General features: G+C 66.8%; 110 protein-coding genes and 1 tRNA gene (2 of these 111 only partly in view). 65 read left to right on the top strand and 46 right to left on the bottom strand.

Going from position 1 to position 111,440, the window contains the following annotated elements; genetic code table 11:
- Window positions 1-634, bottom strand: partial view of a 3-deoxy-manno-octulosonate cytidylyltransferase gene (locus tag H1S04_RS08320; RefSeq protein WP_181745029.1) — the 5' portion only. It extends 167 nt beyond the left edge of the window; the window shows 634 of its 801 coding nt (coding positions 1-634); it begins with the start codon at window positions 632-634; its stop codon lies beyond the left edge, outside the window.
- Window positions 634-1,437 (bottom strand): 3'(2'),5'-bisphosphate nucleotidase CysQ, encoded by an 804-nt coding sequence (gene cysQ / locus H1S04_RS08315; protein WP_181745444.1) that lies wholly within the window; start codon window positions 1,435-1,437, stop codon window positions 634-636. The genes H1S04_RS08320 and cysQ overlap by 1 nt, the downstream gene beginning before the upstream one ends.
- 138 nt (window positions 1,438-1,575) lie before the next feature.
- Here cysQ and H1S04_RS08310 point away from each other — a divergent pair, with 138 nt between their 5' ends.
- From H1S04_RS08310 to dnaJ, 3 genes are all read left to right on the top strand, one after another.
- Window positions 1,576-2,397, top strand: a complete 822-nt coding sequence (locus H1S04_RS08310; protein WP_181745028.1) for an ABC transporter permease — start codon at window positions 1,576-1,578, stop codon at window positions 2,395-2,397.
- Between the two features lie 189 nt (window positions 2,398-2,586).
- Window positions 2,587-4,497 carry a molecular chaperone DnaK gene (gene dnaK, locus H1S04_RS08305; protein WP_181745027.1) on the top strand — a complete coding sequence of 637 codons (1,911 nt, stop codon included), beginning with the start codon at window positions 2,587-2,589 and terminating at the stop codon, window positions 4,495-4,497.
- Window positions 4,498-4,564: 67 nt separating this feature from the next.
- On the top strand, window positions 4,565-5,731 hold the full coding sequence (gene dnaJ / locus H1S04_RS08300) for a molecular chaperone DnaJ (protein ID WP_181745026.1): 1,167 nt from the start codon (window positions 4,565-4,567) through the stop codon (window positions 5,729-5,731).
- A 258-nt stretch (window positions 5,732-5,989) separates the two neighbouring features.
- On the opposite strand, the gene H1S04_RS08295 is transcribed toward dnaJ, so the two are convergent.
- Complete coding sequence (locus H1S04_RS08295; protein ID WP_220185108.1) at window positions 5,990-7,381, bottom strand: PLP-dependent aminotransferase family protein; 1,392 nt, start codon at window positions 7,379-7,381, stop codon at window positions 5,990-5,992.
- A gap of 149 nt (window positions 7,382-7,530) precedes the next feature.
- Between H1S04_RS08295 and H1S04_RS08290 the strand changes: the two genes are divergently transcribed.
- Window positions 7,531-8,385, top strand: a complete 855-nt coding sequence (locus tag H1S04_RS08290; protein ID WP_181745024.1) for a DMT family transporter — start codon at window positions 7,531-7,533, stop codon at window positions 8,383-8,385.
- A gap of 284 nt (window positions 8,386-8,669) precedes the next feature.
- Here the strand turns inward: H1S04_RS08290 and H1S04_RS08285 are convergent, their stop codons facing one another.
- The 4 genes from H1S04_RS08285 to arfB form a co-directional block, all read right to left on the bottom strand.
- Entirely contained in the window at window positions 8,670-9,212 is a 543-nt protein-coding gene (locus H1S04_RS08285; RefSeq protein WP_181745023.1) for a murein L,D-transpeptidase family protein, read from the bottom strand.
- Between the two features lie 82 nt (window positions 9,213-9,294).
- Window positions 9,295-10,716: an inorganic phosphate transporter gene (locus H1S04_RS08280; RefSeq protein WP_181745022.1), complete on the bottom strand. Its 1,422-nt coding sequence runs from the start codon at window positions 10,714-10,716 to the stop codon at window positions 9,295-9,297.
- 71 nt (window positions 10,717-10,787) lie between these two features.
- Window positions 10,788-11,231, bottom strand: coding sequence for an NUDIX hydrolase (locus H1S04_RS08275; RefSeq protein ID WP_181745021.1), 444 nt, complete (start codon window positions 11,229-11,231; stop codon window positions 10,788-10,790).
- Window positions 11,224-11,646: an alternative ribosome rescue aminoacyl-tRNA hydrolase ArfB gene (gene arfB, locus H1S04_RS08270; RefSeq protein ID WP_181745020.1), complete on the bottom strand. Its 423-nt coding sequence runs from the start codon at window positions 11,644-11,646 to the stop codon at window positions 11,224-11,226. Before arfB ends, H1S04_RS08275 begins: the two co-directional genes overlap by 8 nt.
- Before the next feature lie 243 nt (window positions 11,647-11,889).
- Between arfB and H1S04_RS08265 the strand changes: the two genes are divergently transcribed.
- Genes H1S04_RS08265 through H1S04_RS08250 form a run of 4 tightly spaced genes read left to right on the top strand, consistent with a single transcriptional unit; the run spans window position 11,890 to window position 19,465 of the window.
- Complete coding sequence (locus tag H1S04_RS08265; RefSeq protein WP_181745019.1) at window positions 11,890-12,975, top strand: efflux RND transporter periplasmic adaptor subunit; 1,086 nt, start codon at window positions 11,890-11,892, stop codon at window positions 12,973-12,975.
- Window positions 12,972-14,075, top strand: a complete 1,104-nt coding sequence (locus tag H1S04_RS08260; protein ID WP_181745018.1) for an efflux RND transporter periplasmic adaptor subunit — start codon at window positions 12,972-12,974, stop codon at window positions 14,073-14,075. The genes H1S04_RS08265 and H1S04_RS08260 overlap by 4 nt, the downstream gene beginning before the upstream one ends.
- Window positions 14,072-17,134 (top strand): efflux RND transporter permease subunit, encoded by a 3,063-nt coding sequence (locus tag H1S04_RS08255; protein ID WP_181745017.1) that lies wholly within the window; start codon window positions 14,072-14,074, stop codon window positions 17,132-17,134. Before H1S04_RS08260 ends, H1S04_RS08255 begins: the two co-directional genes overlap by 4 nt.
- Window positions 17,135-17,188: 54 nt before the next feature.
- Entirely contained in the window at window positions 17,189-19,465 is a 2,277-nt protein-coding gene (locus tag H1S04_RS08250; RefSeq protein WP_181745016.1) for an NADP-dependent malic enzyme, read from the top strand.
- Here H1S04_RS08250 and H1S04_RS08245 read toward each other — a convergent pair.
- Genes H1S04_RS08245 through H1S04_RS08235 form a run of 3 tightly spaced genes read right to left on the bottom strand, consistent with a single transcriptional unit; the run spans window position 19,462 to window position 20,833 of the window.
- A complete protein-coding gene (locus tag H1S04_RS08245; RefSeq protein ID WP_370470461.1) occupies window positions 19,462-19,707 on the bottom strand; it encodes a sulfurtransferase TusA family protein in 246 nt (81 codons plus the stop codon). The two genes, H1S04_RS08250 and H1S04_RS08245, sit on opposite strands and share 4 nt — an antisense overlap.
- Complete coding sequence (locus tag H1S04_RS08240) at window positions 19,704-20,216, bottom strand: DUF2478 domain-containing protein (protein ID WP_181745015.1); 513 nt, start codon at window positions 20,214-20,216, stop codon at window positions 19,704-19,706. Before H1S04_RS08240 ends, H1S04_RS08245 begins: the two co-directional genes overlap by 4 nt.
- On the bottom strand, window positions 20,216-20,833 hold the full coding sequence (locus H1S04_RS08235; RefSeq protein WP_181745442.1) for a GcrA family cell cycle regulator: 618 nt from the start codon (window positions 20,831-20,833) through the stop codon (window positions 20,216-20,218). Before H1S04_RS08235 ends, H1S04_RS08240 begins: the two co-directional genes overlap by 1 nt.
- A gap of 111 nt (window positions 20,834-20,944) precedes the next feature.
- On the opposite strand from H1S04_RS08235, the gene H1S04_RS08230 reads away from it, so the two are divergent.
- Window positions 20,945-21,763 (top strand): ABC transporter permease, encoded by an 819-nt coding sequence (locus tag H1S04_RS08230; protein ID WP_181745014.1) that lies wholly within the window; start codon window positions 20,945-20,947, stop codon window positions 21,761-21,763.
- A gap of 6 nt (window positions 21,764-21,769) precedes the next feature.
- Here the strand turns inward: H1S04_RS08230 and H1S04_RS08225 are convergent, their stop codons facing one another.
- Window positions 21,770-22,339, bottom strand: a complete 570-nt coding sequence (locus H1S04_RS08225; protein WP_181745013.1) for a GNAT family N-acetyltransferase — start codon at window positions 22,337-22,339, stop codon at window positions 21,770-21,772.
- A 250-nt stretch (window positions 22,340-22,589) separates the two neighbouring features.
- On the opposite strand from H1S04_RS08225, the gene H1S04_RS08220 reads away from it, so the two are divergent.
- The 3 genes from H1S04_RS08220 to argF all read left to right on the top strand — a co-directional run bounded on the left by H1S04_RS08220 (window position 22,590) and on the right by argF (window position 25,283).
- Window positions 22,590-23,768 (top strand): aspartate aminotransferase family protein, encoded by a 1,179-nt coding sequence (locus tag H1S04_RS08220; protein WP_181745012.1) that lies wholly within the window; start codon window positions 22,590-22,592, stop codon window positions 23,766-23,768.
- On the top strand, window positions 23,761-24,237 hold the full coding sequence (locus H1S04_RS08215; RefSeq protein ID WP_181745011.1) for a GNAT family N-acetyltransferase: 477 nt from the start codon (window positions 23,761-23,763) through the stop codon (window positions 24,235-24,237). Before H1S04_RS08220 ends, H1S04_RS08215 begins: the two co-directional genes overlap by 8 nt.
- A 119-nt stretch (window positions 24,238-24,356) precedes the next feature.
- Entirely contained in the window at window positions 24,357-25,283 is a 927-nt protein-coding gene (gene argF, locus H1S04_RS08210; RefSeq protein WP_181745441.1) for an ornithine carbamoyltransferase, read from the top strand.
- Between the two features lie 120 nt (window positions 25,284-25,403).
- Here the strand turns inward: argF and H1S04_RS08205 are convergent, their stop codons facing one another.
- Complete coding sequence (locus tag H1S04_RS08205; protein WP_181745010.1) at window positions 25,404-26,165, bottom strand: protein-disulfide reductase DsbD domain-containing protein; 762 nt, start codon at window positions 26,163-26,165, stop codon at window positions 25,404-25,406.
- Between the two features lie 104 nt (window positions 26,166-26,269).
- Between H1S04_RS08205 and H1S04_RS08200 the strand changes: the two genes are divergently transcribed.
- On the top strand, window positions 26,270-26,833 hold the full coding sequence (locus H1S04_RS08200) for a YqgE/AlgH family protein (RefSeq protein ID WP_181745009.1): 564 nt from the start codon (window positions 26,270-26,272) through the stop codon (window positions 26,831-26,833).
- Between the two features lie 111 nt (window positions 26,834-26,944).
- Here H1S04_RS08200 and H1S04_RS08195 read toward each other — a convergent pair whose 3' ends face one another.
- Window positions 26,945-27,892, bottom strand: a complete 948-nt coding sequence (locus tag H1S04_RS08195; RefSeq protein WP_181745008.1) for an L-threonylcarbamoyladenylate synthase — start codon at window positions 27,890-27,892, stop codon at window positions 26,945-26,947.
- A gap of 136 nt (window positions 27,893-28,028) precedes the next feature.
- On the opposite strand from H1S04_RS08195, the gene H1S04_RS08190 reads away from it, so the two are divergent.
- From H1S04_RS08190 to H1S04_RS08175, 4 genes are read left to right on the top strand one after another with little or no spacing between them, the layout of a single operon-like run.
- Window positions 28,029-29,720: an acyl-CoA dehydrogenase gene (locus H1S04_RS08190; RefSeq protein ID WP_181745007.1), complete on the top strand. Its 1,692-nt coding sequence runs from the start codon at window positions 28,029-28,031 to the stop codon at window positions 29,718-29,720.
- A complete protein-coding gene (locus H1S04_RS08185; protein WP_298946990.1) occupies window positions 29,717-30,751 on the top strand; it encodes an MBL fold metallo-hydrolase in 1,035 nt (344 codons plus the stop codon). The genes H1S04_RS08190 and H1S04_RS08185 overlap by 4 nt, the downstream gene beginning before the upstream one ends.
- Window positions 30,752-30,808: 57 nt before the next feature.
- A complete protein-coding gene (locus tag H1S04_RS08180; RefSeq protein ID WP_181745006.1) occupies window positions 30,809-30,958 on the top strand; it encodes an aa3-type cytochrome c oxidase subunit IV in 150 nt (49 codons plus the stop codon).
- Window positions 30,958-31,593: a hypothetical protein gene (locus tag H1S04_RS08175; protein ID WP_181745005.1), complete on the top strand. Its 636-nt coding sequence runs from the start codon at window positions 30,958-30,960 to the stop codon at window positions 31,591-31,593. Before H1S04_RS08180 ends, H1S04_RS08175 begins: the two co-directional genes overlap by 1 nt.
- Here H1S04_RS08175 and H1S04_RS08170 read toward each other — a convergent pair.
- From H1S04_RS08170 to greA, 4 genes are all read right to left on the bottom strand, one after another.
- Window positions 31,581-31,907, bottom strand: coding sequence for an AzlD domain-containing protein (locus H1S04_RS08170; protein ID WP_181745004.1), 327 nt, complete (start codon window positions 31,905-31,907; stop codon window positions 31,581-31,583). The two genes, H1S04_RS08175 and H1S04_RS08170, sit on opposite strands and share 13 nt — an antisense overlap.
- Entirely contained in the window at window positions 31,904-32,686 is a 783-nt protein-coding gene (locus H1S04_RS08165; protein WP_181745003.1) for an AzlC family ABC transporter permease, read from the bottom strand. Before H1S04_RS08165 ends, H1S04_RS08170 begins: the two co-directional genes overlap by 4 nt.
- A gap of 126 nt (window positions 32,687-32,812) precedes the next feature.
- On the bottom strand, window positions 32,813-33,748 hold the full coding sequence (locus H1S04_RS08160) for a hypothetical protein (protein ID WP_181745002.1): 936 nt from the start codon (window positions 33,746-33,748) through the stop codon (window positions 32,813-32,815).
- Window positions 33,748-34,218, bottom strand: a complete 471-nt coding sequence (gene greA / locus H1S04_RS08155) for a transcription elongation factor GreA (RefSeq protein WP_181745001.1) — start codon at window positions 34,216-34,218, stop codon at window positions 33,748-33,750. The genes H1S04_RS08160 and greA overlap by 1 nt, the downstream gene beginning before the upstream one ends.
- Window positions 34,219-34,521: 303 nt before the next feature.
- Here greA and H1S04_RS08150 point away from each other — a divergent pair, with 303 nt between their 5' ends.
- From H1S04_RS08150 to acpS, 6 genes are all read left to right on the top strand, one after another.
- Window positions 34,522-36,177: an electron transfer flavoprotein-ubiquinone oxidoreductase gene (locus H1S04_RS08150; RefSeq protein ID WP_181745000.1), complete on the top strand. Its 1,656-nt coding sequence runs from the start codon at window positions 34,522-34,524 to the stop codon at window positions 36,175-36,177.
- 91 nt (window positions 36,178-36,268) lie between these two features.
- Window positions 36,269-38,140, top strand: a complete 1,872-nt coding sequence (locus H1S04_RS08145) for a tetratricopeptide repeat protein (RefSeq protein ID WP_181744999.1) — start codon at window positions 36,269-36,271, stop codon at window positions 38,138-38,140.
- Window positions 38,137-38,964, top strand: coding sequence for a 4-(cytidine 5'-diphospho)-2-C-methyl-D-erythritol kinase (locus H1S04_RS08140; RefSeq protein WP_181744998.1), 828 nt, complete (start codon window positions 38,137-38,139; stop codon window positions 38,962-38,964). Before H1S04_RS08145 ends, H1S04_RS08140 begins: the two co-directional genes overlap by 4 nt.
- A gap of 24 nt (window positions 38,965-38,988) precedes the next feature.
- Window positions 38,989-39,723, top strand: coding sequence for a pyridoxine 5'-phosphate synthase (locus H1S04_RS08135; RefSeq protein ID WP_181744997.1), 735 nt, complete (start codon window positions 38,989-38,991; stop codon window positions 39,721-39,723).
- Window positions 39,720-40,175, top strand: coding sequence for a hypothetical protein (locus H1S04_RS08130; RefSeq protein WP_181744996.1), 456 nt, complete (start codon window positions 39,720-39,722; stop codon window positions 40,173-40,175). Before H1S04_RS08135 ends, H1S04_RS08130 begins: the two co-directional genes overlap by 4 nt.
- Window positions 40,172-40,573 (top strand): holo-ACP synthase, encoded by a 402-nt coding sequence (gene acpS, locus H1S04_RS08125; RefSeq protein WP_181744995.1) that lies wholly within the window; start codon window positions 40,172-40,174, stop codon window positions 40,571-40,573. The genes H1S04_RS08130 and acpS overlap by 4 nt, the downstream gene beginning before the upstream one ends.
- Here the strand turns inward: acpS and H1S04_RS08120 are convergent.
- Window positions 40,570-41,457, bottom strand: a complete 888-nt coding sequence (locus tag H1S04_RS08120) for a hypothetical protein (RefSeq protein ID WP_181744994.1) — start codon at window positions 41,455-41,457, stop codon at window positions 40,570-40,572. The genes acpS and H1S04_RS08120 overlap by 4 nt on opposite strands.
- Window positions 41,458-41,467: 10 nt before the next feature.
- Entirely contained in the window at window positions 41,468-42,400 is a 933-nt protein-coding gene (gene rarD / locus H1S04_RS08115) for an EamA family transporter RarD (RefSeq protein WP_181744993.1), read from the bottom strand.
- 192 nt (window positions 42,401-42,592) lie between these two features.
- Here rarD and H1S04_RS08110 point away from each other — a divergent pair, with 192 nt between their 5' ends.
- Complete coding sequence (locus tag H1S04_RS08110) at window positions 42,593-42,973, top strand: pore-forming ESAT-6 family protein (RefSeq protein WP_181744992.1); 381 nt, start codon at window positions 42,593-42,595, stop codon at window positions 42,971-42,973.
- Between the two features lie 103 nt (window positions 42,974-43,076).
- Window positions 43,077-43,871 carry a hypothetical protein gene (locus H1S04_RS08105; RefSeq protein ID WP_181744991.1) on the top strand — a complete coding sequence of 265 codons (795 nt, stop codon included), beginning with the start codon at window positions 43,077-43,079 and terminating at the stop codon, window positions 43,869-43,871.
- On the opposite strand, the gene H1S04_RS08100 is transcribed toward H1S04_RS08105, so the two are convergent.
- The 7 genes from H1S04_RS08100 to H1S04_RS08070 form a co-directional block, all read right to left on the bottom strand.
- Window positions 43,868-44,200 (bottom strand): DUF1491 family protein, encoded by a 333-nt coding sequence (locus H1S04_RS08100; RefSeq protein WP_181744990.1) that lies wholly within the window; start codon window positions 44,198-44,200, stop codon window positions 43,868-43,870. The genes H1S04_RS08105 and H1S04_RS08100 overlap by 4 nt on opposite strands.
- A 4-nt stretch (window positions 44,201-44,204) precedes the next feature.
- Window positions 44,205-45,122 (bottom strand): GTPase Era, encoded by a 918-nt coding sequence (era, locus tag H1S04_RS08095; RefSeq protein ID WP_181744989.1) that lies wholly within the window; start codon window positions 45,120-45,122, stop codon window positions 44,205-44,207.
- Between the two features lie 253 nt (window positions 45,123-45,375).
- Window positions 45,376-46,059: a ribonuclease III gene (rnc, locus tag H1S04_RS08090; RefSeq protein ID WP_181744988.1), complete on the bottom strand. Its 684-nt coding sequence runs from the start codon at window positions 46,057-46,059 to the stop codon at window positions 45,376-45,378.
- A 10-nt stretch (window positions 46,060-46,069) separates the two neighbouring features.
- Window positions 46,070-46,855 (bottom strand): signal peptidase I, encoded by a 786-nt coding sequence (gene lepB / locus H1S04_RS08085; RefSeq protein WP_181745439.1) that lies wholly within the window; start codon window positions 46,853-46,855, stop codon window positions 46,070-46,072.
- Between the two features lie 529 nt (window positions 46,856-47,384).
- Entirely contained in the window at window positions 47,385-48,764 is a 1,380-nt protein-coding gene (locus H1S04_RS08080; protein WP_181744987.1) for an L-serine ammonia-lyase, read from the bottom strand.
- Window positions 48,765-49,235: 471 nt separating this feature from the next.
- Window positions 49,236-49,883 (bottom strand): RluA family pseudouridine synthase, encoded by a 648-nt coding sequence (locus tag H1S04_RS08075; RefSeq protein WP_181744986.1) that lies wholly within the window; start codon window positions 49,881-49,883, stop codon window positions 49,236-49,238.
- The gene (locus H1S04_RS08070) at window positions 49,880-50,506 is read right to left on the bottom strand and encodes a LysE family translocator (RefSeq protein WP_181744985.1); all 627 of its coding nucleotides are present in this window, start codon (window positions 50,504-50,506) and stop codon (window positions 49,880-49,882) included. The genes H1S04_RS08075 and H1S04_RS08070 overlap by 4 nt, the downstream gene beginning before the upstream one ends.
- Window positions 50,507-50,624: 118 nt before the next feature.
- On the opposite strand from H1S04_RS08070, the gene H1S04_RS08065 reads away from it, so the two are divergent.
- The gene (locus H1S04_RS08065; RefSeq protein ID WP_181744984.1) at window positions 50,625-51,059 is read left to right on the top strand and encodes a PaaI family thioesterase; all 435 of its coding nucleotides are present in this window, start codon (window positions 50,625-50,627) and stop codon (window positions 51,057-51,059) included.
- 618 nt (window positions 51,060-51,677) lie between these two features.
- Here H1S04_RS08065 and H1S04_RS08060 read toward each other — a convergent pair.
- On the bottom strand, window positions 51,678-52,922 hold the full coding sequence (locus H1S04_RS08060) for an MFS transporter (RefSeq protein ID WP_181744983.1): 1,245 nt from the start codon (window positions 52,920-52,922) through the stop codon (window positions 51,678-51,680).
- 124 nt (window positions 52,923-53,046) lie between these two features.
- On the opposite strand from H1S04_RS08060, the gene H1S04_RS08055 reads away from it, so the two are divergent.
- The gene (locus tag H1S04_RS08055) at window positions 53,047-53,637 is read left to right on the top strand and encodes a glutathione S-transferase family protein (RefSeq protein ID WP_181744982.1); all 591 of its coding nucleotides are present in this window, start codon (window positions 53,047-53,049) and stop codon (window positions 53,635-53,637) included.
- Here the strand turns inward: H1S04_RS08055 and H1S04_RS08050 are convergent.
- The 5 genes from H1S04_RS08050 to H1S04_RS08030 all read right to left on the bottom strand — a co-directional run bounded on the left by H1S04_RS08050 (window position 53,610) and on the right by H1S04_RS08030 (window position 59,418).
- Entirely contained in the window at window positions 53,610-54,782 is a 1,173-nt protein-coding gene (locus H1S04_RS08050) for a TIGR03862 family flavoprotein (RefSeq protein ID WP_220185172.1), read from the bottom strand. The two genes, H1S04_RS08055 and H1S04_RS08050, sit on opposite strands and share 28 nt — an antisense overlap.
- Window positions 54,783-54,820: 38 nt before the next feature.
- Window positions 54,821-55,849: a DNA polymerase III subunit delta gene (holA, locus tag H1S04_RS08045; protein ID WP_181744980.1), complete on the bottom strand. Its 1,029-nt coding sequence runs from the start codon at window positions 55,847-55,849 to the stop codon at window positions 54,821-54,823.
- Between the two features lie 10 nt (window positions 55,850-55,859).
- Window positions 55,860-56,342 (bottom strand): LPS assembly lipoprotein LptE, encoded by a 483-nt coding sequence (gene lptE / locus H1S04_RS08040; protein ID WP_181744979.1) that lies wholly within the window; start codon window positions 56,340-56,342, stop codon window positions 55,860-55,862.
- Window positions 56,329-58,866 carry a leucine--tRNA ligase gene (leuS, locus tag H1S04_RS08035; protein ID WP_181744978.1) on the bottom strand — a complete coding sequence of 846 codons (2,538 nt, stop codon included), beginning with the start codon at window positions 58,864-58,866 and terminating at the stop codon, window positions 56,329-56,331. The genes lptE and leuS overlap by 14 nt, the downstream gene beginning before the upstream one ends.
- Window positions 58,867-58,935: 69 nt before the next feature.
- On the bottom strand, window positions 58,936-59,418 hold the full coding sequence (locus H1S04_RS08030; protein ID WP_181744977.1) for a DUF3576 domain-containing protein: 483 nt from the start codon (window positions 59,416-59,418) through the stop codon (window positions 58,936-58,938).
- Between the two features lie 310 nt (window positions 59,419-59,728).
- Here H1S04_RS08030 and H1S04_RS08025 point away from each other — a divergent pair, with 310 nt between their 5' ends.
- Window positions 59,729-60,814 carry a porin gene (locus tag H1S04_RS08025; RefSeq protein WP_181744976.1) on the top strand — a complete coding sequence of 362 codons (1,086 nt, stop codon included), beginning with the start codon at window positions 59,729-59,731 and terminating at the stop codon, window positions 60,812-60,814.
- 69 nt (window positions 60,815-60,883) lie between these two features.
- On the top strand, window positions 60,884-61,546 hold the full coding sequence (locus H1S04_RS08020; protein ID WP_181744975.1) for a YggS family pyridoxal phosphate-dependent enzyme: 663 nt from the start codon (window positions 60,884-60,886) through the stop codon (window positions 61,544-61,546).
- 115 nt (window positions 61,547-61,661) lie between these two features.
- Here the strand turns inward: H1S04_RS08020 and H1S04_RS08015 are convergent, their stop codons facing one another.
- Window positions 61,662-62,645, bottom strand: coding sequence for an aldo/keto reductase (locus H1S04_RS08015; protein WP_181744974.1), 984 nt, complete (start codon window positions 62,643-62,645; stop codon window positions 61,662-61,664).
- A gap of 73 nt (window positions 62,646-62,718) precedes the next feature.
- Between H1S04_RS08015 and H1S04_RS08010 the strand changes: the two genes are divergently transcribed.
- On the top strand, window positions 62,719-63,642 hold the full coding sequence (locus H1S04_RS08010) for a LysR family transcriptional regulator (protein ID WP_255435481.1): 924 nt from the start codon (window positions 62,719-62,721) through the stop codon (window positions 63,640-63,642).
- Here H1S04_RS08010 and H1S04_RS08005 read toward each other — a convergent pair.
- Window positions 63,605-64,507: a LysR family transcriptional regulator gene (locus H1S04_RS08005; protein WP_181744972.1), complete on the bottom strand. Its 903-nt coding sequence runs from the start codon at window positions 64,505-64,507 to the stop codon at window positions 63,605-63,607. The two genes, H1S04_RS08010 and H1S04_RS08005, sit on opposite strands and share 38 nt — an antisense overlap.
- A 131-nt stretch (window positions 64,508-64,638) precedes the next feature.
- On the opposite strand from H1S04_RS08005, the gene H1S04_RS08000 reads away from it, so the two are divergent.
- The 3 genes from H1S04_RS08000 to H1S04_RS07990 all read left to right on the top strand — a co-directional run bounded on the left by H1S04_RS08000 (window position 64,639) and on the right by H1S04_RS07990 (window position 67,395).
- A complete protein-coding gene (locus H1S04_RS08000; protein ID WP_181744971.1) occupies window positions 64,639-65,463 on the top strand; it encodes an aldo/keto reductase in 825 nt (274 codons plus the stop codon).
- 31 nt (window positions 65,464-65,494) lie between these two features.
- Window positions 65,495-66,685, top strand: coding sequence for an MFS transporter (locus H1S04_RS07995; RefSeq protein WP_220185107.1), 1,191 nt, complete (start codon window positions 65,495-65,497; stop codon window positions 66,683-66,685).
- Window positions 66,686-66,855: 170 nt separating this feature from the next.
- Window positions 66,856-67,395 (top strand): NADPH-dependent FMN reductase, encoded by a 540-nt coding sequence (locus H1S04_RS07990; RefSeq protein WP_181744969.1) that lies wholly within the window; start codon window positions 66,856-66,858, stop codon window positions 67,393-67,395.
- On the opposite strand, the gene H1S04_RS07985 is transcribed toward H1S04_RS07990, so the two are convergent.
- From H1S04_RS07985 to H1S04_RS07970, 4 genes are read right to left on the bottom strand one after another with little or no spacing between them, the layout of a single operon-like run.
- Window positions 67,392-67,676: a putative quinol monooxygenase gene (locus H1S04_RS07985; protein WP_181744968.1), complete on the bottom strand. Its 285-nt coding sequence runs from the start codon at window positions 67,674-67,676 to the stop codon at window positions 67,392-67,394. The genes H1S04_RS07990 and H1S04_RS07985 overlap by 4 nt on opposite strands.
- Window positions 67,673-68,446 carry an SDR family oxidoreductase gene (locus tag H1S04_RS07980; protein WP_181744967.1) on the bottom strand — a complete coding sequence of 258 codons (774 nt, stop codon included), beginning with the start codon at window positions 68,444-68,446 and terminating at the stop codon, window positions 67,673-67,675. The genes H1S04_RS07985 and H1S04_RS07980 overlap by 4 nt, the downstream gene beginning before the upstream one ends.
- Window positions 68,446-69,978, bottom strand: coding sequence for a VOC family protein (locus tag H1S04_RS07975; protein ID WP_181744966.1), 1,533 nt, complete (start codon window positions 69,976-69,978; stop codon window positions 68,446-68,448). Before H1S04_RS07975 ends, H1S04_RS07980 begins: the two co-directional genes overlap by 1 nt.
- Window positions 69,975-70,604, bottom strand: coding sequence for a glutathione S-transferase family protein (locus tag H1S04_RS07970; RefSeq protein WP_181744965.1), 630 nt, complete (start codon window positions 70,602-70,604; stop codon window positions 69,975-69,977). Before H1S04_RS07970 ends, H1S04_RS07975 begins: the two co-directional genes overlap by 4 nt.
- A 247-nt stretch (window positions 70,605-70,851) precedes the next feature.
- Between H1S04_RS07970 and maiA the strand changes: the two genes are divergently transcribed.
- Window positions 70,852-71,493: a maleylacetoacetate isomerase gene (gene maiA / locus H1S04_RS07965; protein ID WP_181744964.1), complete on the top strand. Its 642-nt coding sequence runs from the start codon at window positions 70,852-70,854 to the stop codon at window positions 71,491-71,493.
- Here the strand turns inward: maiA and pcaQ are convergent.
- The gene (pcaQ, locus tag H1S04_RS07960; protein WP_181744963.1) at window positions 71,486-72,400 is read right to left on the bottom strand and encodes a pca operon transcription factor PcaQ; all 915 of its coding nucleotides are present in this window, start codon (window positions 72,398-72,400) and stop codon (window positions 71,486-71,488) included. The genes maiA and pcaQ overlap by 8 nt on opposite strands.
- Before the next feature lie 87 nt (window positions 72,401-72,487).
- Here pcaQ and pobA point away from each other — a divergent pair, with 87 nt between their 5' ends.
- The 8 genes from pobA (at window position 72,488) to H1S04_RS07920 (ending at window position 78,938) form a co-directional block, all read left to right on the top strand.
- Entirely contained in the window at window positions 72,488-73,657 is a 1,170-nt protein-coding gene (gene pobA, locus H1S04_RS07955; protein WP_181744962.1) for a 4-hydroxybenzoate 3-monooxygenase, read from the top strand.
- The gene (gene pcaD / locus H1S04_RS07950) at window positions 73,657-74,445 is read left to right on the top strand and encodes a 3-oxoadipate enol-lactonase (RefSeq protein WP_181744961.1); all 789 of its coding nucleotides are present in this window, start codon (window positions 73,657-73,659) and stop codon (window positions 74,443-74,445) included. Before pobA ends, pcaD begins: the two co-directional genes overlap by 1 nt.
- Entirely contained in the window at window positions 74,438-74,827 is a 390-nt protein-coding gene (pcaC, locus tag H1S04_RS07945) for a 4-carboxymuconolactone decarboxylase (protein ID WP_181744960.1), read from the top strand. The genes pcaD and pcaC overlap by 8 nt, the downstream gene beginning before the upstream one ends.
- Window positions 74,814-75,536, top strand: a complete 723-nt coding sequence (pcaH, locus tag H1S04_RS07940; RefSeq protein ID WP_181744959.1) for a protocatechuate 3,4-dioxygenase subunit beta — start codon at window positions 74,814-74,816, stop codon at window positions 75,534-75,536. The genes pcaC and pcaH overlap by 14 nt, the downstream gene beginning before the upstream one ends.
- On the top strand, window positions 75,536-76,225 hold the full coding sequence (locus H1S04_RS07935; RefSeq protein WP_181744958.1) for a protocatechuate 3,4-dioxygenase subunit alpha: 690 nt from the start codon (window positions 75,536-75,538) through the stop codon (window positions 76,223-76,225). The genes pcaH and H1S04_RS07935 overlap by 1 nt, the downstream gene beginning before the upstream one ends.
- Window positions 76,218-76,736 carry a 3-keto-5-aminohexanoate cleavage protein gene (locus tag H1S04_RS07930; RefSeq protein ID WP_181744957.1) on the top strand — a complete coding sequence of 173 codons (519 nt, stop codon included), beginning with the start codon at window positions 76,218-76,220 and terminating at the stop codon, window positions 76,734-76,736. The genes H1S04_RS07935 and H1S04_RS07930 overlap by 8 nt, the downstream gene beginning before the upstream one ends.
- Window positions 76,736-78,040 carry a lyase family protein gene (locus H1S04_RS07925; protein WP_181744956.1) on the top strand — a complete coding sequence of 435 codons (1,305 nt, stop codon included), beginning with the start codon at window positions 76,736-76,738 and terminating at the stop codon, window positions 78,038-78,040. Before H1S04_RS07930 ends, H1S04_RS07925 begins: the two co-directional genes overlap by 1 nt.
- A gap of 163 nt (window positions 78,041-78,203) precedes the next feature.
- Window positions 78,204-78,938 carry a sulfite exporter TauE/SafE family protein gene (locus H1S04_RS07920; protein WP_181744955.1) on the top strand — a complete coding sequence of 245 codons (735 nt, stop codon included), beginning with the start codon at window positions 78,204-78,206 and terminating at the stop codon, window positions 78,936-78,938.
- A gap of 20 nt (window positions 78,939-78,958) precedes the next feature.
- On the opposite strand, the gene H1S04_RS07915 is transcribed toward H1S04_RS07920, so the two are convergent.
- Window positions 78,959-81,034: a 3-hydroxyacyl-CoA dehydrogenase NAD-binding domain-containing protein gene (locus tag H1S04_RS07915; RefSeq protein ID WP_181744954.1), complete on the bottom strand. Its 2,076-nt coding sequence runs from the start codon at window positions 81,032-81,034 to the stop codon at window positions 78,959-78,961.
- Window positions 81,035-81,288: 254 nt separating this feature from the next.
- Window positions 81,289-81,382 (bottom strand) — tRNA-Sec (locus H1S04_RS07910).
- A gap of 360 nt (window positions 81,383-81,742) precedes the next feature.
- On the opposite strand from H1S04_RS07910, the gene H1S04_RS07905 reads away from it, so the two are divergent.
- The 21 genes from H1S04_RS07905 (at window position 81,743) to H1S04_RS07805 (ending at window position 105,253) form a co-directional block, all read left to right on the top strand.
- The gene (locus H1S04_RS07905; RefSeq protein WP_181744953.1) at window positions 81,743-82,546 is read left to right on the top strand and encodes an urease accessory protein UreD; all 804 of its coding nucleotides are present in this window, start codon (window positions 81,743-81,745) and stop codon (window positions 82,544-82,546) included.
- 9 nt (window positions 82,547-82,555) lie between these two features.
- Window positions 82,556-82,858 carry an urease subunit gamma gene (locus H1S04_RS07900; protein WP_181744952.1) on the top strand — a complete coding sequence of 101 codons (303 nt, stop codon included), beginning with the start codon at window positions 82,556-82,558 and terminating at the stop codon, window positions 82,856-82,858.
- 8 nt (window positions 82,859-82,866) lie between these two features.
- Complete coding sequence (locus H1S04_RS07895) at window positions 82,867-83,418, top strand: HupE/UreJ family protein (protein WP_181744951.1); 552 nt, start codon at window positions 82,867-82,869, stop codon at window positions 83,416-83,418.
- 1 nt (window position 83,419) lies between these two features.
- Window positions 83,420-83,734: an urease subunit beta gene (locus tag H1S04_RS07890; protein ID WP_181744950.1), complete on the top strand. Its 315-nt coding sequence runs from the start codon at window positions 83,420-83,422 to the stop codon at window positions 83,732-83,734.
- Window positions 83,724-85,427 carry an urease subunit alpha gene (gene ureC / locus H1S04_RS07885; protein ID WP_181744949.1) on the top strand — a complete coding sequence of 568 codons (1,704 nt, stop codon included), beginning with the start codon at window positions 83,724-83,726 and terminating at the stop codon, window positions 85,425-85,427. Before H1S04_RS07890 ends, ureC begins: the two co-directional genes overlap by 11 nt.
- A gap of 11 nt (window positions 85,428-85,438) precedes the next feature.
- The gene (locus H1S04_RS07880; RefSeq protein ID WP_181744948.1) at window positions 85,439-85,906 is read left to right on the top strand and encodes an urease accessory protein UreE; all 468 of its coding nucleotides are present in this window, start codon (window positions 85,439-85,441) and stop codon (window positions 85,904-85,906) included.
- A complete protein-coding gene (locus H1S04_RS07875) occupies window positions 85,902-86,537 on the top strand; it encodes an urease accessory protein UreF (RefSeq protein ID WP_370470473.1) in 636 nt (211 codons plus the stop codon). Before H1S04_RS07880 ends, H1S04_RS07875 begins: the two co-directional genes overlap by 5 nt.
- Window positions 86,534-87,151, top strand: a complete 618-nt coding sequence (ureG, locus tag H1S04_RS07870; RefSeq protein WP_181744946.1) for an urease accessory protein UreG — start codon at window positions 86,534-86,536, stop codon at window positions 87,149-87,151. The genes H1S04_RS07875 and ureG overlap by 4 nt, the downstream gene beginning before the upstream one ends.
- A 304-nt stretch (window positions 87,152-87,455) precedes the next feature.
- The gene (gene urtA, locus H1S04_RS07865; RefSeq protein ID WP_370470462.1) at window positions 87,456-88,718 is read left to right on the top strand and encodes an urea ABC transporter substrate-binding protein; all 1,263 of its coding nucleotides are present in this window, start codon (window positions 87,456-87,458) and stop codon (window positions 88,716-88,718) included.
- 71 nt (window positions 88,719-88,789) lie between these two features.
- Window positions 88,790-90,691 carry an urea ABC transporter permease subunit UrtB gene (gene urtB, locus H1S04_RS07860; protein ID WP_181744944.1) on the top strand — a complete coding sequence of 634 codons (1,902 nt, stop codon included), beginning with the start codon at window positions 88,790-88,792 and terminating at the stop codon, window positions 90,689-90,691.
- A 3-nt stretch (window positions 90,692-90,694) separates the two neighbouring features.
- On the top strand, window positions 90,695-91,918 hold the full coding sequence (gene urtC / locus H1S04_RS07855) for an urea ABC transporter permease subunit UrtC (protein WP_181744943.1): 1,224 nt from the start codon (window positions 90,695-90,697) through the stop codon (window positions 91,916-91,918).
- Window positions 91,915-92,655, top strand: a complete 741-nt coding sequence (gene urtD / locus H1S04_RS07850) for an urea ABC transporter ATP-binding protein UrtD (RefSeq protein ID WP_181744942.1) — start codon at window positions 91,915-91,917, stop codon at window positions 92,653-92,655. The genes urtC and urtD overlap by 4 nt, the downstream gene beginning before the upstream one ends.
- Window position 92,656: 1 nt before the next feature.
- On the top strand, window positions 92,657-93,364 hold the full coding sequence (gene urtE / locus H1S04_RS07845; protein ID WP_181744941.1) for an urea ABC transporter ATP-binding subunit UrtE: 708 nt from the start codon (window positions 92,657-92,659) through the stop codon (window positions 93,362-93,364).
- A 78-nt stretch (window positions 93,365-93,442) separates the two neighbouring features.
- Window positions 93,443-94,888 carry a xanthine dehydrogenase small subunit gene (gene xdhA, locus H1S04_RS07840; protein ID WP_181744940.1) on the top strand — a complete coding sequence of 482 codons (1,446 nt, stop codon included), beginning with the start codon at window positions 93,443-93,445 and terminating at the stop codon, window positions 94,886-94,888.
- Between the two features lies 1 nt (window position 94,889).
- Entirely contained in the window at window positions 94,890-97,199 is a 2,310-nt protein-coding gene (xdhB, locus tag H1S04_RS07835) for a xanthine dehydrogenase molybdopterin binding subunit (RefSeq protein WP_181744939.1), read from the top strand.
- Between the two features lie 24 nt (window positions 97,200-97,223).
- Window positions 97,224-97,754: a DUF1003 domain-containing protein gene (locus tag H1S04_RS07830; protein WP_255435479.1), complete on the top strand. Its 531-nt coding sequence runs from the start codon at window positions 97,224-97,226 to the stop codon at window positions 97,752-97,754.
- The gene (gene guaD / locus H1S04_RS07825; protein WP_181744937.1) at window positions 97,751-99,049 is read left to right on the top strand and encodes a guanine deaminase; all 1,299 of its coding nucleotides are present in this window, start codon (window positions 97,751-97,753) and stop codon (window positions 99,047-99,049) included. The genes H1S04_RS07830 and guaD overlap by 4 nt, the downstream gene beginning before the upstream one ends.
- Before the next feature lie 107 nt (window positions 99,050-99,156).
- Window positions 99,157-99,975 (top strand): bifunctional allantoicase/(S)-ureidoglycine aminohydrolase, encoded by an 819-nt coding sequence (locus H1S04_RS07820; protein ID WP_181745438.1) that lies wholly within the window; start codon window positions 99,157-99,159, stop codon window positions 99,973-99,975.
- Window positions 99,976-100,480: 505 nt separating this feature from the next.
- Entirely contained in the window at window positions 100,481-101,956 is a 1,476-nt protein-coding gene (locus tag H1S04_RS07815; RefSeq protein ID WP_181744936.1) for a nucleobase:cation symporter-2 family protein, read from the top strand.
- 136 nt (window positions 101,957-102,092) lie between these two features.
- Complete coding sequence (locus H1S04_RS07810) at window positions 102,093-104,249, top strand: malate synthase G (protein ID WP_181744935.1); 2,157 nt, start codon at window positions 102,093-102,095, stop codon at window positions 104,247-104,249.
- Between the two features lie 92 nt (window positions 104,250-104,341).
- Entirely contained in the window at window positions 104,342-105,253 is a 912-nt protein-coding gene (locus H1S04_RS07805) for a LysR family transcriptional regulator (RefSeq protein ID WP_181744934.1), read from the top strand.
- Here the strand turns inward: H1S04_RS07805 and uraH are convergent.
- On the bottom strand, window positions 105,250-105,594 hold the full coding sequence (uraH, locus tag H1S04_RS07800; RefSeq protein WP_181744933.1) for a hydroxyisourate hydrolase: 345 nt from the start codon (window positions 105,592-105,594) through the stop codon (window positions 105,250-105,252). The genes H1S04_RS07805 and uraH overlap by 4 nt on opposite strands.
- 144 nt (window positions 105,595-105,738) lie before the next feature.
- Between uraH and puuE the strand changes: the two genes are divergently transcribed.
- Both puuE and H1S04_RS07790 read left to right on the top strand, forming a co-directional pair.
- Window positions 105,739-107,154 carry an allantoinase PuuE gene (puuE, locus tag H1S04_RS07795; protein ID WP_181744932.1) on the top strand — a complete coding sequence of 472 codons (1,416 nt, stop codon included), beginning with the start codon at window positions 105,739-105,741 and terminating at the stop codon, window positions 107,152-107,154.
- Between the two features lie 8 nt (window positions 107,155-107,162).
- Window positions 107,163-107,663: an ureidoglycolate lyase gene (locus H1S04_RS07790; RefSeq protein WP_181744931.1), complete on the top strand. Its 501-nt coding sequence runs from the start codon at window positions 107,163-107,165 to the stop codon at window positions 107,661-107,663.
- A 285-nt stretch (window positions 107,664-107,948) separates the two neighbouring features.
- On the opposite strand, the gene H1S04_RS07785 is transcribed toward H1S04_RS07790, so the two are convergent.
- The 4 genes in view from H1S04_RS07785 to H1S04_RS07770 are tightly spaced (each overlapping or abutting the next) and all read right to left on the bottom strand, a layout consistent with a single transcriptional unit that may run on beyond the window.
- Window positions 107,949-108,704, bottom strand: a complete 756-nt coding sequence (locus tag H1S04_RS07785) for an ABC transporter ATP-binding protein (RefSeq protein ID WP_181744930.1) — start codon at window positions 108,702-108,704, stop codon at window positions 107,949-107,951.
- Entirely contained in the window at window positions 108,701-109,714 is a 1,014-nt protein-coding gene (locus tag H1S04_RS07780; protein WP_181744929.1) for an iron chelate uptake ABC transporter family permease subunit, read from the bottom strand. The genes H1S04_RS07785 and H1S04_RS07780 overlap by 4 nt, the downstream gene beginning before the upstream one ends.
- On the bottom strand, window positions 109,707-110,663 hold the full coding sequence (locus tag H1S04_RS07775; RefSeq protein WP_298946925.1) for an ABC transporter permease: 957 nt from the start codon (window positions 110,661-110,663) through the stop codon (window positions 109,707-109,709). The genes H1S04_RS07780 and H1S04_RS07775 overlap by 8 nt, the downstream gene beginning before the upstream one ends.
- Window positions 110,660-111,440, bottom strand: partial view of a siderophore ABC transporter substrate-binding protein gene (locus tag H1S04_RS07770; protein WP_181744928.1) — the 3' portion only. The gene runs 119 nt beyond the window's last position; 781 of the gene's 900 nt are visible here — the last part of the coding sequence; the start codon falls outside the window, past its right edge; the stop codon is at window positions 110,660-110,662. The genes H1S04_RS07775 and H1S04_RS07770 overlap by 4 nt, the downstream gene beginning before the upstream one ends.

The following is a 111,440-nucleotide window of genomic DNA, read 5'->3' as shown; positions in this document are numbered from 1 at the left end:
CTTCGGGCCAGGTGGGATAGGCCGCCAGCGCTTCGGGGCGATAGGCGTAGACGCCGACATGGTGGAAGACCGGGGTGATCTCGTCCGGGGCGAAGTTGCGGCCGGCATAGGGGATCACCTCCTTGGAGAAATAGAGGCCCTGCATCTGCGCGCCGAAGACGGCGGTGGTGCCGCCGACGCGCCCGGCGGCGCGGTCGGCCAGCAGATCGGCGCGCATCCGGCCCGAGGTCTGCAGCACCGGCGTGGCCAGATCCGCGTCTTTGTCGGCGCGCAGGGCGGCGACCAGATCCTCGATGAACCATGCGGGGGTCAATGGCGCGTCGCCTTGCAGATTCACGACGATCTCGGGGGAGATGCCCAGATTCGCCACCGCCTCGGCGCAGCGCTCGGTCCCGTTGCGACATTCGGGCGAGGTCATCACCACCTCGGCCCCGAAGCTGATGGCGGCATCGCGGATGCGGTCGTCATCGGTGGCGACGACGACGCGGTCGATGCCCGACACGTCCTGGGCCGCGCGCCAGCTGCGTTCGATCAGCGACAGCGATTCCCCGGTCGCACCCGTCAGCATGGCCAGTGGCTTGCCGGGATAGCGGGTCGAGGCGAAGCGCGCCGGGATGAGGATGACCACCGACATCAGACGCTGTCTTTCACCAGCAGCACGCCCGGCGCATAGGCGATGAAGAACGGGTTCTCGAAGCCCGGCTTGCCATAGGTCAGGGGCGTATGATCGTCAAAGCGCACCACCTCGCCGCCGGCGCCGCGCAGGACGGCATCACCGGCCGCGGTGTCCCATTCCATCGTCCGGCCGAGGCGCGGATAGAGGTCGGCTTCCCCGGTCGCGACCAGGCAGAATTTCAACGAGGACCCCGCCGAGGTCATGTCGCGCGCCCTGTAGCGCGCGATATAGGCGTCGGTCGCCGCGTCCCGGTGCGATTTCGACGCCACCACCATCAACCCGCGATTGTCAGGCATGGCGTTGACACCGATCGACCGGGTCTCGCCGGGGGTCTCGCCGAAGGGGCCCGTCTCCTCGACCGAGCGGCCATCGGCGGTGGTATAGAACAGCCGACCCTTGGCCGGTGCATAGACCACGCCGCGCAGCGGCACGCCGTCCTCGACATAGGCGATGTTGACGGTGAAATCCCCGCGCCGCTGCACGAATTCCTTGGTGCCGTCCAGCGGATCGACGATCAGGAAGGTGCGGGCCTCCTGGCCATGGGTGGCGGATTGCTCCTCGGTCACCAGCGTGACATCGGGAAATTCGGCGCGCAGTCCGGCCGAGATCAGTGCGTCGGCGGCCTCGTCGGCCTCGGTCACCGGCGAGGCGTCCGATTTCGCGCGGACCTCGAAATCCTCGGTGCCATAAATCTGCATGATCTTGTCGCCGGCCCGAAGCGCAAGCTGCCGCATGACGGTGGTGAGCCTGTCGAAATCCATGTCGCCCTCCAGACATTTACCATTCATTCACCGAACCTTGCATGTTTGATTGTGCAGGGCTGTTCCGCCACTTATGATCCGGGCTTGGGTTCAGGGCAAGCCGGACGCGCCGGAAGGTGAACCCGTCAGTGAGGGCAGTTGTTTCAGCAGCGCAGAACCACCAATCTATTTCAGGCCGCGCTGACGACGATCGCCCTGATCTATCACATGACGGTCTACAAGTTGCGCAAGGGCGAACGCAGCGCCATCGTCGGCCTGCTGATGACGATCCTGCGCGGACTGATGATGGTGGCGGGCTTCTATGCCTTGTTCATGATTCTCGGCGTGCGCGATTCGCCGATCCGGGGGAACTTTATCGTCTATATCATGACCGGCATCTTCATGTTCATGACCCATAACCAGGGGATCATGGCGGTGATGTCGGCCGAGGGGCCGGTTTCGCCGCTGATGAAGCACACACCGATGAATACGGCCATCTCGATCAGCGCCTCGGCGCTGGCTTCGCTGTATCAGCAGGTGCTGGCCTGCACGGTGCTGCTGCTGTTCACCAATACCTTCATCGAACCGCTGGGCATCGAGCAGCTGATTCCCTGCATCGGCATGTTTCTGCTGGCCTGGTTCAGCGGTTGCTGTATCGGCATGGTCTTTCGGGCGGCGCAGCCGTGGTGGCCGCGCGGGGTGATGATCGCCAGCCAGTTCTACATGCGGATGAACATGTTCACGTCGGGCAAGATGGTGGTGGCCAACACGCTGCCCCATTTTATCCTGCGGGCGTTCGACTGGAACCCGCTGTTTCACATCATCGACCAGACGCGCGGCTTCGCCTTCATCAACTACACGCCGCACAATTCCAGCCTTCTGTATCCGATCTACGTCACGATGGTCCTGGCGATGATCGGCCTGATGGGGGAATTCGTGACCCGCAACGAGGTCTCGCTCAGCTGGACAGCGGGACGCTGAAGCACCTGCCGAAATTGATGAAAATCCATCGCCCGACAGGTGGCGCCAGTTCTTGCAGGCCGAAATCAGCCTTCCTATATAGCCCAACGAAGCCGGCCATCGGGACGGTTGGTAAAATAAGGGATCAGGCCGGCGGGGGCCTTGCATGGACCCGCTGACCGCAGAAATCGCCGGAAGAAAGGTTAATACATGTCTAAAGTCATCGGGATCGACCTGGGCACCACTAACAGTGTTGTCGCCATCATGGATGGCAGCCAGCCGAAGGTGATCGAAAACAGCGAAGGCGCGCGCACCACGCCGTCCATAGTGGGCTTCACGGAAAATGAACGCCTCGTCGGTCAGCCGGCCAAGCGTCAGGCCGTGACCAACCCCACCAATACCATTTTCGCCGTCAAGCGCCTGATCGGCCGCCGCGTCACCGACCCGGCCGTGGAAAAGGACAAGAAACTGGTCCCCTATGAGATCATCGATGGCGGCAACGGCGACGCCTGGGTCGAGGCTCGGGACGAGAAATACTCGCCCGCGCAGATCAGCGCCATGATCCTGGGCAAGATGAAGGAAACGGCGGAAAGCTACCTGGGCGAACCCGTCACCCAGGCCGTCATCACTGTGCCCGCCTATTTCAACGACGCCCAGCGTCAGGCGACCAAGGATGCGGGCAAGATCGCCGGCCTCGAAGTCCTGCGCATCATCAACGAGCCGACCGCCGCCGCACTGGCCTACGGTCTGGACAAGAAGGAATCGAAGACGATCGCGGTCTATGACCTCGGCGGCGGCACCTTCGACATCACCATTCTGGAAATCGACGACGGGTTGTTCGAAGTGAAATCGACCAACGGGGACACGTTCCTCGGCGGCGAAGACTTTGACATGCGCATCGTCAACTATCTGGCCGACGAGTTCAAAAAGGAACACGGCGTCGATCTGACCAAGGACAAGATGGCTCTGCAGCGCCTGAAAGAGGCCGCCGAGAAAGCCAAGATCGAACTGTCCAGCTCGACCCAGACCGAGATCAACCAGCCGTTCATCTCGATGGACAAGAACTCGGGCACGCCGCTGCACATGGTCGTCAAGCTGACCCGCGCCAAGCTGGAAAGCCTGGTCGGCGATCTGATCAAGCGCACCATGGACCCGGTCAAGGCCGCCCTGAAGGACGCCGGCGTCTCGAAAGCCGACATTGACGAGGTGGTTCTGGTCGGTGGCATGACCCGGATGCCGAAAGTGATCGAGGAAGTCTCGGGCTTCTTCGGCAAGGAGCCCCATAAGGGCGTGAACCCTGACGAGGTGGTGGCGCTGGGTGCGGCTGTTCAGGCCGGTGTTCTGCAGGGCGACGTCAAGGACGTGGTGCTGCTGGACGTGACCCCGCTGTCCTTGGGCATCGAAACCCTGGGCGGTGTCTTTACCCGGCTGATCGACCGCAACACCACCATTCCGACCAAGAAGTCGCAGGTCTTCTCGACCGCCGAGGACAACCAGAACGCGGTGACGATCCGGGTGTTCCAGGGCGAGCGTGAAATGGCCGCCGACAACAAGCTGCTGGGCCAGTTCAACCTGGAAGACATCCCGCCGGCCCCGCGCGGTCTGCCCCAGATCGAGGTGACCTTCGACATCGACGCCAACGGCATCGTGTCGGTGAACGCCAAGGACAAGGGCACGGGCAAGTCGCAGAACATCACCATTCAGGCCTCGGGCGGTCTGTCCGATGACGAGATCGAGAAGATGGTCCGCGACGCCGAGGCGAATGCCGAGGCCGACAAGTCCCGCCGCGAGCTGGTCGAGGTCAAGAATCAGGCCGAAAGCCTGATCCATTCGACCAAGAAATCGCTGGACGAGCATGGCGACAAGGTTGACGGCTCGACCGTCGAAGCGATCGAGCTGGCCATCGGCGCGCTGGAGGAAGCCCTGAAGTCGGAAGATGCCGGCAAGATCAAGGGCGGCATCCAGAACGTCATGGACGCCTCGATGCGTCTGGGCGAGGCCATCTACAAGGCGCAGCAGTCCGATGAGGGCGAGGCGGGCGGCGGCGAAGGCCCCCGCGATGTGGATGACGATATCGTCGACGCCGATTTCGAAGATCTCGGCGAAGGCAAGCGCAAGTAAGCGCAGATGAACGGCGAGGCCGGTTCGGGCATCCCGCTCGGACCGGCCTTTGCGTAAGGGGTACGGAATGGCGAAACGCTGCTATTACGAAACGCTGGGTGTTTCCAAGGGCGCCGCAGGCGACGAAATCAAGAAGGCTTATCGCAACAAGGCGAAAGAGCTGCATCCCGATCGCAACGGCGCCGATCCGACGGCCGAATCGAGATTCAAGGAAGTCAACGAGGCCTATGACTGCCTGAAGGACCCGCAGAAGAAGGCCGCCTATGACCGCTTCGGCCACGGCGCGTTCGACGGCAGCGGCGGTTTTGGCGGCTTCGGGCGTAGTGGCGGTCAGGGCGATTTCGGATCGGCCTTCGCCGATGTATTCGAGGATCTGTTCGGCGATTTCATGGGCGCCCGCGGCGGCCAGCCGGGCGGCCGGGCGCGGCCCAGCCGGGGACAGGACCTGCGCTATAACCTGTCGGTCACGCTGGAGGAGGCGTTCGAAGGGATTCAGAAGACGATCAGCCTGCCCGGCTCGGTCACCTGCGATGAATGCGACGGCACCGGTGCCGAGGGCAAGGTCGAACCCGTTACCTGCCCGACCTGTTCGGGCATGGGCAAGGTCCGGGCCAGTCAGGGCTTCTTCACCGTCGAGCGCACCTGCCCGACCTGCAACGGTCAGGGTCAGATGGTCAAGAACCCGTGCCCGGCCTGCGCCGGACAGGGCCGCGTCGAGCAGAAGCGCAGCTTGCAGGTCAATATCCCGGCCGGCGTCGAAACCGGCACCCGGATCCGTCTGGCGGGCGAAGGCGAAGCCGGTCTGCGCGGCGGCGCCTCGGGCGATCTGTATATCTTCGTCACCGTCAAGGAACACGAGATCTTCCTGCGCGACGGCAAGATGCTGGCCTGCCAGGTGCCGGTCGGCATGGTCATCGCAGCGCTTGGCGGCGAGGTCGAGGTGCCCACCATCGATGGTGGCCGCTCGCGCGTGAAGGTGCCGGCGGGCAGCCAGACCGGGCGGCAGATGCGCCTGCGCGGCAAGGGCATGCCGCCGCTGCGCCACGGTGCCCGCGCCAATGACGAACCTGGCGACATGATGATCGAGCTGGTCGTGGAAACCCCGGTCAACCTGACCGCGCGGCAAAAAGAACTGTTGCGCGAGTTCGACCAGATCAAGGCCGACAACTCGCCGCAATCGACCGGCTTCTTCGACAAGGTCAAAAGCTTCTGGGACGGGATGACCGGCACCTGAGGCGCCCTTCCCGTCCTGCCTTTCATGCCCCGTGCAGCTGATGGCTGCGTGGGGCATTCGCTTTGCGCAGCCTGTCAGGCCACCGCCGCTGGGCGCGCAGGTTCACCAGATCGTTGCTGGGGGGATCAGCGTGGCGCGGAACGGCAATCCGAAACCGATCGCGTCATCACCTCCGCGACGCGCCGAGGGTTTCTGCGACGCAGCGCCGTCAGGATCAGATGCCCGGTGGCGCTGCCTGGGGCCGCTGACCGGGCGTGCTCATGGGCTGCTCGCGGATGGCTGCGCGCCGGGTTCAGCGACGGATTCGGAGAGTATCTGGGCAAGGATGTCAAAGGCGCGGTCGGGCATCTGGGCAATGTTGAAGCGCATGAGCCCGGCGGCGGTCTGCGCCGGGCTGAAGACGTTTCCGGGTGCCAGGACAAGGTTGTCATGCAGCGTGCGGCGCGCAATCTGCCCGGCATCGCGTCCCTCGGGCAACCGGCACCACAGGTAGAAGCCCCCCCTCGGCATCAGCCAGGGCTCGATCCCCATGGCCGCAAGCTTGCGAGCCACCTCGCGCTGCTTGCGGGACAGCCGCTGACGTAGCGCAGCGACATGCTTGCGGTAACTGCCGTCACTCAGCGCGGCATGGACGACCTCGGCAGCCAGCGGTCCGGGACCGCCGAAGCTGGTCGCGACCTGCAGATCGGTCAACGTGTCGATCAGCGCTGTCGGCCCGGCGATATAGCCGCAGCGGATGGAAGCCGACAGCGTCTTCGAAAAACCGCCGACGCGGATCACCCGCTCCAGCCCATCCAGCGCGGCGAGGCGCGGCGACGGATCGGGTTCCAGCGCCGCGAATGTCTCGTCCTCGACGATGGTGAGGTCATGGCTGGTCGCCAAAGTCAGCAGGCGATGCGCGATCTGCGCCGACATGGTCGCGCCGGTCGGATTGTGCAGCGCGGAATTGGTGATGTAGAGCCGTGGGGCGTGATCGCGCAGCGCCTCGGCAAAGGCGGCGAGATCGGGGCCGAAGGGCGTCATGGGCACACTGATGATCCGCAGTTTGTAGACCCGCAGCAGCGCCTGGAAATTGAAATAGCAGGGGTCATCCAGCAGGACGGTGTCGCCCGGCCGCAGCAGGTAGCGGCAGATCAGATCATGCGCCTGCGAGGTCGAGCCGGTCAGCAGAATGTCATCCGGTCCGACCGCCAGGCCTTCATCGGCAAACTGCCGGGCCAGCAGTCGGCGCAGATCCGTCAGGCCCTGACTGCTGCCGTAATCGGTCAGCACCCCCGCATCGCCGCGCGCGACCTGACGCAGCGCCCGGCGCAGCGCCGCCTCGGGCATCCAGTCGGGGGGCAGCCAGCCGCAGCCCGGTCGCAGCGCCGTATCCGGCGCATCAAGCGTCTGCCGCGACACCCAGAACGGGTCCACCGCCCGATCGCGCGCCGAGGCGGGATCGCGCATCTCCAGCGATGGCCCGGCGCCCGCCACATAGAAGCCCGCACCCGGCCGCGACCGGATGAGGCCCTCGGCTGCAAGCCGTTCGTAAGCCTCGACCACGGTTGACGGGGACAGGCCCATGCTGGCGGCAAGGCGGCGGATCGAGGGAAGCCGCTCGCCCGGCAGCAACGCGCGCGTCGAGATGCGGCTGCGGATCGTTTCCATGACTTGGATCGTGCGCGGTGCCTGGGATGTCATGACCTGATTGTATGGGTGTTATTACCAATACGGTTCGGTCAAATTGTATTGCTCTGTTGCTGTCTGCACCAGCCCGTTTCGCGTAAATCAGCGGTAGGGTGACGGGGAGACCGACGATGCGATGGGGCGATGGCTGGGGCAGCGGGTTTCTTGGGGTGATGATTTTCAGCGGTTCGTTGCCGGCCACGCGGGTGGCCGTCGCCGAATTCAGTCCGGTCTTTCTGACATCCGCCCGCGCGGTGTTGGCGGCGTTCCTGGGGGCGGCGTTGCTGACCGGATTACGTCAGCCGCGGCCCTCCCGCACGGATCTGGGGGCGCTCGCCCTGGTATCGCTCGGCGTGGTTGTGGGCTTTCCGCTGCTGACCGCGCTGGCGCTGCAACATATCACCGCCGCGCATTCCATTGTCTTCGTCGGCCTTCTTCCCTTGGCCACGGCGGTTTTTGGCGTCCTGCGGGGGGGCGAGCGACCTCGACCGGCCTTCTGGCTGTTCTCCGGTGCGGGCAGCCTGACGGTGGTGATCTTCGCCCTGTTGCAGGGCGGAGGCAGCCTGAAAGGCGATCTCCTGATGCTGGCGGCAATCGTTCTGTGCGGGCTGGGCTATGCCGAGGGCGCCGTGCTGTCGCGGCGGCTCGGGGGCTGGCAGGTGATCTGCTGGGCGCTGCTGCTGTCCCTGCCGCCCATGCTGATCCTGGCGGTGCTGGTCCGACCCGCGGACTTTGCGGCCGTGACGCTGCCGGCCTGGCTGTGCCTCGCCTATGTCTCGATCTTCAGCATGCTGGTCGGCTTCGTCTTCTGGTATCGCGGTCTGGCCCGTGGCGGCATAGCCGGCGTCGGACAACTGCAACTGCTGCAACCCTTCTTCGGGCTGCTCCTGGCGGGGCTGCTGCTGGGCGAGCCGGTCCAGTGGGCGATGATTTTCGTGACCGTGCTGGTGGTCGCCTGTGTCGCCGGGGCCAAGCGATTCGCCTAGGTTTTGGGCGAAGCGGTCCGCGTCATGGGCCGGACCACCTTCCTCACTTTTGGCCCGGCGCCCCGGTCTGCTGATCGCGCAACCCTGCGCGATTGGCGCGAAGCGCCAGCATATTCAAGACCGTGGTTCCGGCCTGTTCCTGCGGCGGCGGACCGGCGCGCAACGCAACAGACGCCTGCCGAGGAAGGCCCCGGCAGGCGTCTTGTTCATGTCCGCTCAAAGCGGAAATGTGTCACGTCCGGCCGCGAAACCGGCCGGAAGGGCGACTGCCCGATGGGGATCGGTCAGGGGTTGATGACGACCGGGACGCCGCCCTGCACCATGGCGAAGATCTCCTCGATCTCGCTGTCTTCGACGGCGATGCAGCCGGCGGTCCAGTCGACCTTCTTCGCCCTTGCCGCCGCCGCGCCTTCACGGCCGCGGCCGTGGATGAAGATGTCGCCACCGGGCCGCAGACCTGCGGCGAGCGCGCGGGCGGTGTCCTGGGTGTTGGGATAGCTGACGCCGACGGACAGGTGATAGGTGCTGCGCGGGTTGAAACGGTCGATGAAATAGATGCCTTCCGGCGTCTTGCCGTCGCCTTCGAACTGCTTGGCGCCGACCGGCTGGTTGCCCAGCCCGACCTTGTAGGATTTCAGCACCGTCTTGCCCGAAAGCAGATACATCATCCGGTCGGACTTGTTGATCACGACCTGCGTGACCGGCGGCCCGTCATAGGCCAGAAAGCGCGGGGCGCGCGGGGCGCCCGGTGCACTGTCGCCGCCGCCGCAGGCGGCCAGGATTGCCAGAAGAGTCAGGGCCAGTCCGGCCCGGATTGCTCGAATCATCACTGCCTCGTCACGCTGTTATCCGCGTTGATATAGCTGATGAATATCACGGGACGGTTAACGTCGCCAGAAAGATTCCGATTCAGGCCGCCAACGTCAGCAGCAGGTATGTCACCGCCGCAACGGCGCCCGCGCAGGGAACGGTGACCGCCCAGGCCGCCAGCGTGGTCCAGACATGGCTGCGTCTGACCAGACGGCGGCGGTGCTGTTCCTCGGCGGGCAGGGATGCCGGGGTCTTGCGGCGGAAGCGATCCTCCCATTCGCGATAGAAGCCGACGCCGAAGATGCCCCCCACCGCGCAATGCGTGGTTGAGACCGGCAGCCCTGCGGCCGAGCAGGCCAGAACCGTCGCCGCCGCCGCCAGCGCCGCGCAGAAGGCGCGCACGGTGTTCAGCCGGGTGATCGAGCTGCCGACCATGCGCACCAGCCTGCGCCCGAAGATCAGCGATCCCAGCGCCACGCTGAGGCCCGCCAGCCCGATCACCCACAAGGGCAGCTCGCCGGGATCGGCACTGTTCATCATCACCGACAGCGGACCGGCGACATTGGCCACGTCATTGGCGCCATGGGCGAAGCCCGACAGTATGACCGTCACGATCAGCGGGCCGGCCAGCAGGTTTTTCAGCGACAGGTCCTGTGAAGGCTGCGCCGCGATCTGGCGATCCAGATGGCGGCGCGCGAAGGCAAAGACCACCAGCCCGAGCGCCGCGCAGGCGGCGATGGCGCCGCCTTCCAGCGGAGGGCGGCCGGGCAGGGTCAGCAGATAGGCCGCGAAGATGGTGGCAGTGACGCCGATCAGCGCCGGCAGCCAGATCCGCGCCGCCGCCACGCGGTCGGGCGCGAAATGCACGCGCCAGCGCAGCAGCCCCAGCACCGCTGCGGCCAGCAGGGCCGACGCGATGGGCGCCACCATCCAGCCAAGCGCGATCCCCGCCACCACCGGCCAGTTGATCGCCGCCATCCCCAGCCCCGCCATGCCGGCACCGGCCACGGCGCCGATGACGCTGTGGGTCGTCGACACCGGCGCGCGCGCCCAGTTCGCCAGCGTGATCCACAGCGCCGCACCCACCAGCGCGGCCGCCATGATCCGCCCCGGCGCGGCATCAGGCCCCAACGGACTGAGCGTCAGAATATCGCTCGCGATGGTTTCGGTCACCGTGTCGCCAGCCAGCAGCGCGCCGGCCAATTGGGCCGCGGCCACCAGCGTCAGCCCCAGCCCCAGCGGGATCGCCCGCGCCCCGACCGCCGCCCCGACCGAGTTCGCGACATCGTTGGCGCCGATGTTCAGCCCCATGTAAAGCGCGACCGAGAAGCCCGCGATCAGCGGCGCCTGCGCGGGCAAGGCCACGCCCGCCAAAGCGGCGACCAGCAGCGCCAGCAGGCTGATGCCCAGGACCAGTCCCAGCCGGCGCAAGGGGCGCGCGGCCACGCGGCCGGCGCCCTCGGCATGGCCGAGCCGGTCCAGATCCTTGTCGAGAATTCGAAAGTCGCGCCCGTTCAGCATTGCCTAGAACATAAGCCATGGCGACGTTACGACAAGCGGCCTTGCGCGGCATGGCGACGACATCGGCATGCCTAGCCGGGCAGCCGGCGCAGCAGGCGGGCCAGCCCGGCTTCGTCCACCAGCTCGGCGGCCTCGTCCGGGGTGAACCAGCGGCGCTGACGCTCCTTGCGCTCGGGGAAGGTCTTGTCCAGCCGCTCGACCCGGACCAGATGGACCTGCACTTCGACCGGCGCGCTGAGGCCCCCGGTCAGCCGCTTGTCATAGCTGTAGCGGCCGAAGGCGGTTTCCTCGACCTTGCCGCGCACGCCGGCTTCTTCCCAGGCTTCGCGCAGCGCCGCACCGCCGACGCTGCGGCCGTCCATCGGCCAGCCTTTCGGGATGATCCAGCGCCCGGTGCCCCGGCTGGTGATCAGCAGGACCCGGCCCGTCTTGGGTTGCAGGCACAGCGCGCCGACCTGCAGCGCAGGGGGGCGGCGGCCGAGCATCCGGCCCAGCAGGTTGCGCAGCTCATTCATCGGTGTCGACCCGGCCGCGCAGGGCCTTGACGGTGCCGCGTTCGGACTTGGCTTTCAGGCGGCGGCGTTGGCTGCCCAGCGTCGGGCGGGTGGCGATGCGGCGCTTGGGCGCGACGGTGGCCTTCAGGATCAGCTCGGCCAGCTTTTCGCGGGCCAACTCGCGGTTGCGTGCCTGGCTGCGGGTTTCCTGCGCCAGGATCACCACCGCGCCGTCCTGGGTCCAGCGGCGTCCCGCCAGCCGCTGAAGGCGGCGCTTCACCGGATCGGGCAGGTTTGGCGAGCGCTCGGCCTCGAAGCGCAACTCGACCGCGGTTTCGACCTTGTTCACATGCTGCCCGCCCGGCCCCTGGGCGCGGGTGAAGCTTTCCACAAGCTCCCATTCCTCGACGGAAATCTGATCGTTAATGCGCAACATCTGGGGGCCGGATACTCGTTATGCCGCAATCATAAGCAGCCGTCCCGCGCGAGAAAAGAGAGCATCGCGCAGGCGTGACCGGCAATGTCGGTCCCCGCGCATCGCCAATTCCCGCCAGATACGTTAACCTTCCGGCGAAAATCCACCGCTTCCAAGCGCTTGACGCCACGGCACGGACTGGCGCAGGGGGTTTTCAAACGGGATCGCTTCGGGCAATCGTCGCCCAGACATAAGGAGGTCGATGTGGTCCATGGTGTCGCCGCCCGCCGGGGGGCGGGTGCGATCAGCGGTGCCCTAGCGGTCATCGGGGTCCTGGCCGGGACGAACCCGGCCGCAGCCGACGTGCCGCTGCGGGTCGAATTTCTGCCCGTGGTCACGCGCGAAACCAGCATGCAGATCGAGCTGACGGGAACGCTGGAAGCCGTGGATAGTGTCGATCTGGGCTTCCGCCAGAGCGGCCGCATCAGCGAGATGCTGGTCAGCGAGGGTGACCAGTTCACCGCCGGGCAGGTGCTGGGCCGAATCGATCCGTTGCAATTGCAGCAATCGCTGAATGTCGCCACGGCGACATTGGCGGCAGCCGAGGCGGCGGCGCAGCAGGCCCGTCAGGCGGCCGAGCGGGCGCAGGCGATGCTGGATCGCGGCGTCGGCACCCGCGCCGCGCGTGACAGCGCGCGCCAGGCCCTCAGCGAGGCCGAGACCCAGACCCAGCAGGCGCGCAGCGCGCTCGACCAGGCGCGCCGCTCGGTCGAGGATACCGAGTTGCGGGCGCCGTTCGACGGCGTGGTGACTGCCCGCTCGGGCGAGCCGGGGCAGGTCGTCGGCGCGGCGCAGGCGGTGCTGTCGCTGGCGGCGCATAACGGGATCGAGGCGGTGTTCATGACCCCGGACCTGCCGATCCTGAACGAGGTGATGGGCATTTCCGTGGCGCTGTCGGCGCTGGATGTGGATGCGCCGCCGATGACCGGAACGGTGACCGAGATCTCGCCGCTGGTCGATCCCTCGACCGGCTCGGTCCGGGTGCGGGCGCTGGTGGATGACGCGCCGGCGGATGTTGATCTGCTGGGCGCGCTGGTGCGTGGCAAGATGGTGCTGGCAACCGGCGAAGCGGTCGAGATCCCGTGGACGGCGCTGACCTCGGGTGGGGGGGCGCCGGGGGTCTGGGTGGTCGACGAGGCCAACCGGGTGGCCTTGCGCGCGGTCGATATCCTGCGGTTCGACGACGGGGTTGTGCTGCTGTCGGGCGGTGTCGCACCGGGCGAGATCGTTGTCGGCGAAGGGGCCCAGAAGCTGTTTCCGGGCCGGGAAGTGGTGGCGGGAAATCCATGACCAGATCCCGGACCGCGCTGATCTTTCCGCTCCTGACGCTGCTTCTGTCCGCGCCGGCTACGGCTTTCGAACTGCCCTGGCAGCGCAGGTCCGAGACTGCGCCCGAAATGCCGCCGCGGCCCGTGGTCTCGGTGGTGTTGGCCGACATGCCGTCAGTGCTGCGCAGCTTCCCCGGTGTCGTCGTCGCCGGGACCGAGGTGCAGCTGGGTTTCCAGACTCTTGGCCGGTTGTCGGCGCGCCCGGTCGATGTGGGCGATCACGTGCTGGAGGGCGCGCTGCTGGCGGAACAGACCCCCGATGATCTGCAGGCTAATGTCCGCGCCGCGCGCTCGGCCGTGGACGCGGCCGAGGTGACGCTGGAAACCGCGCGCGCCACGGCCGAGCGGACCCGCGATCTGGCGGCGCGCAACGTCGCCACCCGCGCCCAGTTGGAACAGGCCGAGCGGGGCCTGAAATCGGCCGAAGCGGGGCTGGCGCAGGCGCAATCGGAACTGGCCCGCGCCGCCGATGCCGAAGGCTTTGCCCGGCTGGTGGCACCCTTTGATGGGGTGGTTTCGGCGGTGATGGAGAATCCGGGCGCGGTAGTCGGCTCGGGCACGCCGGTGCTGACCCTGTCCGATGTCAACACGCGCGAGGCGGTGATCGACCTGCCCGAGGCGGTGGTCTCGACCATGCCGGTCGGCACGCTGGTCGATATCTGGCTGGAGTCAGACGAGGCCACCCGCACCCCCGGCCGCGTCAGCCGGATCGAGCCGCTGGCCGATGCCGCCACCCGCACCCGCCGCCTGCATCTGGCGATGGACAATCCAACCGATTTCCGGCTGGGCGCGCTGATCCGTGCCCAGCATGGCGGCCCACGCAGCAATTTCCTGATCCTGCCCGAGGTCGCCATCGCCGGCACCAAGGACGCCCCTGCGGTCTGGATCGTCGACCGCGAGGGCGTGGCGGCCACGGTTTCGTTGCGGGCGGTCACGCTGGGCGTCCGCCTGAACGGGTTGGTCGAGGTCAGCGGGGGCCTGTCGGCGGGCGAAGAAGTGGTCATACGCGGGGTCCATTCGCTGACCGAAGGGCAAGCCGTTGGTGAAAGGGTCGAGCCATGACACAGGGTCCAAGGTTCAACCTGTCCGACTGGGCGCTGAAGCATCGCAGTTTCGTCTGGTTCCTGCTGATCGTGTCGATGCTGGCGGGCGCGATTTCCTACGCCAATCTCGGCCGCGAGGAAGACCCGAACTTCACCATCAAGGTGATGGTCATCAGCGCGGCGCTGCCCGGTGCCTCGATCGACGAAACGCTCAACCAGGTCACCAAGCGGATCGAGAAGAAGCTGGAGGAACTGGACGAGCTGGACTTCACCCGTTCGGTCACCATGCCGGGGCAGGCGGTGGTTTATATCGAACTGGACCAGACCATTCGGGGCAAACGGGTTCCCGATGTCTGGAAACGCGTCCGCGAGATGATGTCGGATATCCGCCCCGAATTTCCGCAGGAATTCGCCGGCTTCCAGTTCAACGACAATTTCGGCGATGTCTTCGGCAATATCTATGCCTTCACCGCCGATGGCTTCAGCCCCCGCGAATTGCGCGACCGCGTCGATGATATCCGCGATCTGGTGCAGGCGCTGCCGCTGGCCGGCAAGGTCGAATTGCTGGGTGAGCAGGACGAGGAGATCTATCTGGAATTTTCGCCCTCGCGTCTGGCCGCCCTGGGGCTGAATCAGGAGGAGGTGATAGCCACGCTGGCCAACCAGAACGCCATCGCGCCCTCGGGGGTGATCGAATCGGGGCCGGAACGCATTCTGGTCCGGGTCGATGGCCAGTTCGACGATTCCGACGCCATCGCGGCGGTCAACCTGCGCATCGGCGACCGGTTCTTCAACCTGGCCGATGTGGCGACGGTGCGCCGCGGCTATGAAGACCCCCCGAAGGAGCTGTTCCGCTTCGAGGGCAAGCCCGCCATCGGGCTGCAGATCGGCATGAAGGCCGGGGGCAACATCCTGGAATTCGGCGCCCAGGTCGACGCCTTGATGGACAAGGTCGCCGCCGACCTGCCGGTAGGGATCGAGATGGCGAAATTCGCCGACCAGCCCCATGTCGTCGACGAGGCCGTCAGCCATTTCGTCCGCGCCCTTATCGAGGCCGTCGCCATCGTGCTGCTGGTCAGCTTTGTCAGTCTCGGCTGGCGGGCCGGGCTGGTGGTGACCATGACCATCCCGTTGGTGCTCGCGATCACCTTCATCTTCCTCGACTATCTGGGCATCACGCTGCAGCGGATCTCGCTCGGGGCGCTGATCATCGCGCTGGGGCTGCTGGTCGATGACGCCATGATCGCCATCGAAACGATGATCTCGCGGCTGGAACTGGGCGAGACGCTGACCGACGCGGCTTCGTATGCCTGGACCTCGATTGCGTTTCCGATGCTGACCGGCACGCTGGTCACGGTGGCAGGATTCATCCCGATCGGGCTGAACAGTTCGGCGGCGGGGGAGTTCACCTTCTCGCTGTTCGTGGTGATCGCCATTTCGCTGCTGGTCAGCTGGGTGGTGGCGGTGCTGTTCGCGCCGCTTCTGGGGGTGACGTTCCTGCCCAAGACAATGAAGCATCACAGCGAAAAAGCGGGCTGGCTGCGCAGCGGCTTCCACCGGCTGCTGAAGCTGTCGATGCGGTTCAAATGGATCACCATCGGGATCACACTGGCGGCCTTCGCGGTCTCGATCGGGGGGATGCGCTTTGTCGAGCAGCAGTTTTTCCCCACCTCGGACCGGCCGGAGGTGCTGGTCGATGTGGGACTGCGGCAGAACGCCTCGATCGCGGCCACGCGCGAGGTGATGGACAAGCTGGAATCGCAGCTGAAGGACGACCCGGACGTGCTGTTCTGGACCTCCTATGTCGGGCGCGGCGCGCCGCGTTTCGTGCTGGCGATGGACCTGCCGACCCCTGGACCGCATATGGGCCAGATTGTCGTCCAGACCCCCGATCTGGCGGCCCGCGACCGCGTCAAGGCCAAGCTGCGCGAGACCGCCGAGACCGAGCTTTACGGCGCCGAAATCTATGTCAGCAACCTCGAGATCGGGCCGCCGGTCGGCAAGCCGGTGCAATACCGCGTCTCGGGTCCCGATATCGAGGCGACGCGGGACGCCGCCCGCGACCTGGCCGCCGTCATCTCGGCCGAGCCGCGCCTGACCGGCGTGGCGCTTGACTGGAACGAGCCCGCGCGGGTGGTCCGGCTGAAGGTCAGTCAGGATCAGGCGCGGCGGCTTGGCATCAGTTCGGCCGATATCGCCGGCGCGCTGGCGGCGATGTTCTCCGGGCGGACGGTGACGCAGCTGCGCGACGACGAATTCCTGATCGATGTGGTCACCCGTGGCAGCGCGGATGAGCGCACCACCATCGACACGCTGCGCAACCTGCAACTCTCGACACCGATGAGCACGCCGATCCCGCTGGCCAGCCTCGCCACCGCCGTCTACGACACCGAACAGCCGCTGATCAAGCAGCGCGACGGGCTGCCCACGGTGACGGTGAAGGCGGCGATCAATTCGAAGGATCAGCCGGCGACGCTGGTGAAGGCGCTGGCGCCGCGGATCGCCGAATTCGAGAAGACGCTGCCGTCGAATATCAAGGTCGAGATCGGCGGCACGGTTGAATCCTCGGCCGACAGCCAGCAGCCGATTGCCGCCGTGGTCCCGATGATGCTGCTGATCATGGCCTTTCTGGTCATGGCGCAGATGCAGAGCTTCCGGCTGTCGGCCATCGTTTTCGCCGCCGCTCCGCTGGGTCTGATCGGCGTGGTCGCGGTGCTGGTTGGCTTCGGGGTGCCGATGGGCTTCGTGGCGATCCTGGGGATTCTGGCGCTGGCGGGGATTCTGATCCGTAACTCGATCATCCTCGTCCATGAGGTGCAGGTCCTGATCGAGAAGGGCCGCACCCGCTGGGATGCGGTTTACGAAGCCTCGGACAGCCGTGCCCGACCGATCCTGCTGACGGCGGCGGCGGCGTCGCTGGCGCTGATCCCGATCTCGCGGCAGGTGTTCTGGGGACCGATGGCCTATGCGATGATGGGCGGTATCATCGCCGGCACGCTGATTACGCTGCTGTTCGTGCCGGCGCTGTATTGTGCGGTCTTCGGGGTGAAGCCGCCGGCGGATGATGGCGCAAACTGATTGACGGCCTTCGTGGCGCGGGTAGAGATGCCTGACCCATGCCCCGGAGGACCGATGAGCGACAAGACCCCCCGCAACCGCATCACCCCCGAGGAGGCGCTGGCCTATCACATGGAGCCGCGTCCGGGGAAGTTCGACGTCGTGCCCTCGACCCCCATGGCCACGCAGCGCGACCTGTCGCTGGCCTATTCGCCGGGCGTCGCGGTGCCGGTCGAGGCCATCGCCGCGCGGCCGGAGACGGCTTACGACTATACCACCAAGGGCAATCTGGTGGCGGTGATCTCGAACGGGACGGCGATCCTCGGGCTGGGGAACCTCGGCGCGCTGGCGTCGAAGCCGGTGATGGAGGGCAAGGCGGTGCTGTTCAAGCGCTTCGCCGATGTGAACGCCATCGACATCGAACTGGACACCGAAGACCCCGACGAGATCATTCAGGCCGTGCGGCTGATGGGTCCGACCTTCGGCGGCATCAACCTTGAGGACATCAAGGCGCCCGAATGCTTCATCATCGAAAGCCGGTTGAAGGAGCTGATGGACATTCCCGTCTTCCACGACGACCAGCACGGCACCGCGGTGATCTGCGCCGCCGGTCTGATGAACGCGCTGCAACTGTCGGGCAAGCGGATCGAAGATGTGAAGATCGTCCTGAACGGCGCCGGCGCGGCCGGCATCGCCTGTCTGGAACTGATCAAGACCATGGGTGCGCGGCATGAAAACTGCCTCATGTGCGACACCAAGGGGGTGATCTGGCAGGGCCGGACCGAGGGCATGAACCAGTGGAAATCGGCCCATGCCGTGGTGACTGAGGCCCGCACGCTGGAAGACGCGATGAAGGGCGCGGACGTGTTTCTGGGCGTCTCGGCCAAGGGCGCGGTGACACCCGCGATGGTCGAAAGCATGGCCGAGAACCCGGTCATCTTCGCCATGGCGAACCCGGACCCGGAAATCACCCCGGAAGAAGCCCATGCCGTCCGTCCCGACGCCATCGTGGCCACGGGTCGCAGCGATTACCCCAATCAGGTCAACAACGTGCTGGGCTTCCCCTACCTGTTCCGTGGGGCGCTGGATATCCACGCCCGCGCCATCAATGACGAGATGAAGCTGGCCTGCGCGCGCGCACTGGCGGAACTCGCGCGCGAGGATGTGCCGGACGAGGTCGCGGTGGCTTACGGCCGCAAGCTGCAATTCGGCCGCGACTATATCATCCCGACCCCCTTCGACCCGCGCCTGATCCATGTGATCCCTCCTGCAGTGGCGCGCGCCGGAATGGATACCGGCGTGGCGCGACGCCCGATCATCGACATGGAGGCCTATACCCACGCGCTGAAGGCACGAATGGACCCGACGGCGGCGATCCTGCAGGGCATCCACGCCCGCGCCCGCCAGCATCAGGCGCGGATGATCTTCGCCGAGGGCGACGACCCGCGCGTGCTGCGCGCCGCCGTGGCGTGGCAGCGCGGCGGCATGGGGTCCTCGATCGTGGTCGGCCGCGAATCGGATGTGCGCGAGAAGCTGGAGGCGGCGGGCCTTGGCGATGCGGCGCGCGAACTCAGTATCGTCAGTGCCGCGACGACGCGCCATCTCGATACCTATCATGACTTTCTGTATCGCCGCCTGCAGCGCCAGGGCGTCGACCGCGAGGACGCCCACAAGGAAGTCAACCGCGACCGCCACGTCTTTGCCGCGCTGATGCTGGCCCATGGGCACGGCGACGGGCTGGTGACGGGCGCCACACGCAAGAACGCCCATGTGTTGGCCCAGATCGGGCAGGTCTTCGACGTGCGCCCGCAGGACGGGGCAGTGGGCATCACCGCCGTGCTGCACAAGGGCCGCATCGTGCTGATCGGCGACACGCTGGTCCATGAATGGCCCGAGGCCGAGGATCTGGCCGATATCGGCACCCGCGGTGCCCATGTCGCCCGCGATCTGGGGCTGGACCCGCGCGTGGCCTTCCTGTCATTCTCCAACTTCGGCTATCCGGTCAGCGAGCGCGCCGAAAAGATGGCCGAGGCGACCCATGTGCTGGACCGCCGCCGGGTCGATTTCGAATATGAGGGCGAAATGACCGTCGATGTGGCGCTGAACATGGATCAGGCGGCAAAATACCCGTTCTCGCGCCTGACCGGGCCGGCCAATGTGCTGGTGGTGCCGGCGCGGCATTCGGCCAGCATTTCGGTGAAACTGATGCAGGAAATGGCGGGCGCGACGGTAATCGGACCGATCCTGACCGGCGTCGACAAGCCGATTCAGATCTGTTCGACCTCCTCGACGGTCAATGACATCCTGAACATGGCCGCGATCGCGGCGGGCCGGCTGGGGCAGGTGCGCTAAGCGGGGGCGCGCCAGGCGAAGGCATCGCCGCGCATAACCTCGTATCGGATGGCGTCCTTCTCCTGCGTGACCGAGATCAGGGCGTGCCCCGCTTCCGCGCAGAAATGCGGCACGTCGACAGCGGCCATGGCATCGGTGGCGAGAAGCGCCACACGGGTGCCGGGCGCGGCACCGTTCAGGATTTTGCGCAGGCGCAGGACGGGCAGCGGGCAAAGAAGCCCGCGCGCGTCGACCTCGATCACGCGGGAACCTGCGCGGCGGCGCGGCACCAGTCCGCTGCGTCCTCGGGGGCCAGCTGCACGGCCATATCACCGGCAAAGGCCAGGAACGCCGCCCGCTGCTGCGGCGCGACGGAAATCAGCACCGGCAGGTCGCGCTCCATCGCGGCGGCGATGACGGCGACCATGCCCCGGCCCAGAATTTCCTGCTTGCCGAATTTGTTCAGCAACACCATCTGCGCCACTGGCAGCGTGTCCAGCACCCGCTGCGCTGCCGCTTCCAGCGCGCCCGCATCCAGCCGGCAGCCCGTCGATTCGCGGCCCAGATCCTGCGAGATGGTCACGTCAGGTCCCGCATCGCCCAGAACCTCCAGCACCATGTCGCAATGGCAATCGGCGCCGAGCGGCGTGTTGGTCTGGATCGCGCCGCGCACGGTCACGCCATCGGCTTCCAGCGCGGCGGCGATCCGGCGCATCAGGGCATGTGCGCCGTCACCGCCGCCGGTCGCGGCCTGATCCAGCCAGCCCAGCATCAGCGGCGGCGGTCCCGGCGCGAGCTCATCGGTTGGAAGGCGACGCCGACATGGGCCTCGCAATAGGGTTTGCCGGGCTGCGAGGGCAGGCCGCAGAACCAGAACTTGTCGGTAGCCGGGTCGCCGATGGGCCATTTGCAGGTCCGCTCGGTCAGCTCCATCAGGGTCAGCTTGCGGGCGCGCTTCTCGATCTCGCGCACGGTCGCCAGCGCTTCGGGGCTGATTTCATTGGCCGAAGGCTGCGGCGGCAGCGGCTGTCCCGCAGGAACGATGGGGCGGCGCGGGGTGAAGGCCACCGGGGCGGCGGGCTCGGCCGCAGGTTCTTCGGGCTCGGGCTCCGGTTCGGGCTTGGCTTCGACCTTTACCGGCTCGGGCTTGGGGGTGGCGGCCTTCGCCTTGGGGGCCGCCGCGGGCTTGGCCTTCGCCTCGGGCTTGGCGGGTTCAGGCGCGGGAGCCTCTGCCTCGGCCTCGTCACGGTTCGACAGACCAAGGCGGTGCACCTTGCCGATCACCGCATTGCGCGTCACGCCGCCCAGTTCTTTCGCGATCTGGCTGGCGGACTGGCCCTCAGACCACATCCGCTTGAGCGTTTCGACGCGTTCGTCGGTCCAGGACATTTCGGCCTTTCCGGCGGTCGCCCGCCCCATCTTGCATTTTCTGACATGCCCGGTCACACCGGGGAATGCCAAGAAATATCCTGCCACGCCTGCCAATTCAAGAAGCCCGCCATGACTGAATCCAATCCGGTGCCATACCGTTCCATGGGGGCGCGCCGTTTCGGACGGGTGAACTGGCTTGGTCTGTATACGTTATCGCGCCGCGAGATCATGCGCTTCATGGCCGTCTGGCAACAGACCGTCTTCGCGCCCCTGATGACGGCCGGGCTGTTCGTGATCGTGTTTTCCGTCGCGCTCGGCCGCGGCGACCGTCAGGTGATGGGCCTGCCCTATCTGGCCTTTCTGGGGCCGGGCATCCTGATGATGTCGGTGATCCAGAACGCCTTTGCCAATACCTCATCCAGCATCATCAGCGCCAAGATGCAGGGCAATATCGTCGATACGCTGATGCCGCCGCTGTCGGCGGGCGAGATCCTGACCGGTTATCTGACCGGAGCGGTGGCGCGGGCGGGGCTGGTGGCGCTGGTGATCGGCGCGGGCATGGTGCTGCTGATCGGGCAGCTGCCGCAGCATCCGCTGATCGCCGCCGGCTTCATCCTGCTCGGCGCGCTGCTGATGGGGGGGCTGGGGCTGATCGGGGGGATTCTGGCGCAGAAATTCGACCAGATGGCGGCGATTTCGAATTTCATCGTCACGCCGCTCAGCTTCCTGTCGGGCACCTTCTATTCCATCGATGCGCTGCCGCCATTCTTCCGCGCGCTTAGCCACGCCAACCCGATCTTCTATCTGATCGACGGCGCGCGTTACGGCTTCACCGGGGTCAGTGATTCCAGCCCCGTGCTGGGATTCGCGGTCTGCGGCGGGGTCACGTTGGCGGTTTGCGGCATCGCATGGTGGTTGCTGCGCACGGGATACCGGCTGAAGCCGTGATCGCGCCTAGGGCTTCAACATCAGAAGCCAGTTCTGTCCCTTCGTCCGCCAACCATTGGTGACGATCCGGCGCTGCGCCGCAACCTGATAGCCTTCGGACTGGTAAAGCCCTATGGCCGGCAGATTGTTGTCGGCGACGATCAGGCTCATGCCGCGCGGGCCGCGCCAGCGCTCGGCAAATCGCAGCAGTGCACGGCCGACACCGCGCCCCTGCATGTCGGGATGGGTAGCCAGAATATAGACATAGCCCGTCGCCGGCGCCTCATTTTCCAGCTCCTGCAGGGGGACGAAGATCGGTGGCAGATCCGCGGGGACCGGCTCGGGTCGTTCGGGCTGGGCATAGGTGAACAGGCAGCCCGCCGGCACCGCATCCAGTTCCGCCACCCAGGCATTGCGCCATGAAACGGCGGCGCTGTTGCCGCCGATCCGGGCCATGCCGATTTCGCGCGGATCCTGACCCGGCGCGGCCATGGTGGACCAGACATAGGCGGGAATGCCTTCGCCCGCCGCATCGACCAGCGGCAGCAGGAAGGCCGCGTCATTCACGTTTGCGGGGCGAATTGCAGGCGCGGACATGGTGCCGACCTTCTTGGGACTGTCGACAGCATAGCATGGACGCCAGCCGGAATCATCTGGCCGGCCAGGTGCGGCGGTTCAAAATATCGCTTGCCGTCGCGTCCGAATTATCCGATGAAATCGCCATGATCGCACGGCTTGCCCTGTCCGCCCGTCCCCGACGCCGCTGAGGCGCGCGATTCCGCATGTCCGGCGGTCCAACGGGCAATCCCTGCATATCCAAGGCCAACTTCCAAACCGGAGCCTGTCCATGTCCGAATTTCCGCATGTCCTGCCGACCTATAACCGCGCGCCGCTGTCCTTCGACCGTGGCGAAGGCGTCTGGGCCATTGCCGAGGACGGCACCCGATATCTGGATCTGGGCGCGGGCATCGCGGTCAATGCGCTTGGCCACGCGAACCCCGATCTGGTCGCGGCGCTGACCGAACAGGCGGGCAAGATCTGGCATGTCTCGAACCTCTACAGGATCCCCCAGCAGGAGCGGCTGGCCACGCTTCTGGTCGACAGCACTTTCGCCGATACCGTCTTCTTCACCAATTCCGGGACCGAGGCGGCGGAACTGGCCATCAAGATGGCCCGCAAATACTGGGACCATCAGGGCCAGCCCGAGCGGGTGGAAATCCTCACCTTCGAGGGCGCTTTCCACGGCCGCTCGACCGGAGCCATCGCGGCGGCTGGGTCGGAAAAGATGGTCAAGGGCTTCGGCCCGCTGATGCCCGGCTTCAAGCAATTGCCCTGGGGCGACATGGAGGCGCTGCGCGCCGCCATCAGCGACAGGACCTGCGCGGTCATGCTGGAGCCCCTTCAGGGCGAGGGCGGCATCCGGCCGCTGCCCGATACCGATCTGAAGGAAATCCGTGCGCTCTGCGATGCCACAGGCGCGCTGCTGATCCTCGACGAGGTGCAGTCCGGCATGGGCCGCACCGGCCGGTTGTTCGCACATGAATGGGCGGGCATCACCCCCGACATCATGATGGTCGCCAAGGGCATCGGCGGCGGTTTCCCCCTGGGGGCGGTGCTGGCGACGGCCAAGGCGGCCTCGGGCATGGTCGTGGGCAGCCATGGCTCGACCTATGGCGGCAACCCGCTGGCCTGCGCGGTGGGCAGCCGGGTGATGGAGATCGTGGCCGACCCCGCCTTCCTGGCCGAGGTCGCCCGCAAGGGCGCGCTGTTCCGCCAGAAGCTGGAAGGGCTGGTCGCCGCCCACCCGAACATCTTCGAAAGCGTGCGCGGGCAGGGGCTGATGCTGGGGCTGAAAGCCAGGGTCGCGCCCGCCGATCTGGTCAAGGCGGGTTACGATCAGCAGATCCTGACCGTCGCCGCCGCCGACAACACGCTGCGCCTGCTGCCCCCTCTGACCATCACCGATGAGGAGATTGCCGAGGCTGTCGCCCGCCTCGACAAGGCGGCGGCCAGCCTCGATGGCTGACTACGGCTTCCGCAGCGCCACCGGCAACGACCTGTCGATGCTGACCGGCTGGCTGACCCAATTGCAGGTCAGCCGCTGGTGGCCCGATGCAGGCGAGCAGGTGGCGAAGATCCGCAACCGCCTCAGCGATTCCGCGATCATCCAACTGATCGTCACCCATGCCGAAACCCCCATCGCCTTCGTCCAGCACTACCCGGCCCGGCGTTGGCCGGCGCCGCAATTCGCCCATCTCGCCCATGATACGGTCGGGCTCGATATGTTCTCCGGCCCCTCGGGCTTCGGCCATGGCGCGGCATGGCTGCGCAAATTGGGCGATCAACTGCTGGACAACGCCTCGACTCTCGCGCTCGACCCGGTTGCCGGCAATACCCGCGCCGTCCGCGCCTGTCGCAAGGCGGGATTTGACGGCGACGTGATCCGCAAGGATGCGCAGGGCGCGCCGGTGCTGGTGATGACGCGCCGACGATAAGCCATCATCAGTGCCGAAATACCTCGGGGGAGCCGCGTCCGCGGCGGGGGCAGCGCCCCCCCTCTTGACCCCGACGCCATCTGCGGGCTTGCTGGCCCGATCAGCCGAAAGACATGAAGATGCAGCACTTCCTCGATATTCACACCACCTCGCCCGCCGATCTGCGCGCCATCATCGACAATGCCCACGCCATGAAGATCGCCCGCAATGGCCGCCCCAAGGGCACGGCTGACGACGATCTGCCCCTGAAAGGCCGCATGGTGGCGCTGATCTTCGAAAAGCCCTCGACCCGCACCCGCGTCAGCTTCGATGTGGGCGTGCGCCAGCTGGGCGGCGAGACCATGGTGCTGTCCGGCAAGGAAATGCAGCTGGGCCATGGCGAGACCATCGCCGACACCGCCCGCGTGCTGTCGCGCTATGTCGACCTCATCATGATCCGCACGTTCGAGGAGGCGACGCTGCACGAGATGGCCGAACATGCTACCGTGCCGGTCATCAACGGGCTGACCAACCGCACCCATCCCTGCCAGATCATGGCCGATGTGCTGACCTACGAAGAACATCGCGGCCCGATTGCCGGCAAGAAGGTGGTCTGGTCGGGCGACGGCAACAATGTCTGCGCCAGCTTCCTGCACGCCGCCGGCCAGTTCGGCTTTGATTTCACCTTCACCGGCCCGATGCCCTTGGACCCCGAACCCGAATGGATCGGCTTCGCGCGCTCCAAAGGCGTGCAGGCCCTGATTGAGCGGGATCCCCATAAGGCGGTCGAAGGCGCCGATCTGGTCGTCACCGATACCTGGGTCTCGATGCACGACCCCGAATCAGCCAAGGAGCGGCGGCACAACCAGCTGCGCGGTTATCAGGTGAACGAGGATCTGATGGCGCGCGCCAAGCCCGATGCGCTGTTCATGCATTGCCTGCCCGCCCATCGCAATGACGAGGCGACGAGCGCCGTCATGGACGGCCCCCATTCGGTGATCTTCGACGAGGCCGAGAACCGCCTGCACGCCCAGAAGGCGATCATGCGCTGGTGCCTCGGCGTCTGAGCGGCTGCGGGATCGGTTCCAGCGCAAAACGCCTTTCAGTGACCGCTGGACAGTGACCGGCCTTGCACGCTCAGCAGGGCCGGTTTCTTGAGGGTCGAGGGTCGAGGGTGATGCCTCCCCTCAACCGGCGGTGCAGCCGCGATATTCGGTGGCGCTGTCCTTGCCCAGCACGGTCATCACCACCGCTTGCGGGTCCAGCGGAAAGGGTTTGCCGCTGGGGGCCACGAAATCGGCCGTGACTTCGCGGCCATCCTTGGACAGCTCGGGGGCCGAAACCCAGATATCGGGGTCGGTGGCATATTCGATGGCCAGCTCTGCCCCCGGCACGGGCAGGGACAGGGTGACGGTCATGCCATCCTCGATCTCGCCGATCTCGCAGGCGGGCAGGTCCTTGCCGGGGCGGGGGACACGGGTGATGGCGTCCTCGATCACCGGGTCGGGCTGCCGGCCGGCAGCGGTGGCGACCAGATCCAGCTCGGCCGGGATGCAGATGTTTTCGCACAGACCGAGGGTGACACGCGCCGAAATGCCGATCGGCTGGCCGGGCGATTCGGGCGTCACCGTGAAAGGCAGCACCAGCCGGTCGTGATAGCCGAGCGTGCGCATCCCACCCGAGACCACCACCTCGGGCGCGGGCCAGTGGAAATCGACCTTGCCGATATTATTGCCCTTCCAGTCGAAGACCGGCGCCAGCCCGGCATCGCCGGGGCTGCGCCAATAGGTCTTCCAGCCGGGTTCCAGCACCAGTTCCAGCGCTGCCACCCGGCGCCCCTCGGCATCGGTCCAACCGGGCAGGAAACGCGCCGATTCCAGCCCTTGCGGCAGGTCCTGGGCGGCGGCGGGAAGGGCGGTCAGCAGGGAAAGGATCAGCGCATATTTCATGGCCATAGCCATAGCGCGGCGTGGTCGGGGGCTGAAATCACCTTTTCGCCAAGCCCTTGCCGAAACGCCCCGAAACCCCGATCTTGGGGACAGGAGGCCAAGACATGACGCCTGACAGCGACCTGACCGGCAAGATCCTGATCGCCATGCCCGACATGGGCGATCCGCGCTTTCGGCGCTCGGTCGTGCTGGTCTGCGCCCATTCCCCCGGGGGGGCGATGGGGATAGTGCTGAACCAGCCGATGAAGAACATGCAATTCACCAAGCTTCTGGACCTGCTGGGGATCGAGGACGTGGAAAACGCCCCCGACCTGCCCGTTCGCACCGGCGGCCCGGTCGAACCGGTACGCGGCTTCGTGCTGCACCCGAAATCCTGTGCGCCGCACGATGGCAGCATGGATGTGGGGTCCGGGCTGGAACTGACGACCACCCGCGACATCCTGGTCGAACTGGCCGAGGGCCGCGGCCCCGAGCAGGCCATTCTGGCGCTCGGCTATGCCGGCTGGGGGCCGGGGCAGCTGGATAGCGAGATTCGCGCGAATGGCTGGCTGACCGCCGAGATGGACCCCGACCTTGCCTTCGGCGATCCCGGTGCAGCCTGGACGCGGGCGTTGCATTCGCTGGGGGTGGATCCGATTTCGCTCTCGGGCGCTTCGGGGCGCGCCTAGCGGACGGGTGCCGCGTCGTCTGCCTGTTAGGGATGGCAGGCCTTGCCATGCGGCGGCCTTGTGCGGCTGCCCCTGCATTGAGGTCCGAAGGCGGTTCCTTGGTGCCGTCCTTCAGCGTGGGGCGGCGGCGCGGCGCAGGCGGTCGTTGATCGCCATGCCCAGCCCGTGATCCGGGATCGGTGCGACGGCGATGGGCCGGCCCGAGGCGTCGGCGCGGTGCAGCGCCTCGAACAGATGCGCCGCCGCCTCGACCAGATCGCCGCCGGGCGACAGCGAGATATCGCCCGCGACCGGGCCGAAGCCGATCAGGAACTCGTCCGGTCCCGCGGTTTCGGCATTCAGCCGCACCGAGGCGCCGGGCGCGTAATGGCTGGCCAGCATCCCCGGTGCGGCGGGCCGGTTCGGATCGGCGAACGGGACGCCAAGGGGCTGGCCCAGACATGCGGCAAGTGCCTCGGTCGGGATGCCGCCGGGGCGCAGCAGAACCGGCGTGCCGTCCTGCCAGCCGAGAATGGTTGATTCGACGCCGACCGGGCTCGGTCCGGCGTCCAGTATGGCGGCCAGCTTTCCGTCCAGCCCCGCCATCACATGCGCGGCCGTGGTCGGGCTGATCCGTCCCGACGGGTTCGCCGACGGCGCCGCCACCACGCCGCCGAAGGCATGCAGCAGATCCTGCGCCACCGGATGGGCGGGGACCCGGATCGCCACAGTGTCCAGACCGGCGGTCACCAGCGAGGCGATCCCGGCATCCTGACGCAACGGAACAACCAGCGTCAGCGCGCCGGGCCAGAAGGTTTCGGCCAGCCGCCGGGCGTCGGCATGGAAGACGCCAATCGTCTCGGCCATCGCCAGATCCGGGGCGTGAACGATCAGCGGATTGAAGCTTGGCCGGCCCTTGGCCGCATAAATACCTGCAATCGCTTGGGAATTTCTCGCATCCGCCGCCAGCCCGTACACCGTTTCGGTCGGCATGGCGACCAGTCGGCCCTGGGCCAGCAGCATGGCGGCATAGGTGACATGTTCGGCCTCGGGCGTCAGCAGGCGGGTCTGTTCAGGCATTCGGCGGGATTCGCGCTGTTACGCAGGGTCGCGTGGTGGGATGGCTTGCCGGATCGCATCTGCCTTGTAATCTGGCAGAAACGTAACCCTGCATAGACGCCGCGCGCCCCTCCGGCAACCCGGCGAGGAAGTTATCATGGCCTACCGCGCACCCGTCGATCAGTTCCGCTTCATCCTCAGCCATGTCGTGCCCTTCGACGCCGTCGCCGCGACCGAGACCTATGCCGAAGCCACGCCCGACATGGTCGAGGCCATCCTGACCGAGGCCGGGCGCATGTCCTCGGAAGTGCTGGCGCCGCTGAACATTGCCGGCGACCAGACGCCGGCGCGGCTGGAAAACGGCGTGCTTCGATCGCCGCCCGGTTATGACAAGGGGTTCCGGGCGATTGCCGAAGGCGGCTGGATCGGGCTGTCGGCCGATCCCGAATATGGCGGTGCGGGCCTGCCGCAGGCGCTGAACATGGCCGTCAGCGAGATGATGGCCGGGGCCTGTCTGGCGCTGCAGCTGAACCCGCTGCTGACCCAGGGCCAGATCGAGGCGCTGGAACATCACGCCAGCGAAGAGATGAAGGCCCTGTATCTGCCCAAGCTGATCGCGGGCGAGTGGAACGGCACCATGAACCTGACCGAGCCGGGGGCGGGTTCCGATGTCGGCGCGCTGAAGACCAGGGCCGAGCCGAATGGCGATGGCAGCTTCGCGATCACCGGGCAGAAGATCTTCATCACCTGGGGCGACAGCGACGTGACCGCGAACACCTGTCACGCGGTGCTGGCGCGTCTGCCCGACGGGGTGAAAGGGACCAAGGGCATCAGCCTGTTCATGGTGCCGAAATATCTGCCCGACGACGACGGAAATCCCGGTCAGGCGAATACGCTGAAGGTGGTGTCGCTGGAACACAAGATGGGTATCCACGGCTCGCCCACCTGCGTGATGAGCTATGAGGGCGCGACGGGCTGGCTGATCGGCAAGGAGCATGGCGGCATGGCCGCAATGTTCACGATGATGAACAATGCGCGGCTGGCGGTCGGCATGCAGGGCGTCGGCGTGGCCGAGGCGGCACTGCAGAAAGCCGTCGAATACGCCGCCGAGCGCGAGCAGTTCGGCCCGATCATCCGCCATGCCGACGTGCGCCGGATGCTGGCCACCGCGCGCGCGGAAGTTTTCGCCGCCCGTGCGATCGGACTGGCCTGCGCCACCGCCCTGGACATGGCGAGCGCCACCGGCGATGCCGACTGGGCCGCGCGCGCGGCGCTTCTGACGCCCATCGCCAAGGCCTATGGGACCGATGTCGGCTGCCGCGTCGCCGATACGGCGGTGCAGGTCCATGGCGGCATGGGCTATATCGAGGAAACCGGCGCGGCCCAATATCTGCGCGATGTCCGCATCACCCCGATCTACGAAGGCACCAACGGCATTCAGGCGATGGATCTGGTCGGCCGCAAGATGATGGATGGCGGCGCTGCCGCCCAGACCCTGCTGGACGAGATCATGGACTACGCCCGCGCCAATAGCCAACTCTGCCCTGAGCGTGTCGAGGCGCTGTGGAAGGCCGCCGAGACCATGTCGGAAGCGACCGCGCGTCTGGTCGAGGCCGAGATGGATGATCGCAACGCCGCCGCGGTGCCTTACCTGTCGGCCTTTGCCCGTGTGTTGGGGGCGTATTTCCACCTCAAGGCCGCCGTCGCTGGGGGCGAGGACGAGTTGTTGCTGGCCCGCATCTATATCGACCGTATCCTGCCGCGCTACCGGTCCGACCTGATCGAGGCCGGGGCCGGCGTCGCCGACCTGAACGCGATCAGCGACCGCGCGCTCGGCCTCGCGGGGTGAGCGCGGGCCTCGCATATCCCTGGCCCGAACCGCCCGCGCCCGGCAGCGCCATCGAGGTCGCGCCGGGGGTGCTGTGGATGCGGCTGCCGCTGCCGATGAAGCTGGACCATGTGAACGTCTACGCACTGGACGACGGCGACAGCTGGACGGTGGTAGATACCGGATTCGATACGGCCAAGACCCGGGCGATCTGGCAGACGCTGCTGGACGGACCGCTGGCCGGAAAGCCGGTCAAGCGGGTGATCGCCACCCATCACCATCCCGATCATCTGGGGCTTGCGGGATGGTTCATGGAACGCGGCGCCGCCTTCTGGACCACCCGCACAGCCTGGCTGACCGCGCGGATGCTGGTGCTGGACGAGCAGGACGCGCCGACGCCCGAAACCATCGCCTTCTGGCGCGCCGCCGGGATGCCGCGCGATCTGCTGGCGCAGCGCGCGGGCGAGCGGCCGTTCAATTTCGCCGATACCGTGCATCCGCTTCCGCTGGGCTTCACCCGGCTTCAGGACGGCCAGACGGTCCGCTTCGGGGGCCGCGACTGGGACGTGGCCACCGGCGACGGCCATGCGCCGGAACACGCGACCTTCTGGTCGCGGGACGATGATCTGGTGATCGGCGGCGATCAGCTTCTGCCCGGCATCTCGCCCAATCTCGGCGTCTACCCGACCGAGCCGGGCGCCGATCCGGTCGGCGAATGGCTGGACAGCTGCACCCGTTTCCTCGCCCGCGCAGAGGACCGCCATCTGGTCCTGCCGGGCCACAAGCTGCCCTTCACCGGCCTGCCGATGCGGCTGGACCAGATGCGCGAGAATCACATCTCGGCGCTGGAGCGGGTGGTGGCGCTGCTGGCTTCCGCGCCGCAAAGCGCCGTCGGCTGCTTCCCGGCGTTGTTCAAACGCCCGATCGGTCCGGCGGAAATCGGCCTCGCTTTGGTCGAATCGATGGCACATCTGAACCATCTTGCGCGGCAGGAACGCATCACCCGCGCCGGCACCGACGATCATGGGGCCGAGTTGTGGCGCGTGGCGTGACAGCGCCCGCGCGATCCGCTATGGATCACCCAAACTCAGCATCAAGGGGGACAGGCCATGGCTGAACACGATACCACCCAACACGTGCCCGGCACGATGGACATCCGTGAGCATCAGAAGACTTTCAACGGCTTTCTGCGTTTTGCCACCTGGGTGGTCGTCCTGGCCCTTGGCGTGCTGGTCTTCATGGCGCTGTCGAACTCCTGATGCTGCGCCGTATCCTGCTTGTGCTGGCGCTGCCGCTGCTGCTTGCGGCCTGCGGCGCCGATAACAAATGGGCCAGCGACGAGGCCGTGCGCAGCGCGCGCTATACCTCGAACGAACAGCCCTCGATCTCGCTTCTGACGGTGATCGGCATTCCGCGCGGCGAGGGCGGCCATTCGGCGCTGCTCATCAATGGCAGCCAGACGGTGATCTTCGATCCCGCCGGCAGCTTCGAACATCCGCGTGCACCGGAACGCCACGACGTGCTCTATGGCATCTCGCCGCAGATGCGGAACGTCTATATCGACTATCATGCCCGCGACCTGCCGGGCGAGCGCTACTATGTCGAGGTCGACACCGTTCCAGTTACCCGAGAGGTCGCCGACGCCGCCATCCGTGCCGCCGAGGCGAATGGCCCCGCCAACAAGGCCTTCTGCGCCAACGCGATCAGCGCGGTTCTGCGGCAGGTGCCGGGCTTTCAGGGCGCGCCGGGGGGCTTCAGCCCGATCCGCATGCGCAACTGGTTCGTGACCGTGCCGGGCGTCCAGCGGACCGAATATCGCGACGGCGATCCGCGCCTGGTCCATGGTGACCTGCTGCGGATGAAGGACGGCTCGATCCGCACCTACGACAGGTAGAAGCCGATCATCAGTGTGGCCGCCCCGGCAACGATGGCGGCCAGCGTATTGCGGGTGACAAAGCCCGCGATCAGCGTGGCCGCCGCCGCGGCCAGCCGGGCCGGATCGGTCTGGCCATGGGTCGCGGCGGGCCACACCACCAGCGGCGCCGCCAGCGCCGGCAGCACCGCCACCGCCGTATAGCGCAGCATCCGCAGGAACCATTGCGGCATTGGCCGGCTGCCGATCGCGCCCAGAAAGCTGTAGCGCAACAGGAAGGTCCCCGCACCCAGCGTCAGGATGGTGAACCAGATCTCGGCATTGCTGTAATTCATGCCCGGCCTCCGCTGCGGCGCATCTGCCAGACTTCGGTCGCCGATCCCGCCAGCATGGCAAGGATGGCCGCGATCATCGGCCCGACGCCGGCCGGCAGCCCGGCCAGAAACAGCGACACGATCACCGCCACCGTCGCCGCCACCATATGCGGCAGGCTGCGCAGCGCCGGCGCGATCATCGCCAGAAAGGTGATCGGCACCGCGAAATCCAGCGGCACGCTGTCAGGAATGGCGCGCCCGACCGTCGCGCCCAGATAGGCAAAGAAAATCCACGCCGCGCACATCACGATGGCGGTGCCGAAGAAATACCCCAGCCGCTGCGCGACGCTGAGCCTGGGGGTGTTCTGGTAATAGTCGATCGACAGCGCATAGGTCTGGTCGACCAGTGCATAGGCCACCGCGGCGCGCGCCGGCTGTGACGCCCCGCCCAGCCACGGCACCAGCGACGCGGAATACATCGCCATCCGCAGGTTCACCGCCAGCGACGACAGGATCACCAGCCACAGGGGCGCATTATCGGTCAGCAGCTGAACGGCGGTGAATTGCGACGCCCCGGCCAGCACCAGGATGGTGAAGCCCATGGTCTGCGCCAGATCGAAGCCGGCATTGGTGGCGACGACGCCGAACAACATGCCGAAGGGGACCATCACCAGCAGGAAGGGCAGCGACTGGATGGCACCGTGGCGCAGGCTTTGCATGGGGCTCCGCGCCAGGGCACGGGCGCGCGAGGCTTCGATCGCGGCGGCCCGCCGGGACGGGGCGTTGGAATCCTGGGTCATGATGATGCGCGGTTGCGAAATTTGCGCCCACCTTAGTCCTGACGCCTGCCGGTGCAAGCGCCGACCGGGTTTTGTGATCACAGGATGCAGGTTTTTCGCGCGCCGCGCCGCGCCGATGCGGGCGCGCTATTCGTCCTGGCCGAACAGTCCGGCGGCGCGAGCCAGCAACATGAAAGCACGGGCCGAGCGAGTGTCGGCCAGCCACAGGATTTCGTCATCGCTCAGCCGTGGCATCAGCTCGGTCACGCTGCGGTCAAACAGACGCAGGAAATGGTGGACGGCATCGCGGAACACCTCGTCCCCGCGCATGGCGGCGGTCGCGGCCTCCAGCGCGGCGGCATCGCGGATGGCGCCGACGCCGCTGACCGCGCGGCCGCGCTGACCGTCGCCAAAGCGGCGCCAGGCGGCGGGATCGGGGGCGTCAGGGATCAGGTCGTCGGTGATGATGCCGCGTTCGGCCAGCAGGGTGACGACATCCTGCGCGCTGCGGATCAGTCGGGCCTGATCGGGGTCGCGCAGCGCCTCGCGCAGGGCGGCGATGGCGGCGGCGTCCTCGGGGCCGTCGGGGAAGTTCAGCGCCAGGATCACCGTCTCGTCCGGCAGATCCAGCCGCTCGGGCGTGTCGAGGCCCAGCGAGGTCTGGCGCGGATCGGCCGCGGCGGCTGCGGCGGGATCGGCGCGGCGCGCGGCCGGCGCGGGGCGCGGCATGGGCGTGGGGCGCGGGGCGGCCGGTGCTGATGCGATGGCGTCCGGCGCGCGGCCGGCCGGGGCAGGACTGCGCGGCGGTGGTTCCGCCATCAGACGCTCGCGGTCAAGCTGGGCGCGCAACGCGTCAGCCTCGGCCCGCAGGGTGTCGATGGCGCGGGCAAGACCCACCGCCATCCAGATCAGCCCCAGCGGCATCAGCGCGGCCACGACCGAGATCCAGCGCGGCGCGCCTGCAGCCGCGCCGCTGCCGGTCAGCGAGAAGATCAGCAGCATCACCAGCCACAACGCCGTCAGCCCGGCGCCGATCACCAGTGCGCGATTCCCGCGTTCGCTGCTGCCCGGCCGCTCGAACATCACGCGAAACGCACGGACAGGATTTCGTAGCTTTTCACGCCGCCGGGGGTCTGCACCTCGACCACATCGCCTTCTTCCTTGCCGATCAGCGCGCGCGCCAGCGGCGAGCGCATGTTCAGCAGGCCCTTTTCCAGACTCGCCTCATGTTCGCCGACGATCTGATAGGTCTTCTCCTCCTCGGTATCTTCGTCCAGCAATTGCACAGTGGCGCCGAACTTGACCGCGCCCGAGAATTTCGACGGATCGATCACCTCGGCCCGCGACAGCACGATTTCCAGTTCCTTGATCCGGCCCTCGATGAAGCTCTGCTTTTCGCGGGCGGAGTGGTATTCGGCGTTTTCCGACAGATCGCCATGTTCGCGCGCTTCGGCGATGGCGGCGATGATCGCCGGCCGCTCGGTCCCTTTCAGGTCGCGAAGTTCTGCGTCCAGCTGATCGAAGCCGCCGCGGGTCATGGGGATCTTTTCCATCGTCGTTCTGCCTTTGGTTGCCGCGGCCTGATCCGCGACGGGTGTTGGGAAAAACCCCTGCCAAGCCAATGGCAGGGGTGCGCGATTCCGTTGTCAGTAGCGTTCCCCGATCCGCGCCCGCAATGCAAGCCGCGCGGTGCCAATTCGGCGAAGCATCGCGCAAACTTGTGGGCGCCGGGGGAAGTCTGGCCGCAGAACCGCTAATATTCCGCTAACGTCATGCTGCACCGCCGCGTAATTATTGCCCGCGCGCGGTTCAGCCGCTAGGACGGATCAGGCATTCTGCAAGCGGGAGGGCAAGCCATGGCCGATCAAGATCAGATCGAACGCGAGTCGATGGAATTCGACGTTGTCATCGTCGGCGGCGGCCCGGCCGGCCTGTCAGCGGCGATCCGGCTGAAGCAGATCGACCCCGACCTGAATGTGGTGGTGCTGGAAAAAGGCTCCGAGATCGGGGCGCATATCCTGTCGGGTGCGGTGCTGGACACCTCGGGTCTGGACGCGCTGATCCCGGATTGGCGCGACAAGGGCGCGCCAATTCATCAGGAAGTCACCGCCGACAATTTCTATGTGCTGGGTGAGGGCGGGCAGGTCCGGGTGCCGAACTGGCCGATGCCGCCGCTGATGTCGAACCACGGCAAATACATCGTCTCGATGGGCAATGTCACCCGCTGGATGGCGGAGCAGGCCGAGGCGATGGGCGTCGAGATCTTCCCCGGCATGGCCTGTTCGGCGCTGGTGATGGACGGCGACCGCGTGGCCGGTGTCATCGCCGGCGAGATGGGGCTGAACCCCGACGGCACCCCCGGCCCGCAATACGAACCCGGCATGGAACTGCGCGGCAAATACGTGCTGCTGGCCGAGGGTGTGCGCGGGTCGCTGTCCAAGCAGGTGATGGAACGCTACGAGCTGTCCGACGGGCACGAGCCGCAGAAATTCGGCCTCGGCATGAAGGAGATCTGGGAGGTCGATCCGGCCAAGTTCAAGCCGGGCACCGTCACCCACACGATGGGCTGGCCGCTGGGCAAGAATGCCGGCGGCGGCAGCTTCATCTATCACATGGAAAACAATCAGGTTCTGGTCGGCTTCGTGGTCCACCTGAACTATGCCAACCCCTACCTCTATCCTTACATGGAATTCCAGCGCTTCAAGCATCACCCGATGGTGGCCGAACTGCTGGAAGGCGGCAAGCGCGTGGCCTACGGCGCCCGCGCCATCAGTGAAGGCGGCTGGCAGTCGATCCCGAAACTGACCTTCCCCGGCGGCGCGCTGCTGGGATGTTCGGCCGGGCTGGTCAACGTGCCGCGCATCAAGGGCAACCATAACGCCATGCTCTCGGGCATCGCCGCCGCCAATGCCGCCGCAGCCGCGATTGCCGAAGGCCGCGAGGGTGACGAACTGCTGGCCTATGAAACCGATCTGCGCAGCGGCCCGATCGCCAGGGACCTGAAGCCGGTCCGCAACGTCAAGCCGCTGTGGTCGAAGCTGGGCCTGACCGCCAGTCTGGTGCTGGGCGGTTTCGATATGTGGGTTGCGAACCTGACCGGCTGGAATCCGCTGGGGACGCTGAAACATGGCAAGACCGATGCGCAGGCAACCGGAAAGGCCAAGGATTTCAAGGAAATCAACTATCCGCGCCCGGATGGGAAACTGTCCTTCGACCGGCTGACCAATGTGGCCTATTCCTTCACCAATCACGAGGAAAGCCAGCCCTCGCATCTGAAGCTGAAGGATGCCTCGGTGCCCATCGCGGTGAACCTGCCCGAATATGCCGAACCCGCGCAGCGTTACTGCCCGGCGGGCGTGTATGAGGTGATCGAGGGCGCCGACGGCCCGCGCTTCCAGATCAATTTCCAGAACTGCGTTCATTGCAAGACCTGCGACATCAAGGACCCGTCGCAGAACATTGTCTGGACGACGCCGCAGGGGGGCGACGGGCCGAACTACCCGAACATGTGATCGCGGGGTTTTGCCCAGTTTCCGGGGCGGCGTTGCGTGTCGGCGGCGGCGCGGCTAGGGTCGGGCCGACACCGAAACCCGGATTGCGCTGATGAACCTTCTGCACTCGCTGGCACTCGCCGCCCTGATCGCCCTTCCCGCCGCCCTTCCGGCGGGGGCGCAGGACGACAGGCCGCCGCCGCCCCGGCCCGATCGCGGCGGCGACAGCGTCGCCGCCCCCGAGATGCGGCCCGACGGCACCGCCGCGCCGCTGACCAGGGGTCTTGCCGGTCCCTATCTGGCCGGTCGCGTCGCTGCGACCGACAGCGACTTTGGCGCTGCCGCCAATTACTACCTGCGGGCGCTGAAGCAGGATCCCTCGGCGCGGTTCATCAGCGACAGCGCGCTGATGTCGCTGCTGGCCTCGGGGCAGATCGACCGCGCGGTGACGATGGCGGACGAGATGACGCGGGCCGATGCGGGCACCCGGCCCTCGCAGATCGTCGGCCTGGTCGAGCGGAGCAAGCTGGCCCGGCAGGAAGACTGGGCCGGGCTGATCGGCCTCCTGGACGCGGCCCGCGCCGAGGACGAAAGCACCGAGCGGCTGTTCGACGGGATGCTGCGCGCCTGGGCGCTGCTGGGGCAGGGCAAGGCCGCCGATGCCGATGCCGCCTTTCTGGAGATGCGCAAGGTTCGCGGGACCGAAGGTCTGGTCGAGTATCACCGCGCCCTGTCGAAAGCGCTGGTGGGCGATTTCGAGGGCGCGGCCAAGCTGTTGGAGACCGAAAGGCCCGAGCAGAATCTGATCGGCGCGTTGGCGCGGGCGCAGGTGCTGGCGCAGCTGGATCGCCGGGACGAAGCCATCGCGCTGCTGGAACAGATCACCGATGACGGCATCGGCGTCGACAGTGCCGCCGACGAGCTGCTGGCACGGCTGAAAACCTCGGAGGAGGTGCCGTTCGATTTCGTGACCGGCCCCCGTGACGGCATCGCCCAGGTGTTCCTGACCTTCGCCACCCTGCTGGACAGCGACGTGGAGCCGACGCCGCTGGGGCTGATCCATGCCCGCCTCGCCAGCTATATCGCGCCCGAGATGGCCGATGCGCGGCTGATGGTGGCGCAGATGCTGCAGGCCACCGGCCAGTTCGCCGCCGCCGAGGCCGAGTTCACCACCCTGCGCGACAAGGGCCAACTGCGCCCGCTGGCCGAACTGGGCCGGATCGACGCCCTCGCCCGCGCCGAGCGGACGGAGGATGCCGAAAAGGCCGCCGTCGCCCTGACCGAAAGCCGTCCCGACATGGCCGAGGCCTGGATCGCGCGCGGCGACCTGATGCGACAGCAGAACAAATGGGCCGAGGCGGTATCCGCCTATGACAAGGCCCTGACCCTGATTGATCCGACCGATGAAAACACGCTGTGGTTCCCGCTTTACGCCCGCGCCATCGCGCTGGAGCGCAGCGGCCAGTTCGACCGCGCCGAGGCCGATCTGAAGGCTGCGCTGAAGATGCGCCCGGACAATGCGCAGATGCTGAACTATCTGGGCTATTCCTATGTCGATCGCGGCAAGAACCTGGACGAGGCGCTGCGCCTGATCCAGCGCGCGGTCGACTTGTCGCCGGACGATGGCTATATCCTCGATTCGCTGGGCTGGGCGCTGTATCGCCTCGGTCGGTATCCCGAGGCCGTGGGCCCGCAGGAACGCGCCGTGCTGGAGATGAGCACCGATCCGCTGGTGAACGACCATCTCGGCGACATCTACTGGATGGTCGGGCGCAAGCGCGAGGCCGAGATCCAGTGGATGCGCGCGCTCAGCTTCAAGCCCGAATCCGAAGAGGATATCTACCGCATCCGCGCCAAGCTGGATCGCGGCCTCGACGCGGTGCTGGCCGAGGAAAAGGCCAATGGCGGCAAGCTGCCGCCGCCACCGCCGCCCGCGCCCCCCGAAACCCCGGAGGACGGCGAGGACGTGCCGCCCGCCGAATGACGGTCGAGGAGGCCGCGCCGGCCAAGCTGAACCTGGCCCTGCATGTGACCGGGCAGCGCGCCGATGGCTATCACCTGCTGGATTCGCTGGTGGTCTTCGCGGCGGCGGGCGATGCGGTGCGGCTGGACCCCGGCCCCTTGTCGCTGCGGATTGACGGCCAGTTCGGTGCCGGACTGCCCGTTGATGACAATCTGTGTCTCGACGCCGCCCGGCTGGCCGGGGCAGAGGTCACGATCGGGCTGACCAAGAACCTGCCGGTGGCCTCGGGCATTGGCGGCGGCTCGGCCGATGCGGCGGCCGTGCTGCGCGGGCTGGCACGTATGGGCGTGCCGCTGCCTGCGCGTCCCGACCGGCTGGGCGCGGATGTGCCGGCCTGCCTCGCCTCGCGCCCCTTGCGGATGGGCGGCGTGGGCGAAGTACTGGACCCGCTGCCGCCGCTGCCCGACCTGCATCTGGTGCTGATCAATCCGGGCATCGGAATCTCCACTCCGCAGATCTTCAAGGCGCTGGCGCAGAAGGATAATCCGCCGCTGCCGCCGATGCCCGACCGCTTCGATCTGGCCGGGCTGGTGGATTACCTGTCCGCCTGCCGCAACGATCTTCAGCCCGCGGCGGAAGCGCTGTGTCCGGCGGTCAGCGATGTTCTGGCCGCGCTGCGGGCCGAGGGCGCGTTGCTGGCGCGGATGTCGGGATCGGGGGCGACCTGCTTCGGGATCTTCGCCGATGCCGCCGCCGCCGGGCTGGCGGCTTACCGGATCGGCACCGGGCCTGGGGATTGGTGGATCACCGCGACGGGACTGGCCGCCCCGCCGGCGCCGCTTTAGGATAGCGTTGCAGGAGGTGCCGACATGCTGAGACTTGGCGTCAATATCGACCACGTGGCGACGATCCGCAACGCCCGCGGCACGCCCTGGCCCGATCCGCTGCGCGCCGCCCTGCTGGCGCAGGAGGCGGGGGCCGACGGCATCACCGCCCATCTGCGCGAGGACCGCCGCCACATCACCGACACCGATATCGACGCGCTGATGGAAGGGCTGCGCCTGCCCCTGAACCTTGAAATGGCGGCGACCGCAGAGATGCAGACCATCGCCCTGCGCCACAAACCCCATGCCATCTGTCTGGTCCCCGAAAAGCGCGAGGAACGCACCACCGAAGGCGGCCTCGATGTGGCCGGGAACGAGGAGGCGCTTGCCCGCTATATCGCGCCGCTGCGCGAGGCGGGCAGCAGGGTGTCGATGTTCATCGGGCATCAGCCCGAGCAGATCCGCGCCTCGGCCCGGATCGGGGCGGCAGTGGTGGAACTGCATACCGGCGCCTATTGCGATTTCGACACCGAAGGACGGACCCGCGAACGCGACGCCGAACTGGCCGCCATCCGCGAGGGCGCGGCCCTCGCCGCCTCGCTGGGGCTGGAGGTCCATGCCGGCCACGGCCTGACCTTCGACAATGTCGCCCCCATCGCCGCCATCCCCGAAATCGCCGAGCTGAACATCGGCCATTTCCTGATCGCCGAGTCTGTCTTCATCGGCCTGCCCGCGGCCATCCGCGAGATGCGCCGCCTGATGGACGAGGCCCGCGCGTGAAGCTGGCGCTTGCCGCGCTGCTGCTGGCCGCACCCGCGGCGGCGCAATCGGTGGGCGATTGCGGCGACTGGACCCTGGCCGAATACCTGCCCGAGCCGTGGGAGGACCACATTGCCACCTATGCCGAGGGCCGGATCCGTGTCGCCGTGCTGGACACGATGGAACCGGCGGCGGCGGCGCTGCACCTGCTGGTGATCTCGCCGCCTTTGGACGAAACGGGCGGTCGCCAGTGCAAGGTCGTGTCGCTGTCGGGGGGTGGCGGTCGGCCCACGGGCTTTCTGAACCTCGATTTCGGCGCACGCGAGGCCAGCTATGACGCGGCGCGCGGACTGGTGCTGGCCATGCCGGTCGAGGCCTATGACCCCGTCAACGGGGCTGCTGTTCAGCGCGAATTGACGGTGACGGTCGACCAGTCCTCGGGCAGGATCACCGCCGGGATGAGGGCGGAATGATCCTCGGCATCGGCACAGATCTGGCGAATATCGACCGGATTCAGGGGGTGTTGAACCGTCATGGCGACCGCTTTCGCAACCGCGTTTTCACGCCCGTCGAACTCGCCAAGGCGGCGCGGCGCAAGGACGAGGCCGGGACGCTGGCCAAGCGTTGGGCAGCGAAAGAGGCCTGTTCAAAGGCGCTTGGCACCGGGCTGGCGATGGGGATCAGCTGGAAGGACATGGCGGTGTCGAATCTCAGGACCGGCCAGCCGGTGATGTCCCTGACCGGCTGGGCGGCCGAGCGGCTGGCGAAGATGACCCCGCCGGGGCACGAGGCCATCGTCCATGTCACCCTGACCGACGACCACCCCTGGGCGCAGGCCTTCGTGGTGATCGAGGCGCGGCCGGTCGGCTAGAACGACGCGCCCTCGGACAGGCCGGGCAGGGCGATGTCGGCGATCTGGGCGCGCAGGGTCATGGCGATGTCGCTGCCGGGCCGGATGAAATCGCGCGCCAGAGTAATGTTCTCGGCCATTTTCAGCAGCGCTGTCGCCGCGAGGATCTGCGACGGGCTGGCGCCGACATAGCTGCCAAGACCCTGCGCCTCGATCTGGAAGCGATCAGGCCAAGGCGGCACGGGTTGGTCGGATCGGGCGGGGACGGAGCGCAGCAACTCGTCCCGCGCGCTGCGCAGGCAGACCGAGGCATTGCCGGCATGGCAAAGCGCCTGAATCCGCGCCTCGGGCAGCAGATCGTCCAGCGGGGTCAGCGGAAATTGCGCAAGATAATCGTCGCAGGCCAGCATCTCGCCCTGCTGGCAGCGCAGCTTGACCGGCTGCAACGGCCTGAAGCTGTCGGGCGGCGGCAGCGCACGCAGGCAGCTTTCGGTCCGGCCGGCGGCGCAGCTGCGGCGGGTAAACTCCTCGGCCCTGGTCGCATTGGGCGCGACCAGCACGCATTCCCGCCGGATGACATCGGTATGCAGGGCGCAGGCGCCGGAGACCCCATCGCGATAGATCCGAGCAAGCCTGGCGCATGCCTCGGCATTTTCCGCCGCGCGGCATTGGGCGGCCAGGGGGCGGATATTGTCGATCCGATAGCCAAGCGCGGTCAGCGGATCGATGCTGTTCCACAACACGAAGCCCATGCCGAGGCCGATGAAGACGTAGCTGAAGGTCCGTTCCCGCTGGCCCTGCGGCGATTCGGGATCGTCGATCTGCCGGTCCACCAGTCGAAAGCCGGCGAGCAGGGTCGCGAACCAGACCAGCAGCACGGCGATGGCGATCAGGACATAGGTCATGCGCCGCGCGCTATTCGGGGCGCAGGCTGGTTTCCATCTGGGCAGCGCGGCGGCGGGCGCGGGCGGACTGGATCAGCGTCGCCGAATAGATCACCAGCGCCAGCCAGATCATCGGGAAGGCGATGCGCTTGGCGCCCTCGAACGGTTCGCCGAACAGCCAGACGGCGATCAGGAACACCATGGTCGGGGTGATGTATTGCAGGATGCCGATGGTCGACAGCCGCAGCAGCTTGGCGCCATTGGCATAGAACATCAGCGGAATCGCGGTGACCGGTCCGCAGCCGATCAGCAGCAGCGTGTCGCGCCAGTTCTTGCCGAAATGGCCCTGGCCCTGACTGGTCAGCCAGACCAGATAGGCGATGGCCGGCAGCGTCAGCAGCATCACCTCGAGCGTGAAGCCCTGGTTGGGACCCAGCGGCAGGCTGCGCTTGAAGAAGGCATAGAAGCCCCAGGAGAGGGTCAGGCCAACGGCCACGGCGGGCAGCCGCCCCGCCTCGACCGTGAGGAGCACCACCGCGGCGGCGGCAATGGCGATGGCGATCCATTGCATCCGCGTCAGCCGCTCGCCCAGCAGAAACGCGGCGAGGCAGACCGAAAACAGCGGATTGATGTAATACCCCAGCGCCGCTTCCAGCGCATGGCCGTTGCCGATGGACCAGACATAGATCAGCCAGTTCACGCTGATCAGCGCCGCCGTCAGCGCGGCCATGGCCAGCAGGCGCGGCCGGGTGATGGCGGCACGGATGTCGCTGGTGCGGCGCTGATACAGCAGCACCCCCGAGGCGATCGGAAGCGACCAGATGACGCGGTGGGCGATCACCTCGGACGGGGGGATATGTGCCATCGCCTTCATGTAAAGCGGCAGCAACCCCCAGAGCAGGTAGGCGCCCAGAGCAAAGGCATAGCCTTTCGGCGAATCAGTGGCTTGCGGCAGTGACGACATGGCCGCGACGTTAGCGCGCGGCCCAGGTGAAGGGCAGGGCAAATCGACAGCAGGACTGACCTGTCCAACGGAGGGCGGGTCGGCGGATCGGCATTTTTTCACCGATCCGGCCGGACTGTTCGAAACCATATGAACCTTGGGCGCGCGCCCGGCGTTACCTTTGCGATTCCCTTGGATGATAGAGGTATATCCATGTTGAAGACGTCCATTCTGACCCTGTCGCTGGCGCTCGCCGGCACCGCAGCCTTCGCCCAGACGGCGGCGCCCGATCCCGATGCCGCCGCGGCGGCCGCGAAGAACCAGCTGGGCATTCTGGAATACTGTCAGGCCGAGGGGCATATCGAAGGCACCGCGGTCGATATTCAGGCCAAGATGATCGAGATGGTCCCGGCGGCGCAGAACCAGGAAACCGTCGATGCCGCCTATGCCAAGGGCAAGGAAGGCACCGTCAGCGCCATGGGGGTCGAACAGACCCTGGCCGACGCCGCCACCGCGCAGAACACCGATGTGAAGGCGCTGTGCGGACAGCTTGCCTCGATGGTGGAGCAGGCCGCGGCGCAGATGCCGAAATAAGACCGCACAGCCGGTCTGAACGCCGCCGGGGCCGTCGGGCCTCGGCGGCTTTTTCATGCCGGGGTTTCGTGGCAGGCTGCGGTGACACGACCGGAGGATGGCGATGCGGTCCCTCATTTTCCTGTTATTGGCGCTGTGGCCGCTGGCCACCGCCGCGCATGGCTGCGACGGGCGCGCGGCAGAGATCGTCCGGGCGGCGTGGCCCGGCGCGCAGCCTGACGACGCTCAGGTGGTGATCGAGGGGCGGCGGATCAGCCTGTCCGGCAGCGGTCCTTACGGCATCTTCTGTCGCCGCTGGCCGGCGCATCCCGAGCTTCTGCTGGTCGGGGTGCCGATGACGCGGCCCGAGGGCACAGCGCCGGGCGATGATCGTCTGGGCGATCTGGAACTGCTGGTGCTGGAAGCGGACAGTCTGGCGCCGCGTGCGCGGCTGCGGTTGGCGGATTTCATCCGTGACGGGGCGATTTCGCTGGCCAGCTTGCGCGTGGACACCACGCCCTATCGGCTGTTCGATGATCGGCTGGCCTTTGGCATCCGCCGCGATCTGGCGGCCGGATCGCGGCGAAGCCCCTTTCGGCAGGCCGATCTGACGCTGTTCGACCTGCAGGGCGACCAGCTGCGGCCGGTGCTGTCGGGTCTGGTGGTGATGCAAACCTTCGGAGATTGGGATCTGGATTGTGCGGGCCGATTCGAGACAATGACACGCGCTATCGATACTGTCCCCGGCCGAGAGGCCGCGGATATCGTTCTGCGGGGCACGGTGCGGCGGCGCACCGACCGGATCGTAGGGGGCGCCTGCGTCAGAGCCGAGACCACCGAGACGCTGGCCACGATCACCCTGCGGCATGACGGTCGTATCTATCCGCTGCCCGCGAACCCGCCACCGGCGGCGCGCTAGGTCAGGCCGCCTTCGTCCAGCAGGGTCTCGCCGCTGCGGCTTTCGATCTCGATCACCCACAGATCGGGGTCGAAGCCGGACTGGCGACGAATGGTGTGGTCGATCTCGGGTTCCGGGCCGCCGGCGATTTGCGTCCACGGGCGCAGGTCGGTTTCGAAATCCCATTCCCGCCGCCACAGCGCCGCATGGCCGTCCAGCGTCGCGCATTTGACCAGCACCGCGCCCGCCGTATCGTCGCCGTGACGAATCACATAGGCCGGGATGCCGGCAAGGGCCAGGCGGCGCAGATAGGCGCCGACCCAGACATGCGCGGCCAGACGCGCGGACATGGGATCAGTTGCCCTCGTTGAAATCGAGACCCATTTCGCGGAAGCGTTCGGCCTCCTCCAGCCAGTTTTCGCGGACCTTCACGGTCAGGAACAGATGGACCGGGCGTTCGAGGAAGGCAGAAAGCTCCTCGCGCGCGGCCTTGCCGACGGCGCGGATCGCCTCGCCCTTGTGGCCCAGCACGATGCCCTTGTGGCCGTCGCGGGCGACATAGATGATCTGGTCGATCTTGGCGCTGCCGTCCTTGCGGTCCTCCCAGTTCTCGGTTTCCACGGTCAGCTGATAGGGCAGTTCCTCATGCAGGCGCAGGGTCAGCTTCTCGCGCGTGATTTCGGCGGCGATCATGCGCATGGGCAGGTCGGCGATCTGGTCCTCCGGGTAAAGCCACGGGCCGGGAGGCACCATTTCGGCCAGCCATTCCTTCAGATCGTCGGTGCCATAGCCCTTCTCGGCCGAAATCATGAAGGTTTTGGCGAAGGGATAGGCCGCGTTCATCTCGGCCGACAGGGCCAGCAGATTTTCGGCCTTCACCCGGTCGATCTTGTTGATCGCCAGCGCCACGGGGCGGTCGCCAGCGGTCCGGGCCAACTGGGCGATGATGCCCTTGACGCCTTCGGTCAGGCCGCGATGGGCCTCGATCAGCAGGACGATGACATCGGCATCCGCGGCCCCGCCCCAGGCGGCGGCCACCATCGAGCGGTCCAGCCGGCGGCGCGGCCGGAAGATGCCGGGCGTGTCCACGAAGATGATCTGGCTGTCGCCTTCCATCGCAATGCCGCGGATGCGGGCGCGGGTGGTCTGCACTTTATGCGTCACGATCGAGACCTTGGCCCCCACCATCCGGTTCAGCAGCGTGGACTTGCCGGCATTGGGTTCGCCGATCAGGGCGACAAAGCCGGCGCGGGTCGTGGGGGTGTCGGTCATATATGGAGTCCGGTAAGCGCGGGTTGCAAAGGTCTTGGCGAGTGATGATAGCGCAAGGGCCGGCGGGGGTCTAATGGTCCCGCCACGGGATCACGCATTCGGCCGGTTTGCCGGGGCCTTGGGCGACGCGCAAGGCGCCCCCCAGCCGGCGACAGTCGGAACCGGGCCAGAGCGCGACCGGAAAGGCCGACCCGAGCAGCCAGCCGATCGCCAATCCCGCGCCCAGCAGGCCCCAGCATCGCGGCGCGCGGCCTCACGCGCCGAGTTCTTTCAGCATCGCGGCGGCGGCCGCCTGTTCGATGCTGCGCTTGGTGCCCTTGCCGCGCGCGGTGGCGCGGTGGCCACTGTCCAGCAGGACGGTGATTTCGAATTCGGGCGCATGATCGGGGCCGTCGCGACCGCTGACCTGATATTTCGGCGGGCTCATGCCCTTGGCCTGCGCCCATTCCTGCAGGGCGGTCTTGGGGTCGCGGGCATCGTCCTCGACATTGTCAAGACGCGAGGCCCAAAGCCGCAGCACCACCTTCTGCGCAGTGGTGAAATCGGCGTCGAGATAGATCGCGGCCAGAACCGCCTCCATCGCGTCGGCCAGCAGGGCTTCCTTGCGCCGGCCGCCGGACATCATTTCCGAACGCCCCAGCTTCAGCACGTCGCCCAGACCGATCTCGCGGGCGATATCGGCGCAGGTCTCGCCCCGCACCAGCGCGTTGTAGCGCGGCGCCAGCTGGCCTTCGGATGCGGACTTGTCGGCGCGGAACAGCGCCTCGGCGATGGTCAGGCCAAGGACGCGGTCGCCGAGAAATTCCAGCCGCTGGTTGTCGGGCCGGGTGGGCGAGGCGACCGATCCATGCGTCAGCGCGCGGACCAGCAGCTCGGGCTGCGCGAAGTCATGGCCGAGGCGCGCCATGAATGCCTGCAGATCCGCCCCGACCTTCATCGCCGCGCCCTTATTCAACGGCCTTGAAGAAGCGGTCGGGCCGCCAGGTCCAGAAATACAGGAGCGATTTCCCCGCCGAGGAGAACATGATCCGGTCGGCGCGGCCGATCAGGTATTCGGCGGGCACAAAACCCAGACCACCGGTCACGGCGGGAAAGCGCGAATCTTCGGAATTGTCACGATTGTCGCCCATGAAGAAGTAATGGCCCTCGGGCACGGTGAAGACGGGCGTGTTATCCGCCATCCAGCCGTCCGAGATGTTCAGCACGTCATGGCTGACGCCATTGGGCAGGATCTCGGTCGCGCGGCCCTTGATGCACTCGCCGCCTTCCGGGACAGGGTCGTTCACGCAGCGGGGCATCAACTGCTGGCTGCCCTGCGGGGCCTTCACCTCGATGAAATCGGGCTGGGCTTCGTATTTCACCGGCTCGCCATTCAGGATCAGCTTGCCGTCGACCATCTGCACCTTGTCGCCCGGCAGGCCGATCACGCGCTTGATGAAATCGACCCCGCGCGTCGGATGGCGGAAGACCACGACATCGCCGCGTTCGGGTTCGGACCCGAGGATCCGCCCGCTGATCGGGCACAGTGCAAAGGGGCACGACACGGCCGAATAGCCATAGGCCATCTTGTTCACGAACAGGAAATCGCCGATCAGCAGCGTGTCCTTCATGCTGCCCGAGGGGATCCAGAAGGGTTGGAAGAACAGCGTGCGGAAAATCCCCGCGATCACCAGCGCCCAGAACACGGTCTTGACCGTCTCCCAGATGCCTTCCTTCTTCTCGGCCTTGGCCATGTTGCGCGCCATGATGGATCCTTGGGCTAGCGTTCCTTGGGGTGAATGGTGCCGAAGGGTGTGAAAGTCAAGTTATCGCCGGGATTGGCGGTCCCCCAAACCGATCGCGAGGGCTTGCGCCGCCGTCATCCGCACCCCGTCGCGCATGGTCAGGGGCAGCGGCGCTATTCTGGTGGGATTTCCGATCAGCGGCGAGGATATGAATGGCAAGCGGGGGACGAGCCGGCCGAGTTGCGCCATCAACGGCAGATAACCGGCGGGGGTGATACGTCTCCGGCACAGGGCCGAAGGATGGCAGCGCCCGGCTGGTCGGGCTGTGCGGACGCGCCTGCCGCCCGCAAGCAGCTTGGTCGGCGCGCTGCACCTGCTGGCCGAGGCAGCACGTGGCCCCGCAGAAAGACCGCGGCGCAGGAGGCCGCTTCATGTGCTGGGCCGCTCGTTCAACCGGATGCGGGTGCGACCCGCGTAAGTCCCATAGGCATCCGGGCCGCGATCGCGATCAAGGCCATCGGCGCCCGAGGTGTGCGCTTCAGCAATCGGGCAGGCTGACCGCCAGGCCCCCCAGACTGGTTTCCTTGTATTTGTCGCCCATATCGATGCCGGTCTGGCGCATGGTCTTGATGCAGGCATCGAGCGGCACCAGGTGAAGCCCGTCCGATTTGCACGCCAGCGAGGCCGCCGTCACCGCCTTCACCGCGCCAAAGGCGTTGCGTTCGATGCAGGGCACCTGCACCAGTCCGCCGATGGGGTCGCAGGTCATGCCGAGGTGATGTTCCAGCGCGATCTCGGCGGCGTTTTCGATCTGCTCGGGACGGCCGCCGAACACCGCCGCCAGCCCTGCCGCGGCCATCGCCGAGGCCGATCCGACCTCGCCCTGACAGCCGACCTCGGCCCCCGAGATCGAGGCATTGTGCTTGATGATCCCGCCAATCGCCGCCGCCGCGAGCAGGAACTCGCGATGCGCATCGGCGGGGATTTCGGGGTGGAATTTGGTGATGTAGCGCATCACCGCCGGGATCACCCCGGCCGCGCCATTGGTGGGCGCGGTCACGACCCGGCCGCCGGCGGCGTTTTCCTCGTTCACGGCCATGGCGTAAATGGCCAGCCAGTCATTGGCCAGCAACGGATTGGGGCGGTTCAGGCGGCTGTCCTCGATCAGGCGGTCATGCAGGCTGCGCGCGCGGCGCGGCACTTTCAGGCCGCCGGGCAGAATCCCGTCCTGGCTGAGGCCGCGGTCGATGCAGGCGTTCATCACGCGGGCGACCTCATCCAGCCGGGCGTCCAGCTCCTCGGGGGACATGAAGACGGTTTCGTTGGCGCGCTTCATCTCGGTCAGGGACAGGCCGCTGGCGGCGGCCATGCGCAGCATCTCCGACGCGGTCTGAAAGGGGTAGGGGACGGGCGTGTGGCTGGCCACGGGGGCGAGTTTGGCGCGTTCGTCCAGATCCTCCTCGGCCACGACAAAGCCGCCGCCGATGGAGTAATAGACGCGCCGCAGCAGCAGTTCATCGCCCCGCCAGGCGCAGAAGACCATGCCGTTCGGGTGGCCGGGCAGCGTGGTCTTGCGGTCGAGGATCAGGTCTTCCGCCGGCACGAAGCGATAGCCGGGATGGCCCGGCGGCTGGACGCGGCCCGCGACAGTGATGCCTGCCACGATGGCGTCCATCTGGTCGGGGTCGACGGTATCGGGGCGTTCCCCGGCCAATCCCAGAATCACCGCCCGGTCCGAGGCATGGCCGACGCCGGTGAAGGCCAGCGAGCCGTGCAGGCTGGCGCGCAGATGGTCGGGCGTCAGGCCCTGCGCAGCGATGTCGTCCAGAAACATCGCTGCCGCCGTCATCGGCCCCATGGTATGGGAACTGGACGGCCCGATGCCGATCTTGAACAGGTCGAATACGGACAAAAACATCAGGGCCTACCGGCTTGGGGAACCTCGTCTTCCAATATCACCACCCGCGCGGGCCGCAACAAGCCTCGGGCGGCAAGATGTTCGGTCATGACTGTGCGCCCCGACAGCGCCATCTGCCGATCGCGTCGCCATCCGGCCAGAGCGCAGCGGCGGAGACGTCCCGCCGGACTGATGATGGTGGTCAGGGCCGTCATCTGCGGGACCGCGCCGGTATGCCCATCCAGAAAACCCACGCAACAGCTATGGTCGTCATATCCAAGGCCGTCGCCCGCATGGCCATAGCCGTGCCGTGGGTTCCGGCGCCCGGCCTCGCGCCTGCAGGATCGTGGGTCTCATCCCCTCAAAATGCGCGCCTGTGGATGCCAGCTTGCCGCCGTCATGTCGCGAGGGGCTTCTGATTTATAGATCAGAAACAAACAGGCGTCCTGCCGTGCCGTTTACAGAGCGCAGGGAAATCTCAACGGCTTGCGGTCAGAACTCCGCCGGGGCCGAGAAGGTCATCGGCAGCCCGCTCTCGGGGTGCTTCAGCCGCAGCGATTCGGCATGCAGCATCAGGCGGGGGAAATCAGCGGCCGCACCCGCCGCGTAAAGCGGATCGCCAAGGATGGGGTGGCCGATTTCGGCCATGTGGACGCGCAGCTGGTGGCTGCGTCCCGTCAGCGGCATCAGGCGGATGCGGGTCTCGTCATCGCTGGCACGGATAACGCGCCAGTCGGTGACGGCGGGGCGCCCTTCGGCATGGTCGACCTTCTGGCGGGGGCGGTTCGGCCAGTCGACGATCAGCGGCAGATCGACGGTGCCGGTCTTTTCGGCCACCCGCCCGGCGACGCGGGCGAGGTAGATCTTTCGGGTCTTCCGTTCCTCGAACTGCCTGGACAGGTTGCGTTGCGCATGGGGCGTCAGCGCGAAGACCATCACCCCTGAGGTGTCCAGATCCAGCCGATGCACCAGCAACACGGTCGGGAAGACGCCGCGCAGGCGGCTGATCAGGCAATCGGCCTTGTCATCGCCACGGCCCGGCACTGACAGCAGGCCCGCCTGCTTGTTCACCACCACGATTTCATGGTCGTGATGCAGGATCACCGGGGGATCGGGCGGGGGGGCGTAGGTAAAGCTCACTTCACCACCAGCCGCACCGCCAGCCCGGCGAAGATCACCGCCGAGATCCGGTTGAGCATCCCCATATGCCTGCTGAGCCGCATCCCCAGAAAGCCTGCAACGATGCCGTAAGCCATGGTGATGAGGGTGCCGGTAAAGGTAAAGATCAGCCCGAGGCCAAGGATCTGCTGCCAGACGGGCCCGTATTCGACACGGGTGAATTGCGGCAGGAAGGCCAGTAGAAACAGCACCGGCTTGGGGTTGAGGATATTGGACAGCGCGCCGCGCCGGACGATGCGCCACGCGTTTTCGGGCGCGCGGGTTGCGGGGGCATGCGGCGCGGCGTTCCAGCTTTGCCAGGCGAGCAGCAGCAGATAGGCCGCGCCCATGTATTTCACCGCCGTCAGCACCTCGGGATGACGGCCGGCAATCGCGCCGAGGCCCACCGTGGCGAGCGTCAGGTGGAACAGCACCCCGAGGCCCACCCCCAGCCCCGCCAGCGCCCCCGCGCGCGGGCCGCCCTTGATCCCGCAAGCGGTGGCGAACATCACGTCCTGCCCCGGCGCGAGGTTCAGCAGCAGGCCGCCGCCGATAAAGGTCAGCAGGCTCGCCAGCGGAATATTGGCAATCGTGTCCCAGATCATGCGCGGCCCCCTTTGCCTCGCCGTCTGATTACCGCAGCCCGCGAGCCTTGGCGAGGGACCTTGCCATTGCCGCCCCGCTGGCAGAGGTAAAGGGAATTCGCATGTCAGAGGAAACGCCATGAACGAAGACCGTCTTCGCCAGATCGCCAGTGAGCAGCCCGAATTTTCCAGGCTTCTGGGCATCCGCCTGATCGAGGCCACGCCAGAGCGCGTGGTGATGGCACTGCCGGTGACCGAGGCACTGTCGAACCGAAACGGCGTCATGCATGGCGGGGCGATCCTCGGGTTGACGGACAATGCCGGCGGGACAGCGTCATCCATCAATCTCCAACCCGGACAGAATACGGTCACGCTGGAATCCAAGGTGAATTTCCTGCGGCCGATCCGCATCGGCGATACCGCCCGCGCAACGGTGACGCCCGTGCATCTGGGCGGAACCACCCAGGTCTGGGACATTGCGGTCACCCGCGGCGATGGCAAGCTGGCGGCGAAGGTGACCCAGACCCAGATGACGATTGCCTGGAAAGACCCCGCGCCCGTCGCCAGAAGGTAAGGGGCGGCGCGGGCAGGATCGTCGCGCGCAACCGCCGGGGCCGCGCTTCAGGCCCAGTGCCCGATGCTTTCGGTCCGATGCGGGCGGGATCCTCCGCTCGTGGGCTGCTCGGCCGACAGGGCGATGGTTGCGCGGCCTGCGCCCTCTGGCTCACCCCGTGGGGGCGCGTCGCGGCGCTGAGGGGGTGCTGTTCGGCGCCGTGATAGGCGGCAAGTTCGGGGAACTGCCGGGCACCCCTCACGTGCGGGAGCGGCGAGAAATCGCCCTGCCGGATGGCCGCGTAATACCGTTCCGCCAATGCAAGTTGATCGGTGGTCATGCCGGGCGTCAGCGCCCCGCCCGAGGCTCGGGACCGCTGAAGCGCATTCCTGTCGGCCCTTCCCATGGGCGCAGGTCGGGACTGAACTTGCAGAAGGCATGCGACACCGGCGGGTCGAAGCTGCGGCGGCTGGGTCATTTCCGGGACCTGTGCCATGGCGATGGTCGCCGATGGACCCGCGATGGCCAGCGGGAAGGGCGGCAGGATGCCGTGCGGCGCACTTGTGCCGGAGCAGGGTTGTCAGCCTGAAAAAGCCGCCGCCCAAGGGCAATGCGTGCTGGCCCTGCCTGTGCTGCTGTTCAGGCCGGCACGGGCAGGCGCGAAGGCTCCTCGCGGATGGGCAGATGGATCAGCGCCGAGAAGGCGCCGATGCCCACGCCGACCCACCAGACCATCGTATAATCGCCGTGGATGTCATACATCTTGCCGCCCAGCCACACGCCCAGGAACGACCCCAACTGGTGCGACAGGAAGACGAACCCATAGAGCGTTCCCATGTAACGCAGCCCGAAGATATAGGCGACCAGACCCGAGGTCAGCGGCACCGTGGCCAGCCAAAGCGCCCCCATGATGACGCTGAAGACCAGCACGTCGCCGGGAGTGATCGGATCCTGCAGGATGAACCATGCCGATGCGATCGTGCGCAGCGTATAGACCATGACCAGCAGGTATTTCTTCTTATAGCGCTTGCCCAGCCAGCCGGCCAGGATCGACCCGCCGATATTCGCCGCGCCGATCACCGCGATCGCCCATGCGCCAAGCGCCGAGGTGGTGGTGATTCCCAGCGATGCCAGCAGGCTGCCCGGTGCGATGGGGCTGCACATCTCGGCCACCATGGCGGGGAAATGGGCGGTGATGAAGGCCAGCTGATAGCCGCAGGAAAAGAAGCCCGCGAAGATCATCAGATAGGACGGGTCGCGGAAGGCCCGTTTCAGCACCCTCCCCATGCTTTCCTCAAGCGCCGAGGGCGAGGCGGGCTTGCCCTTGCCCAGCATGGGGATGAACAGGATCATGGTCAGCGCAATACCCGCGAAGACCAGAAAGACGCTCTGCCAGGGCATGATGCTCAGAAGGCCCGCGGCCAGCGGCGCGCCCACCACCTGCCCGGCCGATCCGGCCGCGGTTGCGATGCCAAGCGCGAGGCTGCGGTTCTCGTCGCTGGCGGCGCGCCCGACCACCGCCAGGATCACGCCGAAACCGGTGCCGGCAATGCCGAAGCCCACGGCGACTTCCCAAAGCTGCATCGCCTCGGGCGTGGTGACCATGGTGGACATCACCAGGCCGAGCGCATAAAGCGCTGCGCCGATGATGATCGACCAGCGATCCCCCCAGCGTTCCGCCAGCGCCCCGAAGATCGGCTGCCCGATCCCCCAGGCGAGGTTCTGAATCGCGATGGCCAGCGAAAACTCGGCCCGCGGCCAGCCGAACGTGTCCTGTACCGGAATCTGGAACATCCCGAAACTCGCCCGGATCGAGAAGTTGATCAACAGGATGATACAACCGCCGATCAGGATCGGCGTCATGAGCTTTGACGATGTGGACATGGTGCTCTCCGCGCTTCGCCACAGCTTTGGCCGACGGCGCGAGATGCGTCAAGTCGTCGCAGGCAAGCGCTTGCCGTGGGCCGCAGACCGGCCTAGCTTGCCCGCGTCCCGGCAGGAGAGTTTCATGTACAAGGTCCTTGGCACTGCGAACACGCGGGCGTTTCGCGTCATGTGGATGCTCGAGGAGTTGGGCCAGCCCTATGACCAGGTGCCTGCCGCGCCGCAATCGGGCCGGGTGGTGGCGTTCAACCCCTCGGGGAAGGTGCCGGTGCTGATCGACGAGGGCACGCCGATCACCGATTCCACCGCGATCATCCAGTATCTCGCCGACCGCCACGGCGCTCTGACCCACAAGGCCGGCACCATCGAACGCGCCCGTCAGGACAGCCTGACCCAGTTCCTGCTGGATGAATTCGACGCCGTCCTGTGGACCGCCGCGCGCCACACCTTCGTCCTGCCCGAGGAGCTGCGCGTCTCGGCCATCAAGGACACGCTGCGCTGGGAATTCCAGCGCAGCCAGCAGATCCTGAAACAGCGTGTCGGCAACGGGCCCTTCCTGATGGGGGCGGTGATGACGGTGCCCGACATCATCCTGACCCATTGCCTGGGCTGGGCGCATGCGGCGCGGTTCCCGCTGATGGATTGCTGGGACGAGAAATATCTGGTGAAGATGCGCGCGCGCCCCGCCTATCTGCGCGCCGAGGCGTGCAGGTAATCCGCCGCCGCCCGTCCCGCCCATCGGCCGGTCCCCAGGCTGTGGGTCAGCAGATAACCCCCGGTCGGGGCCTCCCAGTCGAGCATCTCGCCGGCGGCGAAGACACCGGGCAGGGCGCGCAATTCCAGCCCCTCGGTCAGCGCGTCCAGCCGGATACCGCCCGCCGATGAAATCGCCCGCTCCAATCCCATCGGCCCGCGATGGGGCAGCGGCAACGCCTTCGCCCGCCGCGCCGCGTCCTGCGGATCGCGGGGAAGCGGTCGCCCCCATTCCAGCAGCAGCGCGGCCCGCACCGGGTCGCCCAGCACCCGGCGCAGCCAGTTGCCGACCGACAGCTTGCCGCGTCCCCTGGCGAATCGCGCTGCCAGCGCGCCGACCTCCAGATCCGGGGCCAGATCCAGCACCGCATCGGCCCCGTCCCGGATCGCGGCGGCAACGGCATAAATCCCGCCACCCTCGATCCCGTGACCCGAGATCACCCACTCCCCCCGGCTGACCTGTCCACCGGCTTGCAAGGCCACCCCCTTGACCGGCTTGCCGAAATGCCGCGCCATGGCGGGCGACCAGTCGACACGCAAACCCATATTCGCCGGCCGGAACGGCGCGATCGCCACGCCCTTTTCCGCCAGCCAGGGCACCCATGCCGCATCCGATCCCAGCCGCGGCCAGCTTGCACCGCCCAAGGCCAGCACGCAGGCTTCGGGCCGCAGCACCTGCCGGCCTTCGGGCGTCTCGAACAGCAGCCCCGCGCCGTCAAAACCTTGCCAGCGCCAGCGACTCCGCAGATCAACGCCCAGCCCCGAGAGCCGCGCGAGCCAGGCCCGCAACAGTGGCGAGGCCTTCATCCCCACCGGAAACACCCGTCCGGTGGAACCGGTAAACAGCGTCACCCCAAGACCGTGCGCCCAGTCCATGACCTCGGCCGGACCGAAGCCGCTTTCATTCTGGCCGAAATATCCTCGGGGGTGCGGGGGCAGACGGCCCCCGCCGCCCAGGGTCAGGTTTCGCGCAAAGGCTTCGGCAGGCTCGTCGCGGGTCAGGTTCAGCCCGGATTTTCCCGCCATCAGGAATTTCCGCGCGGGTGTCGGCATCGCCTCGGCCACCACCACCGGATGGCCCGCGCGGGCGATCTCCTCGGCCGCCATCAGCCCGGCCGGACCCGCGCCGATGACGAGCGCGCCTTTCACCGCGACCCGCGCGGCATCATCGCCAGCCGGATCAGCGCGCGTTCAATCAGCGCCATCGCCGGCGCCTTCGACGCGCTACGCAGCTGAAGATCGGTATCCAGCAGGTGATGCACGGCCTCCTCCAGATTGCGCATGCCCCAGGATTGCGCCTGCCGCGCCATACGGTCGCGCCGAGGCCCGAAAACCGGCGGCCGCAGCCGTGACAGGCCGGCCTGCGGGCCGCCCGGATCGGCGCTGGCGGCGTGGAGCGCGCGGAAATGGCGCAGCGCGGCGATGCAGATGGTGACCGGCGCAATGCCCTGCGCCTCGATCCGGCGCATCACCGCGCCGAAGTCGCCCGACCGGCCATCGGCGACCACCTCGATCAGCTCGTCCACCTCGGTCTCGATGGTGGCGGGGGCCATCAGGGCGATATCCTCGGGCGTCAGAGGGGCCGGGTCGCCATATTTATACAACGCGATCTTTTCGACAGTCTGGCGGAAATCGCCCGGATCCAGCGCCCGCGACAGTGACATGAGATCGCGCATCGCCACTTGCGGCACCTCGGTCAGGCCCGCCTCCTTCAGCCAGCGGGTGATCTCCTCCTCGCCGGGGGGATCGTCATAGATGGGCGCGGTGGCCGCCGCCGGATGGGGTTCGAAGACCTTGCGCAGCGCCGAGGTCTTGGTCAGCGCGCCCGCCGTCACCACGATCACCGCATCGCCATGCGCCCATTCCGCCAGCGCGGCGGCGACCGCGGGGGCGGCGGCGTCGGGGGTATCCTCGACCAGCACCACGCGCGGGCCAGGAAAGAAACCCACCTCCTTGATCGCGTCCAGCAGCAGCGCCGGATCCTTGCGCAGGTCGGCGCCCGGCATCCGGGTCAGGCGCATTTCCTCATCGGCCTGGGGGCCGGTCAGCGCGGCCACGGCCTCGGCGCGTTTCAGCGCGACGCGCATCGCGTCCTGCCCGTAGATCAGCAGCCCCGGCCGGGTCGGGTCCGGCCGGGCCAGATAGCGGCTGATCTCGGCGCCCTTGAGGATCATCGGGCGCGGATCATGGCGCGGGCTTTGGCCCGGTCGCCAGCAGCCGCGTCACGATCTGGTCGGCCAGCATGACCATCAGCCTCTCATGCGCGTCGCGTTCGGAAGACAGCGTCGCAATCGTCGTCCCGGTCGCCGAATAGCTGGTGAAGCTGGAGACCGTGCCCTGCGTGACCGGCGCGCCGGTGGCGATGTCGGTCAGCGCGAAATCGACGGTGCCGTTCAGTGAATAGCGCGTGGTCACATCGTCGGGCGTGATCCCCTGCGCCACCACGGCGGTGGTCAGACGGTAATCCAGCTTCCATCTCGCCGCTTCGACCGGACCCAACCGGTCGGTCAGCCGCTGGTTCAGCGCGAAGCTATCGACATCCTTGGGTTCGATCACGGCGACCCGGCCCTGCAGGGCCGTGCCGGTGCCGCCGGGGCCATAGGCCGGGGTCATGTTGCAGGCCGCCAGCGCAAGGGCGGCCGCCGGCAGAAGCTTACGCCACCACATTGACGATCCTTCCCGGCACCACGATCAGCTTCTTCGGCGCCGCCCCTTCCAGGAAGCGCTGCACCGTCTCGTCGGCGAGGACGAGGGCCTCGATCTCCTCCTTGGTCATGGTCTTGGGCACCGACAGCTCTGCCCGGCGCTTGCCGTTGATCTGGATCGGCAGGACGATGTTGTCATCTTCCAGCAGAGCGGGGTCAGCCACCGGCCAGGGGGCGTCGATGACCATGCCCTGACCGCCGGCCTTGGCCCAGACCTCCTCGGCCAGGTGCGGCACCAGGGGCGACAGCAGCTGCGCGAGGATGCGCAGCACCGCCCGGCGATGTTCGCCGCCCGCCGGCGATCTGGCGATGGCATTGGCCAGTTCGTACAGCCTGGCGATGGCCTTGTTGAAGGCAAAGCCCTCGATGGCGCGGGTTACATCGGCGATGGCGCGATGGGCGCTGCGGGTCAGATCGGGATCGTCGCCGCCTTCGGGGATTTCGTCGGCCAGACGCCAGACGCGGCCCAGAAACTTGGACGCCGCTTCGGCGCCGGCGGCGGTCCATTCCACATCCCGTTCAGGCGGGCTGTCCGAGAGCATGAACCAGCGCGCGGTATCGGCGCCGAAACGGGCGATGATGTCGACCGGGTCGACGACATTCTTCTTCGACTTCGACATCTTGGCCGAGGGGATGATCTCGACCGGGGTGTCGTCGGCCAGCTTGCCGTCGGTAACATCCTCGGGCAGGTGATAGACGGGGCGCCCCTTCTCGTCCCGCGTCATGTAGATCTCATGCGTGACCATCCCTTGCGAGAACAGCGCGTTGAACGGCTCGATCGCGGTCGGGGGCAGGTGGCCGGTCTTCACCATCGCGCGGGCGAAGAAGCGCGAATAGAGCAGGTGCAGGATCGCGTGTTCGATCCCGCCGATATACTGGTCGACATTCATCCAGTAATCGGCATCCGCCCGGTCGGTCGGCGTGGCGGCATGGGGCGAGGTGAAGCGGGCGTAATACCAGCTGCTGTCGACAAAGGTGTCCATGGTGTCGGTCTCGCGCAGGGCGGGACCGCCGCACACCGGGCAGGTGGCCTGGCGCCAGGTCGGATGGCGGTCCAGCGGGTTGCCCGGAACGTCGAAGGTCACATCCCGCGGCAACAGAACGGGCAGATTTTCCTTGGCCTCGGGGACGGTGCCGTGCTCGTCGCAATGCACGACCGGAATCGGGCAGCCCCAATAGCGCTGGCGCGAGATGCCCCAGTCGCGCAGGCGGAACTTGGTCACGCCCTCGCCCCAGCCCTGCTGCTCGGCCGCCTTGATGGCGGTCGCCACGCCTTCGTCGCCGGTCTGGTCCGGCTGGCCCGCGAAGCCGCGCACATATGTGACGGTTTCGGACTTCATCGGGACGTAAGGAGCCTTGGCGACAAGCGTGTCGGCCTGCGCCAGATCCATGCCCTGCTGCCCGAAGGTGGCGCGGATCGGCAGGCCGTATTTCAGGGCGAATTCGTGATCGCGTTCGTCATGGGCGGGGCTGCCGAAGATGGCGCCGGTGCCGTAATCCATCAGCACGAAATTGGCGATCCAGATCGGCAACTCCCAAGTCGGATCAAGCGGATGCGTCACCTTCAACCCGGTATCGAAGCCCATCTTGGGGGCGGTCTCGATCGCTTCTTCGGTGGTGCCGATGCGGCGGCATTCCTCGACGAATTCGGCGACGCGGCCGTCATGTTCCGCCAGCGATTTCACCAGCGGATGATCGGGGGAAAGCGCGACGAAGCTTGCCCCCATCAGCGTGTCGGGGCGGGTGGTGTAGACCTCAATTTCAGCGATGCTTTCCGGCGCGTCGACGGTCTGGAAGCGGAACTGCAGCCCGCGCGACTTGCCGATCCAGTTCTGCTGCATCAGCCGGACCTTTTCCGGCCAGCCCGTCAGCCCGTCGAGCGCGGCCAGCAGTTCATCGGAATAGTCCGAGATGCGGAAGAACCACTGCGTCAGCTCCTTGCGCTCGACCTGCGCGCCCGAGCGCCAGCCCTTGCCGTCGATGACCTGCTCATTGGCCAGCACGGTCATGTCGACCGGGTCCCAGTTCACCTGCGCCGATTTGCGGGTGATCAGATTCGCCGCCAGCATGTCCAGAAACAACGCCTGCTGCTGGGCGACATAATCGTCATCGCAGGTGGCGAATTCGCGGCTCCAGTCGATGGCGAAGCCCAGCGGCAGCAGCTGCTGCTTCATGGTGGCGATATTGGCATAGGTCCAGTCGCGCGGATGGCCGCCCTGTTCCATCGCGGCGTTTTCGGCCGGCATCCCGAAGGCGTCCCAACCCATCGGATGCAGCACGGAAAAGCCCTGCGCGCGCTTGAACCGCGCCACCACGTCGCCCATCGCGTAGTTGCGCACATGCCCCATGTGAATGCGCCCCGAGGGGTAGGGGAACATCTCCAGCACGTAGTATTTCGGTCGCCCGTCCCGCTTCGCACGGAAGCTGTCGGCATCGGCCCAGGCCTGCTGCCAATGCGGTTCGCTGATCGCGGGGGAATAGGACATGGTGACTCCGGGCTTGAACTTGCCCGGAGGGTTTAGCGCTCGCGCGCGGGATGGTCTATAAGTAAGTACTTACAGCTTGCCGTCGGCCACGCGCAGCTGGCGGGCGCGGGTCAGGATCGCATCTTCGACGGCACGCGCGGTGTCGGGTGCGACCGCACCGCCGCCGGCGCCCTGCAGCGACACTTTCAACGACCGGGCGTCAAGCGCCGGGTCGGTGATGTTGATGGTGGCGCGATAGCTGCGGCCGCCGCCGGGCGGGGTGCCATAGCCGGTTACGATCACCCCGGTGAACGGATCGACCGACTGGATCGGCAGGAAGTTCAGCACCTCGAGGCTGGCGTTCCACAGATACTTGTTCACCGCCACGGCGTTATTGGCGTTCTGCCGGTTCGAGAACAGGTCCCAGATCGACGATTCGTTCCGCTGGGTCTGCCGCTCTGCCACCATCTCCTGCGGCATGTTCGGCTGCGGGTTGCTGCCGCCGCTGCCGCAGGCCGCCAGCGACGAGCACAGCGCGAGAATCGCGGCGGAGCGAAGCGCAAAACGGGTCATGGCACTGTCCTTATATAGCTGTCGCCTTTTCGGCCTTGCCGCCCACTTAGCGCGGATCGGGGCTTGCGGACAAGCATTTCCCGAAGCCCGGCCGCCCATGAGCCTATGCGATGTATACGGGCGGGAGAGGCCACGCGGAGGGCTCTCGGGGCCGTTCACCGAAGTGTGACCAATAAGCACCACAGATGCGGCAATGCCGACGAAGCCGGGCGTTTTCATTGCATTGACCAGGTGAAAGCGCGACACATCCTTCATACCCAACGGCCTTTTGCGCCATTGGGGGATACACCGAGAGACAAGAGGGAACACCATGAAAAAGGTTCTGTTTGCGACCACCGCGCTCGTCATGTCGATGACCGCTGGCGTCGCAGTCGCCGAAGTCGCAGTGACCGGCGACGCCCGTATGGGTCTGATCTATGACGGCAACGACGCTCAGTTCGGCAGCCGCGCCCGTGTCCGTTTTACCCTGACCGGTGAAAGCGATGCCGGCCTGTCGTTCGGCGCCTCGTTCCGCGTCGACCACCAGGACGAGCGTGGCGGCAAGGCCAACGCCGGTACTGCCGGTTCGGTCTGGATTTCGGGCACCTACGGCAAGCTGGAAATGGGCGACGTCGTTTCGGCTTCGGAAGCCGCGATCGGCGACCTGTACGAAGTCGGTTACACCCAGGGTGAATTCGGCGGCGATCTGGAAGAGATCTCGTACCTCACCGCTGACGGCAACAACCTCGACCAGGGCCCGAACATTCTGTACTCGTACAGCATCAGCGGCTTCAACCTGTACGCGTCGGCCAGCGACTCGAGCGACAACGCGTGGCCGGGTGCTGCCGGTGCAGACAACCCGTTCTGTGATGTCGTCGACGCGGATGGCGACGGCGAACTGGACGACGAAGTTTGCGGCGTTGCCGGCGGCGACACCGATTCGGAACTCGCATGGTCGGTCGCAGCCAACTATGAAGGCACCCATGCCAACGGCACCTACACCGTGGGTCTGGGCTATGCCAAGCATGGCGACGCCAAAGAAGTCGTCCTGGGCGCCGAAGGGACCTATGGCGCTTTCAGCGGTAAGATCATCTACGCGGACTACAAAGACCGCGCTGGCATCGACTTCCGCGTCGGCGACAACCCGATGGTGGAATTCGACAACGCCAACTACAACTACGACAAAGCCTATGGCCTGTCGCTGGCTTACGAGTTCGATGCCGTCACCGTCAAAGGCTACTACCGCCGCGATGTGGCTGAAGCCATCGTTGCTGGTGCCGATGACACCGATTTCGACACCTGGGGTATCGGTGCCGACTACGATCTGGGCGGCGGCGCCATCCTGGCCGGCGGTATCGTCGACAGCGACTGGATCGCTGACACGGTTGCCGACGTCGGTGTCCGCTTCAAGTTCTGATCGAACCTGAAACGATCTACGGAGAGAGCGGGCCTTGCGCCCGCTCTTTTCTTTTGTGAGTTTCGCGCCATGGGACTGGATGACATCACCCGCCGCATCGCCGCGGCAGAACAGCGGGCAGGGCGCGCGCCCGGATCGGTGACGCTGATCGCCGTCAGTAAGGTGCAGCCCGACGATCGCGTGACCGCCGTGCTGGAGGCCGGACAACGCGTCTTCGGCGAGAATTATGTGCAGGAGGCGCAGGGCAAATGGCCCGCTTGGCGCGAACGTTGGCCGGGTGTGCAACTGCACATGATCGGGCCGTTGCAGTCGAACAAGGCCAAACAGGCGGTGGGGCTGTTCGACGCCATTCATACGCTCGACCGCATGTCGCTGGCGCGCAAGCTTGCCCAGGCCATCGAGGCGCAGGAACGCGCGCCCGAACTGTTCGTGCAGGTCAATACCGGGGATGAGCCGCAGAAGGCCGGCATTCTCGTGGACGAACTGTCCGGCTTTCTGGTCCAGCTCCGCGAGATGGGACTGAACCCGCAGGGGCTGATGTGCATCCCGCCCGAGGCGGAAGATCCGCGCCCGCATTTCCAGCTGTTGCGCGAACTGGCCGAGACCGAGGGGCTGGCCAAGCTGTCCATGGGGATGAGCGCGGATTTCGAGGCCGCAATTGCCGAAGGCGCGACCCATGTGCGCGTCGGCAGCGCGATTTTCGGGGCGCGGGATTACACGACAATGCTGTAACCGGGGCGTTGCCCCGGACGCCAGGGTCTTTGCACCGCGAAGATGGTGCGGACCGGCGTTTCGGCGACCGCCCGCGTCCATTCCGGCAAAAGGCAGCCGGATCGCTGCGGGAGGCTCAGGCGTTCACGCCTTTCATGCCCTCCTCGGTGTAACGCGCGCCGAGGACCGGCAGCCTCGCCACGGCGTCGCGTAGAGTGCTGCGTTCGGCATCGGTGAGGGTGATTTGTGTCGCCTTTGTGTTTTCCTCCAGATATTTCAGGCGTTTGGTTCCCGGAATCGGGACGATGTCGGGACCCTGATCCAGCAGCCACGCCAGCGCGATCTGCGCCAGGGTCGCGCCGCGCGCCTGGGCGATGTCGCGAACGACCTCGACAAGGGCGGCGTTGCCGGCGGCATTGTCGGGGGCGAAGCGGGGCAGACTGGCACGGAAGTCGCCCTCCTCGAACCGGGCGCCGGGTTGGAAGCGGCCGGTCAGGAAGCCGCGGCCGAGGGGAGAATAGGCCACGAAGCCCACGCCAAGCGCGCGGCAGGTGGGCAGGATTTCGGCCTCGACCTCGCGGGTCCATAGTGAATATTCGGTCTGGATCGCGGTGACCGGGGTGACGGCATGGGCGCGACGCAGAGTGGGGGCGCTGACCTCGCACAGCCCGATATGGGCGATCTTGCCTTCGGCTTTCAGCGCGGCCAGCGTCTCCATCGTGGTCTCGACCGGTTGGGCAGGGTCGAGACGATGGACATAGTAGAGGTCGATCCGGTCGACGCGCAGGCGTCTCAGCGAGGCCTCGCAGGCGCGGCGCAGGTATTCGGGGCTGTTGTCGATGCGGCGACGATATTCGCCGGGGCTGCGCACGATCCCGGCCTTGGTGGCGATCTTGACCGGCGCGCGGCCGGCGGACAGGAACTGGCCCAGCAATTCCTCGTTGTGGTGGGGGCCGTAGGTATCGGCGGTGTCGAAGAAATCCACGCCGAGATCGGCGGCGCGGGCGAGCACGTCCAGCGATTCCCGATCATCGCGAGGGCCGTAGAACTCGCTCATCCCCATGCAGCCGAGGCCGAGCGCGGAGACGGTCAGGCCTTGTCCGAGGCGTCTTTGGTCCATGGTAAAGCTCCTTGTGGTGGTAGAAGGATTGTGGTTCCGTAAATCGGAAAACGATATGGCAAAGGAGCGGAGGTTGATTTCCGAAAACGGAAGACTGCGCTGGGATGATGCCCGCGTGTTTCTGGCCATCGCGCGCGGCGGCACGTTAAGCGCGGCGGCCGCGCAGTTGGGCCTGGGGCTGGCCACCGTGTCGCGACAGATCGAACGGCTGGAGGCCGTGCTTGGCCTGACCCTGTTCAGCCGCCATCAAAGCGGCTACCGGCTGACCGATGATGGGGCGGCCCTGCTGGACCGCGCGGCGGCGATGGAGCAAGCCGCGGCGGCTTTTGCCGAAGGATCCGCCGCGCAGGCCGAAGTCGCGGGCCGCGTTCGGCTGGCGACGGCCGAGATGCTGGCCTCGGCGCTGATTATCCCGGCCTTGCCCGCCCTGCGGCGGCGCCATCCCGATCTTGCGTTGGAAATCGCCACGGATGTGCGGGCGGTGAACCTGCATCGCCGCGACGCCGACCTGGCCATCCGCATGGTCAAGCCGGAACGCGGCAATGTCACCCTGCGCCGTCTGGGGCGGCTGGGCTTCGGGCTTTATGGTGCGCCGGCCTATCTGGCGGCACGGCCGTTCACCGGGTTGGGCGGCCATGATCTGATCGGCTGGTGCGAAACCCGCGCCCATCTGCCTGCCGCGCAATGGATTGAGCGCGCCTTGCGCGGGCGGCCGCCGGCACTGGCCACGACGACGCTGGGGGCGCAGCTGGTGGCGGCAAAGGCGGGGCTGGGGCTGGCCGTCCTGCCGCATTTTCTGGGTGCGCCGGACGGGCTGATCTGCGTGCAACCAGAGCTGGGCGTCGATCAGGAGATCTGGCTGGCCGTGCACGCCGATCTGGCGCGGACGCCACGTGTGCGGGTGGTGGCCGATTTTCTGGCCGAACTGATCCACGCCAGCCGCGCGGCGCTGGAAGGATCTAACCGTCCAGAAACGCCCGCAACCGAGGGGTCATGAAGTCCAGGAATGCGCGGACCCGGTGCGGGACGTTGCGGCCGCCGGGGAAGACGGCGTGGATGTCCTCGGTATCGCCGATGGTTGCTTCGGGCAGGATCTCGGTCAGGTGGCCGGCGGCCAGATCATCGCGGATATGGAACTCGCCCATGCGCGCCACGCCCATGCCGGCGATGGCCATGCGGCGCACCGACTCGCCGTTATTGGCGGTCAGGCGAAGGGCCCCGCGCCGGTCGATGCTGCGCCCGGTGTCGCGCAGCGGCGCCATTGCTGCGGACCTCCGGAAACTGAAGCCCAGCATTTCGTGCCCCGCCAGATCGTCCAGCGACCGCGGCGTGCCGCGCCGGGCCAGATAGCTGGGCGCTGCCACGATCCTGCGCGCGGCGGTGCCCAGCTTGACCGCCGTCAGGCTGGAATTGGGCAGCGCACCCACCCGGAAGGCCACATCGGTGCGGTCGAGATACAGGTCCACAAGCTCGTCTGACAGCGACAGGTCGATGGCGACGTTGGGGTAGGCCTGCCAGAAGGCCGGCAGCAGCGGCTCCAGTCCGACCATCCCGAAGCCGACCGAGCTGCTGACCCGCACCGTGCCGCCCATCTGCGCGGCGCCCTTGGACAGGTCGCGTTCGATATCCTCCAGTTCGGCCAACAGGGCTTGGCTGCGGTCGTAATAGACCTGCCCTTCATCGGTCAGCGATAGGCGCCGGGTCGACCGCTCCAGCAGGCGCACGCCCAGCCGGGCCTCGATCCGGCCAATCAGCTTGCTGACGGTGGAAGGCGTCATCATCAGCGCGCGGGCGGCCTCGGAAAAGCTGCCCGCCTCGACCACGCGCAGGAAGACCTGCATTTCGCCCGCCCGATTGTCCATGCTTGCGCCTGATTTGTGAAGTTGCTTCACAGATAATGTGGCTTTCGGGATGATTATCAAGCGAACATCGAAAGGGTATCTGTCGGTTCATGCAAAGGCCGTGTGACGGCCGGACTGAAAGGATACGCAGAATGGAATATGTTAACGCTCACGGTGCGAGGATTCCGGCGCTCGGCTTCGGTGTGTTCCGCATGTCCGATGCCGAGGTCGAGGCGGTGATCGGCGCCGCGCTCGACGCGGGCTTCCGCCATTTCGACACCGCCCAGATCTATGGCAACGAGGCCGCCCTGGGCCGCGCCCTGAAATCGGCCGGTGCCAGGCGCGAGGATCTGTTCCTGACCACCAAGGTCTGGGTTGACAAATACGCCAAGGGTCCGTTCGCGGCCTCGGTCGACGAAAGCCTGGAAAAGCTGGGCGTTGATCGGGTCGACCTGCTGCTGCTGCACTGGCCTGCCGACAAGGTGCCGGTTGCCGAACAGGTGGCGCTGATCAACGAAGTGCAGGCCGCGGGCCGCACGCGCTTCATCGGGGTCAGCAACCAGAACGCCGCCCAGCTGCGCGAAAGCGTGGCCATCAGCCCGGCGCCCATCGTGACCAACCAGATCGAACTGCACCCCTATATCGACAACGCGAAGATCGTGGCGACTGCGCGCGAGTTGGGGGTGGCGATCACCGCCTATTACGCCATGGCCGATGGCGCGGTGCCGAAGGATGCGGTGCTGCAGAAGATCGGCGCGGCTTACGGCAAGAGCGCCGCGCAGGTGGCGTTGCGCTGGCTGATCCAGCAGGGGTTCATCGCGCTGTCGAAAACCGCCAATCCGGGCCGGGTGGCCGAAAACTTCGACGTTTTCGACTTTACGCTCTCGGCCGCAGACATGGCGGCCATCGCGGGCCTCAGCCGTCCCGACGGGCGGATCGTCAGCCCGCCCGACCTTGCGCCCGACTGGGACGTCTGAGGCGCGGCCGGAGTTTTCAGGAGTTGAGATGATGACGAATGATGCAACCGGGTCCCGCGCGACCTGGGCGCTGCTGGCCCTGGCCATCGGCGCCTTCGGGATCGGCACCACTGAGTTTTCGCCCATGGGGCTGCTGCCGGTGATCGCCGAGGGGATCGGGGTTTCGATTCCCACCGCCGGGATGCTGATCAGCGCCTATGCCATCGGGGTGATGGTTGGTGCGCCGATGATGACGCTGCTGTTCAGCCGCTTTGGCAAACGCACTGCGCTGATGGCGCTGATGGGGATCTTCACCATCGGCAACCTGCTGTCGGCGCTGGCGCCGGATTACTGGACGCTGCTGGCCGCCCGCGTGGTCACCAGCCTGAATCACGGCGCCTTTTTCGGCCTTGGCGCAGTTGTCGCCGCCAGCGTGGTACCGAAGGAGAAGCAGGCAAGCGCGGTGGCCGTCATGTTCATGGGCCTGACCATCGCCAATATCGGCGGGGTGCCCGCTGCCACCTGGATCGGCCAGCAGATCGGCTGGCGCATGGCCTTCGCGGGGACTTCCGCCCTTGGGCTGGTCGCCATCGCCGCGCTGAGGTTTGCGCTGCCCAAGGGCGCGCCGGGCCAGCCCGTCAATGTCCGGCGTGAGCTGCGCGTGCTGATCCGGCCCGAGGTGGTGATCTCGATCCTGATCACCATGCTGGGGTTCAGCGGGACATTCGCGCTGTATACCTATGTCGCGCCGCTGCTGGAAGACTTGGTGGGGGCCTCGGGCAGCTTCGTGACGCTGGCGCTGGCGCTGATCGGCATCGGCTTCACCGTCGGCAACTGGCTGGGTGGCAAGCTGGCCGACTGGTCGCCCGAAGGGGCCACGGCGATTTTCCTGGCGGCGATGGCGGTCATCATGCTGGCGATGCCGTTTCTGCTGACCAGCCGGGTCACGGCCGCGATCACGCTGATGGTTTGGGGGATCGCCGCCTTCGCCATCGTGCCGCCTGTGCAGACCCGCGTCATGCAGGCCGCGCATGACGCGCCGGGTCTCGCGTCCTCGGTCAACATCGGGGCGTTCAACCTGGGCAATGCGATCGGTGCGGCGATCGGCGGCGCGGTGATCGCGCTCGGCTATGGCTATGCCGCGGTGCCGGTTGCGGGCGGAGCACTTGCTGTTGCAGCATTGTCACTTGTTGCGGTTGCGCGGCGACGCACCGTGGAACCAAACAGCTGCTACAGCACTTGATCCGCGTGACCAAGTAACGAGTGCGCCGCCGGAGACCTTCCGGCGGCGATGTGTTGCCGGCGGGCAGGCGGACAAAGCTTGCCCGTTCGGACGTGCCCGTTCTGACATGATTGATTCTTTCTCCTGCAAAATGCGATACCGGGTGGCACACCCTGATGCAGGAGAAGAACATGCCCCAGATTCTCGGCCTCTCCGGCAGCCTCCGCAAAGGCTCTTTCAATGCGGGCCTGCTGCGCGCCGCCCGCGATCTCGCCCCCGAGGGCACCGAAATCGAGATCGGCTCCATCCTCGAGGTTCCTTTGTATAATGCCGACGAGGAAGCGGCCCATGGTCTGCCACCCTCGGTTCAGCGGCTTCAGGCGCAGCTGCAGGCGGCGGACGGGTTGTTGCTGGTGACGCCGGAATACAACAACGGCATGCCCGGTGTGTTCAAGAACGCCATCGACTGGATGTCGCGCGGGCCGGGGCTGGACTATTTCGTCGGCAAGCCGGTGGCGGTGCTGGGCGCCTCGCCCGGCGGCTTCGGCACGGTGCTGTCGCAAAATGCCTGGCTGCCGGTCCTGCGCACCCTGAAGGCCGAGCTTTGGGCCGAGGGGCGGATGCTGGTGTCGCGCGCGGGCGGCCTTTTCGACGAAAACGGCAACCTCACCGACGACCGCACCCGCGCTGCCCTGCGTGATTTCATTGCAGGCTATTCGGCGACCCTTTAGGCCACCTGCTCCCAGCGCGTCACCTCGGGGCGGCCGGCCAGAAGCGGCAGGATCTTCTGCAGCATCTCGCGCAGATAGTCCGTATCGTTATGGGCGGCCTCGGCTTCGCGGCTGGTCCAATGTTCGATGGACAGGAATTCATCGCCCTTGCGGAAATAGCCATAGCCGGCGCTGCCCGGCTCGCCCCGGCTGTGTTCGGACAGCTCGGCCAGCAGGGGCACCAGTTCGTCGCCCTTGCCGGGCAGGGCGTTGAAGCGGGCGGTGGTGGTGATCTTTGTCATAGGTGCTTGTCCCATTCTTCAGCCTGTTCGCGCCTGGCCATCTCCTCGGCCGCCTTGGGCAGCACCGTGCGGTAGGGCGGGTGGTCGGCGGTAATGACTTCTATCATGGCGGCGATCATCTCGGCCGGATCGGCCTGCCGGGTCAGTTCGCGCACCGGCCAGTGATCCATCACGCGTTCGCCCTGATCCCACCACTGGTCCTGCGCCTCCATGCCGGTATCGTTGAAGCCGGTGCGGAACGCGCCCGGATTGACCGTGCAGACCTGCACACCATAGGGGGCGAGTTCCTCGCGCATGGCGGCGCAGAACCCCTCGACCGCGTATTTGGTCGCGGAATAAGCCCCGTCCCAGGGCACTTTCACCAAGCCCGCGACCGACGAGGTCCAGACGATCCGGCCGGCGCCCTTGCGGATGAATTTCTTCGCCGCGCCCTGCGCCATTTCCAGCGCCGCGAAGACATTGGTGTCGAAGACCCTGCGCACGATTTCGGGCGGCAGTTCGACCACCGGGCCGGATTCCATGATCCCCGCATTGTTGAACAGCACGTCGAAATCGAGATCGAGCGCGTGGTTGCGGTCGATCTCGGACAGAACGTCCAGCTTGATGACGCGCAGCGCCAGTCCCTCGGCCCTGGCGGCGGCGCGCAACTCGGTCACCTGCGGCCAGATATGGCAGGCGGCGATGACATCATGCCCGGCGCGCGCCAGACCCAGCGCCACGCCCCGGCCGAAGCCCGACCCCGCCCCGGTGATGAGAACGGTTTTCACCATCAGTTTACCCCCTGTGCGGCCAGCCATTCCGAGCCGGCGGCCAGATCGGTCGGCGACAGTTCATGCCCGGCCTCGATGATGCGGGCATCGACCTCGGCGCCGCCGGTCGCCAGCGCCTTTTCCAGCGCCGGGGCCATGCGGCTGAACGGGTCGCGGGCGCCGTTCAGCATCAGCACACCGGTGCCGGTCAGATCTGCGGCGGGCGGGTCTTCCAGCACCTGCACGCCGCGCAGCAGCAGGGCGCGGCCGACCACGCCCGGATGCAGCTGCATGATCGCACCCAGCAGGTTGGCACCGTTGGAATAGCGCAGAAATGCCAGCTTGTCGCGTTCCAGCCCATAGCCGCGAATGGCTCCGTCGATGAAACCTGCGAAGGCCTCGGCCTCGGCGGCGATGTCGGCCTGGTCATAGGTCACCGCGTCGAAGCGACGGAACCAGCGGTTGATGCCTTCCTCGGTCGATCGCCCGCGCACCCCCAGCAGCGTCGCGCGCGGGTTCAGGCGTGACGCCAGCGGCATCAGGTCGGTCTCGTTGCCGCCAGTCCCGTGCAGCAGCACGATGGTGCTGCCGTCGGGATCTTCGGGCGTATGGAAGCGATGGATGAAGGGCAGATCGCGCATCGGCATCCTTTCCTCGCCCGGCCGGGCGAATTGCGGCAGCATGACGCGCAGGTCCTCGGTCCGCGACGCCTCGCGCGGGGGGACCATCAGGGTCTCGCCCAGATGCTCCAGCGACTCGTCCACGGTCATGCCGGGGGCGTCGGTCGCGTATTCGAACAGAGTCCCCCCCGGTTCGCGGACGTAGAGCGACAGGAAATATTTGCGGTCATGGACATTGGTGGCGCTGTCGACATCGCGCAGCGACAGCCGCATCTGGCGCACGGCCTCGGCGTCGGGGGCGCGGAAGGCGACGTGATCGAAGATGGAGGCGCCCGGAATGCCGGGGAAATATCCGCGCGCATCGCGCACATCGACGGCGTCGGTGTCCGAGATCATCCGATGGGTGTTCACCTCGGTCCGGTGGGGGCGATAGCCGAAGCGGGCCGCGAAATCCGATGTCGCCTGCGGATTGTCGGTCAGCAGGGTGACGGCGCGAATGCGGGTGGGCGCGATCGGGTCGGGCAGCGGGGCCGCCGCGGGCATGTCGACGCCGACCAGCTTGACGATGATCCCATCGGGGTCCTTCAGGCGCAGCACGGTTTCGCCGAATTCGCGCGACGGCCCCTCGACCGGCAGGCGCGCCGCCATGGCGCGTTGCAGCCATTCACCGATGCTGTCAGGCGGCACCGCGAAGGCGATTTCCGACACCTGCCCCAGCCCGGTCCGGCCCGCGGCCCCGTCTTCCCAGACCAGAAAGGTCACCAGACTGCCGGGGGTTCCAGCCTGATCGCCATAGATCAGGTGCAGCTGTTCGGCATCCTCGAACCCGCCGGTCTGCTTGACCAGCCGAAGACCCAGAAAGCCCAGATAGAAATCCACATTGGCCTGCACCCGCCGGGTGATGCCGGTGACGTGGTGGATGCCGGTGGTCATGCCGCCGCCTCGGCCGCCAGCACCTTCTGGACCGCCGGATCGTCGGCAATCCGGTCAAGCAGCGCCTGCACGTTCGGAAAGGCGGTGATGCCGTCAGGCAGAACCTTCACCGCCCAGCGGATCATCGGGAAGGCATAGGCGTCGATGACCGAGCGCTTGCCGCGCCCCTCGCCCAGTATCCAGTCGCGCCCTTCCAGGTGGTCGTTCAGGATGCCCAGCTGCTTCTGGACCAGCTTCTGCCCGGCGGCCACGACATCTTTCTTCGCGGCCTCGCTGCTGTCGGTTGTATAGCGCTGAGGCAGGAAGATCGGCCAGAAGGCCGCATGCATGTCGCTAGTGAAGAAGGATGACCAGCGATGCGCCTCGGCCTTTTCGCGCAGGGTATCGCCGCCAGACAGCCCGGCCTCGGGGTGCTTTTCGGCCAGGTATTCCAGGATCGCGCCGGCCTGGGTCAGCAGCCAGCCGTCATCCTCGCGCAGGGTCGGCACGGCGCCCGCCGGGTTGACCGCCAGCAGTTCCTTCGAGCCGTATTGGACCTTCACCGCCTCGTATGGCGCGCCGATCCATTCCAGCACGATATGCGGCGCAAGCGAGCAAGCCCCGAGGGCATAATAAAGCGTGGTCACGGCAGCCTCCCTGTTGATCGTGAATCCGCAGACTGTCCCCATGACGAGAGGAATCGCCCGGCAGAGTCAATCATCCTGCGCCGAACGCCCCGTTTCCGGAACCGGAACGGCCCGCGATGGCACGGGGTTCAGGCAGGATTGCGCTCGGGCCGTGATCCGGGTGCCGGACGCGATCCCGGTGGTGGCGCTTGCGCGGGCCGGCTGCGCGGCTTAGCGTTGCGCGCGTCTGGACGGTGCGGGGGCGGACATGAAATTCTACGGCTATTTCCGGTCGTCGGCGGCCTATCGATGCCGGATCGCCTTCAATCTGAAAGGGGTTCGGCCCGAATTCATCGCCGTGAACCTGCGTACGGGCGAGCAGAAGGCAGAGGCCTTTCTGGACCTGAACCCGCAGGGGCTGGTGCCGCTGCTGGACACCGGAACCGCGCGACTGACGCAATCCATGGCGATCATCGAATGGCTGGATGAAACCCACCCCGCGCCACCCCTGCTGCCCACCGATGCCGAGGCCCGCGCCCATGTCCGCGCCTTTGCCCAGATCATTGGCTGCGACATTCACCCGCTGCAGAACCTGCGGGTGCTGAAATATCTGAAGGCCCAATATGGTCTGGATCAGGACGGGCTGGACGCCTGGTGCCGGAATTGGATCGAACCGGGACTGGGCGCCTGCGAGGCGATGGCCGCGGCCCAGACTCATGGCGGCGCCTTCGCCTTCGGCGACGGGCCGGGACTTGCCGAGATCCTGCTGGTTCCGCAGATGTTTTCGGCCGAACGCTTCCATCTGGATCTGACGCCTTTCCCGCGCCTGAACGCCATCCGCGCGGCAGCCGAGGCGCTCCCCGCCTTCGCCGAGGCCCATCCCGCCCGCCAGCCCGACTGGATCAGCTGAGACCCAGCCGCGCCACCGCCGCCTCTGCGGCGCGGGCCAGCAGGCGCATCTCGGGCGTTTCGCGGTCCGCGGCGCGGCGCATCAGCCCGACCGGCCCCTCGGTCCCCTGATCCGAGAAGGGCAGGCGCACCAACCGGCCATCGGCGATTTCATTCGCGACCACGCCGGTCGAGATCACCCAGACCGCATCGCTCCGTGCCGTGTGGACGCGGCCGAAGGCGCCCGAGACCGTTTCGATCCGCCGCGCCGGGATGGGCAGGCCCCGCGCGATCAGCAGACGCTCGACAAAGGGGCGGATGGCGGCCCAGGGCGGCGGGAAGATCACCGTGAATTCGCCCAGCCGGTCCAGCGAGGGCGCCTTCAGGATCGGATGGCCGGGACGGGTGACAAACACCACCTCCTCCAGGTAAAGCTGTGCGAAGCTGAGGCCGCGCATGGTGGCGGGCGCGCCCAGCCGGCCCAGCACCAGATCCAGCGTGCCGGCGCGCAGAAGCCCGGTCAGGTGGTCATGCGACCCGTCGGCGACGGTCAGCGACAGGTCTGGCGCGCTGTCCTCCAGCCCCGCGACCAGCTCCGGCAGCAGCCGCGCCGCGACCGAGGGCAGCGCCCCCAGATGCAGGCGCGCCACGCTTTGACGCCGCCCCGCCGCCGCCCCGTCCAGCCCGCGTTCCAGCGCCCCCAACCCGGCCTCGGCGAAATCGAAAAGCACCTCGCCCTGCGCGGTCATCTGCGCCCCGCCGCGCCCCCGCGTCAGCAGCCGGGTGCCGAGGATCTGTTCCAGTTCGGCCAAGGTGCGCGAGATCGCTGGCTGGGTCAGGTGCAGCCGCTCGGCCGCGCGTTTCAGGCTGCGCGCCTTGGCGATTTCGACGAAAGCTTCCAGGTGGCGCAGCTTGATCCGGCGGTCCATTACTTGCCCAATTTGGTAATCAATCTGCGTATAATCGCAATTTTCATGCGGATTTCCATATGCAATCCTGCGCGTGGGAGGACATTCATGCGCGCACAGGTTGTCATTATCGGCGGCGGTCCGTCGGGGCTGTTGCTGGGCCAGTTGCTGCACCGCGCCGGGATCGAGGCGGTGGTGCTGGAACGCAAGACGCGCGACTATGTGCTGGGCCGTGTTCGCGCCGGGGTGCTGGAAACCGGCCTTGTCCGCCTGATGGAGGAGGCGGGCGTGGTGGGACGCCTGCACCGCGAGGGCTTCGTCCATGACGGCACCCAGATCGCCGTTGGTGGCGAGATGTTTCATATCGATTTCAAGGCCCTGACCGGTACGCCCGTCATCGTCTACGGCCAGACCGAGGTGACCCGCGACCTGTATGACGCCCGCGCGGTTGCCGGCGCGCGCACGGAATTCGAGGTCGAGCATGTGGTGATCCACGATGCCGATACCGACCGGCCCTATGTCACCTATGACCAGCACGGCGACCGGAAGCGTATCGATTGCGATTTCATCGCCGGCTGCGACGGTTTTCACGGGGTCAGCCGCCAGACCATCCCGCTGAACGTCCGGCGCGAATACGAAAAGACCTATCCCTTCGGCTGGCTGGGCGTGCTGTCGGAAACGCCCCCCGTTCATGACGAGTTGATCTATGCCAATTCCGATCGCGGCTTCGCGCTGTGTTCGATGCGCAACGCGCATCTGTCGCGCTATTATATCCAATGCGCGCTGTCCGATCACCCCGAGGACTGGACCGACAAGGCATTCTGGACCGAGCTGAAGCGCCGCATCCCCGCCGAGATGGCCGAGCGGCTGGAAACCGGCCCCGCCATCGAGAAATCCATCGCCCCCCTGCGGTCTTTCGTGACCGAGCCGATGCGCTGGGGGCGCCTGTTCCTGTGCGGCGACGCTGCCCATATCGTGCCGCCGACCGGCGCCAAGGGCCTGAATACTGCGGCCAGCGACGTGAATTACCTCTATCGCGGGCTGGTGCGATATTATCAGGATGGCGACAGCGAGGGGATCGACCGCTACTCTGAAAAGGCGCTGCTGCGGGTGTGGAAGGCGGAACGCTTCAGCTGGTGGTTCAGCGGGCTTCTGCACCGCTATCCCCATCAAAGCGCTTTCGACCTGAAGATGCAGCAGGCCGATCTGGCCTTTCTGCGCGACAATGAAAGCCAGCAACGCGCCTTCGCGGAAAACTATGTGGGGTTGCCATACTGATGCAGATCATCGAGGCAAACGGGATCGGCCTGCATGTCGCCGATCAGGGACCGAAGGACGGCCCGGCTGTGGTCTTCGCCAATTCGCTGGGCACCGACCTCAGGCTGTGGGACCGGCTGCTGCCGCTTCTGCCCGCGGGCCTGCGGCTGGTGCGCTATGACAAGCGCGGCCATGGCCTCAGCGCCAATCCGGCGGGGCCATACACGATCGACCAGTTGGCCGATGACGCCGCCGGGCTGATCGGCGCGCTGGCGCTGCGCGATGTGGTCTTCGTCGGCCTCTCCATCGGGGGGCTGATCGGGCAGGCGCTGGCGCTGAAGCATCCGGGCCTGCTGGGGGCGCTGGTGGTGTCCAACAGCGCCGCCAGGATCGGCACCAGCCAGATGTGGACCGACCGCATCAATGCCATTCAGGAATTCGGCCTGCAGGTCGTGGCGGCACCGACGATGGAGCGCTGGTTCTCGCCCGCCTATCGGTCCACGCCGGATCTGGCGCTGTGGCAGCGCATGTTGGAGCGCCAGCCCGCCGACGGCTATATCGCCTGCTGTCAGGCAATCGCGGCGGCCGATCTGCGCCGGCAGGTGGGCGCGCTGAAACTGCCGGTGCAGATGATCGCCGGCAGCCTCGACGGTTCCACGCCGCCGGAACTGGTGCGCGCCTCGGGGCAGCTGATCCCCGGTGCCGCCTATGCCGAGATCGATGGCGCCGGGCATCTGCCCTGCGTCGAGGCCGCGCCGCAATATGCGGCCATCCTGAACGCCTTCCTGAAGGAAGTCGGCCATGCCTGACTGTTACGACATCGGCATGAAAACCCGCCGCGAGGTTCTGGGCGACGCCCATGTCGACCGGGCCGAGGCGGCGAAGACCGATCTGGACCGGCCCTTTCAGGACCTCATCACCCGTACAGCCTGGGGCACGGTCTGGGCCAGCGATGCGATTACCCGGCGCGAAAGATCCATGCTGACGCTGGCGCTGCTGGCCGCGACCGGCAATTTCGACGAGATCCCCATGCATATCCGCGCCACCGCCCGCACCGGGGCCTCGAAACAGGACGTGCTGGAGGCGTTTCAGCATGTCGCCATCTATGCCGGCGTGCCACGCGCCAATCATGCGCTGAAACTGGCCAGGCAGACCTATGCCGAAATGGAGGGCGCCGATGAAACCCGCTGAATATTATCAGCGCGACCGCACCCGCCAGCCGCCGGCGCTGACGCCCGATTACAAGACCTCGGTTGCGCGGTCGCCGCGCTATGCGATGATCTCGTTGCAGCAATCCGCATCGGAAATCACGGGGCCGACCTTTGGCCACAATGACATCGACCCGATCGACAATGACCTGATCAAGAATTACGCCAGAACTGGCGATCCGGTGGGCGAACGCATCATCGTTCATGGCCGGGTGCTGGATGAAAACGCCCGCCCGGTGCCCGGCACGCTGGTGGAGATCTGGCAGGCCAATGCCAGCGGGCGCTATCGCCACAAGAAGGACAGCTATCTGGGCGCGCTCGACCCGAATTTCGGCGGCTGCGGGCGCACCCTGACCGATGAGAACGGCTATTATTTCTTCCGCACCGTCAAACCCGGCGCCTATCCGTGGCGGAACTGGGTGAACAACTGGCGGCCCGCGCATATCCATGTTTCGGTCTTCGGGCACAGCTTCAGCCAGCGCCTCATCACCCAACTTTATTTCGAAGGCGATCCGCTGATCCCGCTCTGTCCCATCGTGGCGACCATCCCCGACCCGGAGGCGATCGACCAGTTGATCGCGCGGCTGGACATGAACGCCTCGGTGCCCTTGGATAGCCTCGCCTATCGGTTCGATATCGTCCTGCGCGGACGGCGCTCGACCCTGTTCGAAAACCGGCTGGAGGGGAATTGATGAAACAGCGGCTGGATTACCTCAAGGAATCGCCGTCGCAGACGGCCGGTCCCTTCGTCCATATCGGGCTGGCGCCGGGGGCGGCGGGCTTCGACATCTACCGGGCGGAGCTGGGCCACGACATTGCCGGGCCGAACGCCAAAGGCCAGCGGATCCGGGTCGAGGGCGTGGTCATCGACGGCACGGGCAGCCCGGTCAAGGACGTGCTGCTGGAGATCTGGCAGGCCAATGCCGATGGCTTCTATGCCCATCCCGAAGGCGGCGGCCCGGTCGAGGACGGCTTTCGGGGCTGGGGCCGGGTCATCACCGATTTCGAGACCGGTGAATGGGGCTTTGAAACCGTCAAGCCGGGGCAGGTCGCGGCGCGGATGAAGCTGGCATCGGACGTATCCGATCGGGTCAGCACCGCGCCCGACCGGCAGGGCCGAACCGAACGCCATGCGCCGATGGCGCCCCATATCAACCTGTGGCTGGTGGCGCGCGGCATCAATATCGGCCTCAATACTCGGATGTATTTCGAGGATGAGGCCGCGGCCAACGCCCTTGATCCGGTGCTGAACCTGATCGAATGGGAAAACCGCCGCGCCACCCTGATCGCGAAACGCGCGGGCGATCGCGACGGCCGGCCGGTCTACCGTTTCGAAATCCGCCTTCAGGGCGACCGCGAGACAGTGTTTTTCGATGTCTGATCCGAAGCCCTGCATCATCTGCGTTGCGATCACCGGCTCGCTGCCGAGCAGGGCCGACAATCCGGCGGTGCCGATCACGCTGGCCGAGCAGATAGAGTCCACGCAGGAAGCCTTCGAGGCCGGGGCCGCCATCGTCCATTGCCATGTGCGTGATGCCGATGGACAGCCGACCAGCGACCCCGACCGCTTCGCGGCGCTGAAGGAAGGGATCGAGACGCATTGCCCCGGCATGATCGTGCAGCTCTCGACCGGGGGACGGCTGTTCGGCGCCTATGCGTCATGGTGTGCAGCGGGGATCGGCCGGCAGCAGCTGGTGCTGAACGACTGGGCGATTGCCGCCGGCGGCCATGCCCGCACCGGGCTGAAGGATAATGTCCGCCTCGACCGCGCGCGGCTGGCGCCGTCGAATGTCGCGCTGGTGCGGCGCACGGCCGAGATCTGCGCCAGACACAACCGCCCCGTCGCCAGCTGGCAGCAGGCCCGCGAGATCCTCGGGCTGCGGGCGGCGTGATGGTGTCGGCGCTCTACAGCAATCTGCTGGGCGATGCCGAAATGGCCGCGCTGATGGGCGACGCGGCCGCGATTGCCGCCATGCTGCGCGCCGAGGCCGCGCTGGCACATGCACAGGCCAGGTTGGGCATCATCCCCGAGGAGGCCGCCGCCGCGATTGCCCGCGCGGCGGAAACCGTGCGCCCCGATCCGGTGACGCTGGCGCCCGGCGTTGCGCGCGCGGGCATCGCCGCCCAGCCGGTGATCGCGGCGTTAAAACAGGCGGCGGGTCCGGCGGCGGATTGGGTCCATTACGGTGCCACCTCGCAGGACATCGTCGATACCGGGCAGATGATCCAGTTGCGGCAGGCCCTGGAGCTGCTGCGCGCGCGGCTGGCCGGTCTGGCGGAACTCCTGGCGCTGAAGGCGGGCGAATTCCAAGCGCAGCCGATCGCTGCCCATACGCGTTTCCAGATCGCCGCGCCGACGAGTCTGGGCGCGAAGATCGCCATCTGGCGCGCGCCGCTTCTGCGCCACCTCGACCGGCTGGACCAGATGCTGCCGCGCCTGCTCAATGTCTCGCTTTACGGGGCGGCGGGGACTTCGGCGGCGCTCGGGCCGCAGGCGGATGCGCTGCGTTCCGCCATGGCGGCGGAACTGGGCCTCGGCGCGCCGGAAACCCCCTGGCATACCACGCGCGACGGCATCGCCGAGCTGGGAGGCTGGCTGTCGCTGGTCACTGGCGCCCTGGGCAAGATGGGCGCCGATCTGGTGCTGCTGGCGCAATCCGAACGGGCGGAGGTCTGCGCCGGCATCGGTGGCGCCTCCTCGACCATGCCGCAGAAATCGAACCCGGTGGCGGCGGAAACGCTGGTCACGCTGGCGCGGCTGAACGCGGGCGATCTGAGCGGGCTGCATCAGGCGCTGATCCATGCGCAGGAACGCGACGGTGCGGCGCTGGGGATCGAATGGGCGCTGCTGCCGGGGATGCTGGAACGCGCGGCGGCCAGTCTGCGGATCGGGGCCGAACTGGTCCAGAGCCTGCGCGCCGACCCGGCCCGGATCGCGGCGAATTTCACCGCCGACCGGGGCAGGATGATGGCCGAGGCGGCGGGATTCCTGCTGGCCCGCGACATGCCCCGCGCCGAGGCCCTGATGATCGTGGCCGAGGCGCTGCGCGCGTTGCAGGCCGATGCGGGCCTGACGCTGGTCGACGCGCTGGCGACGCTGGCGCCGGGGCGCGACTGGGCGACGCTGCTGGCAGCGGACGCCAATCTGGGCCAGGCCGCCGCCATCGCAGCCACGGCCCGGGACCCCGCGCCATGACCGGGGCGCTGCCGAAACCCTGCGCGTTCCTGCACCTGTCACGGCCATGCCGCCCTGCCAGCCGGAGGCTGGCGACCATGGCTGACGACTTGTGCGATCTGCCGGTCGGCCGGTCCGCGCCCTGCGGCGGCGACCACGCGGCCCAGACCGGGAGGCCGTGGCCATGACTGAGGCGCTCCTCGTGGCCATGCTGGCCTTCCTGCTGGGCGGCGTGCTGAAGGGCGCCATCGGCGCGGGCACGCCGGTGGTCGTCATCCCGATCATGTCGATCTATTTCGATGTCCCCTTCGCGGTCGCCGTCTTCGCCCTGCCGGCGCTGGTGTCGAATCTCTGGCAGGGGTGGAGCTATCGCCACAACCTCAGCGACCGGGGGTTCGTGCTGCGGCTGGTGCTGGCCGCCGGGGTCGGGGCGGCGCTGGGAACGGTGCTGCTGGCGGCACTGCCCGCGCGCGCGCTGTCGATCGTGGTGGCGCTGCTGGCGCTGTTCTATGTCGGTTTCCGCATGGCCAAGCCGGACTGGTCGCTGAATTACGGAATCGCCCGCAGACTGGCCGCGCCCGCGGGCCTGCTGGCCGGGATTCTGCAGGGCGCTGCGGGGATTTCGGCGCCGATCTCGGTCACCTATCTGCACGCGATCCAGCTGCCGCGCGAGCGCTTCATCCCCACCATCTCGGCCCTGTTCGCCGCGATGGCGGTGGTGCAGCTGCCGTCGCTGATCGGGGTCGGGATCATGTCCTGGCAGATCCTGTGGATCAGCCTGCTGGCCTGCGTGCCGCTGTTTCTGGGCATGCCCATCGGCGCCGCGCTGGTGCGGCGTGTCGGCGCCAGGGCCTTCGACCGGACGATCATGGTGCTGCTGCTGGTGATCGCGGTGATGCTGCTGTTCGAGGCCGCCTGAGGCGCGGCGGCCCCTCAGGATCAGGCGTTCAGATCGGCGAAGCTGCGGCCTTCCGCGACCAACTGGCGGATCAGCTTCGGCACGGTCCAGCTTTGCGGGTCTTCGGCGGCAAGCGCCTCCAGTTCGGTCAGCACCTGTTGCAGACCCCATTCATCGGCCAGCCGCATCGGGCCGCCGCGCCAGCGCGGAAAGCCATAGCCATGAACCAGCACCAGATCGACATCGGCGGGCCGGTTGGCGATGCCTTCGTCGATGATATCGGCGCCCTCGGCGATCATCGACAGCGCCAGCCGCCGTGACAGGTCCTCATCGGTGAAATCGCGCCGGGTCACGCCCGCTTCGGCCGAGGCGCGGCGGACCTCCTCATCCACCAGTGCCGAGGGTGCGGGCTTGCCGCCATCGTAATCATACCAGCCGGCGCCGGTCTTGCGGCCAAGGCGCTTCTGATCCTCGACCATGCGGTCGGCGATGGGGACATAGCGGCCCTTGAACACCTCGCCCGCGTCGCGTTTGCGCTGGCGGTTGGCATAGGCGATGTCGAGACCCGAGAGGTCCTGCACCTCGTAAGGGCCCATCGCCATGCCAAAGCCGGTCATGGCCTTGTCCACCTGCGCGGGCAGCGCGCCTTCCAGCAGCGCCACATCGGCGGTCTGGCGATAGCGCGTCAGGATGCGGTTGCCGATGAAACCGTCGCAGACGCCCGCCTCGACCGCGATCTTCCCCAGCCGTTTGGTCAGCGCGAAGGTCGTTGCCAGCGTCTGGGGCGAGGTCTCCTGCGCCCGGATCACCTCGACCAGCTTCATCAGATGGGCGGGGGCGAAGAAATGCAGGCCCAGGAACCGCTGGGGATGGGGCACCACTTCGGCAATCCGGTTCACATCCAGATAGGAGGTGTTGGTGGCCAGAATGGTATCCGCCGGCAGATCGCGGCCGAGGCGTTCAAACAGCGCCCGCTTCACATCGAGGTTTTCAAACACCGCCTCAATCACCATGTCCACGGCGGGCAGCGGGGTCTCGGGACCGTGGAGGAAATGGAAGGTCGCGGACAGGCGGCTGTCGGCCTCGGCCTGCGGCAGCTTGCCCCGGCTGACGGCTTCGTCAAACAGCCTGGTCACATTGGCGCGGGCGCGGGCCGCTGCATCGGCATCGTTTTCCAGCAGGGTGATCTCGATCCCGACCGAGTTCAGCGCATAGGCGATGGCCGCGCCCATGGTGCCCCCGCCGGCAACCAGCACATGCTCGACCGGTGCGGGCTCCAGCTTTTTCAGCGCGGCCGAGGCCCCCGCCCCCCGTTCGGCAAAGAAGATATGGCGCAGCGCGCGGGCCTGCGCGCCCTGCCGCAGTTCCAGGAAAGTGGCGCGTTCGCGGGCCATGCCCTCGGGCAGGGGGCCGGTGGCGCCCTCCATCAGGTCGATGACCTTTTGCGGCGCGATCTGGCCGCGCAGGCGCTTGGAGACATGCGCACGCGCGGCTTCCGCCGCCTCGGGCGCGGGTTCGGGCGCGGGCAGGCTGTCGGTGGCGGGGCCAAGCCGGGCCAGATCCAGCGCCAGCGCGGCGCCCAGCGGATCCTCTGCCAGCGCATCGATCATGCCTTCTGCCAGCGCCGCCTTGGCCTTCAGCGTCGCCCCGGTGCTGATCAGCGGCAGCGCCCGCGCCAGACCGATCAGTCGCGGCAGGCGCTGCGTGCCGCCCGCGCCGGGGACTACGCCCAGTGTGACCTCGGGCAGGCCGATCACGGCGGTGGGTGCGGCAATGCGGTAGCGGCAGGCGAGCGCGATTTCGTAGCCGCCCCCCAGGGCCGCGCCGTTGATCGCGGCAATGGCGGGCAGCGCCATCAGCGCGTCCAGAACGTCGGGCAGATGCGGTTCCAGGGGCGCGCCGTCGAATTCCCTCGCATCCGCGCCGGCGACAAAGCTGCGTCCCGCGCCGGTAATCACCACCCGGTCGATCCGGCCTTCCGCCACCGCCTGCCGCGCCTCGGCGCAGGCGGCCAGCAGGCCTGCGCGGACGGCTTGCGAAATCACGTTCACCGGCGGATTGTCGATGGTCAGGATCAGGGCCTTGCCGCGATAGTCGCGGCGAACGGGGTCGGTCATGGTCATGCCTTTCAGCGCGTCGGAGACAGGATTACCGTGATCGCGAAGCGATGCTGACCGAGCTATAGCAGATCATCGGCGGGGGGCTACTGATTTGTTGACCGAACGGTCAGGACTCTGGCTTTCCGGAAATGGGGACGGGAGAGGCGGTATTTTTCACCGTGATCGAGGCGATCCGCGATCCGGTGGCGGCGATGCTGCATCCTCTGTGTCGTGATGGCCGCGCCGCCCTCCACGCGGATCCTTTTCCCGCTTGGCGGAAGAGGAGGGAGTCGAACCCACCGAAGACGCCGCGCGTCCCCCGCCGGATTTGAAGTCCGGGCACCCCACCGGGGATGTTTCTCTTCCAGTTTCGTGGATAGGGTGGCGCATCAGGCAGGTCAATCGCCGCTGCCTGCCGTGCCGCGGCGTCGCATTATATTTCTGGGCTGCGCCGAAGTGGAAATTATTTCGAAACAACATGATATGGCGCCATCACTGTTCAAAAATTCAACCAATATACTGTGAAGTGAAGCCGTCATAAGCGCCCCCGATGCCCCTCGGCTTCTTATTTGTCAGGATGTTGAACAGCGCTTGCGTCATCGCCCTGCTCAAATTCCGCGCAGGCTGCCCGTGTCGCAGGCAAGGGCGACGGATCGGTGGTGAATTTCGGCGGGGGGTATGGGCGATCTCTCATCATTGCTGCGCCGCCGCATTACCGTCGGTCTCATGTTGGATGCCGTCCATATGCAGCGCAGCGCGGGTGTGGCGCGGGTCTCGCTCGACCGGGGCGGGCTTGTCGGGTTGTCGCAATCCGGCAGCGCCAAGGCGCTGCTGCCGCGCAGCCATGGTCCCGCGCCCGAGATCGTGTTCCTGAACACCTCCGGCGGGCTGACCTCGGGCGACCGGCTGGAATACCATCTCGATCTCGGCCCCGCGACCCGCGCCACGGCGACCACCCAGACGGCCGAACGCGCTTATCGCGCCGACGACCTGCCCGCAGCGGTGCAGGTGGCGCTGAAGGTCGGGGCAGGCGGAATGCTGGACTGGCTGCCGCAGGAAGCCATCCTGTTCGACGGCGCGAAGCTGGACCGCGAAACGGTGGTGGAACTGGCCGAGGGCGCCAGTTTTCTGGGACTGGAAACCATCGTGCTGGGCCGCGCCGCCATGGGCGAGACCGTGGCGCGCCTGCACCTGAACGACCTCCGCGTCATCCGCCGCGCCGGCAGGGTCGAGGTTTTCGATCCCTTCCGGCTGGACGACAGCAGCCTTGCCCGTGCGGGCGCGCCGGCGCTGTTGCAGGGCGCGCGGGCCGTCGCGGTGCTGATCCTGTCGGCCCCAGATGCCGAACATCAGCTGCCCGCGCTGCGTGCCGCCCTGACCGAGCCGGAGGTCACTGCCGCCGCCTCGGCCCTGCCGGGGCGCGTCATCCTGCGCGCCCATGCGCCCGATGCCTGGCCGCTGCGCCGCCAGATGGCGCGGCTGATCGAGACCCTGCGGCCCGACGCGCTGCCCCGCGTCTGGCAGTCCTAGGAGAGAGCCATGAACCTGACCCCCCGCGAAAAGGACAAGCTGCTGGTCAGCCTCGCCGCCATGGTGGCGCGGGGACGGCTGGCGCGCGGCGTCAAGCTGAACCACCCCGAGGCCATCGCGCTGATCACCGATTACGTGGTCGAGGGCGCCCGCGACGGCCGCAGCGTGGCCGATCTGATGGCGGCGGGCGGCACGGTCATCCGCGCCGATCAGTGCATGACGGGCGTCCCGTCCATGATCGAGACCGTGCAGGTCGAGGCCACCTTTCCCGACGGCACCAAGCTGGTCACCGTCCACCACCCGATCCGTTGAGGAAGCCGATGAAAAAGACCCTGATCCTGTTGACCCTGCTGCCGGGCGCCGCCTTTGCCCATACCGGGCAGATGGCCGGAAGCTTCACCACCGGCTTCGGCCACCCGTTCAGCGGCGCCGATCACATGCTGGCCATGGTGGCGCTTGGCCTGTTGGCGGCGCAGATCGGCGGGCGCGCGCTCTGGTCGCTGCCACTGACCTTTGTGGGCGCGATGCTGGTCGGCGGCGTGCTGGGCGCGTCGGGCGCGCCCTTTCCGGGGGTGGAGCCGACGATCCTCGCCTCTTGCATCATCCTCGGCGTGCTTGTCGCCATGGCGGTGCGCCTGCCGCTTCCGGTGATGCTGGCCGGGGCGGCGCTGTTCGGTGCGGCCCATGGCTGGGCGCATGGCGCGGAAGGTCCGGCCAGCGGGCTTGCCGTCTATGCGGCGGGGTTTGCGGTGGCGACGGCGGCGCTGCACGGGCTGGGCATGGTGGCCGGAAAGGCAGTCCCGGCGCTGGCGATCCGGGGCGCGGGGCTGGTGGCCGCACTTGCCGGCGCGGTTCTGGCAGTGGCGGGCTGAGATGAATCCCGGCGAGATCATCCCGGCCGAGGGCCGCATCACCCTGAACGCCGGCCGCGCCGCGATCACCCTGATGGTCGCCAATACCGGCGACCGCCCGGTGCAGGTCGGCAGCCATTACCATTTCGCCGAAACCAATCCGGGGTTGGATTTCGACCGCGTGGCGGCGCGCGGCATGCGCCTCGACATCCCCGCCGGCACCGCGATCCGGTTCGAGCCGGGCCAGCGGCGCGAGGTGCGGCTGATCCCCTATGCCGGGGGCCGCGAGGTCTGGGGCTTTAACGGCCATGTGATGGGGGTGCTCGATGCCGGTTGAAATCTCGCGCGCCGCCTATGCCGACATGTTCGGGCCGACCACCGGCGACAAGGTGCGCCTCGGCGATACCGATCTTATCATTGAGGTCGAGCGCGACCTGACCATCTATGGTGAGGAGGTGAAGTTCGGCGGTGGCAAGGTCATCCGCGACGGCATGGGGCAGTCCCAGGTGACCCGCGCGAATGGCGCCATGGACACTGTGATCACAAACGCGCTGATCCTCGACTGGAGCGGCATCTACAAGGCCGACATCGGCCTGAAGGACGGCCGCATCGCCCGGATCGGCAAGGCGGGCAATCCCGACACCCAGCCCGGCGTGACCATCATCATCGGCCCCGGCACCGAGATCATCGCCGCCGAGGGCCGCATCCTGACCGCCGGCGGCATCGACTGCCATATCCATTTCATCTGCCCCCAGCAGGTCGATGACGCGCTGCATTCGGGCATCACCACCATGATCGGCGGCGGCACCGGCCCGGCGCATGGGACGCTGGCGACGACCTGCACGCCGGGGCCGTGGCATATCCGGCGGATGCTGGAAGCCGCCGACAACCTGCCCGTCAATATCGGGCTGGCCGGCAAGGGCAATGCGTCTCGCCCCGAGGCGCTGCTGGAACAGATCCGCGCCGGGGCCTGCGCCCTTAAGCTGCACGAGGATTGGGGCACCACCCCCGCCGCCATCGACTGCTGCCTGACCGTGGCCGAGGCCGAGGATATTCAGGTGATGATCCATACCGACACGCTGAACGAATCCGGCTTTGTCGAAAATACCCTGAAGGCCATCGGCGGGCGCACCATCCACGCCTATCACACCGAAGGCGCGGGCGGCGGCCACGCACCCGACGTCATGCGCGTGGTCGGCAGCCAGAATGTGCTGCCCTCCTCGACCAACCCGACGCGGCCCTATACGCGCAACACGATCGAGGAACATCTGGACATGCTGATGGTGTGCCACCATCTGGACCGCGCCATCCCCGAGGACGTGGCCTTCGCCGAATCCCGCATCCGGCGCGAGACCATCGCCGCCGAGGATATCCTGCACGATCTGGGTGCCTTCAGCATCATCAGCAGCGACAGTCAGGCGATGGGGCGGGTGGGCGAGGTCATCACCCGGACATGGCAGACCGCCCACAAGATGAAGGTGCAACGCGGCAGGCTGGACGGGGAAACCGACGCCAATGACAACCTGCGCGCCCGCCGCTATGTGGCGAAATACACCATCAACCCCGCCCTGGCGCACGGGATCAGCGCCCATACCGGCAGTATCGAGGTTGGCAAGCGCGCCGATCTGGTTCTGTGGCACCCGGCGTTTTTCGGGGCGAAGCCCGAAATGTCGCTGATCGGCGGGCAGATCGTGATGGCGCAGATGGGCGATCCCAATGCCTCGATCCCGACGCCGCAGCCGATGTATTCGCGGCCCATGTTCGGCGCTTTGGGGCGGGCGGCGCAATCGGGTTCGGTCAGTTTTGTCAGCCGGGCGGGGCTGGAGGCCGGCGCCACCGATGGGCTTTCGAAACAGGCCGTTGCGGTCGAAGGCACGCGCGGTCTGGCCAAGCGCGACATGCGCCTGAACGACGCCACACCCTTTATCGAGGTCGATCCCGAAACCTACGAGGTCCGCGCCGATGGCGAACTTCTGACCTGCGAACCGGCAACCGAACTGCCGCTCGCCCAACGCTATTTCCTGTTTTGACGGAGGTCTTGATGCATTTTCTGGCCCATGGGGACGAACTTGGCGTGGCGGTGGCGGTGCTGCCGCGCGGCCATGGCCGCAAGGTGGTGGGGCGGGTCGTTCTGGACTATGACGCCCGCTGCCTGCGCCGCAAACGCCTTGCGACCGAAGGCGGCGCGGCTTTTCTGGTCGATCTGCCGCAGACCGTCAGTCTGGATCCCGGTGCGGCCTTTGCGCTGGCCGACGGCAACGCCATCGAGGTGGCCGAGGCCCATGAACCCGTGCTGCGGATCGAGGGCGACCTGCCGCGCCTCGCCTGGCATATCGGCAACCGCCATTGCCCCTGCGAAATGGCCGAGGATCATCTGACCATCCGCGCCGATCCGGTGCTGGAAGACATGCTGCTGAAGCTGGGCGCAAAGGTGACCAAGGGCTATGCCCCCTTCCGCCCCGAAGGCGGGGCCTACGGCCATGGGCGGACCTTTGGCCACGCCCATTGACGGCGCCCGCCTGCTGGCGGTGCAGCTTCTGTCCCCGGCCTTTCCGACCGGGGCCTTTGCCTATGCGCAGGGGCTGGAATGGGCGATGGATGCGGCTCTGGTCGGCGACGGCGCGGCGCTGGCGGAATGGCTGGGCGACGTGCTGGAATATGGCAGCGGCTGGTCCGATGCGGTGATCCTGTCGCTGTCGCTGCGTCCCGGCGCGGATCATCTTGGCCTTGATGATCTGGCCCGCGCCATGTGCCTGACCGCCGAAAGGCTGACCGAAACGCTGGAACAGGGCCGCGCCTTCGCGGCGACCTCGGCCGCGCTGACGGGCAGCAGCGACGCGCCCGCCGCCCTGCCGGTCGCCGTGGGCCGGGCACTGTCGGGGCTGGACCTGCCCCGCGCCGAGGTGATCGCGCTATATCTGCACGGGCAGGCGCTGAACCTCATTCAGGCGGCGGTGCGCTTCATGCCGCTTGGGCAGGCCGAAGGGCAGCGGATTCTGGCGGCGCTCTCGCCGCTGATCCTGCAATTGGCCGCCCGCGCCGCCGAGGCCAGCGAAGCCGATCTGGGCGGCTGCGCCATCGGCGCGGACCTCGCGCAGGCCCGCCACGAAACCATGCAGACAAGGATATTCCGCACATGATGAATGGCCCCCTTCGCGTCGGCATCGGCGGCCCCGTGGGCGCTGGCAAGACCACGCTGACCATCGAACTTTCCCGCCTTCTGGCCCCGCGCCTGTCCATGGCGGTGATCACCAACGACATCTACACCCGCGAGGATGCCGAGGCGCTGATGCGCGCCCAGGTCCTGCCGCAGGACCGGGTGCGCGGGGTCGAAACCGGCGGCTGCCCCCATACGGCGATCCGCGAGGATGCCAGCATCAACCTCGCCGCGATTGCCGAACTGACCTCGGCGCTGCCGGATCTGGAGCTGGTGCTGATCGAGTCGGGCGGCGACAATCTGGCCGCGACCTTCAGCCCGGAACTGGCCGACCTGACCATCTATGTGATCGACACCGCGGCCGGGCAGGACATTCCGCGCAAGAAAGGGCCGGGGCTGGCGCGGTCTGACCTGCTGGTGGTGAACAAGACCGACCTCGCGCCTTATGTGGGCGTTGATGCCGACTTGCTGGAAAGCGATGCCCGCGCCGCGCGCGGCCCGCGCCCGGTGGTGATGGCCGCGCTGCGCCACGGCAAAGGCGCGGAAGATGTCGCCGAATTCATCATCCGCGAGGGTGGATTGCGCCCGCGCGGCTAGGGATCGCGCAGGGCGTGCCGCGAAACCGGGCAGGGCGCGGCGGGACTGGCGCCGATTGCATCATTCGCGGGCTGGCTGCCCGAAGATGCCTTCGCAAGATTGCCTGAAAGCGCGCCAGCCGATCTTCTGCAAGGGCGAACGGCCCAAAAGGTCAGAAGTGTGCGACGGCCTCCGCCTGGAAAACGACGCCGCCGCACGGGTGCAACGAAGTTGCCGCCAAGGTTTAACACCGCGCCGCGCTGGCGGGAAGCGGGCGGATCTTTGCGGCCCGAGAGGGAAGAAGATGCAAGGATTGAAATCCATAATGGCGGGCTCGGCCTTGGGTCTGGTGCTGGCCGGGGGCGCGTGGGCGCAAGACGACACCATCAAGATCGGCGTCTTGCATTCGCTGTCGGGCACGATGGCGATTTCGGAAACCACGCTGAAGGACACTGTGCTGATGCTGGTCGAACAGCAGAACGCCAAGGGCGGGTTGCTGGGCAAGCAGATCGAGGCGGTGGTGGTCGATCCGGCCTCGGACTGGCCGCTGTTTGCGGAAAAGGCGCGCGAGCTGATCTCGGTTCAGGGGGTCGATGCGATCTTCGGCTGCTGGACCAGCGTATCGCGCAAATCCGTGCTGCCGGTGGTCGAGGAGCTGAACGGCCTCTTGTTCTATCCGGTGCAATACGAGGGCGAGGAATCGTCCAAGAACGTGATCTATACCGGCGCCGCCCCGAACCAGCAGGCGATCCCGGCGGTGGATTACATGGCCGACGAACTGGGCGTGGAAAAATGGGCGCTGCTGGGCACCGATTACGTCTATCCGCGCACCACCAACACCATTCTGGAAGCTTATCTGAAGGATAACGGCGTCGCGCAGGACGATATTTTCGTCAATTACACCCCCTTCGGGCATTCGGACTGGTCGAAGATCGTGGCCGATGTGGTCGCGCTGGGGAAGGACGGCAAGAAGGTCGGGGTGGTCTCGACCATCAATGGCGATGCCAATGTCGGTTTCTACAAAGAACTGGCGGCGGCGGGCGTCAGCGCCGATGACATTCCGGTCATGGCCTTCTCGGTGGGTGAGGAGGAGCTTTCGGGTCTGGATACCACGAACCTCACCGGCCATCTGGCGGCGTGGAATTACTTTGAAAGCGCCGACACCCCCGAAAACAAGGCCTTCATCGAGGAATGGAAGAAATTCACCGGCGATCCGAAGCGGGTGACCAACGACCCGATGGAGGCCACGATGATCGGCTTCAACGCCTGGGTGAAAGCGGTCGAAAAGGCCGGGACGACCGATACGGACGCGGTGCTTGACGCCATCGTCGGGGTCGAGGTGCCGAACCTGACCGGCACAATGGCAAAAGTCCTGCCGAACCATCACCTGACCAAGCCGGTGCTGATCGGTGAAATCCGCGAGGATGGCCAGTTCGATATCGTCAGCCAGACCGACCCGGTGCCGGGCGACGCATGGACCGATTTCCTCCCCGACAGCGCCGTGCTGGAGGCCGACTGGCCGGGCAAGAAATGCGGCATGTTCAACACCCAGACCAACAGCTGCGTGCAGGTGCAGTCGAATTACTGACCGGCGCATCTCCGTCAGGCTGGCGCGGCCTGCAGGCCGCGCCCCGCATCCCGCGAATTGAAAGGGCCGTCATGCGCCGTATCTTCCTTTGCCTGCTGCTGATCTTTGCGCTACCCGCCTGGGCGCAGGATCTGGAAGCGGTGCTCGCCGCCAACCGGGCGCAGATCGAAAAGCCCTCGCGCCAGACGATCGGCCCGGTCATTGCGGAGATCGCGGCCAGCGGCGACGGCGCGGTCGCGTTTCTGGAGGCATGGGGGGATCGACGGCTGGGTCTGACCGATGATGGCCGCTTCGCGATCATCGAGGGCGACGCGGCCACGGATGCCGTCACCGGTGCCCCGCTCGCGGGTGAGGCGAAGGCGCTGAAACCCAATTCCGGCGTGCGCGGGCTGATCGCGGCGGCGCTGGTGCCGGCGCAACTGGCCGATCCCGATATGGGCCGCCGCCGCGCCGCGCTGGATGCGCTGGCGCGGGACGCCACGGCCGAACATCTGCCGGCGCTGCGTGCGGCATTGGACGATCCCGATCCCGTCCTCGCCGCCCGCAAGCAGCGGCTGGAGCGCCTGCTGACCATCCGTTTCGATCCCGAACCGGCGGCACGGGTCGCCGCCATCGAGGGGTTCGCTGGCGATAGCGGCAGCGATGTGCAGGCGGTCTTGAACCCCATTCTGACCACCACCCGTTTCGCCGGTCCGGCCTTACCGGAAGGCGCGAATGTCGCGCGGCAATTGAGCATCGGGACCGAGCTGACCGAGGCCGCGGCCTATCGCCTGCTGGTCGATGCGGGTCTTGCGGCCCCTCGGCTCAGCGATGCCGAACAGAAAGCCGCGCTCTCGGCCCATCTTCAGGACGGGCAGGTCGGCAATATCCCCGTCGCCAATCTCGACAGCCCGGATGCCCGCGACCGCGCCTATCGTGCGCTTGCCGCTGCCGGCGCGGTCCGTCCCGCCGCAAGCGCCGATCAGGTCGATGCGGCGCTGGCGGCGAACATCTTTGCCGATCTTTACACCGAGCCGTCGCCCGAGGTGACGGATGCCGCCCGCGCGGCGCTGAACGGCCTTGTCCTGCGCGAACGAGCCCAGCAGGGCGTCGATCTGGCGCTGGATGCGCTGTCCTTGGCCTCGATCTATTTTCTGGCGGCAATCGGGCTGGCGATCACCTTCGGGGTGATGGGAGTCATCAACATGGCCCATGGCGAGTTCATCATGATGGGCGCCTATACCGGCTATGTCGTGCAGGGCTTCATCGCCAACCGCACATTGTCGCTGGTGGTGGCGCTGCCCATGGCTTTTCTTGTCACCGCGCTGGCGGGGGTGGTGCTGTATCGGCTGGTCATCCGCCATCTGGCGAAACGCCCGCTGGAGACCTTGCTGGCCACCTTCGGCGTCTCCATCGCGCTGCAGCAACTGGCCAAGAACATCTTCGGCACCCAGGCCCGCCCGCTGACCGCGCCGGACTGGCTTGGCGGCTCCGTGGGCTTTGGCGAGATCGTCCAGATTTCCACCATCCGCGTCGCCATCTTCGTGCTGGCGCTGCTGTTTCTGTGCCTGTTCCTGTTCATCACAAAACGCACCCGGCTGGGGCTGAACATGCGCGCGGTCACGCAGAACCCCGGCATGGCGGCGTCGATGGGCATCAACCCGGACCGGGTGGCGATGCTGACCTTTGGCCTTGGGTCCGGCATCGCGGGCATCGCGGGCGTGGCCATCGGGCTGTTCGCGCAGGTCACCTCGGAACTGGGGCAGGGCTATATCGTGCAAAGCTTCATGACCGTGGTCGTGGGCGGGGTCGGCAATATCTGGGGCACGCTGGCGGGGGCGGCGCTGATCGGCGGGCTGCAGAAGGGGATCGAGGTGCTGAACCCGGCCAATACGCTGGCCGCGCAGACCTGGATGATCCTGTTCATCATCATCTTCATCCAGTTCCGGCCGCGCGGGATCTTCCCGACCCGTGGCCGCTTCGTCGAGGGCTGAACCATGCTGATCCGCAAATATCCCTCGGTGCTGATCTTTCTGGCGGTGCTGGCGGTCTTTACCCTCGCCATCACGCTGTTGTCGCAGGCTTACGGGACCGGGGCGGTGCCAACCTCGACCGTCAAGCTGCTGGGCAAGACCCTGTGTCTGGCGCTCGCCGCGCTGGCGATGGATCTGGTCTGGGGCTATGCCGGCATCCTGTCCCTGGGGCACATGGCGTTCTTCGCCCTTGGCGGCTACATGATCGGGATGTGGCTGATGTATGCGCGCACGGCGGAAATCGTCACCGCGACGCTGGCCAACGCGCCCATCCCCGCCACCCCGGACGAAATCCGGCAGGGCATCGCCAGCCAGATCTTCGGCGTCGTCGGTTCCAGTGACCTGCCCCTGACATGGAGCTTCGCCGGCAGCCTGCCCATCCAGCTTCTGCTGGTTCTCGCGGTGCCCGGTATCTTCGCCTTCCTGTTCGGCTGGCTGGCCTTCCGGTCGCGGGTCAATGGGGTCTATCTGTCGATCCTGACCCAGGCGATGACGCTGGCGCTGGCTTTGTGGCTGTTCCAGAACGACAGCGGCTTTCGCGGCAATAACGGCCTGTCGGGGCTGCAGAACATCCCCGGCCTGACGGATGTGCCGCAATCCACCCTCTCGATCTGGTTTCTCTGGGCCTCGGCCGCCGCGCTCGGGCTTTGCTATGTGCTGGCAAGCTGGCTGGTCAGCGGCAAGTTCGGCAGCGTGATCCGCGCCATCCGCGATGACGAGGCCCGCGTCCGCTTCCTCGGCTATTCGGTCGAGGGCTATAAGCTGTTCGTCTTCACCCTGTCGGCGATGATCTGCGCCATCGCCGGCGCGCTTTATTACCCGCAGGCCGGGATCATCAACCCGGCGGAACTGGCGCCGATCGCGTCCATCTACCTCGCCGTCTGGGTCGCCATCGGCGGGCGCGGGCGGCTGTATGGCGCGGTGATCGGTGCGGTGTTCGTATCGCTGCTGTCAAGCTGGTTCACCGGCGGCAAGGCCCCAGACCTGAACCTTGGCTTTTATACGATCCACTGGGTCGACTGGTGGCAGGTGCTGCTGGGGGTGGCCTTCGTGCTGGTGACGCTGTTCGCGCCGAAGGGGCTCTCCTCGATCATCGACGCCGTCGCGGGGCTGCGCGCACCGAAGCGGCACGGCGCCGATCTCGGCCCCGATCTGGGCGCCCTGCGCGAACGGGAGGCCGAGGCATGAGTGCGCTTCTGGAGGTCTCGGGCATCTCGAAAAGTTTCGACGGGTTCAGGGCGATCAACAACCTGTCCTTCTCTATCGGCGCGGCGGAGTTGCGCGCCATCATCGGCCCGAACGGGGCCGGCAAGACCACCTTCATGGACATCGTGACCGGCAAGACCCGCCCGGATGAGGGGCAGGTCCGCTGGGGCGAGTTCTCGCGCTCGCTGCTGCGCCTGTCCGAGGCGCAGATCGCCCGCGAGGGCATCGGCCGAAAATTCCAGCGCCCGACCGTGTTCGAGGATCAGAGCGTCGCGGACAACCTGACCATGGCGCTGAAGGCCCCGCGCGGGCCGTTCGCGGTGCTGTTCTGGCGTCCTGGCAGCGCCTCGGACGCGCGCGTCGCGGAACTTGCCGCAGAGGTCGGGCTGGCCGGACAGCTTCTGCGCAAGGCGGGTGAGCTGTCGCACGGCCAGAAGCAATGGCTGGAAATCGGCATGCTGCTGGCGCAGGAACCGCGCCTGCTGCTGGTCGATGAACCCGCCGCCGGCATGACGCTGGCCGAACGCGAACAGACCACCACGCTTTTGCGCCGGCTGGCCGGAACCCGCGCCGTGGTGGTGGTCGAACATGACATGGAGTTCGTGCGCCGCCTGAACTGCAAGGTGACGGTGCTGCATCAGGGCGCGGTGCTGGCCGAGGGGTCGCTGGACCACGTATCCGCCAATCCCGACGTGATCGAAGTCTATCTGGGGCGCTGAGATGATCGAGGCTGAAAACGTCACCCTGTCCTATGGCAGCAGCCGGATCCTGCACGGGGTCTCGCTGCGCGCAGAACCGGGGCGCGTGACCTGCGTGATGGGCAATAACGGGGTCGGCAAGACCTCGCTGATGAACCTGCTGGCCGGGCGGCATCCCCGGGCGGGCGGCGAATTGCGGCTGATGGGCGCGCGTCTTGGTCGGGTGACGGCGCAGGAGATGGCGCGGCGCGGGGTCGGCTATGTCCCGCAGGGCCGGGCGATCTTTCCGCTGCTGACGGTGCGCGAGAATCTGGAAACCGGCTTTGGCTGCCTTCCCGCAGGGCAGCGCCGCGTGCCCGATGAGATCTATGACAGTTTCCCGGTGCTGGCGGAAATGGCCCATCGGCGCGGCGGCGATCTGTCGGGCGGCCAGCAGCAGCAACTCGCCATCGCCCGCGCGCTGGTGATCCGCCCCAAGGTGCTGCTGATGGACGAACCGACCGAGGGCATCCAGCCCAATATCATCGCCCAGATCGGCCGCGTCATTGCGGGCTTACGCGATCGTGGCGACATGGCGATTGTTCTGGTCGAGCAGTATTTCGATTTCGCCTGGGATCTCGGCGACAGCTTCGCGCTGATGGAACGCGGGCAGGTGGTGCTGTCGGGCAGCCGCGAGCAGGTCAGCCGGGAAGCCCTGCATGGGCGTCTGGCTGGGCTGGCCGCGGCCTGATCGAAAGGGCAGGCGCGGGGGCCTTTATCTTGCGGCTCAGAAGTTGGATGCTGAAGGCTTGGACGCCAGAGCAAGCTTATGACCAGCCATCCCATCCGATTCCTGCTGAACGACACCGAAATCACCCTGACCGAGGTCGCCCCGGACGAAACGCTGCTGGATTTCCTGCGGCTGTCGCGCCGTCTGACCGGCACCAAGGAGGGCTGCGCCGAGGGCGATTGCGGGGCCTGCACGGTGTTGGCGGGGCGGCTGCGGAACGGCGCGCTGCGCTATGAACCGGTGAATGCCTGCATCCGCTTTCTGGCCGCCTGCCATGGCTGCCATATCGTGACGATCGAGCATCTGTCGCCCAAAGGTGCTGGACTGCACCCGGTCCAGCAGGCGATGGTGGACCATCACGCCAGCCAATGCGGCTTCTGCACGCCGGGTTTCGTCATGGCGCTTTACGGGCTGTGGATGGAGAACGGCGACCCGTCCGTGGTGGAGATCGAGACCGCGCTTCAGGGCAACCTGTGCCGCTGCACCGGATATGAACCGATCGTGAAGGCGGCGCGCGCGGCGGCGGCGGCAGGCGGGCAGGCGATGGACGCGCTGGCGCGGGAACGGGACGGGGTGGCGGCGCGGCTGGCCGCCATTCCAGCGGGTGCGGAAGTGTCCAAGGACGGCAAGCGCACCATTCTTCCCGCCAGCGAGGATGCACTGGCGCAGGCGCTGCTGGACAATCCGGGGGCGACGCTGATCGCCGGGGCCACCGATGTGGGCCTGTGGGTGACGAAATTCCTGCGCCCCATCGCGCCCGCCATCTTCATCGGCCATCTGATGAAGGGCGTAAGCGTTTCGGACGACGAGATCCGCCTCGGCGCGGGGGTGACCTATTCCGAGCTGCTGCCGATCATCGCCGAAACCATGCCCGAGCTGACCGATTACCTGACCCGCATCGGCGGATGGCAGGTCCGCAACGCGGGCACCATCGGCGGCAATATCGCCAATGGCTCGCCTATCGGGGAAATGCCGCCGCTGCTGATCGCGCTGAATGCGCGGATCGTGCTGCGGCGCGGGAACAGCCGGCGCGAGATCCCGCTGGAAGGGTTCTTCATCGAATATGGCAAGCAGGACCGCCAGCCGGGCGAGTTTCTGGAAAGCATCGTTGTTCCCCGCCCGGACGGCGCGCGGATTGCGGGCTACAAGGTGTCGAAACGCGCCTATTCCGACATCACAGCCGTGGCCATGGGTATCCTCATCCGTGAGGAACGCGGCCTCATCACCGAGGCGCGCCTCGCCTTCGGCGGCATGGCCGGCACCCCCAAGCGCGCGGTAAAGGCCGAAGCCGCCCTGCGCGGCCGCCCCTTCGCCCGTGACACGTTCGAAGCTGCCGCCCATGCCGTCGCCGGTGATTTTCAGCCGCTGTCCGACTGGCGCGCCAGCGCCGAATACCGTCAGGCCGTGGCCGCCAACCTGATCCGCCGCTTCTGGCTGGAGCAGGACGGCGAGGAGGTGCGCCTGTCTCGCACCGTGGAGGCATGAGATGAAAGACCGAAGCGATACCAGACCCGCAGGTGTGGCCCACCAGTCGATCCAGCATGAATCGGCGCATCTTCATGTGACCGGCCGCGCCGATTACACCGACGATCTGCCCGAACCGGCGGGGACCGTTCATGCCGCGTTGGGGCTGTCGGAGATCGCCCATGGCCGCATCACCGCACTTGACCTGAACGCGGTGCGCGCCGCCCCCGGTGTGCTGGCCGTGCTGACGGCGGATGACCTGCCCGGCACCAATGACATCAGCCCTGCGGGCCATGGCGACGACCCGATCTTCGCCGGGCCCGAAGTGATGTTCTGGGGCCAGCCCATCTTTGCCGTGGTGGCCGAAACGCGCGACCTCGCTCGCCGCGCCGCCGCGCTGGCGCGGGTGGAATATGAGGCGCTGCCGCATTTCCTCGACCCCATCGCCGCGCGGGATGGCGGCATGGATTACGTCACCCCGCCACTGGTGCTGAAGCGCGGCGATGTGCGCGCGGGCATGGCCGCTGCGCCCCTGCGGCTGGAGGGGCGGCTGACTGTCGGCGGGCAGGATCACTTCTATCTGGAAGGCCAGATCGCGCTGGCGGTGCCGGATGCCGAGGGGATGAACATCTTCGTCTCGACCCAGCACCCGAGCGAGGTGCAGCATATGGTGGCCCATGCGCTGGCGGTGCCTGCCAATCAGGTGGTGGTGACGGTGCGCCGCATGGGCGGCGGCTTCGGCGGCAAGGAAACCCAGATGAACCTGTTCGCCTGCGTCGCCGCCATCGCCGCGCGCAAGCTGGACCGCCCCGTCAAACTGCGCCCCGACCGCGACGAGGACATGAGCGCCACCGGCAAGCGCCATGATTTCGTCATCGACTACAAGGCGGGCTATGACAAACACGGCAAGATCCTTGCGGTGGAGGGTGATTTCCATGCCCGCTGCGGCTTCTCGGCCGATCTGTCCGGCCCCGTCACCGACCGGGCGCTGTTTCATGCCGACAACGCCTATTACTACCCGGATGTGGAACTGCGCAGCCATCCGCAGCGCACCAACACCGTCAGCAACACCGCTTTCCGGGGCTTTGGTGGCCCGCAAGGGGTGATCGCGGCCGAGCGGATCATCGAGGAAATCGCCTATGCGCTGCATCTCGACCCGCTCGAGGTGCGCAAGCGCAACCTGTATCAGAACGGTCAGCTGACCCCCTATCATCAGCAGGTCGAGGATCAGATCCTGCCCCGCATCTTCGCCGAGCTGGAGGCGTCCTGCGACTATGCCGCGCGTCGTCAGGCGGTGCTGGACTTCAACGCCAGGGGCGGGGTGATCCGGCGCGGGATCGCGATGACGCCGGTCAAGTTCGGGATCAGCTTCACCGCCACCTTCTTCAATCAGGCAGGGGCGCTGGTGCATCTCTATACCGATGGCTCGATCATGGTGAACCATGGCGGGACAGAGATGGGGCAGGGGCTGCACACCAAGATCGCCCAGATCGTGGCCGAGGCTTTCCAGGTCGACATCTCTCTGGTCCGGGTGACGCGGACGACGACGGAAAAGGTGCCCAACACGTCGGCCACGGCGGCGTCTTCGGGGACCGACCTGAACGGCATGGCGGTGCTGGATGCCTGCGACCGGATCAAGGCGCGGCTGGCGGCGCATTTCGCCGCCGCGCGGAACGTCGCCCCTGAGGAGGTGGAGTTCATCCCCGGCCATATCCGCGTGGGCGCGGTTGACATTCCCTTCGCCGAGGCGGTGCGCATGGCCTATATGGCCCGCGTCCAACTGTGGTCCGACGGCTTTTACGCCACGCCGAAAATCCACTGGGACCGCGCGACCGGGCAGGGTCGGCCTTTCTATTATTTCGCCTATGGCGCCGCCTGCGCCGAGGTCAGCGTGGACACCCTGACCGGCGAATATGTGATCGAGCGCGCCGACGTGCTGCATGATGTGGGCCGGTCGCTGAACCCGGCGATCGATCTGGGGCAGGTCGAAGGGGGGTTCGTGCAGGGCGTCGGCTGGCTGACCAGCGAAGAACTGTGGTGGGACCAGCAGGGGCAATTGCGCACGCATGCGCCCTCGACCTACAAGATCCCGCTGGCCTCGGACCGGCCCAAGATCTTCAACGTGGCCCTCGCCGACTGGTCGGTGAATGCCGAACGCAGCATCAAGCGATCCAAGGCCGTGGGCGAGCCGCCGCTGATGCTGGGCATTTCCGTATGGGAGGCGATCGGCCATGCCGTGGCCTCGGTCGCGGACTATCGCTTGGCGCCGCGTCTGGATGCGCCGGCAACACCGGAACGGGTGTTGATGGCGGTGGAACGGCTGCGGGCGTGAGCCATGCCGGAAAGGGATAATCTGATGGGCGAGAACCCCCATAGCGGTGTCATGCATCCGGCCGAGCACAAGGTGCTGGACTGGCTTCAGCGCCGCAGGATCGTGGTGCGCGACACCTATGCCGATTTCGACCAGAGGCTGAGCTTTGGCGAGCGCATGGCCGACCGGGTTGCGGCTTTTGGCGGGTCCTGGACCTTCATCGGCGTGTTTCTGGCGGTCATGCTGACCTGGGCACTGATCAACTTGGTTCTGGGCAAGCAGGCCCCGGACCCCTATCCCTTCATTTTCCTGAACCTGATGCTGTCGATGCTGGCAGCCGTGCAGGCGCCGATCCTGATGATGAGCCAGAACCGCCAGGCCTCGAAGGACCGGCTGGCGGCGGCGAATGACTATGACGTGAACTTGAAATCCGAAGTCGCCGTCATGGGCCTGCATGACAAGCTGGACAGCCTGCGCAACGACAATATCGCCCGCCTGCTGGTCCAGCAGCAGGAGCAGATCGAGATTCTGACCCGTCTGGTTCAGGAATTGCATGACCGCGGAGACCCCGCATGAAAAGTAACACCGAAAATCCGCGCCTGATCCGCGGCCGGGTTCTGTCCTTCCACGCCGACCCTGCCGAGACCGAGGATGCCTTCACCTATCTGGAGGACGGCGCCGTGCTGGTTCAGGACGGTCGCGTCGCCGCTGTCGGCGATTATGCCGACCTGCGCCGGGACGGAATGGCCGAGATCGACCACCGCCCGCATCTGATCCTGCCCGGCTTCATCGATCCGCATATCCATTTCCCGCAGGTGCAGGTGATCGCCAGTTGGGGGGCGCAGCTGCTGGACTGGCTGCAGAACTATACCTTCCCCGAGGAAGCCCGCTTCGCCGACGATGCCCATGCCGCGCGCATGGCGGACGCCTTTCTGACCCAGCTTCTGACCCATGGCACCACCACCGCCTGCGCCTTCGGATCGGTCCATCCGGGCAGCGTCGATGCGCTGTTTTCGGCGGCGGAATCGCGCGGTATGGCGATGCTGGGCGGCAAGGTGATGATGGACCGCAACGCGCTGCCGGCGGTCCATGACACCGCGCAGACCAGTTATGACGAAAGCAAGGCGCTGATCGAACGTTGGCAGGGACGGGGCCGGCTGACCTATGCGATCACGCCGCGCTTCGCGATCACCTCGACGCCCGAACAGCTGGCGGCGGCGGGGGCGCTGGCGGCGGAATATCCACATCTGCCGATCCAGACCCATCTGTCGGAAAATCTGGCCGAGATCGACTTCACACTCAGCCTCTATCCCGAGGCGCGCGACTATCTGGACATCTATGACCGCTTTGGCTTGCTGGGTCCGCGCAGCCTGATGGGCCATGCGATCCACCTTTCGGACCGGGAAGTGGCGCGGATGGCGGAGACCGGCACGCGGGCGATCTTCTGCCCGACCTCGAACCTGTTCCTCGGCTCGGGCCTGTTCGATGAGGCCGGGTTACGCAAGGCGGGCGTGGTCACCGGCGTGGCCACCGATGTGGGGGGCGGGACCAGCTATTCCATGCTGCAGACCCTGAACGAGGGCTACAAGGTCCTGCAACTGCGCGGCCAGAACCTGCACCCTTTCGCGGCCTTCCACTGGGCCACGCGCGGCAATGCCAAAGCGTTGGGAATGGAGGGTGAAATCGGCCGGATCGCGCCCGGCTTTGCCGCCGACATGGTGGTGCTGGACAGCCGCGCCACCTCCGCCATGGCGCTGCGCAGCGAACGGATCGAGACGCTGGCCGAGGAACTGTTCCTGCTGCAGGTCATGGGCGATGACCGCGCGGTGGTGCAGACCTATGTGGCCGGGCAGGCGATGAAGCCCGGCTGATTATCAGCTTTTGGCGATGAATGCTTCAGCCTGACCCGGACGCGAAACCGGTTGGCAAAAGGCCGCCCGCACGCTTCACTGGCCCGCGAACGAACGTGGAGACCGATATGACCGAGCGCAGCTATTACGCACCCACGGGCGGGCTGCCGCCGCAGACGCAGATCCTGACCGATCGGGCCATGTTCACCGAGGCTTACGCCGTCATCCCCAAGGGCACGTTCAGCGATATCGTCACCTCCTATCTGCCGTTCTGGGACAAGACCCGCTTCTGGGTGATCGCCCGGCCGCTGTCGGGTTTTGCGGAAACCTTCTCGCAATATATCGCCGAGGTGCTGCCCGGCGGCGGCAGCGACCGCCCCGAAACCGACGAGGGCGTTGAGGCGGTGCTTTTTGTCGTCGAAGGCGAAATCACCCTGACCGTCATGGGCAGGACCGACCGGCTGGGTCCGGGCGGCTATGCCTATATCCCCCCCGACGCGGAATGGAGCCTGAAGAACACCAGCGACGCGCCTGCGCGTTTCCACTGGATCCGCAAGGCCTATCAGTTCGTCGACGGGCTGGACGTGCCCGATCCGATCATCGCCAGCGACCACGAGATCGCGCCGACGGTGATGCCGGACACGAACGGCGTCTGGGCCACGACGCGTTTCGTGGACCCCGCCGACATGCGCCACGACATGCATGTCACCATCGTGACCTTCCAGCCGGGGGGGGTGATCCCCTTTGCGGAAACGCATGTGATGGAACATGGTCTGTATGTGCTGGAAGGCAAGGCGGTTTACCGTCTGAATCAGGACTGGGTCGAAGTCGAGGCCGGCGATTTCATGTGGCTGCGTGCGTTCTGCCCGCAGGCCTGCTATGCGGGCGGACCGGGGCCGTTCCGCTATCTGCTCTACAAGGACGTGAACCGGCATATGCCGTTGTAAGGTCCTTTGGGTTTCCGGTTCGCGGCGGCTTTGACCATTGGGGCGCCCCGCGCCGAGGCTCCAGGCGATCAGAAAGGGCGCGGTCGTGCGCTGTGCCGGGTTTTCGTCCGATAGGGCAGCAAGCGCCCGACCCGAGCCGGGTCGGCAGGTCGAGGCTTGCGGTGAAATTCGGCCTGACGCGAAGTCATCAGACCCGCGTCGATCCCGTGCCCGAGGCCGTGTTGCGGCCCCGCGCGCCCCTTGTTCAGGGATCCGAGGGGTGCTGTTCCGGTGGGCACTCGCATGATTGCGAAGCAGTTTTTTGACAATCGAGAAAATGCCCCGGGTCGTGGAATCGAAGCAATATATTGAAATATAAGAAATAGTCTCGGTGTTTCCGGGTATGCGATGGCATGCGGAATTCTGGCATTCACAAAAAATTCACGGCTAGACTGGATGCAGGACGGCGCGGGGGACCCCGGCCCAAGAGCAAGAACAGATCACATATCAAAGCGGGGATAGCGCAATGGCGACTGATGTGACGGCGAACTCGGTCGATGAAATTCTACCAGCGGGCAAGCTGTTCACCCTGGGGCTTCAGCACGTGCTGGTCATGTATGCGGGCGCCATCGCGGTGCCGCTGATCGTCGGGCGGGCGCTGAACCTGACGCCCGAACAGGTGGCGTTTCTGATCTCGGCTGATCTGTTCGTCTGCGGGGTGGTGACGATCATTCAGTCGCTGGGAATGACGAAATGGTTCGGCATCAAGCTGCCGGTGATGATGGGGGTGACCTTCGCCAGCGTCGGGCCGATGGTGTCGATCGCCCAGCAATATCCCGGCACCGAGGGCGCGCGGATGCTGTTCGGCTCGATCATGGCGGCAGGTCTGATCGCGATGCTGATGGCGCCGCTGATGTCGCGGCTGATCCGCTTTTTTCCGCCGGTGGTGACGGGAACGATCATTCTGGTGATCGGCGTCAGCCTGATGCGGATCGGGATCAACTGGATCTTCGGCCAACCCATGGCGGCGAAGCTGATTGATCCCGAATGGCAAGCCTGGGTTGCGGGGGCTTCGGCGCTGCCGGGCGCCGCCCCGCTGCCACCCGGCTTCCGCCTTGCCGCGACCGTCGACAGTCCGAATTATGCCCGGCTTGAAAACATGCTGATCGCGGCGGCAGTGCTGCTGACAATCATTCTGATCATCAAATATGCGCGCGGCTTCCTTGCCAATATCGCCGTGCTGGTCGGGATTGTCGTCGGTGCCATCATTGCCGCCTTCGCCGGGCAGATGCATTTCGACCAGGTCGCACAGGCTGGCTGGTTCGCGCTGGTCACGCCCCTGCGCTTCGGCATGCCGATCTTCGAACCGGTCATGATCCTGACCATGGTGCTGGTGATGATCGTGGTGATGATCGAATCGCTGGGCATGTTCCTGGCGCTCGGCGAGATGTGCAACCGTCGCCCCAGCCAGACCGAACTGGCAGCGGGCCTGCGCACGGACGGGCTGGGCACCTTCATCGGCGGTTTGTTCAACACCTTCCCCTATACCTCGTTCAGCCAGAATGTGGGTCTGGTGGGCGTGACAGGCGTTCGTTCCCGCTATGTCTGCGTGGCCGGCGGCATCATCATGGTGGTGCTGGGGCTGGTGCCGAAAATGGGTGCGCTGGTCGAGGCGCTGCCGACCGTGGTGCTGGGCGGGGCCGGACTGGTGATGTTCGGCATGGTCGCGGCCACCGGCATCCGCATCCTGCAGGCGGTGGACTTCAAGGAAAACCGGCGGAACGGGTTCATCGTCGCCATCTCGCTGGGCATGGGGATGATCCCGCTGATCGCACCCGACTTCAAGATGCACATCCCCCACGCCATCCACCCGCTGATCGATTCCGGCATCCTGCTGGCATCCCTGACCGCGCTGGTCCTGAACATGTTCTTCAACGGCGCGGGGAATGCATCCGAGGAGGATCTGCGTCGCGCCGCGCTGCAATCGGATGGCGGCCATTAAAGCAGCGGCCATGCAGATATTCGGCGGGGACGTTCGCGTCCTCGGCCGCCGTTTGGGCTAACAGGGCTTGCCCTGCCCGGACGATCCACCCACAAAAGGGCGGCAGAGGAACTCCGCCAAGGGAGAAGGGAAGACGATGACCGACTATGTGCAGAAATCCGGCCTTCAGGTCGCGGCCGAGCTGGCCGATTTCGCTGAAAACACCCTGCTGCCGGGCACCGGTGTGGCGCCTGCGGATTTCTGGGCCGGGCTGGCCGATCTGGTCGCCCGCTTCGGGCCGAAGACCGCGGCTGCGCTGAAAACCCGCGACGATCTTCAGGCCGCCATCGACAAATGGCATCTCAGCCATCGCAGCGCGCCCTTTGACGCGGCGGCTTACCGCGCCTTTCTGGAACAGATCGGCTATCTGAAGCCCGAGGGCCCGGATTTCAGCATCGACACCAACAATGTCGACCCGGAAATCGCGCTGGTGTCGGGTCCGCAGCTGGTGGTGCCGGTGATGAACGCGCGTTTCGCGCTGAACGCCGCCAATGCCCGCTGGGGCAGCCTGTATGATGCGCTATACGGTTCGGACGCGATGGGCAGCCTGCCCACAGGCAAGGGCTATGACGCCACGCGCGGCGCCGAGGTCATCGCCTGGGCGAAGAATTTTCTGGATCAGGCGGTGCCGCTGGATGGCGCCAGCCATGCCGATGTGACTGGCTATGCCGTCAGGGATGGCCAGCTGGTCGCCACCACCGACACGGCCGCGGTCGGTCTGGCGGACCCCGCCGCCTTCGCAGGTTATATCGGCGCGCCCGATGCGCCCGAGGGCATCGTGCTGGTCCATAACGGGCTGCATATCATCATCGATATCGACCGCAGCCATACCATCGGCAAGACCGACCGCGCGGGCGTCAGCGATCTGCGTCTGGAAGCGGCCATGTCCGCCATCATGGATTGCGAGGATTCGGTCGCCGCCGTCGATGCCGCCGACAAGGTGGTCGCCTATGGCAACTGGCTGGGCCTGATGAACGGCACACTGGAGGAGACTTTCGACAAGGGCGGCAAGCCGATGACCCGCCGGCTGGAGGGCGACATCGCCTATACCGCCGCCGACGGCCAACCGGCGAAGCTGAAGGGCCGGGCGCTGATGTTCGTGCGCAATGTCGGTCATCTGATGACCAACCCCGCCGTGCTGACCGCCGATGGCGCGGAAGTGCCGGAAGGCATTCTGGATGCGCTGTTCACCGTCACCGCCGCGCTGCATGACCTGAAAGGCAAGCAGCTGAACTCGGCCGCCTCGGTCTATGTGGTGAAGCCGAAGATGCACGGCCCCGAGGAGGTCGCGCTGTCGGACGAGATCTTCGGCGCTGTCGAGGACATCCTCGGCCTGCCGCGCCATACCGTGAAGCTGGGCATCATGGACGAGGAACGCAGGACCTCGGCGAACCTCAAGGAATGCATCCGCGCCGCGCGCCACCGGGCGGCCTTCGTGAATACCGGCTTCCTCGACCGCACGGGGGACGAGATCCACACCTCGATGGAAGCCGGGATGATGAAACGCAAGGCACTGATGAAGAACGAAGACTGGCTGTCCTCCTACGAGGATCGCAATGTCGATATCGCGCTGGCTTGCGGCTTTCAGGGGCGCGGCCAGATCGGCAAGGGCATGTGGGCCATGCCCGACCGGATGCACGCCATGCTGGAAGCCAAGATCGCGCATCCGAAGTCGGGGGCGAATTGCGCCTGGGTGCCCTCGCCCACTGCGGCCACTCTGCACGCCACCCATTACCATCAGGTCAACGTCAAGGATCGTCAGGACGAGATCAGGAAACTGATCCCCCGCCGCAAGCTGGACGAGCTGCTGACGATCCCGCTCGCCCCTTCGAACGGCTATTCGGAGGAGGAGATCGACGCCGAGATCCTGAACAATGCCCAGGGGATTCTGGGCTATGTGGTGCGCTGGGTCGATCAGGGTGTCGGCTGTTCCAAAGTGCCCGATATCGACGATGTCGGCCAGATGGAGGACCGCGCGACCTGCCGCATTTCCTCGCAGATGCTGGCAAACTGGCTGCATCATGGCGTGGTCACCGAAGATCGGGTGATGGCGGCGATGAAGAAGGCCGCCGCCATCGTCGACCGCCAGAATGCGGGCGACCCGGCCTATCTGCCGATGGGCGATGGCACCAATTCGCTGGCTTTCCAGGCGGCCTGCGATCTGGTCTTCAAGGGGCGCGAGCAGCCCTCGGGCTATACTGAGCCGCTGCTGCATGCCTATCGGCGCAGGTTCAAGGCCGAACACGCGGCCTAAGGCCAGACCGTCGATACGCCGCGCCCATCTGGCGCGGCGTTTCGGTTTATGCGAAGACGGCGGCAGGTTTTCAAAAAATCCCTGCGACTGTCATGGCCTATCTGGATAACGTCCGCACCTTCGCCCGTGTCTACGAACTCGGGTCGATGTCGGCCGCGGCGCGGGATCTGCGGATCTCGGCGGCGGTGGCCTCGTCGCGCATCTCGCAACTCGAGGAACATCTGGGCGTGCGCCTGTTCCAGCGCACGACGCGGATGCTGAACCCGACCGAGCAGGGGCAGATATTCTACGCCGGCGCCGTGCGCATCCTGGAAGCCGTGGACGAGGCCGAGGCCGAGATCAGCGACGTGACCGAAAATCCGCGCGGCACACTGTATATCGCGGCCCCGCTGGGCGTCGGCCAGCGGCTGATCGCCCCTGCCGTGCCGAAATTCCGCGAGAAATACCCGCAGGTGCATATCCGTCTGCGCCTGTCCGACCGGCGGCTGGACATCACGGCGGAAGGGCTGGATGCCGTCTTCATCCTCGGCCAGCCCGAGGATTCATCCCTGCGCATCCGCAAGATCGCCGATTGCTCGCGTATCCTTTGCGCATCGCCCGACTATATCGCCCGGCGCGGCCAGCCGCGCAGCAGCGCCGATCTGGTGACGGATGGCCATGACTGCCTGAACCTGCGCTTTCCCGGCGCGCCGGAATTTCAGTGGCCGCTGCAAACGCCGGACGGGGTCAAGCGCATCCCCGTCACCGGTCCGCTGGAATGCGACCATGGCGAGGTGCTGACCGGCTGGGCGCTGGATGGTCTGGGCATCGTGCTGAAGCCGGTCTTCGAGGTGGTCGAGCACCTGCGCGCCCGCCGTCTGGTGCCGGTGCTGCCGAAGGAGCCACCGGTTCCGGTGCAGATGGCCTGCCTTTACGCGCATCGCCGCAGGCAGGACCCCAAGGCGCGGCTGTTCATCGACTTCATGGTCGACCACATCCAGCGCAGCCTGCCCGAGGGCGCCTAACTGCCGCGATAGGTCGAATAGCTGTAGGGCGACAGCAGCAGCGGGACATGATAGTGACTGGCCTCGGACATGGTGAAGCGCAGCGGGATCAGGTCCAGAAAGTCGCGCTTGCCAAGGTAATCGCCCGCGTGAAACACCAGCTCATAGGTGCCGAGGGAGAATTCCTCGGCCGGCAGAATCTGCGCATCGGTGCGGCCATCGGTATTTGTGATCACGGATTTCAGGTGGCTGCGGGCCTCGCCCCCGCCCTCGCCGTCGATCCGGTAGAGGTCGATCTTCAACCCCGCCGCCGGGCGCCCCGCGCCGGTGTCCAGCACATGTGTCGTCAGATAGCCCGCCATCATATCCCCCATTGGTTTGCCCCACATTGGCTGCTTTCGGACCTGACGCCCATAGGAAAGCGGCGATAAGCTGATTTCGCAAAAACACGAAAGTCATCGCCGCGCGCGCGCGTTACAACCGGGCGGACAGACGGAGGGAAGTTGATGAATCGTTATCCTCGTGACATGCGCGGCTATGGCCCGAACCCGCCGGACGCGAAATGGCCGGGCGGCGCGAAGATCGCCGTGCAATTCGTGCTGAATTACGAGGAGGGTGGCGAGAACAACGTCCTGCATGGCGATGCGGCCTCTGAAGCCTTCCTGTCCGACATCGCGGGGGCGGCGATGTGGCCGGGGCAGCGGCACTGGAACATGGAGTCGATCTATGAATACGGCGCCCGTGCCGGGTTCTGGCGGCTGCACCGACTGTTCACCGGGGCGAATATCCCGGTGACGATCTACGGCGTGGCGACGGCCCTGGCGCGCAGCCCCGAACAGGTGGCGGCGATGAAGGAAGCGGGCTGGGAAATCGCCAGCCACGGCTTGAAATGGGTCGAGCACAAGGAGATGCCCGAAGCCGAGGAGCGCGCCGCCATCGCCGAGGCGATCCGCCTGCATACCGAGGTCGTGGGCAGTCCGCCCGAGGGCTGGTATACCGGGCGCTGCAGCGCCAATACCGTGGCACTGACCGCGCAAACCGGGCAATTCGCCTATGTTTCGGACACCTATGACGACGACCTGCCCTATTGGAAACGCGTGGACGGGCGCGATCAGCTGATCATACCCTATACGCTTGAAGCGAATGACATGCGCTTCGCCACCTCGCCCGGCTATATCACCGGCGAGCAGTTCTATCAGTATCTGAAGGACGCTTTCGACGTGCTTTATGCCGAGGGTCAGGCTGGCGCGGCGAAGATGATGAGCGTGGGCCTGCATTGCCGCCTGATCGGCCGTCCGGGCAAAATGGCGGGGCTGAAGCGCTTCATCGACTATATCCGCGGCTTCGACGGCGTCTGGACGCCCCGCCGCATCGACATCGCGCGGCACTGGGCGGCAACACATCCCCCCGCCGCCTTCGAGCGCCCTTCGGAAATGGACCGCGAGACCTTCGTGGCCCGCTTCGGCGGCATTTTCGAGCACTCGGCCTGGATCGCCGAGCGGGCCTGGGATCTGGAACTCGGTCCCGCCCATGACAGCGCCGTCGGGCTGCAGAACGCGCTGGCGCGGGTGTTCCGCTCGGCGACCGAGCATGAACGCCTGGGCGTCCTGACTGCGCACCCGGATCTGGCGGGCAAGCTGGCGGCGGCCCGGCGGCTGACGGCGGAATCGACGGCGGAACAGGCAAGCGCGGGACTGGATGCCCTGACCGATGCCGAACGGGCCGAGTTCACGGCCCTGAACGAGGCCTATGTGGCGCGCCACGGCTTTCCCTTCATCATCGCTGTGCGCGATTACGACAAGGCGGAAATCCTTGACGCCTTCCGCCGCCGGATCGACAATGACCGCGACACCGAATTCGCCGAGGCCGCGCGGCAGGTCGAACGCATCGCGGCGCTGCGGCTGTCCGTGATCCTGCCCTGAGGCCCCTCATGTCCTACCCCGAGACCATCGCTGCCGAACCGCTGACGCCCGAAGCCTTCGCCCCTTTCGGCGAGGTGCTGGAGGTCGCGGGCGCCCCCAGCCGCATCATCAATCAGGGCAAATGCGGGCGGTATCACGACCTTGCGGTGATGGATTTCGCCCCGGACGCGGGCGGCCGTCCCGGCATCAGCCTGTTCCACGCGGAGCTGCGCCCGCTGCCTTATGAACTGGACCTGCTGGAGCGCCATCCGCTGGGATCGCAGGCCTTCATCCCGATGTCGCCCTCGCGGTTTCTGGTCACGGTGGCCGAGGATGCAGGCGGCATGCCGGGCACGGTGCGGGCCTTCATCGCGCGGGCCGGACAGGGCGTGAACCTGCGGCGCAATGTCTGGCATGGGGTGCTCTGCCCGCTGGATGGGTCGGGCCTGTATGGCGTCGTCGACCGCATCGGCGAGGGGAACAATCTGGAAGAATACTGGCTGGAAAGGCCCATTACCGTCACCGCATAGCGGATTTTCAGGGGACATCGCTTCCGATACCGCGCCCGGCGTGAGCGACGCGCTGACGGGCAGGCGTGCATCTGGCTTTCGCTCCCGGCCTCCCGGCTTCCGTTGGCGTCGAAGGTCAATCACGGATGCAAATGCCTGCGGCGGCGCCCGCCACGCTATGCCCGGTCGGTGCCGACGGGCAGCCCCGCCTGTCGCGAAGGGGGCAAACGCTCCCTGCTCGGGCGGGGGCGCCCTCTGCGTTGGTTATGGTGCGTCGGTTATGGGCAGTCGAAGCGCCCCCGAATGTCAGTGATGCAGCACCAGCGGGCGCCCCTGATGCTCGGTCACCTCGACTTCGGTGTCGTAAAGCGCGCTCAGCGTTGCTGCGGTCAGCACCTCGGAAGGTGTGCCGGCGGCGGCGATGCGGCCGTCCTTCAGCGCCACGACATGATCCGCCCATGCGGCGGCATAGTTGACCTCGTGCAGGACCACGACCACGCTTTTGCCCGATTGCCGGACCAGCACCGAGAGTTGCCGCATCAGCGCGCGGGCGTGCGACATGTCCAGATTGTTCAGCGGCTCGTCCAGAAGCAGCCAGTCGGTGTCCTGCGCGAAGGTCATCGCCAGATAGGCCCGTTGCGCCTGCCCGCCCGACACCTCGTCCAGAAAACGCTGCGAAAGGGCGGTCAGACCGAAGGCCTCCAGCGACCGGGCGACAATCGCCTGGTCCTCGGTGCTGGGACGGCCCTGATGGTGCGGCCAGCGGCCAAAGCCCACAAGGTCGCAAAGGCGCAGCCGGCTGGCGATCCGGGTCTGCTGACCCAGCACAGCCATGCGCCGCGCCAGATCGGCGCTTGGCGTCCGGCTGACATCCAGATCGCCGATGCGGATGCTGCCTTTCTGCAAGGGCTCCAACCGGCCGATCAGGCGCAGCAGGGTCGATTTGCCCGCCCCGTTCGGGCCGATCAGCGCAGTCAGCCTGCCGCATGGCAGATCAGTGGTAATGCCTTTCAGGATCGGCGCCGTGCCGATGGCGTGGCACACGCCCGCAAGCTGGATCATCGGATACGCCCCTTCAGCAGCAGATACAGGAAGAACAGGCCGCCCGCGAACTCGATCACCACCGACAGCGCGGCCTGTTGGCCCAGCAGGCGTTCGAACACCATCTGGCCGATCACCAGAATGTTCGCCGCGATCAGCGCCGCTGCGGGCAGCAGCACGGCATGGCGGTGATTGCGCAGCAGGCCATGCGCCAGCCCGGCGATGACCAGCCCGAAAAACGCCGGCGAGCCGAAGACCGACAGCGGCCCCACAAGCGCCGTCGCGACCGAGACCAGCATCGCCACCAGCCCCAGCGTCGCCACCACCAGCCGGCCATGCCGCACCCCCAGCGACACGGCTGTGTCGCGGCCAAGCGCCAGCACGTCCAGCCGCGGCGACAGCCACAGCGCCGCCGTGATCGCGGCGGCTGTCAGCGCGGCGCTGATCGGCAGCAGGGCCGCATTGGCGCGGGTGAAGCTGACGGTGCTGGCCGCCTGCACCACCGCGAATTCGTTCGGGTCGATCAGCCGCGCCATCAGCCCCGAGGCCGAACGGAACATGATCCCCAAAATCACCCCGGTCAGGATGGTGCGGCCGATGTCGCGGCTACCCTGACCCAGCAGCGTGCCGAACAGCAGCACGGCGAGCGTGCACATCACCACCAACTCGAACAGAAATTTCGTCACATCGGGGATCGCAGCAAAGCCTGCGATACCCAGACCCGCGACCATCGCCGTCTGCAGCAGGACATAAAGCGAATCGAAACCCATGATGGACGGTGTCAGCACCCGGTTCGCCGCCACGGTCTGAAACAGCAGCGTCGACACCCCGACCGCTGCCCCCACCACCAGCAGCGCGCCGAGCTTGACCGCCCGCAGCTGCAGGATGAAGGCGCGGTTGCCCTCTGCCAGCCCCTGAAACAGCCACAGGGCCGAGGCCGCGGCCAGCAGCGCGCCGAGGCCCAGCAGCAGCCATCGCTGGCGCGGCGCGGCGGGGGCGGTATGCGCGATATGCAGGGCGGCATCAGCCATGAGCAGGCTTGCGATACAGGATGAACAGGAAGATCCCGGCGCCGATGAAGCCCATGATGGTGCCGACCGGGATTTCGAACGGATAGCGCACCAGCCGTCCGATCAGGTCGCAGCCCATCAGCAGCGCCGCGCCTGCGGCGGCCACCATCGGCAGCGACCGGCGCAGATTGTCGCCCATCAGCCGCGAGACGATGTTCGGCACCACCAGCCCGATGAACGGGATCATACCGACGGTCGCCACCACCATCGCGGTGACCAGCGACACCACCGCCAGCCCCAGCCGCATCACCCCTTTGGTGCCAAGGCCGAGACCGGTTGCGACCTCCTCGCCCAGACCCAGGATGGCGAAGCGGTCGGCGGCGAACCACGCCAGCGCGGCGGCGCCCCCGGCGATCCACAACACCTCGTAACGCCCGGCTATGACTCCGGAAAACTCGCCCGTCATCAGCCAGGTGGAGATCAGCTGGATCAGGTCGGTCTGCCAGGCGATATAGGTCACCACCGATCCGATCACCCCCGACAGCACGATGCCGGTGATCGGCACAAGCATCACCTCGCGCGGGGGCAGGCGTCGGATGACGGCGACGAACAGGGCCGTGCCCGCCATCGCGGCGGCGGCGGCGGTCAGGATCTTGACCCAGATCGGCGCGGCGGGGGCAAGCAGCGTGATCGCCAGCAGCCCGAGCGCCGCGCTTTCGCCGGTGCCGACGGTGTCGGGGCCGACGAAGCGGTTGCGCACCAGCGCCTGCAGCAGCATTCCCGCCACCGCCAGCGCCGCCCCGGTCAGCAGCACCGCAAGCGTGCGCGGCAGGCGCGATTCCATCAGGACCAGCATCGCCCAGGGGTCGCTCGGCGCGGCGAAGACATCGACACTGGCGGCCCCGGTCATCAGACTGGCCAGCGTCAGCGGCACAAGCGCCGCAAGCGTCACGCCGAGCGGGTGTTTCACTTCGCCAGCGCCGCGGTCAGCGTGTCGATCACCGCCACCAGCGAGCTGTAGCCACCACCGCCGATATACAGCTCCGCCGCCGGCAGATAGACGACATTGCCGTTTTTCCAGGCCTTGGTGCCCTCGACCAGCGGCGATTTCAGCGTCGCCTCGGCGCTTTGGCCGTCCTCGCCCACGGCGGCGCCGCGGTCCAGCACCAGCAGCCAGTCGGGGTCGGCCTGGGCAATCGCCTCGTGGGTCAGGACATTGCCGTGGCCCTGCTCGGCCTGCAGATCGGCAATGGCCGGGGCAAGGCCGGTCTGCGTGTGCAGCCAGCCGAAGCGCGAGCCGGTGCCATAAGCCGCCAGCTTCGTGCCATTGGTCATCACGATCAGCGCCGTGCCCTTGCCCTCACCCGCCGCCTTCAGCGCGGCCAGCTTCTCGTCCAGAGTGGCCTTCAGGGCCTTGGCCTCGGCGGTCTTGCCGAACAGCGTGCCATATGCGGCCAGACGGGCCTCGGCCTCGGGGATCAGGTCGGGGCCGATGGTCATGTCGATGGTCGGCGCGACCTGCGCCACCGCATCCTTCTGTGCGGCCGAGCGGCTGCCAACCACGATCAGATCGGGCGCGATCCCGGCCAGCTTTTCCAGATCGGGTTCGAACAGGGTGCCCACGGTCGCGACCTTCAGGGCCGGATTGTCCTTGAGGCTGGGGATATACAGGTTGTCCGGCACCCCTGCCAGCGCCACCCCCAGCGCGGTCAGCGTGTCGATCGCGGCCACATCGAAGGCCACGACC

Origin of the sequence: Paracoccus sp. S1E-3 (assembly GCF_013868135.1) — a bacterium.
In the GTDB taxonomy this organism is placed as follows: Bacteria; Pseudomonadota; Alphaproteobacteria; order Rhodobacterales; family Rhodobacteraceae; genus Paracoccus.
The sequence above is the reverse complement of the archived record's forward strand: the minus strand, read 5'-3'. Positions and strand labels throughout refer to the sequence as shown.

Excerpts from the sequence above, each read along its gene's own strand:
- H1S04_RS08100 (WP_181744990.1), bottom strand. The coding sequence starts at position 44,200 with ATGTCCGCGCGTCTGGCCGCGCATGTCTGGGTCGGCGCCTATCTGCGC.
- H1S04_RS08170 (WP_181745004.1), bottom strand. The coding sequence starts at position 31,907 with ATGAATTACAGCAATGCCGAGATCTGGTTCACCATCCTGACGCTGGGT.
- H1S04_RS07790 (WP_181744931.1), top strand. The coding sequence starts at position 107,163 with ATGTCCTACCCCGAGACCATCGCTGCCGAACCGCTGACGCCCGAAGCC.
- H1S04_RS07900 (WP_181744952.1), top strand. The coding sequence starts at position 82,556 with ATGAACCTGACCCCCCGCGAAAAGGACAAGCTGCTGGTCAGCCTCGCC.
- rnc (WP_181744988.1), bottom strand. The coding sequence starts at position 46,059 with ATGAAGGTCGGGGCGGATCTGCAGGCATTCATGGCGCGCCTCGGCCAT.
- H1S04_RS07785 (WP_181744930.1), bottom strand. The coding sequence starts at position 108,704 with ATGATCCAGCTTGCGGGCGTGTGCCACGCCATCGGCACGGCGCCGATC.
- H1S04_RS08205 (WP_181745010.1), bottom strand. The coding sequence starts at position 26,165 with ATGAAATATGCGCTGATCCTTTCCCTGCTGACCGCCCTTCCCGCCGCC.
- H1S04_RS08200 (WP_181745009.1), top strand. The coding sequence starts at position 26,270 with ATGACGCCTGACAGCGACCTGACCGGCAAGATCCTGATCGCCATGCCC.
- H1S04_RS08120 (WP_181744994.1), bottom strand. The coding sequence starts at position 41,457 with ATGACCTATGTCCTGATCGCCATCGCCGTGCTGCTGGTCTGGTTCGCG.
- H1S04_RS08025 (WP_181744976.1), top strand. The coding sequence starts at position 59,729 with ATGAAAAAGGTTCTGTTTGCGACCACCGCGCTCGTCATGTCGATGACC.
- era (WP_181744989.1), bottom strand. The coding sequence starts at position 45,122 with ATGACCGACACCCCCACGACCCGCGCCGGCTTTGTCGCCCTGATCGGC.
- H1S04_RS08165 (WP_181745003.1), bottom strand. The coding sequence starts at position 32,686 with ATGACCCAGGATTCCAACGCCCCGTCCCGGCGGGCCGCCGCGATCGAA.
- H1S04_RS08030 (WP_181744977.1), bottom strand. The coding sequence starts at position 59,418 with ATGACCCGTTTTGCGCTTCGCTCCGCCGCGATTCTCGCGCTGTGCTCG.
- H1S04_RS08145 (WP_181744999.1), top strand. The coding sequence starts at position 36,269 with ATGAACCTTCTGCACTCGCTGGCACTCGCCGCCCTGATCGCCCTTCCC.
- pobA (WP_181744962.1), top strand. The coding sequence starts at position 72,488 with ATGCGCGCACAGGTTGTCATTATCGGCGGCGGTCCGTCGGGGCTGTTG.
- H1S04_RS08180 (WP_181745006.1), top strand. The coding sequence starts at position 30,809 with ATGGCTGAACACGATACCACCCAACACGTGCCCGGCACGATGGACATC.
- H1S04_RS08160 (WP_181745002.1), bottom strand. The coding sequence starts at position 33,748 with ATGTTCGAGCGGCCGGGCAGCAGCGAACGCGGGAATCGCGCACTGGTG.
- H1S04_RS08140 (WP_181744998.1), top strand. The coding sequence starts at position 38,137 with ATGACGGTCGAGGAGGCCGCGCCGGCCAAGCTGAACCTGGCCCTGCAT.
- pcaD (WP_181744961.1), top strand. The coding sequence starts at position 73,657 with ATGCAGATCATCGAGGCAAACGGGATCGGCCTGCATGTCGCCGATCAG.
- H1S04_RS07975 (WP_181744966.1), bottom strand. The coding sequence starts at position 69,978 with ATGACCACCGGCATCCACCACGTCACCGGCATCACCCGGCGGGTGCAG.
- H1S04_RS07930 (WP_181744957.1), top strand. The coding sequence starts at position 76,218 with ATGTCTGATCCGAAGCCCTGCATCATCTGCGTTGCGATCACCGGCTCG.
- H1S04_RS07995 (WP_220185107.1), top strand. The coding sequence starts at position 65,495 with ATGACGAATGATGCAACCGGGTCCCGCGCGACCTGGGCGCTGCTGGCC.
- lptE (WP_181744979.1), bottom strand. The coding sequence starts at position 56,342 with ATGTGGTGGCGTAAGCTTCTGCCGGCGGCCGCCCTTGCGCTGGCGGCC.
- pcaQ (WP_181744963.1), bottom strand. The coding sequence starts at position 72,400 with ATGGACCGCCGGATCAAGCTGCGCCACCTGGAAGCTTTCGTCGAAATC.
- H1S04_RS08295 (WP_220185108.1), bottom strand. The coding sequence starts at position 7,381 with ATGGAAACGATCCGCAGCCGCATCTCGACGCGCGCGTTGCTGCCGGGC.
- H1S04_RS08135 (WP_181744997.1), top strand. The coding sequence starts at position 38,989 with ATGCTGAGACTTGGCGTCAATATCGACCACGTGGCGACGATCCGCAAC.
- H1S04_RS08220 (WP_181745012.1), top strand. The coding sequence starts at position 22,590 with ATGTCCGAATTTCCGCATGTCCTGCCGACCTATAACCGCGCGCCGCTG.
- H1S04_RS07805 (WP_181744934.1), top strand. The coding sequence starts at position 104,342 with ATGGCCTATCTGGATAACGTCCGCACCTTCGCCCGTGTCTACGAACTC.
- H1S04_RS08080 (WP_181744987.1), bottom strand. The coding sequence starts at position 48,764 with ATGTTTTTGTCCGTATTCGACCTGTTCAAGATCGGCATCGGGCCGTCC.
- H1S04_RS08285 (WP_181745023.1), bottom strand. The coding sequence starts at position 9,212 with ATGATTCGAGCAATCCGGGCCGGACTGGCCCTGACTCTTCTGGCAATC.
- H1S04_RS07780 (WP_181744929.1), bottom strand. The coding sequence starts at position 109,714 with ATGGCTGATGCCGCCCTGCATATCGCGCATACCGCCCCCGCCGCGCCG.
- H1S04_RS08275 (WP_181745021.1), bottom strand. The coding sequence starts at position 11,231 with ATGAATGAGCTGCGCAACCTGCTGGGCCGGATGCTCGGCCGCCGCCCC.
- H1S04_RS08260 (WP_181745018.1), top strand. The coding sequence starts at position 12,972 with ATGACCAGATCCCGGACCGCGCTGATCTTTCCGCTCCTGACGCTGCTT.
- H1S04_RS08280 (WP_181745022.1), bottom strand. The coding sequence starts at position 10,716 with ATGCTGAACGGGCGCGACTTTCGAATTCTCGACAAGGATCTGGACCGG.
- pcaC (WP_181744960.1), top strand. The coding sequence starts at position 74,438 with ATGCCTGACTGTTACGACATCGGCATGAAAACCCGCCGCGAGGTTCTG.
- guaD (WP_181744937.1), top strand. The coding sequence starts at position 97,751 with ATGAAAAGTAACACCGAAAATCCGCGCCTGATCCGCGGCCGGGTTCTG.
- H1S04_RS08150 (WP_181745000.1), top strand. The coding sequence starts at position 34,522 with ATGGCCGATCAAGATCAGATCGAACGCGAGTCGATGGAATTCGACGTT.
- maiA (WP_181744964.1), top strand. The coding sequence starts at position 70,852 with ATGAAATTCTACGGCTATTTCCGGTCGTCGGCGGCCTATCGATGCCGG.
- ureC (WP_181744949.1), top strand. The coding sequence starts at position 83,724 with ATGCCGGTTGAAATCTCGCGCGCCGCCTATGCCGACATGTTCGGGCCG.
- dnaK (WP_181745027.1), top strand. The coding sequence starts at position 2,587 with ATGTCTAAAGTCATCGGGATCGACCTGGGCACCACTAACAGTGTTGTC.
- uraH (WP_181744933.1), bottom strand. The coding sequence starts at position 105,594 with ATGGCGGGCTATCTGACGACACATGTGCTGGACACCGGCGCGGGGCGC.
- H1S04_RS07890 (WP_181744950.1), top strand. The coding sequence starts at position 83,420 with ATGAATCCCGGCGAGATCATCCCGGCCGAGGGCCGCATCACCCTGAAC.
- urtB (WP_181744944.1), top strand. The coding sequence starts at position 88,790 with ATGCGCCGTATCTTCCTTTGCCTGCTGCTGATCTTTGCGCTACCCGCC.
- pcaH (WP_181744959.1), top strand. The coding sequence starts at position 74,814 with ATGAAACCCGCTGAATATTATCAGCGCGACCGCACCCGCCAGCCGCCG.
- H1S04_RS08175 (WP_181745005.1), top strand. The coding sequence starts at position 30,958 with ATGCTGCGCCGTATCCTGCTTGTGCTGGCGCTGCCGCTGCTGCTTGCG.
- H1S04_RS07880 (WP_181744948.1), top strand. The coding sequence starts at position 85,439 with ATGCATTTTCTGGCCCATGGGGACGAACTTGGCGTGGCGGTGGCGGTG.
- H1S04_RS08215 (WP_181745011.1), top strand. The coding sequence starts at position 23,761 with ATGGCTGACTACGGCTTCCGCAGCGCCACCGGCAACGACCTGTCGATG.
- H1S04_RS08240 (WP_181745015.1), bottom strand. The coding sequence starts at position 20,216 with ATGCTGGGCTGGCTGGATCAGGCCGCGACCGGCGGCGGTGACGGCGCA.
- H1S04_RS07815 (WP_181744936.1), top strand. The coding sequence starts at position 100,481 with ATGGCGACTGATGTGACGGCGAACTCGGTCGATGAAATTCTACCAGCG.
- H1S04_RS07915 (WP_181744954.1), bottom strand. The coding sequence starts at position 81,034 with ATGACCGACCCCGTTCGCCGCGACTATCGCGGCAAGGCCCTGATCCTG.
- H1S04_RS08290 (WP_181745024.1), top strand. The coding sequence starts at position 7,531 with ATGCGATGGGGCGATGGCTGGGGCAGCGGGTTTCTTGGGGTGATGATT.
- H1S04_RS07985 (WP_181744968.1), bottom strand. The coding sequence starts at position 67,676 with ATGACAAAGATCACCACCACCGCCCGCTTCAACGCCCTGCCCGGCAAG.
- H1S04_RS07810 (WP_181744935.1), top strand. The coding sequence starts at position 102,093 with ATGACCGACTATGTGCAGAAATCCGGCCTTCAGGTCGCGGCCGAGCTG.
- urtE (WP_181744941.1), top strand. The coding sequence starts at position 92,657 with ATGATCGAGGCTGAAAACGTCACCCTGTCCTATGGCAGCAGCCGGATC.
- ureG (WP_181744946.1), top strand. The coding sequence starts at position 86,534 with ATGATGAATGGCCCCCTTCGCGTCGGCATCGGCGGCCCCGTGGGCGCT.
- argF (WP_181745441.1), top strand. The coding sequence starts at position 24,357 with ATGCAGCACTTCCTCGATATTCACACCACCTCGCCCGCCGATCTGCGC.
- H1S04_RS08060 (WP_181744983.1), bottom strand. The coding sequence starts at position 52,922 with ATGTCCACATCGTCAAAGCTCATGACGCCGATCCTGATCGGCGGTTGT.
- urtC (WP_181744943.1), top strand. The coding sequence starts at position 90,695 with ATGCTGATCCGCAAATATCCCTCGGTGCTGATCTTTCTGGCGGTGCTG.
- arfB (WP_181745020.1), bottom strand. The coding sequence starts at position 11,646 with ATGTTGCGCATTAACGATCAGATTTCCGTCGAGGAATGGGAGCTTGTG.
- H1S04_RS08020 (WP_181744975.1), top strand. The coding sequence starts at position 60,884 with ATGGGACTGGATGACATCACCCGCCGCATCGCCGCGGCAGAACAGCGG.
- H1S04_RS07820 (WP_181745438.1), top strand. The coding sequence starts at position 99,157 with ATGACCGAGCGCAGCTATTACGCACCCACGGGCGGGCTGCCGCCGCAG.
- H1S04_RS08110 (WP_181744992.1), top strand. The coding sequence starts at position 42,593 with ATGTTGAAGACGTCCATTCTGACCCTGTCGCTGGCGCTCGCCGGCACC.
- dnaJ (WP_181745026.1), top strand. The coding sequence starts at position 4,565 with ATGGCGAAACGCTGCTATTACGAAACGCTGGGTGTTTCCAAGGGCGCC.
- holA (WP_181744980.1), bottom strand. The coding sequence starts at position 55,849 with ATGATCCTCAAGGGCGCCGAGATCAGCCGCTATCTGGCCCGGCCGGAC.
- H1S04_RS07920 (WP_181744955.1), top strand. The coding sequence starts at position 78,204 with ATGACTGAGGCGCTCCTCGTGGCCATGCTGGCCTTCCTGCTGGGCGGC.
- H1S04_RS08070 (WP_181744985.1), bottom strand. The coding sequence starts at position 50,506 with ATGATCTGGGACACGATTGCCAATATTCCGCTGGCGAGCCTGCTGACC.
- H1S04_RS08065 (WP_181744984.1), top strand. The coding sequence starts at position 50,625 with ATGAACGAAGACCGTCTTCGCCAGATCGCCAGTGAGCAGCCCGAATTT.
- H1S04_RS08250 (WP_181745016.1), top strand. The coding sequence starts at position 17,189 with ATGAGCGACAAGACCCCCCGCAACCGCATCACCCCCGAGGAGGCGCTG.
- xdhB (WP_181744939.1), top strand. The coding sequence starts at position 94,890 with ATGAAAGACCGAAGCGATACCAGACCCGCAGGTGTGGCCCACCAGTCG.
- H1S04_RS07980 (WP_181744967.1), bottom strand. The coding sequence starts at position 68,446 with ATGGTGAAAACCGTTCTCATCACCGGGGCGGGGTCGGGCTTCGGCCGG.
- H1S04_RS08230 (WP_181745014.1), top strand. The coding sequence starts at position 20,945 with ATGACTGAATCCAATCCGGTGCCATACCGTTCCATGGGGGCGCGCCGT.
- greA (WP_181745001.1), bottom strand. The coding sequence starts at position 34,218 with ATGGAAAAGATCCCCATGACCCGCGGCGGCTTCGATCAGCTGGACGCA.
- H1S04_RS08005 (WP_181744972.1), bottom strand. The coding sequence starts at position 64,507 with ATGGACAATCGGGCGGGCGAAATGCAGGTCTTCCTGCGCGTGGTCGAG.
- H1S04_RS08105 (WP_181744991.1), top strand. The coding sequence starts at position 43,077 with ATGCGGTCCCTCATTTTCCTGTTATTGGCGCTGTGGCCGCTGGCCACC.
- H1S04_RS08255 (WP_181745017.1), top strand. The coding sequence starts at position 14,072 with ATGACACAGGGTCCAAGGTTCAACCTGTCCGACTGGGCGCTGAAGCAT.
- H1S04_RS08190 (WP_181745007.1), top strand. The coding sequence starts at position 28,029 with ATGGCCTACCGCGCACCCGTCGATCAGTTCCGCTTCATCCTCAGCCAT.
- puuE (WP_181744932.1), top strand. The coding sequence starts at position 105,739 with ATGAATCGTTATCCTCGTGACATGCGCGGCTATGGCCCGAACCCGCCG.
- urtA (WP_370470462.1), top strand. The coding sequence starts at position 87,456 with ATGGCGGGCTCGGCCTTGGGTCTGGTGCTGGCCGGGGGCGCGTGGGCG.
- H1S04_RS07990 (WP_181744969.1), top strand. The coding sequence starts at position 66,856 with ATGCCCCAGATTCTCGGCCTCTCCGGCAGCCTCCGCAAAGGCTCTTTC.
- H1S04_RS07895 (WP_181744951.1), top strand. The coding sequence starts at position 82,867 with ATGAAAAAGACCCTGATCCTGTTGACCCTGCTGCCGGGCGCCGCCTTT.
- H1S04_RS08000 (WP_181744971.1), top strand. The coding sequence starts at position 64,639 with ATGGAATATGTTAACGCTCACGGTGCGAGGATTCCGGCGCTCGGCTTC.
- rarD (WP_181744993.1), bottom strand. The coding sequence starts at position 42,400 with ATGTCGTCACTGCCGCAAGCCACTGATTCGCCGAAAGGCTATGCCTTT.
- H1S04_RS07830 (WP_255435479.1), top strand. The coding sequence starts at position 97,224 with ATGGGCGAGAACCCCCATAGCGGTGTCATGCATCCGGCCGAGCACAAG.
- H1S04_RS07905 (WP_181744953.1), top strand. The coding sequence starts at position 81,743 with ATGTTGGATGCCGTCCATATGCAGCGCAGCGCGGGTGTGGCGCGGGTC.
- lepB (WP_181745439.1), bottom strand. The coding sequence starts at position 46,855 with ATGGCCAAGGCCGAGAAGAAGGAAGGCATCTGGGAGACGGTCAAGACC.
- acpS (WP_181744995.1), top strand. The coding sequence starts at position 40,172 with ATGATCCTCGGCATCGGCACAGATCTGGCGAATATCGACCGGATTCAG.
- H1S04_RS07925 (WP_181744956.1), top strand. The coding sequence starts at position 76,736 with ATGGTGTCGGCGCTCTACAGCAATCTGCTGGGCGATGCCGAAATGGCC.
- H1S04_RS08235 (WP_181745442.1), bottom strand. The coding sequence starts at position 20,833 with ATGTCCTGGACCGACGAACGCGTCGAAACGCTCAAGCGGATGTGGTCT.
- H1S04_RS08195 (WP_181745008.1), bottom strand. The coding sequence starts at position 27,892 with ATGCCTGAACAGACCCGCCTGCTGACGCCCGAGGCCGAACATGTCACC.
- leuS (WP_181744978.1), bottom strand. The coding sequence starts at position 58,866 with ATGTCCTATTCCCCCGCGATCAGCGAACCGCATTGGCAGCAGGCCTGG.
- H1S04_RS08225 (WP_181745013.1), bottom strand. The coding sequence starts at position 22,339 with ATGTCCGCGCCTGCAATTCGCCCCGCAAACGTGAATGACGCGGCCTTC.
- H1S04_RS08050 (WP_220185172.1), bottom strand. The coding sequence starts at position 54,782 with ATGGCGGCCGAGGAGATCGCCCGCGCGGGCCATCCGGTGGTGGTGGCC.
- H1S04_RS07935 (WP_181744958.1), top strand. The coding sequence starts at position 75,536 with ATGAAACAGCGGCTGGATTACCTCAAGGAATCGCCGTCGCAGACGGCC.
- xdhA (WP_181744940.1), top strand. The coding sequence starts at position 93,443 with ATGACCAGCCATCCCATCCGATTCCTGCTGAACGACACCGAAATCACC.
- H1S04_RS08055 (WP_181744982.1), top strand. The coding sequence starts at position 53,047 with ATGTACAAGGTCCTTGGCACTGCGAACACGCGGGCGTTTCGCGTCATG.
- urtD (WP_181744942.1), top strand. The coding sequence starts at position 91,915 with ATGAGTGCGCTTCTGGAGGTCTCGGGCATCTCGAAAAGTTTCGACGGG.
- cysQ (WP_181745444.1), bottom strand. The coding sequence starts at position 1,437 with ATGGATTTCGACAGGCTCACCACCGTCATGCGGCAGCTTGCGCTTCGG.
- H1S04_RS08015 (WP_181744974.1), bottom strand. The coding sequence starts at position 62,645 with ATGGACCAAAGACGCCTCGGACAAGGCCTGACCGTCTCCGCGCTCGGC.